We start from the raw sequence: 112,578 nt of genomic DNA on the forward strand, positions 1-112,578 counted from the left end.
GCCGTTACGGGAGGTTGCGGGCCATGACGATGCGCTGGACCTGGTTGGTGCCTTCGTAGATCTGGGTGATCTTGGCGTCGCGCATCATGCGCTCGACGGGGTAGTCGCGGGTGTAGCCGTAGCCGCCGAGGAGCTGGACGGCGTCGATGGTGACCTCCATCGCGATGTCGGAGGCGAAGCACTTCGCGGCGGCGCCGAAGAAGGTGAGGTGTTCCTTCTCGGCTCCGGCGGAGACGCGCTCGGAGCGGGCGGCGGCGGCGTAGGTGAGCTGGCGGGCGGCTTCGAGCTTCATGGCCATGTCGGCGAGCATGAACTGCACGCCCTGGAAGTCGGCGATGGGCTTGCCGAACTGCTTGCGCTCCTGGACGTAGCCCTTGGCGTAGTCGAGGGCGCCCTGGGCGATGCCGACGGCCTGGGCGGCGATGGTGACGCGGGTGTGGTCGAGGGTCTTCATCGCGGTGGCGAAGCCGGTGCCCTCGGCGCCGATCATGCGGTCGGCGGGGATGCGGACGTTGTCGAGGTAGACCTCGCGGGTCGGGGAGCCCTTGATGCCGAGCTTCTTCTCCGGGGCGCCGAAGGAGACACCCTCGTCGGACTTCTCCACGACGAAGGCGCTGATGCCCTTGGAGCGCTTGTCGGGGTCGGTGACGGCCATCACGGTGTAGTACTCCGAGACGCCGGCGTTGGTGATCCACCGCTTGACGCCGTTGAGGACCCAGAAGTCCCCGTCGCGCACCGCGCGGGTCTTCATCCCGGCGGCGTCCGAGCCGGCGTCGGGCTCGGACAGGGCGTAGGAGAACATCGCGTCGCCCTTGGCCAGCGGGCCGAGGTACTTGTGCTTCAGCTCCTCCGAGCCGGACAGGATCACCGGCAGCGAGCCCAGCTTGTTCACGGCCGGGATCAGCGAGGACGACCCGCACGCGCGCGCGACCTCCTCGATCACGATGACCGTCGCGAGGGCGTCCGCGCCCGCGCCGCCGTAGGTCTCGGGGACGTGCACGGCGTGCAGGTCGTTGGCGACCAGCGCGTCCAGGGCCTCCTGCGGGAACCGGCCCTCCTCGTCCACCGCCGCCGCGAACGGAACGATCTTCGCCTCCGCCAGCGCACGCACCGACTCCCGGAGCATCTCGTGCTCCTCGGAGGGCCGATACAGGTCGAANTCGTCCACCGCCGCCGCGAACGGAACGATCTTCGCCTCCGCCAGCGCACGCACCGACTCCCGGAGCATCTCGTGCTCCTCGGAGGGCCGATACAGGTCGAAATCGGCAGAACCCGCCATGCTCATTCACTCCCACGCTTGCTAACTACCGTTAAGTAACCCAAAGGGTAGGGCGTGGCCGGGCCGCGGGCCAGGGCACGACTATGCTCGGGCAGGCATTCCGCCCGACGTCACTGGAGACCCGCATGGCCCTCAAGATCACCGTGATCGGCACCGGCTACCTCGGCGCCACCCACGCCGCGGCCATGGCGGAACTGGGCTTCGAGGTCCTCGGCCTGGACGTCGTACCCGAGAAGATCGAGCTGCTCTCCTCCGGCCGGGTCCCGATGTACGAGCCCGGTCTCGAGGAACTCCTCGCGAAGCACGTGGCCGGCATCGAGGGATCGAGCGGCCGGCTGCGCTTCACCACCTCCTGGGAGGAGGTCGGCGCCTTCGGCGACGTGCACTTCGTCTGTGTGAACACCCCGCAGAAGCACGGTGAGTACGCCTGCGACATGAGCTACGTGGACGCCGCCTTCACCTCCCTCGCCGGGGTCGTGCGCGAAGGGGCCCTGGTCGTCGGCAAGTCGACCGTTCCCGTCGGTTCGGCCGAACGGCTCGCGGAGGTGCTGCCGGAGGGCGTGGAGCTGGCCTGGAACCCCGAGTTCCTGCGCGAGGGCTTCGCCGTGCAGGACACCCTGCGCCCCGACCGGATCGTCGTCGGCGTCCGCGGCGAGCGGGCCGAGAAGACGCTGCGCGAGGTGTACGCGGTCCCCGTCGGCGCGGGCTCGCCGTTCGTGGTGACCGACTTCCCGACCGCCGAACTGGTGAAGACCGCCGCGAACTCCTTCCTCGCCACGAAGATCTCCTTCATCAACGCGATGGCCGAGGTCTGCGAGGCCGCCGGCGGCGACGTCGCCAAGCTGGCCGAGGCGATCGGCCACGACGACCGGATCGGCGCCAAGTTCCTGCGGGCCGGCATCGGCTTCGGCGGCGGCTGCCTGCCCAAGGACATCCGGGCCTTCATGGCCCGCGCGGGCGAGCTGGGCGCCGACCAGGCCCTGACCTTCCTCCGCGAGATCGACTCGATCAACATGCGGCGGCGCGGCCAGATGGTGGAGATGACCCGGGAGGTGCTGGGCGGGAACTCCTTCCTGGGCCGCCGGGTCGCCGTCCTCGGCGCCACCTTCAAGCCGGACTCGGACGACGTCCGCGACTCCCCCGCGCTGAACGTGGCCGGTCAGATACACCTCCAGGGCGGCCAGGTCACCGTCTACGACCCGAAGGGCATGGACAACGCCCGGCGCGTCTTCCCGACCCTGGGATACGCGGACTCGGCCCTGGAGGCCGTACGCGGGGCGGACGTGGTGCTGCACCTGACCGAGTGGCGCGAGTTCCGTGAGCTCGACCCGGCGGAGCTGGCCGAGGTTTCCTCCTCGCGGGTGATCCTGGACGGCCGCAACGCGCTCGACGCGGAGCGCTGGCGGGCGGCGGGCTGGACGTACCGCGCGATGGGCCGGCCGCGCGCGTAGCCGTGTCCACGCGCGCGTGAGGCGGGCCCGTAGCCGTCCACGCGCGCGTGAAGCGGGCGCACGGACGCGCCCGAGGCGTACACACAGAAGGAGGGGCGCACCCGGTCGGGTGCGCCCCTCCTTCCTGTCCTGCCCGTCCTGCGGTCAGGCCGCCGCCGGCCTGATGCGGTTCGTGCGGGCCAGGAACTCCGTCTCCCGCAGCGCCCTGGTGACGTTGGCGTGGGCGAGCCCCACCAGGTCCTGGGCGGGCCAGCCCCGGCGCAGCAGCTCCGCGAAGAGCGGGACGTGGCCGAGGGCCGGGGCGGTCGTGTGGGAGACGCCCACGCAGTGCGGTCCGGCGCCGGTCCGCAGCCGGTCCAGGACGTCGGCGACGGCGACGGGGTCGTCGGTCACCGTGACCATGCAGACGGCGCCGTTCTCGCCCAGGAGGCCGAGGACGTCGTCCGGCAGGGCCTCCGGGGCCGCCCGGGTGAGCAGGGCCGGCGCGCGGGTGACCGCGAGGGTGCGGCGGACCGTGTCCGGGTCGGCGCCCGAGAGGTCCACGGCCAGGCCGATGCGGTTCATCTCCCGGACCGCCTCACGGGCGAAGCGGTCGAAGCGGGTGAGGTTGACGGCCCGTACGCCCAGGGCGTGGTAGGCCCGCAGGGTCGCCGCGGAGCCGCCGAGCGCGGTCCAGGCGACCGGCCCGAGCAGCGCGGCGACCCGGCCGCAGTTGCGGGCGTGGGCCATCTCGGAGGTGGTGTACGCGAGGCGCAGGTCCTCCGGGCAGGCGGCGACGAGCGCGCGGACGGCGTCGATGCGGCGCAGGGTCCCGATGACGCCGTCGTCGGAGTCGACGTGCAGGGACCAGAACTGGGCTCCGGCCTCCGCGGCCCGGACGGGCGGGAGGTCCTCCGGGTCGAGGGCCCGGGGCAGCTCGGTGTGTCCCTCGGTGACGGGCTGGGCGGCCAGGATGGCGCGGGCGCGGGCCGTCTCGTCGAGCGGTGGGGGTGGCTCGGGTGGGGAGGGCTCCCCGGCGGCGGCAGGAACGGTGGAGAGGGTGGGATGGTCGTCTAGCAGATCCGCCATGGTGCTACTCCGAACTCGGCGATGCAGTACCGCCCCGCCGAGTGCGGCGGGGCAGTACCGTCCACCGTGCCACCGGCCCCCTGCGGGGGCGCGGCGGGCTGGGCCGTCCGGGTGAAGGCCCGGAGGCCCGTACGAGCCGTCAGGCCCGCGGGACGACCGGGGAGTCCAGGGCGTCGAGCGTCGCGTTCGACGGGGCCGTACGGCTCGTCAGATCGCGCGAGACCGCCTCCGCGTCACGGAGTGCGCGGACGGCGTTGGACCAGGTCAGCTTGGCGAGGTCCGGGTGCGACCAGCCGCGGTGCAGCAGCTCCGCGACCAGGTTCGGGTAGCCGGCGACGTCGTCGAGTCCGGCCGGGGTGAAGGCCGTTCCGTCGTAGTCGCCGCCGATGCCGATGTGGTCGATGCCGGCGGCCTCGCGCATGTGGTCGAGGTGGTCGGCGACCGTGGCGGCGGTGGCGATCGGGCGGGGGTTCGCCTCCTCGAAGGCGCGGTGCAGCTTCATCGCCTCGGCCGTGGTGTCGAGGTGGTCGAAGCCGTGCGCCCGGAGGTTGTCGTCCGCCCGCGCGGTCCACTCGACGGCCGCCGGGAGGATGAACTTGGGCACGAAGGTCGCCATCGCGACGCCGCCGTTGGCGGGCAGCCGCTCCAGGACGTCGTCCGGGATGTTCCTCGGGTGGTCGCAGACCGCGAGCGCCGAGGAGTGCGAGAAGATCACCGGCGCCGCCGTGGCGTCCAGCGCGTCCCGCATGGTGGTGGCGGCGACGTGCGAGAGGTCGACGAGCATGCCGCAGCGGTTCATCTCGCGGACGACCTCACGGCCGAAGGCGGAGAGCCCGCCGACGCCGGGCGCGTCGGTCGCCGAGTCCGCCCAGTCGTTGTTGTCGTTGTGCGTGAGCGTCATGTAGCGCACGCCGAGGGTGTGCAGGGCGCGCAGGGTGGCGAGGGAGTTGTTGATCGAGTGGCCGCCCTCGGCGCCCTTCAGGGAGGCGATGCGGCCCTCCGCGCGGGCGGCCTCCATGTCGTCGGCGGTCAGCGCGGGGGCCAGGTCGGCCGCGTACCGCTCCAGGAGCTGGTCGACGATGTCGATCTGTTCCAGGGTGGCGCTGACCGCGTCGTCTCCGGTCAGCCGGCAGGGCACGTACACCGACCAGAACTGGGCGCCGACGCCGCCGGCCCGCAGCCGGGCGAGGTCGGTGTGGAGCACACCGGTCTGGTCCGCGCCGACGTCGAGCTTGTCGAGGTCGTAGCGCACGTGCTCGCGCAGCGCCCAGGGCAGGTCGTTGTGGCCGTCGACGACGGGGTGGCCCGCGAGCAGGGCGCGGGCCTCCTCCAGCCGTTCCGAGGCGCTCACTTGGCGAACCCGAAGGACTCGGCGCCCTCGACCTTGGCCCGCAGCCGCTTGCCCTTCTCGGTCGCCTGGTCGTTGAGCTCCTGGAGGAAGTCGTTCATCCGGGTCCGGAGCTCGGGGTCGTGCGCGGCGAGGATCCGGGCGGCGAGCAGACCGGCGTTGCGGGCGCCCGCGACGGAGACCGTGGCGACGGGGACGCCGGCCGGCATCTGCACGATGGAGAGCAGCGAGTCCATGCCGTCGAGGTACTTCAGCGGCACCGGCACGCCGATGACGGGCAGCGGGGTGACGGAGGCGAGCATGCCCGGCAGGTGGGCGGCGCCGCCCGCGCCGGCGATGATCGCCTTGAGGCCGCGGCCCGCCGCCTCCTCGCCGTACGCGATCATCTCGCGCGGCATCCGGTGGGCGGAGACGACGTCGACCTCGTACGGGATCCCGAACTCGTCCAGGGCCTGCGCGGCGGCCTCCATGACGGGCCAGTCGGAGTCGGATCCCATGACGATGCCGATCACGGGGGCGGTGTCGGTGGCGGGGCTCGTGGCGGGGCTCGTGCTGCTCACTCGGTGATCGTTCCTCGCAGGTAGCCGGCGGCGTGGCGGGCGCGCTCCAGCACGTCGTCCAGGTCGTCGCCGTAGGTGTTGACGTGCCCCACCTTGCGGCCGGGCTTCACGTCCTTGCCATACATGTGGATCTTGAGCTGCGGGTCCCTGGCCATGCAGTGCAGGTACGCGGAGTACATGTCCGGGTAGTCGCCGCCCAGGACATTGCACATCACGGTCCACGTCGCGCGCGGGCGCGGATCGCCGAGGGGCAGGTCGAGGACCGCCCGGACGTGGTTGGCGAACTGCGAGGTGATCGCGCCGTCCTGGGTCCAGTGGCCGGAGTTGTGCGGGCGCATCGCCAGTTCGTTGACGAGGATGCGGCCGTCCGTGGTCTGGAACAGCTCGACGGCCAGATGGCCGACGACGCCCAGTTCCTTGGCGATCCGCAGCGCCAGTTCCTGCGCCTGCCCGGCGAGCGCGTCGTCGAGGTCCGGGGCGGGGGCGATCACCGTGTCGCAGACGCCGTCGACCTGACGGGACTCCACGACGGGGTAGGCGACGGCCTGGCCGTGCGGGGAGCGGACGATGTTCGCCGCGAGCTCGCGGACGAAGTCGACCTTCTCCTCGGCGAGGACCCGGACGCCCGCGAGGAAGGGGTCCCTGGCGTCCTCGGGCGTACGGACGAACCAGACGCCCTTGCCGTCGTAGCCGCCGCGCACGGTCTTGAGGATGATCGGGAAACCGCCGACCTCGGCGGCGAAGGCCGCCGCGTCCTCGGGGTCCGTCACGAGACGGTGCCGGGGGCTGGGTGCGCCGATCTCGTCGAGCTTCGCGCGCATCACCCCCTTGTCCTGGGCGTGCACCAGAGCGTCGGGCCCGGGGCGGACGGGGATGCCGTCCGCTTCGAGGGCCCTGAGGTGCTCGGTGGGGACGTGCTCGTGATCGAAGGTGATCACATCGCAGCCACGCGCGAAGTCACGCAGCGTAGCCAGGTCGCGGTAGTCGCCGATGACGACCTCGCTCACCACCTGGGCCGCGGAGTCCTGCGGGGTGTCGCTGAGGAGCTTGAACTTGATGCCGAGGGGGATACCCGCCTCGTGGGTCATACGCGCGAGCTGACCGCCGCCGACCATGCCTACTACCGGGAACGTCACCCTCTTAGGGTATCCGCACCATCGGGGAACACTCTTCCGGCTGTGTGTTGGCACAAGGAGAGCCCAGGTGGGGAACGGCTCGCTCCATGGATTGCGAGGTACCCGGGCGGGTGACGGAGCGGCTGGTTAGCATGGTTGGGTTGACGTCGCCCGGACGTCATCCGGACGGACGGGACAGACCCATCACCATGAGTGAACCCGGTGCGCTTCGCACGCGACTCGACCGGCTCGCCCGGGAGGTCGCCAAGTTCGGTCTGGTCGGCGGCCTCGGCGTCCTCGTCAACCTCGGTGTCTTCAACCTGGTGCGCCACTTCACCGACATCCCGATGGTGCGGGCCAGCCTGATCGCCACCGTGGTCGCGATCGTCTTCAACTACATCGGGTTCCGCTACTTCACGTACCGCGACCGGGACAAGTCGGGCCGGACCAAGGAACTGTCGCTGTTCCTGCTGTTCAGCGTGGTCGGCATGGTCATCGAGAACGGCGTGCTCTACGCGGCGACGTACGGCTTCGGCTGGGACGGCCCGCTCGCGAGCAACTTCTTCAAGTTCTTCGGCATCGGGATCGGGACCCTCTTCCGCTTCTGGTCCTACCGCACGTGGGTGTTCCGTGCGCTGCCGGCGAAGGAGGCGGTGCAGACCGCCGAGTCCTTCCTGGAGCAGGCCCCGCGGCAGGCGACCCGCCGCCAGCCGAACCGGGTCTGACGGCTCGGGGGCGCGTCTTCGGGGCGCGTCCCCTACGGGTCGGATTACCGGGTCGGGTGGGGGCCGTCCCCGATAGGCCCGGGAGCGGCGGCCTGTGAGGCTGCTCATATGACCTCCCGACGCCTGGGCGTGAAGAGTCCCGCCCTCATCGCTCCACTGCTGCTGGTGCTGTACGGCCTGCTGCGGCTCGTCGACGGGCTCGACGGGGAACACGGCCCCGGGCTCGCCTGGAACCTCGGCCACGCCCTGTTCTTCGTCGGCTTCGCGCTCTTCGGCGTGGTGACGGTGGGACTGCGGCGGCTCGTGCCCGCCACCACCAGCCGCGGACGCCTCCTGGCGAACGCGGCGGCGACGGCCGGCCTCTTCGGTGTCGCCTGTTTCCTCTGGGTGATCCTCGGTGACCTGTTCGCGGACCTGGACAGCGCGGCGCCCCTGCCCGAACCGCTGCAGATGATCGGGCCGCTCGCGTTCCAGCTGGGGTGGCTCACCCTGCTGGTCATGCTGGTCGCCGCCCGACCGCGTCTGCTGCCCGTCTGGAGCCCCCTGTTGGTCCTCGTGGGCTTCGTGCTCTTCGCGGCCGACCTCGACCTGCTGCCGATCGGCGGGCTGCTGCTCATGGCGGGGCTGGCGCCCGTGGCCCGCATGCGAATATCCCGGGCATAGGGGCTTCACCCACAGCCGCCTCCGGCGCGGGCGGTCACCGTACGGGGCGCTCCCGGGGTGTCTCCGCGACGCTTCTGACCTCCCGGCCCAGGAACAGCGCGAAGACCGGGGGCTGCTGCTGGAGGAGCTCCAGGCGGCCGCCGTCCGCCTCCGCGAGGTCGCGGGCGACCGCGAGGCCGATGCCCGTGGAGCTGCGGCCGCTGACCGCCCGCTCGAAGATCCGCGCGCCGAGGTCGGCGGGGACACCCGGTCCCTCGTCGGTGACCTCGATCACCGACTGGTTGCCGGTGACGCGGGTGCGGAGGGCGACGGTGCCGCCGCCGTGCATGAGCGAGTTCTCGATGAGGGCGGCGAGGACCTGGGCGACCGCGCCCGGCGTGCCGACCGCGCGCATCCCCTGCTTGCCGGAGTGGACGATGGCCCGTCCGGCGCTGCGGTAGGCCGGCCGCCACTCCTCGATCTGCTGCTTGATGACCTCGTCGAGGTCGAAGGCGACGGCGGAGCCCGTGCGCGGGTCCCTGGAGTTGGTCAGCAGCCGCTCGACGACGTCGGTGAGCCGCTCGACCTGGGTGAGCGCGATCGTCGCCTCCTCCTTGACCGTGTCCAGGTCGTCGGCGAGGGCGACCTCCTCCAGGCGCATGGAGAGTGCGGTGAGGGGCGTGCGGAGCTGGTGCGAGGCGTCGGCGGCGAGCCGGCGTTCGGCGGTGAGCATCCGGGCGATGCGCTCGGCGGAGGCGTCGAGGACGTCCGCGACCCGGTCGAGCTCGGGGACCCCGTACCGCTTGTGCCGGGGGCGCGGGTCGCCGGAGCCGAGGCGCTCGGCGGTCTCCGCGAGGTCGGTGAGCGGGGAGGTGAGCCGGTTGGCCTGGCGTACGGCGAGGAGGACGGCGGCGACGACGGCGAGGAGCGCCACCGCGCCGATGATCATGAGGGTGCGGCCGACCTCGGCGGTGACGGCGGAGCGGGACTCCTCGACGACGACGCTCTCGCCGCGCTCGCCCTCGGCGAGGCCCCGGATGACGTCGCCCTCGGGGCGGGTGCCGATCTCGATGGTGTCGCGGCCGGGGATGCGGATCTGGGCGTACCGCTTGGCGCCGCTCTGCTCGGCGAGGATGTCCGGGTTGACCGGCTCGCCGCCGATGAGCCGGCTGTCGACGATGGAGACGATCCGCAGCGCCTCCAGGTCGACGCTCTCCTGGGCGCTGTTGGAGATGGTGCGGGCCTCGACGATGACCAGGGAGACGCCGAAGACGGCGACGACGACGAGCACCACGGCGAGCGTGGAGTTGATGAGACGGCGGCGCACGGTGTTCTCCGGGGGCGGGGGGTGTCGGCTCGTCTCGGAGGGTCAGCTCTTCTCGAAGCGGAAGCCGACGCCTCGGACGGTGGCGATGTAGCGGGGGTTCGCCGCGTCGTCGCCGAGCTTCTTGCGCAGCCAGGAGATGTGCATGTCGAGGGTCTTGGTGGAGGACCACCAGGTGGTGTCCCAGACCTCGCGCATCAGCTGGTCGCGGGTGACGACCCGGCCGGCGTCCCTGACCAGGACCCGGAGCAGGTCGAACTCCTTGGCGGTCAGCTGGAGCTCCTCGTCGCCCATCCAGGCGCGGTGCGACTCGACGTCGATCCGCACGCCGTGGGTCGTGGGGGCGGCGACGGGCTCGGTGGCGCCGCGCCGGAGCAGGGCCCGGACGCGGGCGAGGAGTTCGGCGAGCCGGAAGGGCTTGGTGACGTAGTCGTCGGCGCCGGCGTCGAGTCCGACCACGGTGTCGACCTCGTCGGCGCGCGCGGTGAGCACCAGGATCGGGACGGTGTGGCCCTCGGCACGGAGTCGCCGGGCGACTTCGAGGCCGTCCATGCCGGGGAGCCCCAGGTCGAGCACGACCAGGTCCACTCCGCCCTGGAGTCCGGCGTCGAGGGCGGTGGGGCCGTCCTCGCGGACCTCGACCTCGTACCCCTCTCTCCGCAGGGCGCGGGCCAGCGGTTCCGAGATGGAGGCGTCGTCCTCGGCGAGCAGTACACGGGTCATGGGGTGATGGTAGTCCGCGCGGGTGCCGGGACGGGGAGAGATCCGCTTGCCCCGGACGACCCCTGGAGATCTTGTGGGTATCTTGCGCATGACCTTCGAATGACCTTGTGCGGTTGCACCATCACCTGTGATCCATCTCTCAAGTCCTTCCATATCCGGCAGTGTCGTGTCGTATGGTGGCTCGACGTCTGTAGCGGTAATCGGGGACCTTTGGCCAGCTTCGCGCGCCAAGGTCCTCTTTCTGCGTGAGGTCGGCTCCGCCGAACCTCGAAGACGGTGAATGACCTGTGGGCCGGGTTCCGGGGCGCGTAGACGCGTTTCCCGGGGCGTGGATCCCGGTGGAGTCCCCCATGGCTCCGCCGGTGCCGGCCTCCCCCACCGGGCGCATCACGCTCACAAGGCGTGCGTCCCGACAGAGCAAGGATCGACATGGCGTCCAGCCTGACGAAGGACTCGGCCGAACCCCTCGGCTACGAGAAGACCTTCCTCGGCCACCCCCGTGGTCTGGCCACTCTCTTCATGACCGAGATGTGGGAGCGTTTCTCCTACTACGGCATGAGGGCCCTTCTCGTTCTGTACCTGGTCTCCGGCGGCGTGGACGCCGCTACGGGCAGCCAGGGCGGCGGTCTCGCGATGACCGCGGCGACGGCGACGGCGATCTACTCCGTCTACGTCTCGATGGTCTACCTCATGGCCATGCCCGGCGGCTGGTTCGGCGACCGCGTCTGGGGCGCCCGCAAGACCGTCGCGATCGCGGCCTCCGTGATCATGCTCGGCCACGTCTCGCTGGCCATCCCCGGCCAGGCCATGTTCTTCGTCGGTCTCGCGCTCGTCGCGGTCGGCTCCGGCCTCCTGAAGGCCAACATCTCGACGATGGTCGGCCACCTCTACAAGGGCGCGGACGACCCGCGCCGTGACGGTGGCTTCACGCTCTTCTACATCGGCATCAACCTGGGCGCGTTCTTCGCGCCGCTGGTCATCGGCACCGTCGGTGAGAAGGTCAACTGGCACCTGGGCTTCGCCCTCGCCGCCGTCGGCATGGGCCTCGGCCTGGCCGTCTTCCTGGCCTTCGGCAAGACGCTGAACCCGAAGAGCAGCGAGGTCCCGAACCCGCTGTCCGCCGCGGAGCGCAAGGCCGTCATCACCAAGGTCGCCGTCGTCGTCGTCGTGGCCGCCGCGTTCTACGGCGCCGTCGTCGCGATGGGCATGTACACCCTGAACTGGGCGATGGTCCCGATCACCCTCGCGGGTCTGATCATCCCGGTCGCCGTCCTGGCCCGCATCAAGGGCGACAAGGACCTGAGCGCGGGCGAGAAGTCCCGCGTGACCGGCTACATCTGGTTCTTCGTCGCCGCCGCGATCTTCTGGATGATCTACGACCAGGGCGGCTCGACGCTGTCGCTGTTCGCCGACGCCAAGACCGCCGACACGATCTTCGGGCTCGGCTTCCCCGCCACCTGGTACCAGTCGCTGAACCCGCTGTTCGTGATGGCGCTGGCCCCGGTCTTCGCTTGGCTGTGGCTGTGGCTGGCCCGCAAGAACCAGGAGCCGAACACCATCGTGAAGTTCGCGATGGGCCTGGTCCTGGTCGGCGCGTCCTTCTTCGTCTTCATCGTCCCGATGAACATGGCGGGCGACGGCACCAAGGTCTCCCCGATGTGGCTCGTCTCGATCTACATGATCCAGACCATCGGTGAGCTGTGCCTCTCCCCGGTCGGCCTCTCCGTCACCACGAAGATGGCGCCGCAGAAGTACGCCTCCCAGATGATGGGTGTCTGGTTCCTCGCCGTCACCGCCGGTGACTGCACCACGGGTCTGCTCTCCATCGCGGGAGTCGACCTCAACGGCACGGGAATCATCGCCCTGCAAGCGACGCTCGCCGTCGCGGCCGGCTTCGCGATCTACATGTACCGCAAGAAGGTCCAGGGGCTCATGGGCAGCGTCCACTGACGCACCCGTACCCGTACGGCCGTGAGGGCCGCCGCACCGATCCGGTGCGGCGGCCCTCCGCCGTTTCGGCGGGCTTCCGCCGTTCGGTGGCCCTCCGCCGTCGTCAGCGCCTGAGGCGCGCCCACGGAGTGAAGGCGAACACCGCGCCGCCCAGCAGGATCACCGTGCCGCCGACGAGGGCGAGGGCGCGCAGGACGCCGTCGTTCTCGGCGCCGGTCTGGGCGAGGTTCTCGCCGGAGGAGCCGCCGGAGGCCGAGCTCCCGCCGCCCGAGCCGCTCCCCGAGCCGCTCCCGGAGCCGCCGGACACGCCGCCGGCCTGCTTGCTGGTGTCCAGTTCGAGGGAGGCCTTGACGGCGCCCTTGACCTGGCAGGGGATCTGCATCTTCGAGCTGCCGAGCGTGACGTCGATGGTCAGCGCACCGGGGCTGAGCGTGGCCTTGCCCGTCGCGCCCGGCCGGTAGGTGCCCTTCATGTCCGCCAGGTTCACCGGGTCGCCGATCTTCAGGGCGGTGGCGTTGGCGGGGCCGGTGACCTTCACCGTGCCGCTGTCCGCGCCGCCGACCTTGATCGCCATGGAGGCCTTGAGGGCTCCCGCGGGCAGCGGGGCGGGGCTGTCCATGACGCCCTTGGCCGTCTTGACCGTGAGGTCGTAGGCGCCGCCGTTCTTCTTGGCGCTGATGGTGACCTTGGACTTGATGTCGGCGGGGCCGGGGGCCTGGCAGGCGAAGCCGACGGAGACCTCCGTACCGGGGAAGTCGGTCTGACCGCCACCGCCGCCGGAGGAACCGCCGGAGGCGGAGCCCGAGCCGGAGGAACCGGAGCCCGAGCCGGTGGAGCCGGTGGAGCCGCCGGTTCCGCCGGAGGAGCTGGTGGCCGAGCCGCCCGTGTTGTTGGATCCTCCACCGGTCGAGCTCGTCGAACCGCCGGAGGTCGTACCGCCCGACGTCGTACCGCCGGAGGTCGTCGAGGAGCCCCCGCCGTCCGTGACCTTGATGGTCGCGGCGACCGGCACCGCCTCCTTCGGGGTGCACTTCGTGTCCGTGGACAGCGGCTTGGACACGTTGATCGTGTACTTGTCGGGCGTGAGGGTGATCTCGCCCGCCTTGGTCAGCTTCAGCTTCCCCTTCATGTCGGACAGCGGCATCGCGCTGTTCTTGGGGACCGGCGGGTTCGTCCGGGGCCCCTCCATGGAGACGGTGCCGCTCGCCGCGCCGCCCACGGTGAGGACGCCGGTCGGCTTGACCGTGTCCTGGCCGAGGTCGAGCACGTCGGGGTTCTTCGAGGCGGCCTGGACCGTCTTCCAGACGATCTCGACCTCGTCGCCGACCTTGGCCTCCGCCGGCGCCGTGATGAGCACCTTCGTCGTCCCCTGCACGGGCGGAAGCCCGGAGATGGACGGCGGGATGCACTCCGTCTTGTACGCGACCTCGGCGGCCTGCGCGGGGCCGGCGGAAATCAGGATCCCCGCGCCGCCGAGCATCAGCGCGACTCCGGCCGCGCTCATCCTCCGTTGCGTGTTCACGCATGTCCCTTCGTCGTCGGGCTGCTCTCTGGGGCTGACGGTGCGGAGTCAGGACTGAACCACGGCAGGACCGCGGTGGGTTCTCCGTCCCCCGGGTCCGGTCGTACGGACCCGGGGGTACGTGTGCGGCGGCGGCCCGCGGCCCGGGAACGGGTCCGGTCGGGCCGGCCGGGGCCGGTGGTGGAGCGGGCGGGCCGGGCGGGGCGGGCGGGCCGGCTGCGGTCCACCACCGCCATCCCGATCCGGAACAGGGCGGCCGGTACGACGACGGCGAGCAGCAGCCAGAAGAGCGTCACGCCCCACGGCCGTCCGACGCCCCAGGGCTGCTCGACGAGGACCTTCTCCCCGTACTTCACGGACACCTGGTAGTCGCCGTGCGCGCCCGCCGGGAGTTCGACGGGGAGCCGGACGAGGGCCTTCTTGCCGGGGGCGACCGTGCCGCGCCACTGGCGTTCCTCGTACTGCGGGGTGAAGACGCCGTGGCTGGTGCCGACCTGGAAGACGGGGTCCTTCACCGGGGCGGAGCCGAGGTTGCCGACGGTGAAGACGATCTCCCGGGACGGCGGCGCCCCGAACCGGACGAGCAGGCCGCTGGAACCGTCGAGGCGTACGGCGGCGAGGACGGCGAGCCGCCCGTCGCCCGAGGGCTCGGGCAGCGGGGCGGTGGGGTGCCCGGCGACCGTGAACGGGCGGTCGACGGTGTCCTGACGGCCGGTGACCCCGGCCACGTGCACGACGCACGGGCAGGGCTTGGGCGGTTCGGTGACGGGGAGCTTCGCGCTGAACGCGCCCCTGGCGTCGACCGTGGCGGCCCTGCCCTCGGTGTTGGCGCAGGAGTTGGTGCCCCCGATGACTCCGGTGCCGGGGGATCCCTGGCCGCAGATCAGGAGCATGAGCAGCGCGCCCGGCTGCCAGCCGCTGCCGCTGACGGTGATCTCGCCGCCCTTGCCGCCCTCCGCCTGCGAGAGTTCGACGACGGGGCCGGGGGCGGCCGTCGCGGGTGCGAGGGGCAGCAGCGCGAGGGCCAGGGCCGCGAGGAGGGCGGCTGCCGTACGGATGGTCCTCATGGTGTCGCTCCCGCCGAGGCTCGTGGGGTACGGGACCTGACGCGGCGCCGTACCGCGTAACCGCCGCCGCCCGCCGCGAGGAGCAGGCCGGCCGCGCCGGCGAGCGCGGGGCCCGAGGCGAAGGCGGCCTCGGCGCGGGCGGTGGCGGGCGCGGCGCCCGGGGCGGTGGCGGTCAGCCGGACGGTGACGGAGTCGAGGGCGGGCGGGTCGGGCCAGGTCTCGGTGCGGGTGGTGCGCTCGCCGGGGCGGAGGGTGAGCGGCAGGGCGCGGTCCGGCCGGTCGAGGACGGTGCCGAGGAGGCCTTCGGCGCGGACCGCGAGGCGCGGGGAGAGGACCGTGCTGCCCCGGTTGACCAGGGTGTAGCGGAGGGCGCCGGTGCCGGTGTCGACGCGGACGTCCTCGACGGTGAGCGCGGCGAGGTGCGGGCCGCTGACCCGGAGCCGCAGGTCGACGCGGACCTCGCGGCCGGCCGCGGCGGCCCGTACGGTGCCCCGGTGTTCGCCGGGCGGGAGGTCGGCGGTGACGGTCACGGCGAAGGGCACGTCGGCCCGGGTCCTGGCGGGCACGGTCACGGTCCGGGCGGCGAAGGAGACGGGTGCGCCCTGGCCGCTGAGCCGTACGGTGAGCGGCCGGGCGCCCGGGTTGGTGACCGACAGGGTGTCCTGGAGGACGCTCCCCGCGGGGCCCTCCAGATAGGCGTACGGCCGTCCGGCGGCGGGCGCCGCCGTCCAGCCCTGGGCCCCGGGGGGAGCCGCCGCGACCACGCCGCAGAGTGCGGTCGCGGCGGCCACGAGTCCCGAGCGTGCCGCCGTCCGCATCAGCGTGCCGTGCGCCGGCTGAGCCAGAGGACTCCGGCGGCGCCGGTCAGCAGGACGGTGCCGCCGAGGGTCCCGAGGGCCATGGCGGAGTCGAGGGGGCCGGTCTTGGGCAGCTCGGCGCCGGTGTCCCCGGTCGCTCCGGCGTCCCCGGAGCCGCCGGCGGCCGGGGGCGGGGTGTCGGAGCCGCCGGAGACGTCGGTGACGTCGAGTTCCAGCGAGGGCTTCGGACTGTTCTTGGCGGTGCAGACGGCGGCGTCCATGCCGAGGGCGTGCACCGTGAGCGTCCCGGCGGTGAAGGTGACCTTGCCGTTCTTCTTCGGGGTGTACGTGCCGGTCAGGGTGCCGATCTTGATGGGGGTGTCGGGCGGGATCGCGGCCGTGTTCGGCGTTCCCTTGACCTTGACGGTGCCGGAGTCGGCGCCGCCGAGGACGAGTTCGGCGCGCGGGGTCATGACGCCCTTGGGCAGTTCGACGGGGCTGTCGGAGACGCCCTTCTCGAACGACATGGTGATCGTGTACGCGCTGCCGCTCTTGACGGCCTTGATGTCGACGGGCGAGACGGCGCTCTTGGGCCCGATCTTCGTCTCGCAGGCGTAGCTGACGTCGACGACGGCCGCGTGGGCCGCCGGGGCGGCGGCCAGCACGGCCGCGCCCGTCACCGCTGCCGCAGCCGTGAGCGCGGCGGCCGTTCTCCTCCGGTTCGGCACCTTGGACACCCCGAACACCCCTCACCGCAACGGACCTGACGGTCTTTCAGATTGGGCGTCAAGGTACGCCTGAGGCCCTGAGGAGGGAAGGCAGGGGAACGTGCGGAGTTGTGAAAGTCCCCCGGAGATGTCCGGAGGGACGGGCGGGAGGCCGGGCGTCCGGCCTAGGCGGGAGCCGCGAGTTCGGCCCAGACCGTCTTCCCGGGGGCGCCCGGGGTGCGCTCGATGCCCCAGTCGAGGCAGAGGCGCTGCACGATGAACATCCCGTGGCCGCCGGGCCGCCCCGACCGGTGCGGGGTGCGGGGCGCGGGCTGTCCGGCGCCCCGGTCGGTGACTTCGAGGCGCAGGACCTTGGGCAGGCGCAGGACGCGCAGCCGCTCGGGGCCCTCGGCGTGCAGACAGGCGTTGGTCACCAGCTCGGAGACGACGAGCAGGACGTCCTCGGCGGCGGCTCTGCGGTCGGCGGTGGCGGCCGGCAGCCAGCCCCACTCGTGGAGGGCGGTCCGCGTGAAGTCGCGGGCGAGCGGCACGGTGCCGCTGGTCTCGCCGAGGGCGAGCGTACGGACGTCGGAAGCTTGGTCCATCAGCGCTTCACCTCACCGATCGACGGGACAGAGACGGAACAGAGGGAGGAACAGTGGGGCGGACGTGCGGGGCGTGCGGGCGGCGGACCGGGGAGGCGGGCCCCGGGGCCGGGCGTGCGGGGCTCAGCCGGGAAGGGCTGTGGCGAGTGTCTCGTGCACGGTGAAGACGGCCTCCGCGCCCGTGATGTGGAACACCCGGGCGACCGCGGGCCGCATCGCCACCAGATGGACCCCGCCGCCGGCGGCCTCCGCGCGGAGCCGGGCGCCGAGCAGCACGTTGAGTCCGGTGGAGTCGCAGAACTCCAGGCCCGAGCAGTCCACGACGAGGCGCGCGCGCCCCGCGTCGAGCGCGTCGTCCAGGGGGCCGCGCAGCAGCTCGACGGTGTGGTGGTCGAGCTCACCGACCGGGGCGAGGACCTCGCTCGCACCCACGGTCCGGACCTCGACCCGCAACCGCGCGGGCGGCGCGCTGCCGATGTGCTGGCGGTCCATGGCCGTGCCTCTTCTCGCTCTCGCGGATGCCGACTGACGTGCCTCGAACCCTACAAGCGGGGCGCCCTCCCGCGCACACAAGGTCCACCACAAACCAGGACAAAGCGAATTGTCGATACTTGCGACCTCCCCCGCCGAGCAGGTAGGGCTAGTAGAGAACATCCGACACGACCGGCTTCGGAGGCGCCGCAAACCGCAGCAGAAGACCCCGGAAGGAGACCCATGTCACCCCGGCTCGACGCCCCGCGTACCCCCCACGCGCCGTCGGCAGCAGTCCCCCTCGGCCGCCTGCCCACCCAGTCCCCCGACCATGCCCTCCAGCTCCCGGAACAGCTCACCGACCAGCCCCTCGACCGCATCGGACCGGTCGACGCGCGCGCTCTGTCGAAGCAGCTGTTCGCCCGGCTCGCCGAGCTGGAGGAGGGCACCCACGACCACGCGTACGTCCGCAACACCCTCGTCGAACTCAACCTGGCCCTGGTGAAGTTCGCCGCCGCCCGGTTCGGCACCCGCAGCGAGCCGATGGAGGACATCGTCCAGGTCGGCACCATCGGCCTGATCAAGGCGATCGACCGCTTCGAGCTGACGCGCGGCGTCGAGTTCCCCACCTTCGCGATGCCGACCATCATCGGCGAGATCAAGCGCTTCTTCCGCGACACCTCCTGGTCCGTGCACGTACCCCGCCGGCTCCAGGAGCTCCGGCTCGACCTCGCCAGGGCGGGCGACGCCCTCTCCCAGCGCCTCGACCGCTCCCCCACCGTGGCCGAACTGGCGGAGGAGCTCGGCATCTCCCCCGAGGAGGTCGTCGAGGGCATGGCCGCGAGCAACGCGTACACCGCGAGCTCGCTCGACGCCCAGCCCGACGAGGAGGACGGCGGTGGCGGTGAGGCCACGCTCGCCGACCGGCTCGGCTACGAGGACCACGGGCTCACCGGGATCGAGTACATCGCGTCCCTGAAGCCCATGATCGCCTCGCTGCCCGCCCGCGAGCGGCACATCCTCTCCCTCCGCTTCGTCTCCGGCATGACCCAGTCGGAGATCGGCACGGAGCTGGGCATCTCGCAGATGCACGTCTCCCGGCTGCTCGCCCGCACCCTCGCCAGGCTGCGCCGGGGGCTCACTCTGGAGGAATGACCTCCACCGTCTCCCCCGAGCCGCCAAAATGGCTGTGGAAAGGGCCCGTTCACGGTCTTCCGACCCGGGACGGGCCCTTCCGCGCGACCGGAGGGCCGTGTTGACGGGCCGTCCGCACCGGGCCGGACCGAGCCCGGGGGTTCAGGGGGGAATCACATGGTTTCTGCGTACGCGGAACTGGAAGACCGCATGCGCGGCCGGCTCGGGGGCAGGGAGTGCCTCTACGTGCCGTCGTGCCGCTTCGGCCTCTATCTCGCGCTGCGCCACTGGTGCCGGCCCGGTGGCCGGGTGCTGATGTCGCCGGTCAACGACGACGTCATCTTCTTCGTCGTCCTCGCCGCCGGGCTCCGGCCCGTCCAGGCGCCGCTCGACCCGCGCGACGGCTCCGTCGACGTCTCCGCCGTGCCCGAGGCCGTCTGGCGGGACCTCTCGGCCGTCCTCACCACCAATCTGTACGGGAACCCCGACCCTGCGCCCGAGCTGCGCGAGCGGTGCGACCGGCTCGGCATCCCGCTGATCGAGGACGCCGCCCACGCCATCGGCTCCACCGTGGGCGGGCGCCCGGTCGGCACGTACGGCGAGGCCTCCGTGTTCAGCCTCTCCAAGCACACCGCCGCCAAGACCGGCGGCTTCCTCACCCTCGCGGACCCGGCCCTGCGCGGGGAACTCGCCGCCGCCCGGGACGCGTTGCTGCAGCCGACCCGTACCACCGCCGAACTCGCCCACCTGGTACGGCCGTACGCCGAGGCCACCGTGCGCGGGCTGCGCCTGGTCGGGGCGGCCCGCGCGACACTGCGGATGCTCGGCCTGGAGGAGCGGGAGGAGATCCGGATGCCGCTGCGCGCCGACGCGCTGAAGCAGGCCCTGCCGACGGCGCCCGCCCTCGACCCCTTCCACTCCTGGGTCCGGGTCGACATGCACGACTACCGGCTCCGGCCGGGCCCCGGCCGCCTCCGCCGCACCGCCCGCAGACTGGCCCGCCTCGACGGCGTGCTCGACGCCCACCGGGCGGGCACGGCACGGCTGCTCGCCGACGCGTACGGCGGAGGGCCGGACGACGGGGAGCCGGACCACGGAGGGAGCCGCGAGGTCCAGCCGCTGTTCCGGGTACCGCTGCTCGTCGACGACCGGGACGCGGCCGCCGCCGCGCTCGCCCGGCATCGGATCACCACCGGCTACCTCTACGACCCGCCGCTCGACCGCTACGCGGGCGAGGTCTTCACCGACCCGTCCCCCGCGCCGGAACCGGCCGCCTGGTTCGCCCGGCACGCCCTGCCCGTGGACCCGCGCCGCGCCGACGAGGTCCTCGCCGTGCTGCGCGCCGCCGGCATCCGCCCGGTGCGGCCCTCGGACGCCCCCGGAGGTGCCAGGTGACCGACACCGTACGGCTGCGGGGCGAGGAGCGGGAGACGGGCGGCGACCCGGCGGACGGGAGCGCGGGACGGACGGGGGACGGCGGTACGGGGGCGGGGGACGGCGGTACGGGGGCGGGCGCGGGCCACGGGACGGGCGACCACGACGCGAGCGGCCACGACGGCTCCGGTGGCTCCGGTGGCTCCGACGAGAGCTCCATGTTCCGCAACGCCTACGCCCTCATGCTCTCCACCGGCGTCTCCGCCGCCCTCGGCCTCGGCTTCTGGCTGGTCGCCGCCCGCTACTACTCGGAGGAGGCCGTCGGCCAGGGCTCCGCCGCCATCGCCGCGCAGCGCCTGCTCGCCTCCCTCACCGCGACCACGATGATCGGCGCCGTCGTCCGCTACGTGCCCCGGGCCGGCCGCGCCACCGGGCCGCTCGTCCTGCGCGTGTACCTGGTCAGCACGGTGGTCGTCGCCGTCGCCTGCGGGGTCTTCCTGCTCACCCTGGACTGGTGGGGGCCCACGTACGCCCCGCTCGGCACCCTCTCCGCCGGGCTGTTCTTCACCGCCTCCTGCGTCGGCTGGGCCCTGCTCACCCTCCAGGACGGCGTCCTCACCGGGCTGAGACGGGCGGTCTGGGTCCCCGTCGGCAACGCCGTCTTCTCGCTCGGCAAGCTCGTCCTGCTCGTCGTCCTCGCCGCCGCCCTGCCGGTGCTCGGCGTCTTCGTGTCCTGGTCGGCGGCCATCGCCCTGTCCGTGGTGCCGCTCGGCTGGCTCGTCTTCCGGCGGCTCATCCCCCGGCAGGCCCGCGCCGACCGGGACCGCGAACCGCCGGGCCTGCGCGAGATCGGCCGGTTCATGGCCGGGGACTCCGTCGGCGCGCTCTTCAGCCTCGCGATGATCAACCTGCTGCCGGTGATGGTCGCCGTCCGCTTCGACGCCGCCCACAACGCCTTCTTCTACACGGCCTACACCGTCGGCGGCACCATGGAGTTCATGGCCATCAACATGGCCTCCTCGCTCACCGCGCACGCCTCCCACAGCCCCGAGTCCCTCGCCGAGGGCGTCCGGGGCGCACTGCGCCGCATGGCCCTGCTGCTCGTCCCGGTCGTCCTCGTCCTCCTCGTCCTCGCGCCGGTGATCCTCGCGCCGTTCGGCCCGGACTACGCCGAGCACGGCACGACCGTGCTCCGGCTGCTGGCCGCCGCCGCGCTCCCCCGGGTCGCGGTCGAGCTGTACATCGGGGTCCTGCGCGTCCAGGGCCGTACGGGCGTGCTCGCCCTCCTCCAGGGCGCCATGTGCGTCTTCGTGCTCGGCAGCGCGGCCCTGCTCCTCGGCCGGGTCGGCATCGCGGGCGCGGGCGTCGCCGTCCTCGCCTCGATGACGCTGATGGCGGCGGTCTCGGCCCCGGGCCTGCGGGCCGCGCTCCAGGGCCGGTCACCCGCGCCCCGGCCCCCGGAGGCCGCACGGGCGAAGCCGCGCGCCGAGGACGGGTACGGCACCAACTGGGCGCGGGAGAGCGCCTATCTGCGGGGAGCGCACGACTCGGTGACACCGGCCTTCGGCATCCCGGTGTACGTGCCCCGGCAGGACGGGGGCGCGTCGGCGGCGTCCCCGCGGCGGGCGGCGGACGCCCCGGACCGGACGCCCGCCCGGCCGGACCGGGGACCGGCGCTCTGGCTGTGGCCCGCGCTCGGCCTGGCCGCCGGGCTGTTCTGGTTCCCCCTCGTCCGCTCCGGCGAGCTGAGCGTGGAGCGGCTCTCCGGCACCGGGCTGCTGACCGCGCTGCCGCCGGTCACGCTCGCCGCCGGGCTGCTGCTCGTCGCCCTCCAGGGCGCGGCCGTCGCCCTGCGGGTCTTCCGGCCCGTGTTCGCCGGGGCCGTGCTGCTCGCCACCTTCCTCGCCCTGCACACCGCGCCCCCGCTGCTCGGGCTGCGCCCGGCCGAGGCGGGCGGGCCCGGTGCCGTACTCATCGGCGACGGTCTGGAGCGGGCCGTGGCGCCGGTGGCGCTGCAGGCGTTGAGCCTGCTCCTGGTGGCGGTGCTGCTGCGGGTGGTCGGGGTGGGTGCCCGGGTGACGGCGGGGGTGGTGTGGGTGCTCGTCTGGGCGGGCTGGGCGGGCCAGCAGGCCTTCGCCGCCGCGCCGCTGCCGCTGTTCCTCGGCCTGGCCGGGGGCACGATGGCGGTCTGCGCCTTCCGGGGCCTGACCTCGGGCGGCCGTCGCTGAGGCACCCGTACCCCGGTCGGTCCTCCGGTACGTCCTGCCGGAAGTACGGGTCCTGGCCCGCGGTGCGGTAACCCTCAAGGGTGGGTGCCGAGTTAACCGTCAGGTCGCAGCCGGGTCCGGGGGCCGCCGGTGGAGCTGCGGTCGGTCACCCGCCCCCACCGCGGGCCCCTCGCGCGCGGAACCGGGGCGTACGCGCGTGCGTGCGGGAGGGTTTGGCGCCCTCGCGTTCGACGGCGCCGCGCGTGGCGGCCGGGAGCGGCACTCCGGGCAGGACGGCGGCGACGCTCACGAAGAGGGCGAGGACGCCCATGAAGACGAGCAGGGAGAAGGACCTGCCGAGGAACAGCGCGGTCGCGACCAGGGTGGCCACGGAGAGGCTGACGGGCGCGGCGAGCGCCAGCACCTCCAGGCGGGCGCCGGGGCGCAGGCCGGTCGGCTGCGGGAGCAGCAGCGCGAGGCCGGGGCCGAGGGCGACGAAGGCGAGGACGGGGATCCAGCGCAGCGGGGAGCCGCCGGGGAGGGCGGTCGCCGCGAGCGCGACCCATCCGGAGACCGCGAGGGCGGCTCTGCGCTGGACGCGCGGGGTCGGGCGTGGGTGGGCCATGGCGTACCTGCTCCTCGCGCGTGGGGTCCGGGCGGGCGGTGAGGGGGCGTTCATCCGCCGGTGGTGGGCCGGTAGCGGAGGACGACGCCGTACGCGTTCTCCTCGACGACCTCGAACAGCGGGGAGCGCTTCAGCGCGGCCTCGATGCTGTCGAAGCCGCCCTCGGGGAGGTAGCCCTCGCCGATGACGGCCTCGCCCTGGGTGCGGGTGAGGATCACGTACGCCGGGCAGTCCACCGGGATGCCGCCGGCCAGGTAGGCCGCCGGGTCCTTCAGCATCCGGAGGTTCTCGTCGACCTCCTGCTCGGTGAAGAACCAGCGCACGTACCGGTCGTAGCGGTAGTACGAGTCGGGGAACGCGCCGGTCGCCGCCACGATGAGGGAGCCCTCGGGCGCCCGGTCGAAGGCGCGGCGGGTGAGCGCGGTCTCGGCGGGCGGCGCGTAGTGCATGCCCTCCTTGCCGTAGTACGAGGGCAGGAAGCCGGCGAGCATGGCGACGAGGGTCACGGGCAGGGCGACGAGCATGGCCCGGCGGGCGGTCACGGCGGCGCGGCTCGCGGCCCCGGCGGCGGGGACGAGCGCGGCGGCGGCGAAGAAGGCGGCGCCGGGCAGACCGAAGAGATAGACCCGGAAGATCATCTCGCCGCCGTAGTCGTTGACGGCGAACATCGGCAGCGGCGCGGCGGCGGCGAGGAGCAGCGGCAGGGCGCTGCGGACCAGTCGGCGGCGGAGCAGGACGGCGGCGGCGGCGAGCCCGCCGAGCGCGAGGACCATGAGGATGTTGGCGTCGCCGACGAGTTCGGGCCCGGGTCCCGTGGGGTCGCCCGCGAAGCCGGGGCGGGAGTTGCCGAGCAGGTCGCCGGCCTTCTCGCGGAGGGTCCCGAGGGTGGTGAGGAAGAGCTCGCGGCCCATGGTGAGGTTCCAGGCGAGCATGACGAGGCCGGTGGTGACGAGCAGCCCGATGTTGCGGTAGCGGCGGGTGAGGCACAGGGCGAAGAGGGTGGCGCACAGCATGATCGGGGTCAGCTGGTGGCTGGCGTTGATGGTGGCGATCAGCGGCAGCAGGATCAGCACGGCGACGGCCCGCTGCCGGGTCGTCGTGGGCGGCGGGACGGCGGAGGCCGCCGGGTCGAGGGTGCCCCGGTCGCGCAGCGGGCCCGCCGAGCCGGGGAGCACGAAGTGCCGGACGACGACGGCGAAGACGGTGAGGTAGAGCAGGTACGAGAAGCCCTGCGGGGACAGGTAGTCCTGGCCGACCCAGTTCGCCAGCTGGAAGATCCACACCCCGGTCCACACGAGCCGCCAGTCGTCGCTGAACGTGCGGTAGATCAGGATGAGGACGGGCACGAGCAGCAGGCCGAGCGCGACCGGCGCCCAGTTGATGAAGGAGGCGGCGGCGTCCACGCCGAAGGCGCGCACGAGGGCCGCGTCGAGGGAGAAGAAGCCGGGCCACTGGTCGTAGGCGGACATGCCGCCCGTCAGCTCGGCCCCGGGGTGGACACCGCCCTCGGCGAGCATCCTGCTGATGATCGCGTCGTGCTTGGACGCCCAGGCGTAGCGGACGGTGTCGTAGAGGATCGCGGGCGGCGCCTTGAGGGCGAACAGCATGGCCGCGCAGTAGGTGGCGGGCCAGAGCGGGGCGGTGCCCGCCCGGCGCAGGGTGAGGACGAAACCGCCGGTCAGGACGGCGAGAGCGGCGTAGAAGGGGAGCGGAAAGCGGTCCAGGAGGCCGAACTCCGCGATGTGCCGGAAGTCGATCCGGGGCAGCGCCCACAGCCAGAGCCCTGCGGCGAGGAGCAGGGGGACGAGGTTGAGGGCGTCGGGAGAGCGGAGGGCTTCGGCGAGGCGATCGCGGCCGCGGGCGGGGCGGGGTGTCCGGCCCGCCCGCTCCGCGGCGCCCGGCTCGCGGTGGCCCGACGCGCGGTCCTCCTGCCCCGGGACGGTCGCCTTCCCGCCGGCCGGACGCGGCGGTACGCCGTTCCCGGTCTCCGGTGCGGGCCCCTGACGCTGCACGGCCTCTCCCCCCACGGACTGTCCCTTTCGGCGAAGTACAGGAACGTACTTCGGTTTTGTTCGCACTTTCAACTCCCGGCCGGATCATCGGAGTTGCGGTTCCCCACCCGCTCGCGCGCTCAGCCGGCGAACTCGGGCCCCCTGAGCAGGGCACGGGCCCTGCGGTACATCCGCCAGCCGACCGTGGGCAGCGAGTCCGGGTACGGCGCGGCCTTCGCACCCCGGCCCTCCATCCACCGCTCGATGTCCGCGACGGTGTGGCTCCTGCGCAGGATGAGCCGGGCGATGCGGTAGACCTCGTCGGTGCCGGAGCTGAGGGCGTGCCGGACGGCGACCGCCGAGGTGTACCCGGCGGCCGCCGCCGCCCGCCGTACCGCCGGGCTGTTGTAGCCGTGCGGGTAGGCCAGGTGCTGCACCTCGTGCCCGAGGACGTCCTCCAACACCGCCTTCGACTCCCGCAGTTCGCGGCGGAGCGCCCCCGGGGCGAGGGTGTCGAGCTGCGGATGGGTGGCCGTGTGGCCGCCGACCTCCATCCCGTACCCCGCCAGGCGCGGGGCCTGCGCGAGGGTCATCATCGGCGCGGGCGGCAGCAGACAGGACCGGCCGGGAGTGATGGCGCCGGTGGTGAGGTACGCGGTGGCCGGGAGGCCCCGGGAGGCGAGCGCCTCGGCGGTCGGCCCGACGAGGTCGGCGAAGCCGTCGTCGAAGGTGAGGACGACGGGCCGGGGCGGCAGCGGGGTGCCGCCGGCGACGTGCGCGGCGAGTGCGCCGACCGTGACCGCGGTACGCCCGCTGGCGACGATCGCATCGAGCTGGGAGGCGAACTCCCTTGGCGAGACCGTGAATTCGGCGATCCAGTCCGGCGGGTCCTCCATCACGGCGTGATAGAGGAGGACGGGTATCCGGGTGTGGACGGGTATCCGGGTGCGGACGGGTCCGTTCGTCATGGGGTCGCCTTCCCGCGCCGGGTCCGCATGCGGGCCTTCGCGTATCCGATCGGGCCGTAGAGCATGCCGCGCCGCTCCAGCCGGGAGAGGGCGGCGGGCCAGGGGTGGTGGTGGGTGCCGTGCTCGCCGGGGACGCCGCCGCCGGTCGCGTCCTCGGTCTCGCCGCGCCGGGCGGTCATGGCGCGGGCGTACGCGAGGCCGCGGGGCAGCCGGGCGAGCAGCGCGGGCAGCAGACGGGGGCTGCGGACCAGGGTCGCGGTGAGGTACGCGGTGAGGCCGGCGCCGTATCCGTACGCCTGGTTCCGCAGGTCCTGCCAGGTGTCGCGGTGGTGGTGCCAGACGAGGGCCTCGGCGGTGTAGCGGAGGCGGAATCCGGCGGAGAGGACGGCGACGAAGGCGTACAGGTCGTCGCCGCCCTTCGCCGGGGTGCCGGTGCCGGTCGCCGGGTCGAAACCGCCGGCCCGCCGGAGCGCCTCGGCGCGGAAGGCCATGTTGGCGCCGGACCCGAAACTGCCCGCGGTGAACGGGAAGAGCGGTTCGTCGGCGGGCGGCCGGGCGGGGTCGTAGAGCCGGGGCGCGAAGCCCTTGGCGAAGCCGCCGTGGGACTCCAGGAGGATCTGGGCGGGGGTCCGCAGCCGGGCGGGCAGGATCAGCCCGGTGACGCAGCCGAGCCCGGGATCGGCGGCGAAGGGCGCGGCGAGGGCGGTCAGCCAGTGCGGGTCGGCGATGACGTCGTCGTCGGTGAAGGCGACGAGGGCGCCGCGGGCGGCGGCGAGACCGGTGTTGTGGGCGACGGCGAGACCGGGGGTGTCCTCACGGACGTACCGCACGCGGCCGGCGTACTTCCGGGTGACGAGGTCGTGGGTGTCGGGGGTGCGGGGCGCGTTGTCGACGACGATCAGCTCGTGGTCGGGATGGTCCTGGACGAGCAGCGAGTCGAGCGCGCGGGCGAGGGACGCGGGCCGCTCGCGGGTGGCGAGGACGACGGAGAGGTGGGGGGAGGCGTTCGTGGGGCGGGGCTCGGGATCCGTGGAGAGGGATGCGGGCTCGGTGGGGCGGGCGGCCCGGTCGGAGGCGGGGTCCGTCGGGCGGGCGGCCCGGTCGGAGGCGGCGAGGTGTTCGGCGTCGGTACGGGGGGATCCGGCGTCCGTGAGGCGACGCCGGGCGAGGGCGGCGAGCACCTCGGCGGGGTCCTCGTCGACGGTGAAGGAGCCGACGACGGTGGCGACGGGCCGCCCCCGGAGCCGTACGAGCGCGTAGACGTCACCGGGCACGACGGGCGGCCCGCCGGGAGCGGGCCGGAGGGCGAGGACGCCGCCGTCGGGCGCGTCGAGGTCGAGCTCGGCGACGGAGATCGGCCGGGGGGCGGGGAGGCTCATCGGGGGTCTCTCGACGGACGGACGGCGAAGCCGGTGGGGGAAGCGGGCACGACGACGGCGCGCTCCCGGGTCGGCGCCCCGGCCCCGCCGTTAACGGCTGCCCCGCAGCCGGGCGGCGTGGTTCAGGGCGGCGCGGCCCCGGGCCGCGAGTTCCGGGCGGTTGCGGACGAAGCGGTGGGCCCGGCGGGAGGGTTCGCGGCCCAGCCAGTGGAGGGCGGCCCGGACGCCGGGGCGGACGACGGCCCCCTCGTACACGGTGAGTTCGCCCGTCTTGAGGGCGTTCTTGTACTCGGCGTCGCCGCGTCCGAGGTCCAGCATGCCGATCCCGGCCGCGGCGGCGGCCTCGGCCATCCGCAGATGGAGGACGAGGCCGGGCGAGTACTTGGCGAACTCGGGGTCGTACGAGGGGAACCAGCAGGACAGCACGGTCGCGGACCGCAGCCCGAAGTGGGCGGCGACGGGCCGCTCGCCGGTGTAGAGCACGGAGAGGACGCCGGAGCAGCCGGGGGTGCGGAGTTCGTGGAGGCGGCGGACCAGGGTGCTGATCCACTCCTTGGCGAAGCGGTCGCGGCGGCCGGTCCTGCGGTACTGGGCGGACTTCCACTCCATGAGGGTGCGCAGGGCCGCCGGGTCGCGCTCGTCGAAGACGAACCGCACGTCCCCGTCGTCCCGGCGGCCGAGCCGGCGCTCCTTGGCGAGGGTGGTCCGGAGGAACTTGGGGGACTGGACGCGCAGGAGGGCCTCGTAGGCGGCGTAGCCCTCGCCGACGTCGATGACGGGCGAGGCGAACTCCTCGACGGCGGCGCCCTCGAAGACCGGCTGGCCGGACTCCAGGTTGTCGAACTCCCAGCCGGCGAGGCCGCAGTGGCGCAGCAGGGGCCGGGCGCCGGGGCGCAGACCGGGCCGCAGGACGGCGCCCTGGGCGTCGGAGACGCCGTAGCCGATGGCACGTCCCTGGCCCAAGGGGCCCTTCTCGTAGGGGAAGAAGCCGACGGGTTCGTCGTCCTCCCACCACACGGCGACGCGGGAACGGGGGCGGACGGTGGCGACGGCCTGGGTGAACTCCGGTTCCATGAAGGGGTTCGCGGGCGCTCCGGACTCGGCACGCAGCTCGCGCCAGGCCTCGACCTCGCGGACGCCCAGCTCCCCCGGCCTGACGATCCGCATGCGGACAGCGCTCACCTTGCCGACCCCCCGGTCTCCCCCTGAGTCCTGCCAGGACAGGACGCTACCCGTCCGCAACGCTCCGAGGCAGGGATACCCGGTCTTTCCTCGGCCGTTCCGGGAAGGAACGGACGTGGCGGGGAGGGGTGGTGCCGCGGCGCCCCGCCCGGCGGACGGGCCGACGCACAGGCGAAAAGCGCTGGCCGGGGCCGGGGCCGGGGGCTACGTTCGAGGGCTCGGCGGCCGTACGGAGGTCCGCCCGCGAGGAGAGCGAAGACCCGCGACCGGCCGAACCACGCGTTCAACGCGCACATCGTGGGCGAGATCGCCGTCGTCCACGAGTTCCGCTGACTTAGGGTGCGGCCATGGGACGACTGCTGAGGGCGGACGGCGAGAACGCCGAAGCCTCCGACTTGTACGGGAGCCTCCGATGACCGTTCGACGGGCCGTGCCCAATCTCCGTACGTCGGCGCCGGAGGAGAACCGCGCGTTCTACGGGCTGCTCGGCTTCGAGCCCGTGATGGACCACGGCTGGATCACGACGCTCGCCTCGCCGTCCTCCCCCACGGCCCAGATCAGCCTGATGACCCACGACCTGACGGCCCCGGTGGTCCCCGACCTGAGCGTGGAGGTCGACGACGTGGACGCGGCGTACGCGGCGGTCCGCGCGACGGGCGCGGAGATCGTCCACCCCCTGACCGACGAGCCCTGGGGCGTCCGCCGCTTCTTCACCCGGGACCCGGACGGCCGCGTGATCAACGTCCTGAGCCACGGGGCCTGACCGGCCCCGGCCGTCCCCGTCAGTTCGACAGCGCCAGGCGGACGCCGAAGGCCGTGATGACCGTGCCCGTGAGGCGGTCCAGGAGGCGGCGGGCCCGGGGTTTGCGGAGTTGGGTGCCGAGGAGGCGGGCGAAGGCGATCAGGACCGTGGACCAGAGGAGGCCCAGGACGATGTGTTCGCTCGTGAGGAGGAGGCCCATCGTGAAGTGGTCGCCGCCCGGCGGGAGGAACTGCGGCAGGACCGCCACGTAGAACGCGCCGACCTTCGGGTTCAGCAGGTTCGTCAGCGTGCCCTGGCGCCAGCCCGCCGTCAGCGAGTCGCGGTCCGTCGGCCCGTCCTCCTCCGCGCCGTCCGCCGCCGGGAGGCCGCGGAAGGTGTTGCGGAGCATCTGGACGCCGATCCAGACCAGGTACGCGGCGCCCGCCCAGCGCAGGATGTCGTACGCCAGTTGCGAGGCGGTGAGGAGCGCCGTCACGCCCAGGGACGTGAGCGCGCCCCACAGCAGCGTGCCCGTCTGGATGCCGAGGACGACCCCCCAGGCCCGCGCGCGGTGGCCGACGGCCGACGTGCGGAGGACCAGCGCCGTGTCGAGGCCGGGAGTGAGGGTGAGGAGCCCTACGACGAGGGCGAAGGACCAGAGAGCTGTGGTGGCTTCCATGGATTGTCAGGATATCCCGGGGGCCCGGCCGCCGGGCCGGTCGTACGGGCGGTCCCGCGGGCGCTCAGCCGTACCGGCGGTCCCGCGGGCGCTCACTTCTCCCGGCGCTTCACGTCCGTGCAGCGGACCTCCGGGGAGGCTCCGTAGGCGTCGTACGTGGTTCGGGAGCCGTCGTACTCGCCCGTGAGGCACAGGTCTCCCATGAACCGGAGGTCCAGGGTGAAGCCGACCTTCCCGTTCTTCTCCCGGGGGCCGTTCACGCGGTATTCGACGCGGTAGCCGAGGTCCCTGAGGGCCTTCTCCACATGGGCCGGGGTCGCGTCGCCCGTCCCGTCCAGGACCTTCGCGATACGGCGGCCGTGGCGGGGCGCCGCGCACTTCTCGCCCTCGCTCAACTCGGTTTCCTGCCGGGCGCGTTCGAAGCTCCAGGGCTGCCCGGTCGGCTGCGCCGTGTCGTCGACGGGGACCTCGGACGGGCCGGGCCCGGGCGCGCCCGGCGGAACCTGGAGCGAGGCCGGAGGCTCCGTCGCCGGCTCCGTCGCCGGCGGCTCGGCCGGGTCCCCCAGGCACGGCCCGGCGACCTCGACGAGGAGCTCCATGAACGCCATCTCGGCCGCCTGCTGCTCGGGCGTGAGGTTCGGGTCGTCGGCCGGGTCGGTGGCCGGCGCCGTGGGGGTCGCGGCCGCCGTCGGGGTGGCGGTCCGGGCGGGGGGCGGCGGCGTGGTCGCGGCCACCGCTGCCGCTTCCGGCCTCGCCCCCGCTCCCTCCGTGCCGCAGGCCGTGAGCGTCAGGGCGCACAGCGCCACCGCCAGGGCGCCGCCGACTCGCCTGCGCTTCGTCCGAGTTGACTTCATGCCCGTAGTCTCGGCGCGCGCGGCCGGCCGCACATGAGTACTCGTACTCGGCCTTCCCGGCCGATCACTCAGACCACTCGCGTGCCCGCCCGCCAGACCTCCGTCACCAGCGGGACCCCCGGGCGGTACGCCAGGTGGACGTGCGACGGGGCGTCCAGGAACGTGAGGTCCGCCCGGGCGCCGGGTGCCAGGCGGCCGACGTCCGTGCGGCGCAGGGCCGCCGCCCCGCCCGCCGTGGCCGACCAGACCGCCTCGTCCGGGGTCATGCCCATGTCCCGTACCGCCAGGGCGATGCAGAACGGGACCGAGGACGTGAACGACGAGCCCGGGTTGCAGTCCGTGGAGAGCGCCACCGTCACGCCCGCGTCCAGGAGCCGGCGGGCGTTCGGCCACTCCGCCCGGGTGGAGAACTCCGCCCCCGGGAGGAGCGTCGCGACCGTCGACCCGCTCGCCAGCGCGTCCACGTCCGCGTCCGTCAGATGCGTGCAGTGGTCCGCGCTCGCCGCGTCCAGCTCCACCGCCAGCTGGACGCCGGGGCCGTACGTCAGCTGGTTGGCGTGCACCCGGGGGTGCAGGCCCTTCGCCTTGCCGGCCGTCAGGATCGCGCGCGCCTGGTCCCCGTCGAACGCGCCCTTCTCGCAGAAGACGTCCACCCAGCGGGCGTACGGGGCGCAGGCCTCCAGCATCTCGCCCGTCACCAGCTCCACGTACGCGGCCGGGTCGTCCGCGTAGTCCGGGGAGACGATGTGCGCGCCGAGGTACGTCACCTCGTCGGTGTGCTCGGCGGCGATGCGGAGGGCGCGGGCCTCGTCCTCGACCGTCAGGCCGTAGCCGGACTTGGTCTCGAAGGTGGTCGTGCCCTGGCGGAGGGCTTCGCGGAGGTAGCGGGCGACGTTCGCCGAGAGGGCCTCGTCGGAGGCCGCGCGCGTCGCCGCGACCGTCGTGCGGATGCCGCCCGCCGCGTAGGCCTGGCCGGACATGCGCGCGTTGAACTCGGCGGTGCGGTCGCCCGCGAAGACGAGGTGGGAGTGGGAGTCGACGAAGCCGGGGATGACGGCGCGGCCGGCCGCGTCGACGGAGTGGTCCGCGGCGGGGGCGTTCGCCGCCGGGCCCGCCCAGACGACCCGCTCGCCCTCCAGGACCAGTGCCGCGTCCTTGATCAGGCCCAGGGGGGAGCCGTCCCCCAGGGTCGGGTCGTTCGTCACCAGGCTGCCGATGTGGGTGATGAGCGTCGTCTTCATGGGTGCTCTCCGGTGGGGCGGTCGTTCGGGTGCGGGCCGGTGGTCGGCTGTGCCCACCCGTTCCGCCGTCGCGGAACAGGTGCCCACAGCCTGTGGCTACTGCCTCAACACGGCGATCGTCCTCGCCAGCTCCTCGCCCGCGTTCGGCACGTTCACGTGGGTGCCGTCCTTCACCACGGTCCTGCCGCCCACCACCACGTGGTGGACGTCCGCCGCCGTCGCCGCGAAGACCGCCGTCTCCGCCGCCAGGCGCGGTACCGGGCCCGCCGTCCGCACCGTGTCCAGCGCGATCGTCGTGAAGTCGGCGAGGGCCCCCTGCTCCAGGGTGCCCGCGTCGGTCCAGCCGAGGGCCGCGTGGCCGTCCGTCGTCGCCGCGCGGAGGAGGGCCGCCGCCGTCCAGTGGCCGCGGGTGCGGGTGCGCAGGCGCTCGTTCAGTTCCATCGCCCGCGCCTCTTCGAACAGGTCGATGACCGCATGGCTGTCGCTGCCGAGGGAGAGCGGGGAGCCGGCGCGCTGGAGGGCGACCGCCGGGCCGATGCCGTCCGCGAGGTCGCGTTCGGTCGTCGGGCACATGCAGGTGCCGGTCCTCGACGAGCCGAGCAAGCCGATGTCCGTGTCCGTCAGATGGGTGTTGTGGACGCCCGTCGTCCGGGCGCCGAGGACGCCGTGCTCGGCCAGGAGCTCGGTCGGCGTCATGCCGTGCGCGGCGAGGCAGGCGTCGTTCTCGGCGGTCTGCTCCGAGAGGTGGACGTGCAGCGGGGCCTGCCGGTCGCGCGCCCAGCGGGCCACCGTGGACAGCTGGTCCGCCGGGACCGCGCGTACGGAGTGGATCGCCGCCCCGACGCGTACGCCCTCCCGGTCCTTGAGGGCCGAGACGCGCTCCGCCCACTTCTCCGCCGTGCCGTCGGTGAAGCGGAGCTGGTGCCGCTCGGGGGCGGCGCCGAAGCCGGAGGAGAGGTACGCGGTGTCGAGGAGGGTGATGCGGATGCCCGCCTCGCCCGCCGCCGCGACGAGCGCCTCGCCCATGGCGTTGGGGTCGGCGTAGGGGGTGCCGCCGGGCGCGTGGTGGAGGTAGTGGAACTCGCCGACGGCGGTGATGCCGGCGAGCGCCATCTCCGCGTACACCGCGCGGGCGAGCGCGAAGTAACTGTCGGGGGTGAGGCGCTGGGCGACGCCGTACATGACTTCGCGCCAGGTCCAGAAGGTGCCCGAGCCGACCTGGACGGTGCCGCGCAGGGCGCGGTGGAAGGCGTGCGAGTGGGCGTTGGCCAGGCCGGGGATCGTGAGGCCGCGGAGGGCGACGGCGCCCGGCGGGGGCGCCTCCACCCCCGTCCGTACGGCGGCGATCCTGCCGTCCTCGGACACGTCCAGGGCCACGCCCGGCTCGACGTCGGTGTCGAGCCAGGCGTGTTCCAGCCAGTACGTCGTCAGCGGCACGCCAGCTCCTCCAGTACGTCGGCGAGTGCGAGGACCCCCGCCACGCAGTCGTCCTCGGCCGCGGACTCGGCCGGGGAGTGCGAGACGCCGGTGGGGTTCCGTACGAACAGCATGGCGGTCGGGATCGATTCGGACAGGATGCCCGCGTCGTGTCCCGCGCCCGTGCCGAGGACCGGGACCTTGCCCGAGGTGCCGAGGATGCGCGACAGCTCGTCGCGCAGGGCGTGCGAGAACTCCACGACGGGGGTGAAGGACTCCCGTACGACGGTGAGGTCGATGCCCTGCCGGGTGGCGTGCTCCTGGGCGGCCTTCTCGATGCCCGCGATCACGGTGTCCAGGGAGTCCTGGTCGGCGGCGCGGGCGTCGAGCCAGCCCCTGACGAGGGAGGGGATGGCGTTGACGCCGTTGGGCTCGACGGCGATCTTGCCGAAGGTGGCGACGGCGCCGGCCAGCTCGGCCTCGCGACGGGCGGTGAGGACCGTCTCCGCGTAGGTGAGCATGGGGTCGCGGCGGTCGACGAGCCGGGTGGTGCCGGCGTGGTTGGCCTCGCCCGCGAAGTCGTACCGCCAGCGGCCGTGCGGCCAGATGGAGGAGGCGATGCCGACGGCGTCGCCGGACAGGTCGAGGGCACGGCCCTGCTCGACGTGGAGTTCGACGAAGGCGCCGATCCGGGCGAGCCGTTCGGGGTCCGGACCGATCCCCGAGGGGTCGTACCCGGCCGCCTCCATGGCCTGCGGGAGGCTGGTGCCGGTGGCGTCGCGGAGCTCGTACGCCTGCTCCTTCGTCAGCCGGCCGGCGGTGAGCCGGGAGCCGACGCAGGCGAGGCCGAAGCGGGCGCCCTCCTCGTCGCCGAAGTTGACGATGGCGAGGGGGCGCTTGAACTGGACGCCGCGGGCGCGGAGTTCGTCGAGCGCGGCGAAGGAGGAGACGACGCCGAGGGGGCCGTCGAAGGCGCCGCCGTCGGGGACGGAGTCCAGGTGGGAGCCGGTGACGACGGCGTTCCCCGCCGTGGGGTCGCCGAGCCAGGCCCACTGGTTGCCGTTGCGGTCGGTCTCGACGTCCAGGCGGCGGGCCTCGGCCTGCATCCGGAACCAGAGCCGGCAGTCGGCGTCGGCCTCGGTCCAGGCGTAGCGGCGGTAGCCGCCCGAGGCGGCGCTGCGGCCGATGGGCCGCAGCGACCGCCACATGGCGTGGAAGCTGTCGCTCACGCGGAGGCCTCTTCGTCGGAGCCCTCGCGCATCGGGACGCGGACGCCCTTCTCGTCGGCGACCCGCTCGGCGATGTCGTAGCCCGCGTCGACGTGACGGATGACGCCCATGCCGGGGTCGTTGGTGAGCACGCGGCGGATCTTCTCGCCCGCGAGCGCCGTGCCGTCGGCGACCGAGACCTGACCGGCGTGGATGGAGCGGCCCATGCCGACGCCGCCGCCGTGGTGGATGGAGACCCAGGAGGCGCCGGAGGCGACGTTCACCATGGCGTTGAGCAGCGGCCAGTCCGCGATGGCGTCGGAGCCGTCGAGCATGGCCTCGGTCTCGCGGTACGGGGAGGCGACGGAGCCGCAGTCCAGGTGGTCGCGGCCGATGGCGAGGGGCGCGGCGAGGGTGCCGTTGCCGACCATGTCGTTGAACATGTCGCCGGCCTTGTCGCGCTCGCCCTGGCCGAGCCAGCAGATGCGGGCGGGGAGGCCCTGGAAGTGGACGCGCTCGCCGGCCATCTTGATCCAGCGGTGCAGGGACTCGTTCTCCGGGAAGAGCTCCAGGAGGGCCTTGTCCGTCTTGTGGATGTCGGAGGCCTCGCCGGAGAGGGCGGCCCAGCGGAACGGGCCCTTGCCCTCGCAGAACAGCGGGCGGATGTACGCGGGGACGAAGCCGGGGAAGGCGAACGCGCGGTCGTAGCCCGCGAGCTGGGCCTCGCCGCGGATCGAGTTGCCGTAGTCGAAGACCTCTGCGCCCGCGTCCATGAAGCCGACCATGGCCTCGACGTGCTTGGCCATCGACTCGCGCGAGCGCTGGGTGAACCCGGCCGGGTCCTTCGCCGCCGCGTCGGCCATGTCGTCGAAGGCGACGCCGATCGGGAGGTACGCGAGCGGGTCGTGGGCCGAGGTCTGGTCGGTCACGATGTCGATCGGGGCTCCCTCGGCGAGCATCCGCGGGAGCAGCTCGGCGGCGTTGCCGAGGAGGCCGATGGAGAGCGGGCGGCGGGCGTCGCGGGCCTCGGTGGCGAGCTGGAGGGCGTGGGCCAGGTTGTCGGCCTTGACGTCCAGGTAGCGGTGCTCGATGCGGCGCTCGATGGCGCGCGGGTCGACGTCGATACAGATCGCGACGCCGTCGTTCATCGTCACGGCGAGGGGCTGGGCGCCGCCCATGCCGCCGAGGCCGGCGGTCAGGGTGATCGTGCCGGCCAGGGTGCCGTTGAACTTCTTCGCGGCGACGGCGGCGAAGGTCTCGTAGGTGCCCTGGAGGATGCCCTGGGTGCCGATGTAGATCCAGGAGCCGGCGGTCATCTGGCCGTACATCGTGAGGCCGAGGTGTTCCAGGCGGCGGAACTCCTCCCAGTTGGCCCAGTCGCCGACCAGGTTGGAGTTGGCGAGGAGGACGCGCGGGGCCCACTCGTGGGTCTGCATGACGCCGACCGGGCGGCCCGACTGGACCAGCATCGTCTCGTCCTGCTTGAGGGTGCGCAGGGTGCGGACCATGGCGTCGAAGGAGCGCCAGTCGCGGGCGGCCTTGCCGGTGCCGCCGTAGACGACGAGCTTGTCGGGGTGCTCGGCGACCTCGGGGTCGAGGTTGTTCTGGAGCATCCGGAGGGCGGCTTCCTGCTGCCATCCCAGGGCGCTCAGTTCCGTACCGCGGGCGGCTCGTACGGGGCGGGGTCCTGACATGGGGGTGCCTCCTCGGATGTCGACTAGATATTCACATCCTGGCGCCATGAATAGTTGTAGTCAACAGGGCGATGCCCCACACCCCCGCGAGTCGGGGTGATGGGATGGACGTCATGGCCTCCTCCCGTCGCGATCTCGCCGTCCGAGCCACCGTCGATCAAGGACTCCTCTCCGCCGCCGAACCGGTCGTCGCACTGCTCGACACCGCCGGCATCCGCGCCTCCGCCACCGCCCTGACCAGCGCTTTCGCCGCCGTCACCGACGCCCACGTGCTGCACGCCTTCGCCGTCAAGGCCTGCCCCCTCGTCCCCGTCCTGCGCCTGCTGCACGAGGCCGGGCTCGGCGTCGAGGTCGCCAGCCCCGGCGAACTCGCCCTCGCCCGCGCCGCCGGGATCCCGCCCGGCCACACCGTGCTCGACTCCCCCGCGAAGACCCCGGCCGAGCTGCGCCAGGCCCTCGCCCTCGGCATCGCCGTCAACGCCGACAACCTCCAGGAGCTGGCCAGGCTGGACGCGCTCGTCGCCTCCGCGCCCACCGCCTCACCCCTCGGGCTCCGGGTGAACCCGCAGGTCGGAGCCGGTTCCATCGGGGCGCTCTCGACCGCGACCGCCACCTCCAAGTTCGGTGTCGCGCTCCGTGACGAGGGCGCCCGCAAGACCGTCGTCCAGGCCTTCCTGGAGCGCCCCTGGCTGACCCGGATGCACACCCACACCGGCTCCCAGGGCGTACCGCTCGCCCTGATGGCCGAGGGCGTGGGGGAGGCGTACGCGCTCGCCGAGGAGATCAACCACGCGGCCGGCCGGCAGCAGATCGACACCCTCGACATCGGCGGCGGGCTGCCGGTGAACTTCGCCTCCGACGAGGAGACGCCGACGTACGCGGAGTACGCGCGGCTGCTCGCCGACACCGCCCCCGGGCTCTTCGACGGCCGCTACCGGCTCGTCACCGAGTTCGGGCGCTCCCTGCTCGCCAAGCACGGCACCGTCCTCGCCCGGGTGGAGTACACCAAGACCTCCGGGGGCCGCCCGATCGCCGTCACCCACGCGGGCGTCCAGCTGGCCACCCGTACGGTCTACGCCCCCGGGTCCTGGCCGCTGCGGGTCCTCGCGTACGACTCCGAGGGCCGGCCCCGCACCGGGGAGGAGGTCGTCCAGGACGTGGCGGGCCCCGCCTGTTTCGCCGGTGACCTGCTCGCCACCGGGCGGGCGCTGCCGCCGCTGCGCCAGGGCGACGTGGTGGCGGTCCCGGACACCGGGGCGTACTACTTCGCCCACCACTACGCGTACAACAGCCTGCCCCGGCCCGGGGTCCACGGCTTCACGGTGGCGGAGGACGGGGCGGTCACCTTCGCGACCGTACGGAAGCCGCAGACGCTCGCGGAGATCGTCGCGGAGTCGGGCGGCGGGGAGGCGGAGGCGCTGGTGCGGTAGGGGGAGCGGGGGGGCGGGGTCCGGTGGCGGGTCCCCTGGGGACGCCTGCGCCCGGGCGCGAGGCGTCGCGCCGGGCCCGACCCGGACCCGGCCCCCGATACGGACCCTGCCCGTCCGGTAGCGCCCCGCCCCCGCCCCGGTTTGCATGGAGCCATGACTGGAACCGCTGCCGGCACCACCTCCGTCGTCGTCGAGCGCCGGGTCGCCGCCTCCCCCGGACGGGTCTGGGAGTCGATCACCGACCTGCGGGACATGCCCCGCGTCCTCTCGGGCGTCGAGAGGGTCGAGGTCCTCACCGAGGGCGGCTTCGGGGTCGGCACGCGCTGGCGCGAGACCCGGCGGATGCTGGGCAAGGAGGCCACGGAGGAGATGACCGTGACCGAGTCCGAGCCGCCCGACCGGTACGTCACGGTCGCCGACTCGCACGGCATGCACTACGTCTCCGAGCTCACCCTCACCCCGGACGGGGCCGGGGCCACCACCCTGCGGATGGCCTTCTCCGCCACGCCCGCCGCCGGCCGCGCCCCCGGCGTCCTCGGCCGGCTGCTGGCCCGCTTCGGCGCGAAGGCCGTCTCCAGGGCACTCGCCAAGGACCTCTCCGAGATCGCCCGGGCGGTCGAGTCCCGGACCTGACGGACCCGCTCGGGCAATTTCCGTCAGTGGCTGGCATGTTCCGATGGAAAATGCCAGAACGCCTCCCCAGGGGCACTGCGTTCAGTAACGTCACCGTCACTGCCGCACGTTCGCATGCCGCATCGGGAGGGGAATCCGCGTGCCCGGAATCGACGAGTGCCTGACGGAGGCCATGACCCTGCCGGGTGCTCGTGGCGCCTCCCTGGTCGACTGGACCAGCGGGCTCGCCCTCGGGACGGCGGGCGACTCCCCCGTCGGGGACCATGAGACGACGGCCGCCGAGACCGCCGAACTCGCCCGTTCCGCCGCCGAGTTCGACTCCTTCGTCGCCGAGGGCGAGACCCCCTCCGACGGGCCGCCCGTCGAGGACCTGATCGTCACCACCCGGGCCGGCTACCACGTGCTCCGCTTCGTCGAGACCTCCTTCGACAGCAGCGTCTTCCTCCACCTCTGGCTCGACCGCGACACCGGCAACCTCGCCCTCGCCCGCATCCGGCTCCGCGACATCGCCGAGAGGCTGGTCCTCGGATGAGCGCGGTCGCCACCCCCGTCTCCCCCATGCTGGTCCGGCTCGCCGCCGAGAAGGCCACCGGCGCGCTGCTCCGCGACCACGGCACGCTCTACCTCGTCGACGGCCGGGTCGTGCACGCCGAGAGCCCGGCCGCCCCCGGCGTCGACGTGCTCCTGACCACCGGCGGCCGGCTGCCCCGCGAGGGCTGGGACGAGGCCGTCGACCGGGCCGGGGCGCACCGCGCGGTCGGCCGGTTCCTCGTCGACAGCGGCCGGCTGCACGACGGCGAGCTGGAGATCTGCCACCTCGGGGCCGTCTTCGACGCCGCCTTCTTCGCGCTCTCCCCGACCAGCGGACCGACCCGCTTCCGGTACGGGGTGGGGCACTGGTTCGGCACGGTGCGGCCGGTGTCCGCCGAGGCGGTCGAGCGCGAGACGGTGCGCCGCCGCGAACTCCTCGACGCCGTCTGGCCGTACGCCGCCGTGGACACCGCCCCGGTCGTGCCGCGCCCCGCCGCGCCCGGCCAGACGGTGGGGGCCCGTCAGCGCGCCCTGCTCGCCGCCGCCGACGGGGAGCGCACCCCGGCGGAGCTGGCCCGGCTGCTCGGCCGGCCCGCCTTCCACACCCTCCTCGACGTACGGCGGCTCGCCGCCGCCGGGCTCGTCGAGACCCCGCTCGACACCGGCCCCGACCCGGGCCCCGAGCCCCCGCCGGCCCTCTTACCGGTCCTGCCGGTGGCCGACCCCGACATCGCCCTGCTGCGCCGGCTCCGTGACGCCCTGGAGGCACACCTGTGATGAGGCGTGCCCTGCGCCTGCGCGCCGAAAGGAAACAGCTCATGACGGCAGAAGCCGAGGTACTCGGCGAGCTCAGACGGCTGCGGGCCCGGCTGCCCCAGCTGACGGGTGCGCTCGCGGCCAGCGCCGACGGACTCGTCCTGGCCCACGACACGGTGGACGGCGAGGCGGAGAGCGTGGCCGCGCTGACGGCGGCGGCGCTCGGCGTCGGGCAGCGACTGACCGACTGCACCGGCCAGGGCCGCTTCCGCGAACTGCTCGTCCGCGGGGACAGCGGTTACGTCGCCACGTACGCGGCGGGCGGCGCGGCCGTCCTGACCCTGCTGGCGGAGCCCCGGATCAACGTGGGCCGGCTCCATCTGGAGGCCCGGAGGTCCAGCGTGCGGATAGGCGAACTCGTCGACGGCGCGCTGGAACGCAAAGACCTGAACTGAACACGCAAGGAAACCCATCCCGTAAAGGAAGTACGACACCATGGCGAACACCGAGACCTCCCTCAAGGAAGCGGCCTCCATCGACGGCGCGATCGGCGCGGCCCTCGTCGACTACACGAGCGGCATGGCGCTCGGCACGATCGGCGGCGGCAAGGAGCTCGACCTGAACGTCGCCGCGGCCGGCAACACCGACGTCGTCCGGGCCAAGGTCCGTGCGATGGAACTGCTCGGCCTGAACGACGACATCGAGGACATCCTGATCACCCTCGGCGGCCAGTACCACCTGATCCGGCTGCTCAAGGGCCGCGGCACGAACGGCCTGTTCCTCTACCTGGCCCTGTCGAAGGACCGCGCCAACCTGGCGATGGCCCGCCACCAGCTCAAGAAGATCGAGGCCGAACTGGAGCTGTGACGGCCCCCGTTCGTCACTCGACGAACAGGCCCCGCGCCGCCGCCTTCGTGTCGAACTCCTCCAGGCGCGCCTGCGCGTCCGGGAGTTCGTCGGCCATGGCCTCCAGGAGGACCCGGCCGAGCAGCATCGGCGCGCAGGCGGTGTCGAAGGCGAGCCCGGTGCCGACGGCGGCCGGGATGAGCAGGTCGCTGTGGGCGGCGACGGGTGCGAACGCCGACTCGGCGACGGTCACGACCGCGAGCCCGGCCGCCCGCGCGTACTCCAGGGCCTCGACGACCTCCCGGGGGTGCCGGGGCAGCGCGAAGCACAGCAGGGCGGTGGCACCAGCCCGTACGGCCGCGTCGACGCGGTCGGTGAGCATCGAGCCGCCCTCGTCGAGGAGCCGGACGTCGGGGTGCACCTTCGCGGCGAAGTAGGCGAAGCCGCGCGCCTGCGAGGAGGCGGCCCGCAGTCCGAGGACGGGCAGCGGGCGGGAGCGGGCGAGCAGCCGGCCCGCCCGTTCGACGGGGGCGGGGTCGGCGAGCAGCCCGGCGAGGTGCCGGAGGTTCTCGATCTCGGCGAGGACGGCCTGCTGGTACTCGTTGAGCGTCTCGTCCCGGTCCTCGCCGGCGTCCGGCTCGGGGGGCGCGACCTCGCGCAGATGGCGGCGGAGCGCCGGGTAGCCGTCGAAGCCGAGGGCGACGGCGAAGCGGGTCACGGAGGGCTGGCTGACCCCGGCGAGTTCGGCGAGTTCGACGCTGGACAGGAAGGGCACGTCGGCGGCGCGGCGCACCATGCAGTGCGCGATCCGCCGTTGGGTCGGCGTCAGCCGGTGCCCCTCGAAGAGCGCCTGCAGCCGCCCGGCCGGGCTGTCGCTCATGCCGCCCCCTCCACCTATTCACCCACTGATGACTCTGCATAAGGATATGCAGGCGGGTGGACTCAGGGCCAGCCCGTGAACCGGACCTCCGCGCAGGACTCGTCGGCGCCGTACGCCGTGATCCGGGGCCGGGGCTCCCCCGGTCCGGCCGCGGGGGCCGTCCGGGCCGGGAAGTCGAGGGTGAAACAGCGGCCGGCCCACGCGTCCGCCGGGCCGAAGACCGCCAGGGCCTGCTCGTACCGGTGGGAGAAGAGGACGACGACGCGGGTGCCCCGGCCGTCGGTCAGCACCTCGTGGAGCGTCCCGTTCCAGTGGACCGGGCCCGCCCCGCCGTCGAGCACGTCCCGTACGTCCTGGGCGGAAGGCGTGGAGTCCCCGGCGGCGACGAGGGCGTCGGCGAACCGCCGCGCGTCCGCCCGGGTGGCCTCGAAGGCCTCCCGTTCCCGGCCCGCCTCGCGGACCCGGGACACGGCGTACAGCACGGCGAGCGCCACCACGGGAGTGAGCAGGAGCGCGGCCAGGACCCTCATCCAGGGCGGGGTCCCGCCTCTGCGTTCGGTCTTCACCGGGGAAGTGTCGCGCGGGGACCGCCGCACCCCCGGAACCGGGGGGCGGGACGACGGCGGTCCCCGCGATGGACGCGGGTCCGGGTCAGGACCGGTCTCCGCGTCCGCGGCGTCGATGGAGACCCGGGAGCCGCTCCGGAAGTCCTTGACGCCGACAGGGACCAATGTGCCGGACGCGTGTTAAGCGGGTGCTGCGGGTACGTGTCGCCCCCGTACCAGTTGTACGAACGGCTCCGCGTACCCGCGCACCCGCGGCCCCACGTGCTACTTCCCGCCGCCGTTGGCCAGGAAGGCCAGCAGGTCCTGGCGGCTGACGACACCGGTCGGCTTGCCCTCGACCAGCACGATCGCCGCGTCGGCGGACTCGCCGAGGACGGCCATCAGGGCGGCGACGGGCTCGCCGGAGCCGACCTGCGGCAGCGGCGCGCTCATGTGGCGCTCCAGCGGGTCCTCCAGGGAGGCCTTCTTGGTGAAGAGGTGGTCGAGGAGCTCGCGCTCGACGACCGAGCCGACGACCTCGGCGGCCATCACGTCGGGGTGGCCGGCGCCGGGCTTCACGATGGGCATCTGGGAGACGCCGTACTCGCGCAGCACCTCGATGGCCTGGCCGACGGTCTCGTCCGGGTGCATGTGGACGAGGGAGGGCATGACGCCCTCCTTGTGGCGCAGGACGTCGGCGACGGTGGCGGTGGAGGTGTCCTCCAGGAAGCCGTGACCGGCCATCCACTCGTCACTGAAGATCTTGGACATGTAGCCGCGGCCGGAGTCCGGCAGCAGCACGACCACGACGTCGTCGGGGCCGAGGTCCTTGGCGACCTCCAGGGCGGCCACGACGGCCATGCCGCAGGAGCCGCCGACGAGCAGGCCCTCCTCCTTGGCGAGGCGGCGGGTCATCTGGAAGGAGTCCTTGTCGGACACGGCGACGATCCGGTCGGTGACGTTCCGGTCGTACGCGGTGGGCCAGAAGTCCTCGCCGACGCCCTCGACGAGGTACGGGCGGCCGGAACCGCCGGAGTAGACGGAGCCCTCCGGGTCGGCGCCGACGACCTGCACGGAGCCGCCGCTGGCCTCCTTGAGGTAGTTGCCGGTGCCGGAGATGGTGCCGCCGGTGCCGACGCCCGCCACGAAGTGGGTGATCTTCCCCTCCGTCTGCTCCCACAGCTCGGGACCGGTGGTCTCGTAGTGGGAGCGCGGGTTGTTCGGGTTGGAGTACTGGTCGGGCTTCCAGGCTCCGGGCGTCTCACGGACGAGGCGGTCCGAGACGTTGTAGTAGGAGTCCGGGTGCTCCGGGTCGACGGCGGTCGGGCAGACCACGACCTCGGCGCCGTACGCGCGCAGCACGTTGATCTTGTCGAGCGACACCTTGTCCGGGCAGACGAAGATGCACTTGTAACCCTTCTGCTGGGCCACGATCGCCAGGCCGACGCCGGTGTTGCCCGACGTGGGCTCGACGATGGTGCCGCCGGGCTTGAGCTCGCCGCTCTGCTCGGCCGCCTCGATCATGCGCAGGGCGATCCGGTCCTTGACCGAACCGCCGGGGTTGAAGTACTCGACCTTGGCCAGGACGGTCGCCTGGATGCCCGCTGTCACGTTGTTGAGCTTCACCAGCGGGGTGTTGCCGACGAGGCTGATCATCGAGTCGTGGAATTGCACCGTAATCTCCGGGGTCTCCGTAATGGTGTGGTCAGCGTATGCGTAGTCGGAGCGGGTTACGGGGCAGTTAGACCCTGAACGGCTTGAAGGAGGTGACGGCCCCATGTCGAGGGCGAGGGTGGCGCGGCGGATCGCGGCGGGTGCGGCGTACGGGGGCGGGAGCATCGGGCTGCTGGGCGTGGCCGCGATGGGGGTCCTCGTCGCCGAGGTGCAGATCGCGAAGCGGACGGTGGGCGGCGGGGCGGCCCCGCTGCCGCCGGGGGCGGACGGTCTGTACGGCAGGGCGTTCGGCACGGACGACCCGCTGCGGCTGGCCCTTCTGGGTGATTCCACGGCGGCGGGCCAGGGGGTGCGCCGCTCGGGCCAGACGCCGGGCGCGCTGCTCGCCTCGGGGCTCGCGGCGGTGGCGGAGCGGCCGGTGGTGCTGCGGAACGTGGCGCTCTCCGGTGCACGCTCGGACGATCTGGAGCGGCAGGTGTCGCTGCTGCTGGCGCAGCCGCTGGGGCCGCCGGACGTGTGCGTGATCATGATCGGGGCGAACGACGTGACGCACCGGATGCCGCCGACCCAGTCGGTACGGCTCCTGGCGTCGGCGGTGCGGCGGCTGCGGACGGCCGGCGCGGAGGTGGTGGTCGGGACCTGTCCCGACCTGGGGACGATCGAGCCGGTCTACCAGCCGCTGCGCTGGCTGGCCCGGCGGGCCTCCCGGCAGCTGGCGGCGGCACAGACGATCGTGGTGGTCGAGCAGGGCGGGCGGACGGTGTCGCTGGGGGACCTCCTCGGGCCCGAGTTCGCGGCGAATCCGCGCGAGATGTTCGCGGTGGACAACTTCCACCCCTCGGCGGAGGGGTACGCGACGGCGGCGATGGCCGTCCTGCCGACCCTGTGCGCAGTGCTCGGCGTCTGGCCGGAGACCGACCGGATCGAGCCGGAGCGGCGGGAGAACGTGCTTCCGGTGGCGAAGGCGGCGGCCGAGGCGGCGCGGGAGGCGGGCACCGAGGTGACCGGAGCCCGGGCACCGTGGGCGCTGCTCAAGCACCGCCGCAGGCGGCGTCTGCCGGTCCCGGCGGAGGACCCCGCCGCCACCGACGCCCCCCTCGCCTGAGCGAGCGCTTAGAAAAGAGGTCCGCATCACATGCCGAGCCCGGTGACCCCATGCGGTACGTACGGGTAACTTCCCTTTCAGTCCGCTCACTCCGCACCCTCATGGAGCCGTGATGCCCGAAGCCGTGATCGTCTCGACCGCCCGTTCGCCCATCGGCCGGGCCTTCAAGGGCTCCCTGAAGGACCTGCGGCCGGACGACCTCACCGCGACCATCGTCCAGGCCGCGCTGGCGAAGGTGCCGGAGCTGGACCCGCGCGACATCGACGACCTGATGCTGGGCTGCGGTCTGCCCGGCGGCGAGCAGGGCAACAACCTGGGCCGGATCGTGGCCGTCGAGATGGGCATGGACCACCTCCCGGGCTGCACGATCACCCGCTACTGCTCCTCCTCGCTCCAGACCTCGCGGATGGCGCTGCACGCGATCAAGGCGGGCGAGGGCGACGTCTTCATCTCGGCCGGTGTCGAGATGGTGTCCCGCTTCGTGAAGGGCAACTCGGACTCCCTGCCCGACACGCACAACCCCTTCTTCGCCGAGGCCGAGGCCCGCACCGCCGCGGTCGCCGCCTCCGAGGGCGCCACCTGGCACGACCCGCGCGAGGACGGCATCGTGCCGGACGCGTACATCTCCATGGGTCAGACCGCGGAGAACCTGGCCCGCCTCAAGGGGATCGGCCGCCGCGAGATGGACGAGTTCGGCGTGCGGTCGCAGAACCTCGCCGAGCAGGCCATCAAGAACGGCTTCTGGGCCCGCGAGATCACCCCCGTGACGCTGCCGGACGGCACGGTCGTCTCCACCGACGACGGCCCGCGCGCGGGCGTCACCCTGGAGGGCGTGGAGGGCCTGAAGCCGGTCTTCCGCCCCGACGGCCTGGTCACCGCCGCCAACTGCTGCCCGCTGAACGACGGCGCCGCCGCGCTCGTGATCATGTCGGACACCAAGGCCGCCGAGCTGGGCCTGACCCCGCTGGCCCGGATCGTCTCCACCGGCGTCTCCGGCCTCTCCCCCGAGATCATGGGCCTCGGCCCGGTCGAGGCGTCGAAGCAGGCGCTCAAGCGCGCCGGCCTGACCATCGGCGACATCGACCTGGCCGAGATCAACGAGGCCTTCGCCGCCCAGGTCATCCCCTCCTACCAGGAGCTGGGTCTGGATCTGGACAAGGTGAACGTCAACGGTGGCGCCATCGCCGTCGGCCACCCCTTCGGCATGACGGGCGCCCGCATCACGGGCACTCTCATCAACAGCCTGCAGTTCCACGACAAGCAGTTCGGCCTGGAGACGATGTGCGTGGGCGGCGGCCAGGGCATGGCGATGGTGATCGAGCGACTGAGCTGAGCCGCAGCGGAGGCGAGGCTCAGTGCGACCGGAAATGCGAGCGACTGAGCCGAGCTCCCTGAGCCTGCGGCCCCGCGCCTCTCCTGACGCCATCGGCGTCAACCGCCTCGCGTCCGAGCCGTGACCGAATCTCCCCCAGGATGTGACCTACGTCCCGGGGGAGTTCGTTTTCCCAGGTCAGAGCCGTTTCGGGACTAAACGCCCGGCACAAATACCTGTCCAATTCGTGACGTAATGCACTGACAGCGGGCCACACCTCAGGACAAGCTGATGTAGGAAGTCGGGGGATCGACTCGGAATCGGGAGTACGTCAGTGAGCGCCATGCCTCTTGCCCTGCTGCTGACCACGGCCGCTGCCACGGCCGTGGGCGCTGCCGCCCTGCACGCCGTCCACGGTCTCCGCAAGCAGGTCACCGCCCTGCGGAGCGAACTGGCGGCCGCGCGCGGCGTCACCGTTCCCGCCGCCCGTGCCACGCCCGCCGCCGAGATACGGGCCGCCGTGGCGGAGGCGCTGGCCGAGGAGCGCGAGCGCGAGCTCGCCGAGGCGCGGGCCTTCTGGGCCGCGCAGGAGGCCCGGGACGCGGCCGACGCCCCGTCCCTGCTCGGCGGCCTCGGAAGCCCGGTCGACGACGGCACCTTCTTCGTGCCGCGCCAGGCCGACTTCGTGGGCCTGGAGGCGATGGCCCTGGAGGCCATGGAGGCGGAGGCGGCCGCGCTCGACGGTTCCGACGCGCTCGAGGCCTTCGACGAGTACCCCGAGGACTCCGCCGAGCTGGCCGCGGCCCGCCGCCGCCACCCCTCGCACCCGGACTTCGTGCCGGTGCAGACGCCCGTCGTCACCGACCACGAGCGGACGGTGGCCCGCCTGGAGGAGCTGGCGGACACCCGCACGGCGCTGACCGACGTACGCCCGGGCCCGCTCGGCACGCTCGACGTGTACGTCTTCGCGGACGGCACCACGCTCTGCATGACCCCGGGGCACCGCGAGACCGCGGAGCGCCTGGCGGAGGCCCTGCGCGCCGGCCGTACGCCGGTGCTGCTCGGCGGCTCGGGCGTCTCGGGCGCCTTCGCCCTGACCTTCTCGTACGGCGAGTCGGACGAGGAGAACGTCTACATCCTGGCGGACCGCGTCATCGCGTCCCTGTAGGCCCCGACCGGGACGGACCGGCCCGAAAGCCCGGCACCGTCCCCGCAAGCCCCTCGCAGGCGGCTAGGGCCTGTCGTCAAACTCCCGCCTGCCCCACGACGCCTGGCACGCACTCTCGCCGCACCGGGCGAAAGCCCAAGTACGGTCCAGTACGAAGGCTTCCACCCGGCACGCCGAGAGCACGCACCAGACGCCGCGGGGCCGCCCTCCGGGCAACGACGGGAGTGTGACGACAGGCCCTAGAGCCCCGCGCGCTCGGCCGCCTCACGTACCCGTTCCACGGCCTCCGCCAGATCTCCTCCATGGGAGTCGGCCGGGGCCGTTCGCAGGATCTCGGCCAGATCGTTCCCGGCCACGACGAGCTGGTCGGCCACGGTGAAGACGCCCGCGTCCGGCATGGTCCTCGGCTCCCGCTCCGGGTCCTCGACGCGCTGCGCGCGCACCGCGAGCTCCCTGGCCAGGGCAAGTCCTTCGGCCGCCGCGCCCCGCTGGAGACGGCTCTGCGGGGCGGCCCGCAGCCGGTCGGCGAAGCGCTCGACGGCGGCGGTCAGTTCACTCGTATCACGCACCCCGCGACCCTACGCGCCGCCCCGGGCCCCTTGCCAACGGGCACGGTCTTCGGCACGGTGACGTGAAGGAGTACGAGGAGCGAACGGTACGAACGCGTCCGGAGGCGCCGATGTCCCACACATTCTCCGAAGAGACCCACCGTCAGATGCTGGCCCGGATCCCGCGCCGCACCGGTCGTGAGATCGCCGACTGGATGCGCACCGTCGATGAGGGCCCGTCCCTCCTCCGCTTCGAGGAGCGGGTGCACTGGCTGCGCGGGGCGCACGACCTGGCGTACGGCCACGCCAAGGCGATCCTGCACGAGTACGACCTGCGGCGGGCGGCCCGCAGACTGCTCTGACCCACCCGCCGCGGGCCCGCCCCCGCGCCCCGCTCACCCGCCGGGACCTCACTTCACGTGCCGGCCGAGGAAGTCCCGGACGAGTCCGGCGATCTCCTCGCCGTGGGTCTCCAGGGCGAAGTGTCCGGCGTCCAGGAGGTGGATCTCGGCGTCCGGCAGGTCGCGGGCGAAGGCCTCCGCGCCGGCCGGCCCGAAGATCTCGTCGCCGCGCCCCCAGGCCGCGAGCAGCGGCGGCCGGTGGGTGCGGAAGTACTCCTGGAAAGCCGGGTAGCCGTCCAGGTTGAACTGGTAGTCCCAGAAGAGCTGGAGCTGGATCTCCTGGTTCCCGGGCCGGTCGAGGCCGGCCTGGTCCAGGGTCCAGGCCTCGGGGGCGATCCGGTCGAGCCGGTCGGCGGGGACGCCGTGGGTGTACTGCCAGCGGGTGGCCTCGGCGGTGAGCAGCTCCCGCACCCCGGCCTCGTGCGCGGCCCGGTCCTTGGCGTGGGCGAAGAGCACGTCCCAGAAGGGGGTGAAGCCCTCCAGGTAGGCGTTGCCGCTCTGGCTGACGATCGCGGTGACCCGCTCGGGCTGCCGGGAGGCGATCCGCAGGCCGATCGGGGCGCCGTAGTCCTGGACGTAGAGCGCGAACCGCTCCACGCCCAGCGCGTCGAGGAGTCCGAGGGTGATCTCGGTGAGCTTCTCGAAGCTGTACGGGAAGTCCTCGACGGCCGGTGCGGCGGAGGCGCCGAAGCCGATGTGGTCGGGGGCGATCAGGTGGTAGGAGTCGGCGAGCTCGGCGATCAGGCCCCGGTACATGTGCGAGCTGGACGGGAAGCCGTGCAGCAGGACGAGGGTGGGGTTCGCCGGGTCGCCGGCCTCCCGGTAGAAGACGTCGAGGCCGTCGACGGTGACGGTGCGGGCGCGCTGGGCGAAGGCGGACACAGGTATCTCCCCGGTTCGTTTACCGACCGGGAGAACGATCGTTCTCCCGATGCCCTGTAGGCTACGAGAACGATGGTTCTCCACGCAAGGGGTGAATGGACGATGGACGCGGAATCCGCCGGTCTCAAGCTGCTCGACACCGCGGAGCGGCTCTTCGACGAGCGGGGGGTGCAGGCCGTCGGCATGGACGCCATCCGGTCCGCGTCCGGTGTCTCCCTGAAGCGGCTCTACCAGGTCTTCCCGTCCAAGGACCTGCTGGTCGAGGCGGTCCTGCGGCGCCGTGACGAGGCGGTACGCTCCTCCCTCGCGGCGCACGGCGAGCGGGTCGCGCAGGACCCGCGCGGCCGGGCGCTCGCGGTCTTCGACTGGCTGGCCGACTGGTTCGCGGAGCCCGGGTTCCGGGGGTGCGCGTTCATCAACACCTTCGGGGAGCTGGGCGGGGTCACCCCGGCCGTCGCCGCCCTCGCCCGCGACCACAAGGCGGCCCTGCGGGCGTACTTCGCCGAGCAGACGGACGCCCTCGGCCTCCCGCCGGTCCTCGCCGACCAGCTGGCCCTGCTCGCCAACGGCGCGATGGCCGTCGCGGGCATCACCGGCTCCGCCGAACCCGCCGCGCAGGCGAAGGACGCGGCCGCGGTCCTGCTCGCCGCCGCCCGCCCCTGAACACGCGGAAGGGCCCGCCCAGCACGAAGCCGGACGGGCCCTTCCCCCCGAATCGGGGAACGCGTCAGTCGTCGCCCTGCAGGATCGACAGCAGACGCAGCATCTCCAGGTAGATCCACACCAGGGTCATGGTGAGACCGAAGGCGGCCAGCCAGGCCTCCTCGCGCGGCGCGCCGTAGGTCACGCCGTCCTCGACCTGCTTGAAGTCGAGGGCCAGGAAGCAGGCGCCCAGGATGATGCCGATGACACCGAAGAGGATGCCGAGGCCACCGCTGCGGAAGCCGAGGCCGTCACCGCCGGCGAAGACGGCGAACAGCAGGTTGGTCACCATGAGGAGCATGAAGCCCATCGCGGCGGCCATCACGAAGCCGTAGAAACGTCGGTTGACGCGGATCCAGCCCATCTTGTAGGCGATCAGGACACCGGCGAAGACCGCCATCGTGCCCAGGACCGCCTGGATGACCACGCCGTCGGCGATGTACGTCGAGACGGCGGCCGAGATCACTCCGAGGAAGACGCCCTCGAAGGCCGCGTAGCCCAGGATCAGCGCCGGCGACGGCTTGCGCTTGAAGGACTGGACGAGCGACAGCACGAGCGCGACCAGAGCGGCGCCGATCGCGATGCCGTAGGACTTGCCCAGGTTCGCCGGGTCGACCGGCAGCAGCAGCCAGGACAGCACGGCGGTGAGCACGACCGTGCCGAGCGTCATGGCCGTACGGCTCACGACGTCGTCGATCGTCATCACGTTGCCGCGGGCCTGCTGCGGGGCGCCGAGCTGCGTGTCCTGCGGGGCGTACGGGTTGGTCGCGTACGGGTTCGTCGCGCCCTCGGCATACGGGTTGCCGGTGGCGTACGGGTTGGTTCCTACGGCGGGGCCCCCGGCCTGCGGCTGCTGGCCGTTGAAGCCCGCGGTGCCGTTGTCGCGGCTGAACCCCCGTCGCGAGAAGACCGGGTTGCTGCTCCTCATCTCACTCCTCCATGGCGTGCCGCACGTGCGCGGCCTCGCGTCAAGAGTAATGCGTAGGCAAAAGAAACTCTCTAGTGCTCGGGGAGGATCTTTTCCCGTAAGTTTTCGATCTTCGTCGGCGCCGGAGGGCCCCGCTCCGCGAGGCTCACCCGGGACACCACCCCCCTTCCCCTGGAGAACCGATGACCACCGCACCGCACGAGACCTGGCAGCTGCGCAACGGGACCGCGTGGGTGTTCACGGCGGGCGGGGGCCTCAGCCGGCCCGTCGTCCTGGCCGGGGACGCCGGTACGGACCCGGCGGCGCTGGCCGCGAGCCTGGAGGACGGCTCGTACGCGTTCCTGAGCGAGCTGCGGGCGCGCGGCCGTGACCTGGTCCTGGTGGGCCTGCCCGCCGACGCCGGCATCTCCGGCGACGGCGGGGCCGTCCAGGAAGCCGTGCAGCGCGTGATCGCCGAGGCCGCCGGCGACACCCCGCTGGCCGTCGGCGGCACCGGCCGGGGCGCGCTCGCCGCCCGCTACGCCCTGGCGAGCATGGAGTACATGCGGCTGGACCACCGGACCGGGGCGTACTTCTCGTACAACGCCGCGGTGCCGGACCTGGACGAGGAGGCCGAGCTCATGCGTCTGGGCGGCAGGCCGCGGGCGCCGATGTTCCTGAGGATGCTCGACGAGGGCGCCGCCGACGGTCTGGACGAGGACGAGGCCGACCTGACGAACGCCGGCGAGGCGGCCCCCGCCGGCTCGCTGTTCTCGAAGGAGTACGGCTCCTGGCTGCTGGACAACCTGCCGCACTAGCGAAACCGTGGTGCCCGGAACCGGACTCGAACCGGTACGGCCCGAAGGCCAGCGAGGTTTAAGCTCGCCGTGTCTGCGTTCCACCATCCGGGCGTCGCGAAGCTCCGCGTTGGCACATGAGCCTATCGGGACGCTTCCCCCGTTCAGCGGAACATCGGCCCGATGTTGTCTTATTTTATTGACGTCTGAGGGTGCGTCAGTGCAGGTGGGGGCGTTTTCGCCGAACTGTGACGGGGGTCGCAGGCGCAAAGCCGCACCCCCTGGAATGACGAAAAGTCGTCGCACGTCTGTCACGTCGGCCGAAGCCCGCCGTCCCGGCCCGTCTCAGGGAGGCCGTCATACCTCAGGAGGAGGATCCGGGTCCCCGGTCCGACTCCAGGCTGCCCCGGGAACGGGCACAGGGACGGACGTTCCGGACTCGAACGAACGACACGATGGAGGGGTTCCCGCAACAACCCCGCAGTGACAGGAGTCCCTCGTGACCACCACCCCCACCGTGTCCCGTGCCACCGCGGTGGCCGCCCGCGCCACGGATCTCTCGAAGGTCTACGGACAGGGCGAGACCCAGGTGGTCGCCCTCGACCATGTCACCGTGGACTTCCGCCAGGGCGAGTTCACCGCGATCATGGGCCCCTCGGGCTCCGGCAAGTCGACGCTGATGCACTGCGTCGCCGGCCTGGACTCCTTCTCCTCCGGCTCCGTCCGGATCGGCGAGACGGAGCTCTCCACCCTCAAGGACAAGCAGCTCACCCAGCTCCGCCGGGACAAGATCGGCTTCATCTTCCAGGCCTTCAACCTGCTGCCGACCCTGACCGCCCTGGAGAACATCACGCTGCCGATGGACATCGCGGGCCGCAAGCCCGACAAGCAGTGGGTCCAGCAGGTCATCGACATGCTCGGCCTCTCCGCCCGGCTCACCCACCGCCCCACCGAGCTCTCCGGCGGCCAGCAGCAGCGCGTGGCCGTGGCCCGCGCCCTCGCCTCCCGCCCCGAGATCATCTTCGGCGACGAGCCCACCGGAAACCTGGACTCCCGCTCGGGCGCCGAGGTCCTCGGCTTCCTCCGCAACTCGGTGCGGGAACTGGGCCAGACCGTCGTCATGGTCACCCACGACCCGGTCGCCGCCTCCTACGCGGACCGCGTGATCTTCCTCGCGGACGGCCGGATCGTCGACGAGATGCTGCACCCCACCGCGGACGGCGTGCTCGACCGCATGAAGGCCTTCGACGCCAAGGGCCGCACGAGCTGACCGACGGCGCCGGAACCGGACCCGAACCGGTACCGCCCCGCGCAGCCCCGCCCCGCCCGCCGTCCCTCTTTCCTCCAGGACACACCCATGTTCCGTACCGCCCTGCGCAACGTGCTCGCGCACAAGGCGAGACTGCTGATGACCGTCCTCGCCGTGATGCTCGGCGTGGCCTTCGTCTCCGGCACCCTCGTCTTCACCGACACCCTCTCCAGCGCCTTCCGCAACCAGTCGGCGAAGAGCTACGACGACGTCGCCGTCGCCGTCGAGATGTACCCGGACGCCGAGGAGGCCCGTAAGGCCCCCGGCCTCTCCCAGCAGGACGTCGACAAGGTCGCGAAGCTCGACGGGGTCGCCTCCGTCACCCCGCGCGTCGACGGCTTCGCCGGTGTGCCCGACAAGGACGGCAAGCTGATCGGCAGCGGCTGGTCCAACAAGGGCACCAACTTCGCCCCCGGCAAGGACGGCAAGGACCGCGCGTACTCCTTCACCACGGGTACGGGCCCGGCCGACGCCGGACAGGTCGCGCTCGACAGGGCCACCGCCGACAAGGGCGGCTACAAGGTCGGCGACACCGTCCGCGTCGCCACCAACGGCCCGGTGAAGGAGTACACCCTCTCCGGTGTCTTCACCACCGAGGACGGCGCCGTCAACGCCGGCGGCAGCCTGGTCGTCTTCGACACCTCCGTCGCCCAGAAGCTCTACCTGAAGCCCGGCTACTTCCGGGACATGACCGTCACCGCCGCCCCCGGCGCCGACGACGCCAAGCTCCTCGCCGAGGTCGTGAAGGTCGTCCCGAAGGCCGCCTCCGCGCAGACCGGCCAGGCCCTCGCCGACGAGCAGGCGAAGCAGATCGAGTCCGGCCTCGGCGCGCTCAACCAGATCCTCCTGGGCTTCGCGGGCATCGCGCTCTTCGTCGGGATCTTCCTGATCTCCAACACCTTCACCATGCTGGTCGCCCAGCGCACCAAGGAACTGGCCCTGATGCGCGCGGTCGGTGCCTCGCGCAAGCAGATCACCCGCTCCGTCCTCGCCGAGGCCGGACTGGTCGGCCTGCTCGCCTCCGCCGTCGGCTACGTCCTCGGTGTCGGCCTGGCCGTCGGCCTCCGCTCGGCCATGAGCGCCTTCGACATGAAGGTGCCCGGCGGCGGCCTGGTCCTCGGTGCCACCCCGGTCGTCTCCGCCTTCGCCGTCGGCGTCCTGATCACGATGCTCGCCGCCTGGCTGCCCGGCCGCCGCGCCGCGAAGATCCCGCCGGTCGCCGCCATGAACAGCGTCCACGCCACCGCGACCACCAAGTCGCTCGTCGTACGGAACTCCATCGGCGCGGCGCTCACCGCCATCGGCGCCGTGCTGATCGTGCTCGGAGCCGGACAGGGCGGCGACGAGGGCCGGATGCTCATCGCGGGCGGCGCGTTCGTCACCCTCATCGGGGTGATCGTGCTGATCCCGTTCCTCTCCCGGCCCGTGATCGCCCTGATCCGCCCCCTCTTCGTGAACTTCTTCGGCGTCTCCGGCAAGCTCGCCGGCCTCAACGCGGTCCGCAACCCGCGCCGCACCGGCGCCACCGCCTCCGCGCTCGCCATCGGCCTGACCCTGGTCACCGGCCTCTCGGTGCTCGGCGCCACCGTCGGCTCGGCCGTGGACAAGGCCACGACCGACCAGGTCAAGGCCGACTACATGGTCTCCATGGCCAGCGGCAACAGCCTCAGCCAGGAGGCGCTGGCCGCCCTGGAGAAGGCCCCGGGCGTCACCGCCGTCTCCCCGCAGCAGGCCGGCGCCCTCGAACTCAAGGGCTCGTACGTCTCGGCCTCCGGCGTCTCCCCCGCCGACATCGACAAGGTCCTCAAGCTCCCCGTCGTGAACGGCTCGCTGTCCACCCTCGCCAAGGGCGGCATCGCCGTCGACGAGAAGGTCGCGGAGAAGCGCGGCCTGAAGGTCGGCGACACCGTCCCGGTCGAGTACCTCGACAAGCAGAAGGGCAAGCTGACCGTCGGCGCGGTCTTCCGGGGCAACGAGTTCGTCTCGCCGGTCCTGATCGACCACAAGCTGCTCACCCCGCACGAGGAGCGCGCGGAGATCCGCGAGATCTTCGTCTCGACCGAGGGCGGCGCGAGCGCGGCCCACGAGCAGGCCCTGTCGAAGGCCATGGGCGACAACCCGGCGATCCAGGTCATGGACCACAAGGAGATCCGTGACACCTTCGGCGGCCCGATCAACCTGATGCTCAACATCATGTACGGCCTGCTCGGCATGGCCCTGATCATCGCGGTCCTCGGTGTCGTCAACACCCTCGCGATGTCGGTCTTCGAGCGCCAGCAGGAGATCGGCATGCTGCGGGCGATCGGTCTCGACCGGCGCCGGGTGAAGCGGATGGTCCGTCTGGAGGCCGTGGTCATCTCGGTGTTCGGCGCGGTCGTCGGCATCGGCCTCGGCACCTTCCTCGGCTGGGCCATCGGCGAGACCGTGAAGAGCAGCCTGCCGGACTACGCGCTGGTCCTGCCCTGGGACCGGATCGGACTCTTCCTGGTCCTGGCCGCCCTGGTCGGCGTCCTCGCCTCCCTGTGGCCCGCCCGGAGCGCGGCGAAGCTGAACATGCTCTCCGCGATCAAGGCCGAGTAGTCCTCACGCGGGACACGGAAGGGCCGGTCTCCCCGCTGGGGGGACCGGCCCTTCGTCGTACCCGCGTCAGACCCGCTCGTCCCAGACGCGCGGCCTCAGCGCCGTGCCGCTCTTCCCCGAGACCGGGGTCTTCACGGCGAGGAACTGGTTCACGCCGATCCGGTTGCGCTCGAAGGAGACGGCGGAGGCCGCCATGTAGAGCCGCCAGATCCTCGCCCGGCCCGGCGAGGTGAGCCGGACCGCCCGGTCCCACTCCCGCTCCAGGTTGGCCACCCAGCGGCGCAGGGTGAGCGCGTAGTGCTCGCGGATCGCCTCCACGTCCCTGACCTCGAAGCCGGCGTCCTCCAGGGTGGTCAGCGTCCGGCCCATCGGGGCGAGCTCCCCGTCGGGGAAGACGTACGCGTCGATGAACTCGTCGACCTCGTACGCCTCCTCGTCGGGCTCGGGGCGCCGCGAGATCTGGTGGTTCAGGAGCCGCCCGCCGGGCCTGAGGAGCCCGTGGAGGATGTCGGCGTACTCCCGGTACTTCACGGCGCCGACGTGCTCGGCCATGCCGATCGAGGAGATCGCGTCGTACGGGCCGTCCGTGACGTCCCGGTAGTCCTGGACGCGGATCTCGATCAGGTCGGTCAGGCCCTCCTCGGCGATCCGCTTGCGGGCGTACGCGGCCTGCTCGCGGGAGAGGGTGATGCCGACGACCCGGGCGCCGTACTCGCGGGCGGCGTGGACGGCCATGGAGCCCCAGCCGCAGCCCACGTCGAGGAGCCGGTCGCCCTCCTTGAGGTTCAGCTTGCGGGCGATGAGGTCCAGCTTGTCGCGCTGGGCGTCCTCCAGGGTCGCGTCGGGACCGTCGGAGGCCCAGTACGCGCACGAGTAGACCATCGACGGGCCGAGGACCAGCTCGTAGAAGTCGTTGCCCACGTCGTAGTGGTGACTGATCGCCTGCTTGTCCCTGCGCCTGCTGTGACGGCCGCCGCTGCGGCCCCGCATCTCCTCGGCCGGCGGCTGCGGGGGCGGCAGCGGCCCGGCGAGGCGCAGCAGGCTGCGGGCGGCGGCGCGGAGCCTGGGGTCGCGCGCGGACGCGAGCAGGCTCCTGGTGTCGCCCTCCCGCTCCCAGAGAAGGCCCGAGAGCCCGTCCAGGAGGGCGTACAGGTCACCCTCGACGTCGAGTTCCCCGGCCACCCAGGCGCGGGCCAGGCCCAGTTCGCCGGGCTTCCAGATCATCCTCCGCAGGGCTCGGCGGTCGCGGACGATCAGGACGGGGCCTCCGGGGGGACCGGCCTCGCTGCCGTCCCAGGCTCGCAGTCGTACCGGGAGCGGCCCTCCCAGCAGCTCCTCGGCGAGAGTCGTCAGCCGCGACGCGGCGTCGGCCATGGTGCACACCTCCGTGATCTCGTGCCCCAGAAATGCTCGTCACCAAGGGAACACCGTCGGTAGGCGTTTGCAGTCCCGCCGCAGCGCAACAACTCGGCAAAACACGCGAAGGGCCGTCCGCACCACGGATGGCGGACGGCCCTTTCGGGTACTGCGGGTACTGCGTGCTGCGGGTGCGCTAGGAGGCCTTGGCCTTCTCCTGCGCCGGGGCGGCCGGCGCGGGGGCGGGCTTGGCGGCCTCGTAGAACTCCTCGCGCGGGGTCTCCATGGCGCCCAGGGAGACGACCTCGCGCTTGAGGAACATGCCGAGGGTCCAGTCGGCGAAGATGCGGATCTTGCGGTTCCAGGTCGGCATCGCCATGCCGTGGTAGCCACGGTGCATGTACCAGGCGAGACGGCCCTTGAGCTTGATCTTCATCTTGCCCATGACGATCATCGCGACGCCCTTGTGCAGGCCGAGACCCGCGACGGCGCCCTTGTTGGCGTGCGCGTACTCCTTCTGCGGGAAGCCGCGCATGCCGGACACCACGTTGTCGCCGAGGACCTTGGCCTGGCGCAGCGCGTGCTGGGCGTTCGGCGGGCACCAGGCGCGCTCGGCCGGGACGCCGGCCTTCATCGCGGCCAGGTCCGGGACCTGGGCGTTGTCGCCCGCGGCCCAGGCGTAGTCGAGGCCGTTGATCTGGAGCTTCTCGTTGCAGTCCACGTGGCCGCGGGGGCCGAGCGGCAGACCGAAGCGGGAGAGCGCCGGGTTCGGCTTCACACCGGCGGTCCACACGATGGTGCTGGAGTCGACCTCGAGGCCGTTCTTCAGCACGACGTGGCCGTCGACGCAGGAGTCCATCGAGGTCTGGAGGTAGATCTCGATGCCGCGGCTCTCGAGGTGCTCCTTGCCGTACTGGCCCAGCTTCGGGCCGACCTCGGGAAGGATCTTGTCGGCGGCGTCGACCAGGATGAAGCGCATGTCCTCGCGCTTCACGTTCTGGTAGTACTTCGCCGCGTCGCGGGCCATGTCCTCGACCTCGCCGATGGTCTCCGCGCCGGCGAAGCCGCCGCCCACGAAGACGAAGGTCAGCGCCTTGCGGCGGACATCCTCGTCGGTGGTCGAGTCGGCCTTGTCGAGCTGCTCGAGGACGTGGTTGCGCAGGCCGATGGCCTCCTCGATGCCCTTCATGCCGATGCCCTGCTCGGCGAGGCCGGGGATCGGGAAGGTACGGGAGACCGCGCCCATCGCGATGACCAGGTAGTCGAAGGGCAGCTCGTACGCCTCGCCGACGAGCGGCGCGATCGTGGCGACCTTGCGGTCCTGGTCGATGGTGGTGACCCGGCCGGTGAGCACCTCGGCTCCGCGCACGACGCGTCGCAGCGGGACGACGACGTGGCGCGGCGAGATGCTGCCGGCGGCGGCTTCGGGGAGGAAGGGCTGGTAGGTCATGTACGACCGCGGGTCGACGACCGTGACGGTCGCCTCCGCGTAGCGCATCTTCTTGAGGATGCGCCGAGCTGCGTACAGGCCTACGTACCCGCCGCCTACTACGAGGATCCTGGGACGCTCCGTGGTGCTCATGCCATCGAGTATCCACCCCGCCCCAGGGGGGTGCTCGTGCGCCCCTTCACAAGGTCTCCGGGTACCTCTGCTACACTCCGCCGCCCACGTGATCCATGTCATGGTGGTGCAAAGGAACCGGAGTGCGGGGGCGAACGTTGTTCACCCCTTGTGAACTGGCCAGGAGAGCCTCCGTTAACGCTGAACCGGGGCACCCGTTCACACGATGGAAACATCGAGCGAATCGGCCTCCGCGCCTGCGAAAGGGCCCCGGGGCAACCCTCGGAGGGCCTAAAGACCCCCCTCGGACGCCCTCGGGGCCCTTTTCCTTGTGAAGAACTTCACGAACTTTCCCGACGGGGTGTCGCCGGGAGGCTCGATAGACGCCCGCTATGCGACGGATAGGGCGATCCCATCGAGGATGTCGTGCTCGCTGACGACGACCTCGTGGGCTCCGACCCGCTCGACGATCTCCCTGAGGACGAGCGCGCCGGCGATGATCACGTCGACCCGGCCGGGGTGGATGACCGGGATCGCGGCCCGTTCGGCGTGGGTGGAGGCGAGCAGCCGGTCGGTGACCTCGGCGATCCGCGCGGCGGAGATCCGGGAGTGGTGGACCTTCTCGGAGTCGTACTCCGGGAGGCCGAGGGCGATGGCGGCGACCGTGGTCACCGAGCCGGCCAGGCCGACGAGGGTCCCGGCGCTGTCGATCGGCACGGTCTCGGCGGCCAGGTCGAGCGCCGCGCGGACGTCGGCGCGGATCGCGTCGGCCTCCTCGGCGGTCGGCGGGTCGTGCCGGACGTGCCGCTCGGTGAGCCGGACGCAGCCGATGTCGACCGAGCGGGCCGCCTCGACGTGCTGGTTGCCGGTGACGAACTCGGTGGAGCCGCCGCCGATGTCCACGACGAGGTAGGTCTCGGTGCCGTGCAGCTCGCCGGTGGCGCCGGTGAAGGAGAACGCGGCCTCCTGGTCGCCGGTGATGACCTCGGGCTCGACGCCGAGGATCTCCACGACCCCGTTCACGAAGTCCGCGCGGTTCTCGGCGTCGCGGGAGGCGGAGGTGGCGACGAAGCGGAGCTTCTCGACGCCCAGCTCCTCGATGACCTCGGCGTACGCGCGGCAGGCCGCGAAGGTGCGCTCCAGGGCCTCGGGGGCCAGCCGGCCCGTCTTGTCGACGCCCTGGCCGAGGCGGACGATCGTCATCCGCCGGTCCAGCTCGATCAGCTCGCCCGTCTCCGGGTGGACGTCGGCGACGAGGAGGCGGATGGAGTTCGTACCGCAGTCGATTCCGGCGACCCGGGTCACTTCTCTCCTTCTTCCCTGTCGGCTTCCCTGTCGGCGCAGGGGGTGACGCAGGCGCCCTTCGCCCACCACTCCGGCAGCATCGCGAGGGCCTCGTCGCCGAAGGGGTTCACGCCGGGGCCGGCGGCCAGCGAGTGGCCGACGAGGACGTGCAGGCACTTGACCCGGTCCGGCATGCCGCCGGCGCTCGGGAAGCCCTCAAGGACCTCGATGGCGTCACGGCGGGCGATGTAGTCCTCGTGCGCGGCCCGGTAGGCGGCGGCCAGCTCCGGGTCGGTGGCGAGCCGGGCCTGCATCTCCTTCATGACCCCGTTGGCCTCCAGCGTCCCGATGGCCGAGGCCGCCCGGGGGCAGGTCAGGTAGTACGTGGTCGGGAACGGCGTGCCGTCGGGGAGCCGGGGCGCGGTCTCGACGACGTCCGGGTTGCCGCACGGGCAGCGGTGCGCGATGGCGCGCAGGCCGCGGGGCGGCCGGCCGAGCTGGAGCTCGAAGGCGGCGATGTCCCGCTCGGTGGGCTCGGTGCGTTCGGTCTGCGGAGGGGGCGTTTCCATGTCTTCGGTTGCCTTGCTCGTTGTCGCGGAGGAGGGGTCAGGGGCGGTCGGCGTGGTCGACGCCGTCCCAGAGGTTGTCGTACCAGGGGCGGTCCGCCGCGCCCTGGTCGGTGCGGGGCCGTTGCTCCGCGTCGGGGTCGTTCACGGTGAAGCCGGTCTCGCCGGGCAGCAGGTAGTGCAGGTGCTCGCGGGCGAGGCGGCGGACGTAGGCCGGGTCCTGGAGGCGGGCCTTCTCGTCCCTGAGCTCCTCGACCCGCCGGGCGGCCTCGGCGGCCTTGCGCTCCTGGTCGGCGATCTCGCCCTGCTGGGAGACGTAGCTCCGCATCGGGTAGGCGAGCGCCACGACGAGGGAGCAGACGACCAGGGCGAGGAAGGCCGCGCGGCCGGTGAGCCGGGAGCGGCGGGCCTGACGGCGCGTCTGGGAGCGGTAGACACGGGCGGCGGTCTGCTCGCCGAGCAGTCTGATCCGGGTCGCGGTCGAGAACCGGTCCCGGTCCTTCGCGGCCATGTCGTGTCGCCTCCCCTGTTCACGCGGACGTCCCCGCACACGGTACGGGACCGAGTGCGGGGACGTAGGGATGAGACCTGGTGTCAGCCCTTGAAGCGCGGGAAGGCGCTGCGGCCGGCGTAGACGGCGGCGTCGTCGAGGATCTCCTCGATGCGCAGCAGCTGGTTGTACTTGGCGACGCGGTCCGAGCGGGCCGGGGCGCCGGTCTTGATCTGACCGCAGTTCACGGCGACGGCGAGGTCGGCGATGGTGACGTCCTCGGTCTCGCCGGAGCGGTGGGACATCATGCACTTGAAGCCGTTGCGCTGGGCCAGCTCGACGGCGTCCAGCGTCTCGGTCAGCGAGCCGATCTGGTTGACCTTGACCAGGAGGGCGTTCGCGGTGCCCTCCTCGATGCCGCGGGCCAGACGCTCCGGGTTGGTGACGAAGAGGTCGTCGCCGACGATCTGGACCTTGGCGCCCAGCTTGTCGGTGAGGACCTTCCAGCCCGCCCAGTCGTCCTCGAACAGCGGGTCCTCGATGGAGACCATCGGGTACGCGGCGACGAGCTCCTCGTAGTACTCGGTCATCTCGGCGGCCGAGCGGGACTTGCCCTCGAACTCGTACTTGCCGTCCTTGTAGAACTCGGACGCGGCGACGTCGAGCGCGAGCGCGACATCGGAGCCCGGGGTGTAGCCGGCCTCCTTGATGGCCTCGACGATGAGGTCGAGGGCGGCGCGGTTCGACTCGAGGTTCGGGGCGAAGCCGCCCTCGTCGCCGAGGCCGGTGGAGAGGCCCTTGCGCTTCAGCACGGCCTTGAGCGTGTGGTAGATCTCGGCGCCCCAGCGGAGGGCCTCGGAGAAGGACTCCGCGCCGATCGGGGCGATCATGAACTCCTGGATGTCGACGTTGGAGTCGGCGTGCGACCCACCGTTGAGGATGTTCATCATCGGAACGGGCAGCAGGTGCGCGTTCGGGCCGCCGAGGTAGCGGAAGAGCGGGAGGTCCGAGGCCTCGGACGCGGCGTGCGCGACGGCGAGGGAGACGCCCAGGATGGCGTTGGCGCCGAGGGAGCCCTTGTTCTCGGTGGCGTCCAGGTCGAACATGGCCTGGTCGATCAGGCGCTGCTCGGTGGCGTCGTAGCCGACGAGCTCCGGGCCGATCTGCTCGATGACGGCGAGGACGGCCTTCTCGACACCCTTGCCCAGGTAGCGGTTCGGGTCACCGTCGCGAAGCTCGATGGCCTCGAACGCACCGGTGGAGGCGCCGGACGGAACAGCAGCACGACCGGTGCTGCCGTCGTCGAGGCCGACCTCGACCTCGACCGTGGGGTTGCCTCGGGAGTCCAGGATTTCCCGGGCTACGACGACGTCGATGGACGGCACGAGCATCTCCTTTTTGGGATGTGACGCTGGATGTGACGCATGGCCGGTGCAGGGTCGACCGGCCTTGCGACAAGAGCCTAACCGGCTCGGAGGCTCCGGCCAGCCGGGCGCCCGCCCGCTGGGACGAAAAAGGACCCAAGGGCATGCATCCCGGGACGAAGGACCCCGGATCTACTGGACAGTAACCGCAAAGTGGCCCCTGGAACGGGGGAACCCCGGCCCCGGCGCGCACGGGGGAAGGGCGCGTCGGGGCCGGGGTGGTCACCGCGGGAGGGTCGTGGGGCCCGCGTGAGCCGCCGGACTCACGGGGGGCCGCCGGGCCTTACTTCAGGTGGAGCTGCTGGCCCGGGTAGATCAGGTCGGCGTTCTCGACGACGTCCTTGTTCAGCTCGAAGAGCTTGGCCCAGCCGCCCTTGACGCCGTGCGCCTGGGCGATCTTGCTGAGGGTGTCGCCGGCCGCGACCTTGTACTCGCCGTCGCCCTTCTTGACCGTCTTGCCGGTCGGGGTGGTGACGGTCTGCTTGGCGGCCTTCGGGGCGGCCTGCTGCTGCGTGGCCTTCTTCGGGACCTGGCGCTGCTCGCTGCGGGTGGTCGGCTGCTCGGCCTTCCGCTCCTGCTTCGGCTGCTGGCGCGGCTGCTGGGTGACGGTCTTCGGGGTGCTCTCGGCGGCGCCGCCGTCGTAGGAGGCACCGGAGAGGCCCACGCCGCAGCTCGGCCACGCGCCCTTGCCCTGGCCCGCGAGGACCTTCTCGCCGATGGCGATCTGCTGGGACTTCGACGCCTGGTTGGCGGTCGAGGCGTAGGCGGTGCCGCCGTACGCGGCCCAGGTGGAGGCCGAGAACTGCAGGCCGCCGTAGTAGCCGTTGCCCGTGTTGATGGACCAGTTGCCGCCGGACTCGCACTGGGCGACGCGGTCCCACTCGGAGACCGTGGCGGCCGACGCGGTGCCCGCGGTCATCAGCGGGGCGGCGACGGCGACACCGGTGACGCCGACGAGCGTGGCGACCTGGGTGGCCTTGGAGGGACGACGGTGTTTGCCCTTACCGGAAAACAGCATGGAAATACTCCTCACCGACGCCTGTGAGGTGAGCTGTCGGGTTCGGGCCGGAAAGTTGCCCGGCCGCGTGTCCTTGCACGCGGCTTCACCCCAAGCCGGTCGTCGGCCGTCTTTCTCAACGGCCGGGACAGGCACTTACCTTGGGTCCCCCACTCCTGCCTTCGGCGCTGACGCGACGACTGTTCCCATCGGCCGACGGCAGGATTCGGCGTTTCGGTCGACGGGGCCCGCGGTGGCGAGCGGTGACGACCGTAGACACAGACCCACCGGAAGTTCAAAGAGGCGTATTGCGGAAATATCGCCCCTGCTTGCCTTCCGGTTGGGCGTGTTTGTGCAGGTGAGAGGTGATGGGGGCGGATTTCGCGGACGGGACACGCCAGTTGGGGCGAAGAGACCCATGTCTCACTTGCCCAGAACCGGACATTTGACCCCGAATCACTCCGCCTTCGCGGCCGAACCGTTCGTCAGGTCGAGGCTCTGACCAGGCAGGATGAGGTTCGGATCGATGCCCACGGTCCCGCGGTTGGCGTCATAGAGCGCCGTCCAGCCTCCGGGGAGTTCGTTCTCCTGCGCGATGTCGGACAGGCTGTCACCCGGCCGCACGGTGTACGCGCCCGAAGTGCCGGAAGTGTCCGTTGCGCCCGAATCCTTCGTGGCGTCAGGGGCGGGCTTCGCCGCGGTGTCCTCCGCCAGCTCGACACCGGTCGAGGCGTGTCGGCCCGATTCGGGCGAAGTGTCCGGCTTCGCGCTCCCCTCCGGAGCGGCCCCGCCCCGGTGCTTCCCGGTCCCGGGAGTGGCCGACGACACGTCACCACCCGGCAGGCCGGGCGTAACGGATGTGTCCGGCGTAACCGACGTATCGGGCACTGCCGGAGTGGTCGGCGCGCCGGGGGTCACCGGCGTGGTGGGCGTACCCGGCGTCGTGGCCGCCGGAGGCGTCGTCGGCGCGGTCGGGGTCACCGGCGCGGCCGGCGTGCCGGGAGCGGCGGGCGTGGCCGTACGGGCGTCCTGCTCCGCCCCCGGCGTCGCCGTCCCCGCGGTGTCGGAGGACGGCAGGCCCGAGGTCCGGTTCGACTCGGCGACCGGGCCCGTGGAGGCCTTCGGCAGCGCGGTCGGGCCCGGGTTCACTCCGGGGGCCGTGCCGTCGTTCTTCAGGCCGGCGATCGGAGCGCAGGTCGCCCACTCCAGGGAGCCCTTCGCGAGCGCCTTCTCGGCCACCGCGATCTGCTGGGCGCGGCTGGCCAGGTCGGGGCTGGGCGCGTACACCAGACCGCCGTGGCGCTCCCAGCTGTCCTGGGTGAACTGGAGCCCGCCGTACATGCCGTTGCCGAAGTTGGCGCTCCACTGGCCGCCGGACTCGCACTCGGCGACCCGGTCCCAGGTGGCGGCGTCGGCGGCGGAGGCGGATCCGGTGGCGAGCAGCGGCAGCGCCATGGCGGATCCGGTCACGCCCGCGGCGACGACGAGGGCGGGGGCCTGACGGGGGCGACGGTGTCGTCCGTTCCCGGAACGCATAGGAGCGCCTTTCGCGTGACGGCTGAGACTGCCGCGAAACGTAGCCGCATTCGAACACTCATCACAAGTCGGCGGCCGCACGATCACGCGAAGATCACATTCGTGACGGCACGTCAGTTCACCGCGGGTTCACGGGAGACGTACGGATGGGGAGAACTCCACCGGAAGAGTGCGCAATCCCCGCATGATGAGCCCGCCGCGCCACCGCAGTTCGTCCGGATCGGCGGCAAGTCGCAGGTCCGGAAGCCGAGTCAGCAGGGTGGCCAGCGCCGTCTGCCCTTCGAGGCGGGCGAGCGGCGCGCCCAGGCAGTAGTGGATGCCGTGGCCGTATCCGAGGTGCTGGTTGTCGCGGCGGGCGAGGTCGAGGACGTCCGGCCCGTCGAACCGCTCCGGGTCGCGGTCGGCGGCGGCGAGCACCACGAGCACCGGGTCGCCCGCCGGGATCTCCTGGCCGCCGATGGCCAGGTTCCGGGTGGCGTACCGCCAGGTGGCCATCTCCACGGGCCCGTCGTACCGCAGCAGCTCCTCGATGCCGGTCTCCAGGAGTCCGGTCTCCCCGGCGGCGATCGACTGCTGGAGCCGCTCGCGCTGCTCGGGGTTGCGGAGAAGTGCGTAAAGTCCGTTTCCGACCAAATTTACGGTGGTTTCGAAGCCGGCGAAGAGCAGGATGAAGGCCATGGCGGCGGCCTCGTTCTCGGTGAGGTGCTCGCCGTGGTCGGAGGCCTTGATGAGCCCCGAGATGAGGTCGTCCCCGGGTTCCTCGCGCTTGCGGTGGATCAGCTCGGCGAGGTAGCCGCGCATCTTCTTGACCGACCGGGCGACCCCGCCGCGCGGCCCGCCGCCGTGCCGGATCATCATCCCGGCCCAGTCGCGGAAGTCGTCCTGGTCCTCCTCGGGCACGCCGAGCAGGTCGCAGATGGCGTAGATGGGGAGCGGGAAGGCGAACTCGTGGATGAGGTCCGCGCTCCCCTTCTCCACGAAGGAGTCGATGAGCCGGTCGGTCAGCTCCTGCACGCGCGGCGCGAACTCGGCGACCCGGCGCGGGGTGAAGGCCTTGGAGACGAGCCGCCGCAGCCGGGTGTGGTCCGGCGGGTCGATGTTGAGCAGATGCGTCATCAGCTCGGCCTTGCGCTCGCCCGGGATGCCCGTCTTGCCCTTGGCGTGCGGGGACTCGTCGTGGTGCGCGGGGTTCTTGGAGAGCCGCTGGTCGGCGAGGGCCTGCCGGGCGTCGGCGTACCGGGTCACGAGCCAGGCCTCGACCCCGCTGGGGAGCGTCGTGCGGTGCACGGGCGCGTGGGCGCGGAGCCACGCGTACGCCGGGTACGGATCGCTCGCGAACTCCCAGGTGAAGAGCTCGGGCGCGGGGGGCCGGGCATCGGCCGCGGCGCCGCCGACGGGGCAGGAGGCGGGCGCGGCGACGGGCTCCGGGGCGGGCTCCGGGGCGGGCGCGGAAGAAGGCTCGGGGGTGGGCTCGGAGGTGGGGCCGGTGCCGGGGGTGGTGCTCACCCCCCGACCGTACAGGCAGGCCCGGACGGCGGGGTTGTGGAGATCCTGTGATCACGGAGGGGGGTGGTGCCCTAGATTCGTGCCGGTGGATCCCCAGACGCTCAGAAGCACGTTCGCGGTCGTCGAGAGACGGGCCGAACACGCCGTCACCTTCTTCTACTCGCATCTCTTCTGGCACAACCCGGGCGTCCGCGAACTGTTCCCCGAGGACCTGCGGCCCCAGCGCGACCGGCTGTTCGCCGCGCTGACCCATGTCGTGGCCCATCTGGAGGACCCGGCGCTCGCCGCCTACCTGGGCCGCCTCGGCCGCGACCACCGCAAGTTCCTCGCCTCCCCCGCCCTGTACGCGGCGGTCGGGACGAGCCTGCTGGCCGCTTTCGCGCACGCGGCGGGCCCCGTCTGGACGGTGGAGGCCGAGAAGGCCTGGGCCGAGGCGTACGGGCACGTGGCCGATCTGATGCTGGCGGGCGCCGAGGAGGCGGCCGGGGCCGGGGAGCCGGCCTGGTGGGACACGGACGTCGTCCGGCACGAGCGGTTCGGCGAGGACCTGGCGGTCCTGACCCTGCGGCCCCGGCGGCCCCTGCCGTTCCTGCCCGGCCAGTACGTCAGCGTCAGCTCGCCGCGGGTGCCGCGCGTCTGGCGCACGTACTCCCTCGCGGACGCGCCCCGTGCGGACGGCACGGTGGAGCTCCACGTGAGCCGTATCCGGGGCGGCGCGATGAGCACGGCGCTGGTCGACGCGACGCGGCCGGGCGAGACGCTGCGGCTGAGCGCGCCCGACGGCGGTCTGGTCGCGCGGACGGAGCGGGGCGGTCTCCGCACGTATATATGCGCGGGTACGGGCTGGGCGCCGGTGCGCGCCCTCCTGGCGGAGGCGGCGGAGGCCGAGCCGGAGCTGAAGGGCCGGCTGTTCGTGGTGGCGCGCGCGAAGGAGTACCTGTACGGGCGGCGGGACGCGGAGCGGCTGAAGGAACGTCTCGGCGGGCTCAGCGTCACCTACATCACCTCGGCCCCCGGCCACGGCAAGGACCAGGCGACCGAACGTCTCCTCCAGGCGCTGCGGGCGTGTGTGCACTGGCCTGCCCACGACGTGTACCTGGCCGGTCCGCCCGGCTTCCTCACGGAGGTCGTCGAGGCCCTCGTCGAGCTGGGCACCGACCCGGACCGCATCCACCACGACACGCTGTCCCCGGTGGGCCGCTTCACCGTCCGCCCGAACACCGCGGCCGAACGCCTCCTGGGCCCGCCCCCACCGCTCTGGCACAACCCGGAGGCCCGCGCCCCGCGCGCGCGTGGAGCGGCTTTTCCTACGGCGTGACGCCCTCCGCCGCGCGGATCGCGTCCCGGTACGTGCGGGCCGCCGCGCGCAGGGCGGCCTCCGGGTCCACTCCCCCGGCCTCCGCCCGTACCGCGAGGGCCAGGAGTTCGTAGCCGATGCCCTCGCCGTCCGGTACGGACACGTCGAGGCCCGCCGTCCGGGCCCGGCTGCCGAGCTTCGCCGCGAGGGCCAGCCCCGGCTGGCCGAGCGGCACGCCGTCCGTCACGGACTCCCGCTGCTTCTCGACGGCCTTGGTGCGCAGCCAGTGCTCCCGCACCTCCTCCGGCGTCTCGGCGGTCTCGTCGCCGAAGACGTGCGGGTGGCGGAGGACCAGCTTCTCGACGAGGGTGCCGGCGACGTCGTCCACGGAGAACGGCTCCTCCGCGTCCTCCTCGGCGATCCGGGCGTGGAAGACGACCTGGAGCAGGACGTCCCCCAGCTCCTCGCGCAGCTCGTGCCGGTCGCCGTCCTCGATCGCCTCGACGAGTTCGTACGACTCCTCGATGGCGTACTTGGCGAGCCCCCGGTGCGTCTGCCGCGAGGACCAGGGGCATTCGCGCCGGATGCGGTCCATGATCTGCACGAGGTCGAGCAGCCGGGCGCCGGGCAGGTCGTACGAGCCGGGCAGCAGTTCCAGGTCCGGCATGGTGAGCCGGCCGGAGCCGGCGAGCCTGGCGAGGCCGTCGGTGAGGGCGCGGTCGCCCTCGCCGGAGGGCAGGACGAGGACCGTACGGCCTCCGGCGCAGGCGGCGACGAGCTCCTCGGCGGTGGGCCGCAGGTGCTCGACGGCGACCCCGGCCTCCCGCAGGTACGGCAGCTGGGGGTGGTGCTCGTCGGGGCAGAGCACCCGGTCCGCGGTGCGCAGCGCCTGCCAGGCGGGCCAGGACAGCAGTCCGGGCGCCACACGGTGGCTGGCGGTGAGCAGGACGATGCGGCCGGGGCTCTCAGTTGTCACCCCTCGAACCTACAACGGCTCAGGCACCGGCCGGGACGGCGCCGGGGTCCTGGCTGAGCTGCCGCAGCCAGGGCGCCGTGGTGTCGGTGAGCCGGACCTGTGCGTCGTCCCAGGAGCCGTAGCGCGGGTTCACGTCGATGCCGAGGGACTTGGACGCGGCCGAGAAGACCTCGGTCAGCTTCTTCTGGCCCTCGGGGCTGTCGGTGACGCCCAGCTTGGCGGCGATCTTGTTCATGAGGACGTTGCGGCGGACCAGGTCGTCGATCTGGCCGGGGGCCACGCCCTGCTCCTGGAGGAGGACGGCGGCGAGCTGGTCCTCGCCGCCGCTCTGGCGGACGAAGGCGGTGCGGGTCTGCTGGAGGTCGGCGCGGGTGGCGCTGACGCCGTTGTCCGCGGCGACCTTGTCGACGACCTTGTCGAAGATCATGACGTTGAGCTTGCGGCGGGGCAGGTCGCCGGTGGCCTGCACCAGCTGGGCGGCCTGCGGGGAGCGGTCCTGCGCGGTGCGGACGTCCGCCACCTGTGCCTGGAGGCTGGAGACGTCGATCCGTTCGCCGCCGACGACGGCCGCCGCTCCTGGGTGGGCGTCACTGCCGCAGGCGGTGAGCAGCGGGGCCGCGGCGAGGAGCGCGGCGGTGACGGTGAGCGCGGTGCGGCGGTGCAAAGGAGCCTCCCGGGCGGTCGTGCGTCAGTGGAACGACCTTGCGGTGATCGATGGTAGGGAGTCGCCGGGGCCGGAGCCACTACTTCGGTGCGACTGTTTCCCACAACGACTCACCCGTACGCCGGGTGTCGGTCCGCATCACGTCCTTCTCGTACCCCTCGTGGGTCTCCTTCACCAGGTAGTGGGGGCGGCGCTTCACCTCGTAGTAGATGCGGCCGACGTATTCGCCGATCAGCCCGACCATCACCATCTGCACGCCGGCGAGGGCGGTGACGGCGACGAGGAGGGTGACGTAGCCGGGTGTGTCGACGCCGTTGACCAGCGCGTCCCCGACGATCCAGGCCGCGTAGCCGAGGGCGACGAGGACGAGCAGGAAGCCGAGGTGGACGGCGGCCCTGAGCGGCTTGTTGTTGAAGGAGAGGAGGCCGTCGAGGCCGTAGTTGAGGAGTTTGCCGAAGGTCCACTTGGAGCGGCCCTGCTCGCGGACGGCGTTCTCGTACGAGAAGGTCGTCGTCCGGAAACCGACCCAGGAGAACAGGCCCTTGGAGAAGCGGTTGTACTCGCCGAGGCCGAGGACCGCGTCCACGGTGCGGCGGGACAGGAGCCGGAAGTCGCCGACGCCGTCGACCAGCTCGACGTCGACGAGCCGGTTGATCGCCCGGTAGTAGAGCCGGGCGGTGAGGGTGCGGGTGACGCGGTCGCCCTCGCGGGTGCGGCGGGCGACGACCTGGTCGTACCCCTCGGCGTGCAGGGCGACCATGCGGTGCACGAGTTCGGGCGGGTGCTGGAGGTCGGCGTCCATGATGACGACGGCGTCGCCGGCGGCGTCGCGGAGACCGGCCAGCATCGCCGCCTCCTTGCCGAAGTTACGGCTGAAGGAGACGTAGCGGACGTGTCGGGAGTCGCGCGCGGCGAGCTCCTGGAGGAGTGGGAGCGTCCCGTCCCGGCTTCCGTCGTCCACGTAGACGATCTCGAACTCACCGTCGAGCCTGGCGAGTTCGTCGGTCACGTGGTCGTGGAAACGGGCGAGGACGTCCTCCTCGTTGAAGCACGGGACGACGATCGAGAGCAGCACCCGACCACGACAACGGAGCGCGGTGACCCGGCCGGTCCACCGGAGTGGCGCCGAGACGACCATTGCGTGAACGGGGCGGCCGGGGGGCGGACTTCCGGGCGGGACCGAGGCATATTCGGCATGTCATGCCGAACGCACAGCACCCTCAGCACCACGCTCCGGACGCTCCTGGGAGCCCGGCCCCGGACGCTCCGGGCACCCCCCGCCTCCTCGCCCCCGCGCTCGCCGCGCTGCTCTCCGTGGCCGCCGTCTGCGGTGGGGACGCCGTCGCCCGGGTGTTCCCCTTCGGGCCGCGCCACCGGGCCGTCAACGACCTCGCCAACCAGTTCGTGCCGTTCCACGCGCACCTGTGGGACCTGCTGCACGGCAGGGCGGACGGCGGGCCGCTGCTCGACTGGCAGGCCGGCTGGGGGACGAGCTTCCTCCCCGACTACGGCACCTATCTGTCGAGCCCCCTCGCCCCGCTGGTCGCGCTCTTCCCGCGCGGGGACATCGAGTACGCCGTCTACGCGGTCACCGTCCTCAAGACGGCGCTCGCCGCGGCCGCGATGACCTTCCTGCTGCGCCGTCTCGGCCCCGGGACCTGGTGGTGGGCGTCGGTCCTCGGCGCCTCGTACGCGCTGTGCGGCTGGTCGCTCGCGGAGGGCACGTACAACCCGATGTGGCTGGACGGCCTGATCGCCCTCCCGCTGCTGTGCCTGGTGGGCGAGTGGGTGCGGGAGGGCCGCCGCCCGCTCCTGGGGCCCCTGGTGGTGGCGGTCTGCTGGACGGCGAACTTCTACACCGGGTACATGGCGACGCTCGGCGCGGCCCTGGTCCTCCTCGTCCGTCTTGCGGTGACGGACTCCTTCCGTGTCCGCACGGTCCTGCGGGCGGCGGTGACGACGGGCCTCGGGGTGGGGCTGGCCGCGCCCGTGCTGATCCCGGTCCTCCTCGGCTCGCGCCACGCCCATCCCGGCCTGGTCAGGGAGTTCGACCCGGCGCCGGCCACGGACGTGCTGGCCCGGCTGCTCCCGGTGACGTACAGCTTCTCGACACCGGCGGCCTTCGTCAGCACGGCGGTGCTGCTGCTCGTGGGGACGCTGCTGTTCCGGCGGGACGTGCCCGGCCGGGAGCGGTGGCTGTGGGCGGGGCTGTGCGCGGCGGTGGCGGCCTCGATGCAGTGGGGGCCGACGCATCTGGTGTGGCACGCGTTCGCGACGCCGAACGGCAGCCCGTACCGGCAGACCTTCGTCCTCTCCGGGGTCCTCGTCGTCGCCGCCTGGACGGGCCTCGGCCACGGCCGCCCGGACCGGCGCGCGCTGCTCGGCGGGGCGGCGGTCGTCGCGGCACTGGCGGCGGGGGCGCTCGCGAGCCCCTTCGTCACCTCCTGGGCGCTGCTGCTGACGGGCGTGGGCCTGGCGGCGGTGGCGGGCGCGCTGCTGCTCCCGGCGCGGGGGCGGTACGGGGTGCTCGCCGCGCTCCTCGTCACGGGCACGGTCCTGGGGCAGGCGGCGGCGACGACGGCGTACGCGGACCGGGAGCGGCCGGCCCGGCTCGACGACTACCCGCCGTGGGGCGTGGAGCAGGACCGGCGGGCGGCGGCCCTGGCGGCGGCCGACGGCTGGCCCGCGTACCGCACGGACGCGGGGCTGCCCCGGGTCGCGGGCAACGATCCGCTGCTGCTCGGCGGGCAGGGTGCGGCGTACTACAGCAGCCACACCCCGGCGGTCCTGACGGAGACGCTGACGGCGCTGGGCGGCGGGTGGACCTCACGGGGCCGCAACCTGCTGAGCCTGGACAACCCGGTGACGGACGCGCTGTTCGGGGTGGGGGCGCGGTGGCGGGACGGCGCGGTCGTCCGCACGGACACGTTTCTGCCGCTGGTGACGGTACGGCCGCCGGGCCCGGCCCCGGTGTACGGCCCGTCCCCGTTCCGCAACCAGGAACTCCTGCTGGGGGCCGAGGTCTACGCTCGCCCGCGCGCGGGCGCGTGCCCGGTCGGTACGGAGGTGTTCCTCTGGGCCCCCGAGGCGACGGGCACGGCCCGGCTGGGCGACCGCGGGACGCGCCTGCTGGGCGGCGGCCCGAAGCGCCGGGCGGCCCTGACGTCGCTGGGCGTCCAGCGCGTCCCCGGCCTGAAGCCGGTGCTGCCGGGCCGGGGCGAACTCGGCTGCCTGGACCACGACCGGCTGCGTGCGGCGGTGAAGGCCCTCCGCGCCCGCCCGGCGACGTCGGTCGGGGTCACCTCGAACGGCATCAGCGCCACGTTCCCCCCGGGCGGGGGAACGGCGGTCGTGGCGACCCCGCGCATAGCGGGCTGGCACTGCGAGGGCACGAAGGCGGGCTCGTACGGCGGCCTCCTGGCGGTCCCCCTCACCCCCACCCGAACCGAACTGACCTGCGCCTTCCGCCCCCCGGGCCTAAGAGCGGGCCTGGCAACGGGCGCGCTGTCGGTCCTGCTGCTGACGGGGCTGGCGGCGGCGGGCCGCAGGAGCACGGGGAAGGGACGGGCGGCGCGCCGAGGGCGAACCGACCGGGTGCGGGGACGTGGGGAACGGACGGGCGGCGCGCTCACGGCGAACTGACCGGGCGCGGGAGCCCGGGGAACGGGCGGGCGCCGCGCTCACGGCGAACTGACCGGGCGCGGGAGCGTCAGGAGCGGCGGATCGCCTCGCTGACGGCCGCGCCGGTGGGAGCGACGACGAGCGCCTCCGCCCGGAGGGCCGGCGGCAGATGGCGCCGCTGGTCCTCGTGGAGGATCAGCGCGGCGCCGCCCACGGGCAGGATGACGGCCCCCAGCGTCTCGGCGAGCCGGGCGAGCACGTCGAGCACGGCGCCGTGCGAGAGGTGCGTCGCCGTCAGGGTCGCCGGTACGCCGGCCGCTCCGCCGCGGACGGAGAACTCCGCCGTGCCTCCGTCCTCCGCGCGGAGCAGGACGTCACCGAGGTCCGGCGTCCCCGCCACCACGTACGGCTCGACCAGCCGGCGGAACCGCTCGACGTCCAGCTCCGCGAGCTCGCCGTCCACGAACCGGAAGAGGAACGTCTCCGCGCTCACGGCCCCTCGGCCCCGGAGAACCCGGCGCGCCCCCGCGGGCCTTCGCCGTCCACCGGCGGGCGGTCCGGCACCGCCCGGTCCTCCCGCGAGAGGCGGAAGCGGACTTCGCCGTCCTGTTGTTCGGGCGTCGGGGTGAGGCCGGCCGATCGGGCCACCGCGGCCGAGGCCTCGTGGGCCGGGTGGATGTGAGCCACCACCGTTCGTACGCCGCCCCGCTCCGTCAGTGCCGTCACCAGGCCCCCGGCCGCCTCCCGGGCGATCCCCCGGCCCTGCCACTCCGTGCCGGTCACCCACGCCACCTCCGCGACCCGGCCGCCTTCCGTGAGGGTCGCCTGGACCGTGCCGGTCAGCCGGTCCTCTTCGCGGAGGCGGACCGCCCAGTTGCACCAGACCGTCGCCGGGTCCGGGGAGCCAGCGGTCAACCGCTCGTAGCGGGCCCGCAGTTCGGGTGCGGTGAGGGGCTCGCCGCCGATGAAGACGTGGAGGGCGGGGTCGGAGAGGACCTCCGCCATCTCGTCCGCGTGCGCGACGGTCAGCGGTTCGAGGTCGAGGCGGCGGGTGCGTATCGTCGCCGCCGCCACCCCGGCCGCGTCGTCCACCCCGGCCGTGTCGCCGGTGCCGGTCGCGTCGTCCCTGCCGGCCGCGTCGCTCATGTCTTCCCCGTCGTTCGCGCCGGTCCTCCGCGCAGGCGCCGGTCGGGCCCCAGTGGACCACGGCCTCACGCGCGGAGGTCCCAGACCCCCTGGTTGTTGCTCTTCCCGCCCATCGTGACCTCCCCCGTCGTCCCCTTGCCCGCTCCCGCCGGCTCCCGGTCAGGGAACCCGCCGCCCCAGCCTACGAATCCGCCACCCCACCCGGTGTGCGTGCAGCGCGGACCTCCTTGATCTTCCGCGCACGGAACTCGCTGGGACTCACCCCGTACGCCTCCCGGAACGCCCGGCTGAAGACCGCCGGACCGCTGAACCCCCGCCGCGCGGCGATGGCCTGCACCGGGTGCGCGAGGAGTTCGGGCCGGGCCAGGTCGTCACGGCACCGCTCCAGGCGGCGCCGCCGGATACGGGCCTGGACGGTCTCCCCCTCACCCCTGAAGAGCTGGTGGAGCGTGCGGACGGACAGGTTGTGGTGGGTGGCCACGACGACGGGCGTCAGTTCCGGGTCGCCGAGGTTGTACTCGATGAACGCGTGGATCCGGCGGAGCAGCGTCCGCGCCCGCACCTCGGCCGGCAGCTTCTCCCCGGCGCCCGAGTGCTGGGCGAGACAGGCCGCCGCGAGGTCCACCGCCGTGGCCCCGAGCCGGCTCAGCTCCTCGGGCGCGCACTCCCCGCCGTGCGTGACGAGCGACCGCAGGAAGTCGACGAGCACCGCCCCGATCCCGCTCCGCCCCGACATGCGCCGGGCGAGGACGCCGTCGAGCCGGTCGGTACGCAACGGCAGCGTGTCGCGCGGGAGCTGGAGGATGAGCAGCTGCCCGGGGTCGCCGTCGGAGACGTACCGCGCGTCGGAGGGCCGCGACGTGTCCCAGAAGACGAGGTCCCCGGCCTCGGCCTCGCAGTCGTTGCCGCGCTGGGAGAGCGTCATCGCCCCTCGGGTCACCAGCCCGAGCTGGTACTGCTCGGGGTCGCCGCGCCGGATGAGCGCCGGGGTGCGCTGCGAACGCAGCGGGGAGTACGCGACCTTGGACACCTGGAGCCCGCCGAGGTCGAGCAGGGAGACGTCCGCGGTGAACTCGGCGGGCCGCTCGCTGGTCAGCGCGGTGGGCATGACCTCCCGGGAGATCATGTCCGCGAACCATTCGAACCGCTCCCCGTCGGGCAGGTCGCCCGACGACACCACTGACCACATCGCGCGCTCCCCCGGGGCCTACTTGTTGCCGGTGGCCAGAATGCAGTGACCGGTTCCCGATCGCGACAGGGTTCCCGCACTCTGCGTGGCGCTCGTACAAGTCCGGGGGCCGCGGTCCGCATTCCCCGGCCCGTACCCACGGGCGAAATCGGTTTGCCGTCGGCCGTCGGCGTCGGATAGGAAACCAGCATGCTGAGGGGCGAGAGGGTCGGGCTGCGGGCCCGCCACGACGACGACATCCCGGTTCTGCGGACCGAGCTCTACGACGACGTGGTCAACTCCGCGCGGGCCGAGGGCGGCCCGTGGCGGCCGATCACGCCCGGCTCGCAGGACCGGCGGCTCGTGGTGGACGAGACGAATCAGTCGACCGTCTCGTTCTCCGTGGTCGACCTGGAGAGCGGCGAGCTGGTCGGCAGCGCGAACCTGTGGGGCATCGACACCCACAACCGCTGCGGGCACATCGGCCTCGGGCTGCTGCCGGCCGCGCGCGGCAAGGGGTACGGCACCGACGTGGTGGCGACCCTGTGCCACTACGGTTTCGTCGTACGGGGCCTGCACCGGCTGCAGATCGAGACGCTGGCGGACAACACCGCGATGCTGCGTTCCGCCGAGAGCAACGGCTTCGTCCGCGAGGGCGTGCTGCGGTCCTCGGCGTGGGTGCTGGGCGAGTTCCTGGACGAGGTGCTGCTCGGGCTCCTGGCCGAGGACTGGAAGCCGGACGCGAGGGCCTAGGGGCCTGTCTTTCGGATCATGCCGGGCTCGCGGGGCCTGGCACGCACGCTCGCCGCGTTGTCGTCGGTCGCCAACTCCCCCAGCTACCGCCGGGAGGTGCCCCCACCGCGTTGACTCCCTCCTCCGCCTTGCGATCGCACGCACCAGGCCCCGCTCCCTGATCCGGCCTGATCCAAAAGAAAGGCCCTAGCCGCGATGCCCGCCGAACCTGCCGTACCGCCCGGACCGCCCGGACCCGCCGTACCGCCCGTACCCGCCGCGTCTCCCCCGCCGCCCGTGCCCGCCCCGTCGTCCCGGGTCGAGCTGAGCCCGCTCACCTTCGACGACCAGGACGAGTTCTGCGCGCTGGTGAGGGCCAGTACCGAGCTGCACGGGCCGTGGATGCAACTGCCCACGACGCCGGAGAAGTTCCGCGGCTGGATGGAACGCTTCCGCGACGGCTCGACCCTGGGCTTCCTGGTACGTGTCCGGGAGACCGGCGCGGCCGCCGGCATGGTCAACATCAACTCGATCATCAGGGGCCGCTACCAGGGCGCGTCCCTCGGCTACGCGGCCTTCGCCCCGTCCGCGGGGCGGGGCTACATGACGGAAGGCGTCGCCGCCACGGTGGACCACGCCTTCACCGGCCTGCGGCTCCACCGCCTGGAAGCGAACATCCAGCCGGCCAACGAGGCGTCCCTGTCCCTGGTCCGGCGCCTGGGCTTCCACTACGAGGGCCTGTCGCCCGCGTACCTCTTCATCGACGGCGCCTGGCGCGACCACGAACGCTGGGCCGTCACCGCGCCGTCCCCCTGGACCCCGGACCCTTCCCTTCCCGAGGTCTAGGGCCTGCCGGACGGGCCTCGGTCCGTCGGACGGGCGCGGGCGGGCCCGGGGCGCGGGCCGGTCCGCACGGGGTCAGACGAGGGCGGCGACCAGGCAGGCGAAGGCGCCGATGATGACGGCGACGCGGGCGTAGTGCCAGCGGATCCAGCGGTCCTTCCCCTCCTCCCAGCCCTCGGTCCGGTTCTCGGGGGTCCACGTCTTGTTCCGGTTGTTGATCGGGACGAGCAGCAGGACGGACATGAGCACGCTCAGGAGCAGCAGCGCGCCGGAGGCGACGACGAGGCGGGTGCCGTGGTCGTGCCACCCGAGGGCGGCCCAGACGGCGACGAGGACGAGCGAGCCGATGTACCAGAAGGGCATCACGGCGCCGAGCATCCGGCCCCCGTGGGCGTGACCGAGCTGGCGGCTGTCCCCGGGGAGCGCGTCGAGGATCGGGTTCATGACGAAGGCGACGGAGAACTCCACCCCCACCATGACGCCGACGGCGACGGTGGTGACGACCTGAAGCGTGCTGAGCATGACTGACCCCCGAGATCTAGTGGCGCTAGCTGTTGAGGCAACGCTAGTACTACTGCCGCTTGATTGTCTAGCGGTGCTAGCATCGAGTCATGTCGGTACAGGAACGCAAGCAGCGCGAACGGGCGGACCGCGAGCGCCTCATCGTGGCGACGGCCCGTGAACTCGCCGAACTGCACGGCTGGGACGCGGTCACCACCCGCCGCCTCGCCGAGCGCATCGAGTACAGCCAGCCCGTCCTCTACAGCCACTTCCGCGGCAAGCGCGAGATCATCGGCGCGGTCGCCCTCCAGGGCGCCACCGAGATGGCCCGGGCGGTACGGGCCGCGACCGCCGCCGCGGACGGCCCGCGCGAACGGGTCGCCGCACTCGCCCGCACCTACCTCGACTTCGCCGCGCGCAACCCCGCCGTCTACGACGCCCTCTTCCAGCTCGACGGCGGCCTCGCCTACGCGCGGGAGGACACCCCTGCCCCCCTCAAGGACGCCTTCGCCGCCCTGATGGAGGCCCTCGACGGGGCCGCCGGGGAGGGCGTCCACCCGGGACTGTTCACCGAGACCTTCTGGGCGGCCCTGCACGGGATCGCGACCCTCACCCGAGCCGGCCGGCTCCCCCCGGAGGACACCGAACAGCGCCTGGAACTCCTCGTCGACCGCCTCGCCGTCACCTGAGGCAAAGACCTACCCCCAGGAAGCTCCCTCCGCTGCCGCGAACGCCTCCCTGAGGCGGCTCAGGAGTGCCCCCGACGCCGGGGCCGTCGGGCCGTCCGTGCGCCAGGCCAGGGCGATACGGGCCCGGGGCTGCGGGTCCTCGAAGCGCAGGACCCGCAGCCCGAGACCCTCCGCCACACCGTCCGCGAGCCTCGGCACCGCCGCCACCCCCAGGCCTCGCGCGGCGAGCTGCGCGAGAAGGCGCGGGTCGGCCGCCTCGAAGACCACCCGGGGCCGGAACCCGGCGCGGGCGCAGGACCGTTCGAGCACCCCGCGCGTCCCCGTCCCGCGCGGCAGGCAGATCAGCGGAAGACCGCGGAGCGCCGCGACACCGATCACCCCTCCGGAGTCCCGCGCCAGCGGGTCCTCCGCCGCCACGGCGGCCACCAGCGGCTCGTCGATCAGGACGTGCAGCGAGACGCCCGCCGGAGGCTCGTCGTCGGGGAGGCCGACGAGGGCGATGTCCAGCTCACCGTTCTGGAGCGCCGCGAGCATCCGCTCGGACGCCGCCTCCGTCAACGTGACCTCGATGCGCGGGTGACGGCGGTGGAAGTCGGCGAGCACGGCGGCCAGATCGAAGGCGTGGGCCGGGACGGCGGAGACCGCCACGCCCGCCGCCACCCCGATCGTCACCCGCCCGCGCAGGAGTCCGCCGAACTCGTCCGCCACCTGCCGTACGCCTTCGACGGCGGCCAGCGCGGCCCGCGCGTACGGCAGCAGGGCCTCCCCCACCTCCGTCGGCGTCACCGTCCCGCCGGAGCGGTCCAGGAGCCGCTGGCCCAGCTCCCGTTCCAGTTGCCGGATCTGGGCGCTGACGCCCGGCTGCGCCAGGTGCAGCCGGGCCGCCGCGCGCGTGAAGCCGGCCTCCTCCACCACCGCGACGAAGTACCGCAACTGCCGAAGCTCCATAACCACTGATTCTAGGAAACAGAACAACTGGCTCTTGGACTTATGACCCCGGCCGCGACCACCCTGGACACATGGGACACACCACACGCACCCCGGAGTCGTTGACGGAGTCGATCGCGGCCGAACGCCGCGAACTGGCCGACCTGCTGGACGCCCTGCCCGCCGAGGCGTGGGACGCGCCCACCCTGTGCGGGGACTGGCGGGTGCGGGAGGTCGCGGCCCATATGTCGCTGGGGTTCCGGTACTCCCTGCCGAAGGTCGCCCTGGAGCTCCTCCGGGCGGGCGGGCGGCTGCACCGGATGACGGACCGGTGCGCGCGCAGGGACGCGGCGTCGCTCCCGCCGCGCGCGCTCGCCGCCGCGCTCCGGGACAACGCCCTTCACCCGTGGACGCCGCCGGTCGGGGGCCGGGTGGCGGCCCTCGGGCACGACGTCGTCCACGGTCTCGACATCTCGGTCGCCCTGGACCTCGGCCGCCGGGTCCCGGAGGACCGGATCCGGGTCCTCCTCGACGCGGTCGACCGGCGCACGGTCCGCTTCTTCGGCGCGCACCTCGACGGCGTACGGCTCGAAGCGACCGACACCGACTGGTCCTTCGGCACCGGGTCCCCGCTCACGGGCACCGGCCAGGACCTGCTGCTCCTCGCGTACGGCAGGAGGCTCCCGGCGGGCCGGACGAACGGCGAGCACGCGGGACGGTTCAGCGGGTGAGGGCCGGGCGGCGACCGGGTGCCGGGGCGCTCGGATCAGGGCACCCGAAGCCCGCGGAAAGTTTTCCGGAGCAGGTCGCAACCTCGGGGGGCGACGCACGTCTGGTGGTGTGAAGGCGCCCTTCAGCTGATCCACCAGACCGTGTTTCCGTCCCACTCTTCGGGAGATCCCATGTCCGTCCACTCCAAGCGGAACGTCCGCCGCCCCCGGATCCTGGGCGTCGTCGCCGGTGCCGCGCTGCTCCTCGGCGGCGGTTTCGCCGCGCAGGCCGTCGCCGACTCCGGCGCGAAGCCCGCCCCGGCCCCCGCACCCGTCCCGGCCACCGCGCCCGACGCCGCCCCGGCCGTGGCGAAGCCGGGTGCGGCGACGCCCGCGCCCGCGCCGGCCGTGGCGAAGCCCGGTACCGCCGTGCCCGCGCCGAAGCCCGCCCCCGCGAAGGGGACCGCGGCGCCCGTCTCCACCGCCACCCCCGCCCCGGTGCCCGCCCCGGCCGAGGCCGCGCCCCGGGTGATCTCGCCCGGCACCGGCGCCGGGAAGTAACGGCGAGCGGTAACGCCACCGGGGTGGCGGGACGGGCCCGGTCCCGTCCCGCCACCCCTCCCGCGACGGAACGACCGAGGACGTGCAGGTGTCGTACGCCATATCCAGCCCCCGCCCCCGCCCCGGCCCCGCGCCGTCGGCCTGGTGGTCGCGGCTGCTCGCCCGGGTGTCCCGGGCGGCCGACGAGGCGCCGGTACGGGGGCGGGAGCGCGGGCGCCGTCTCCGGGCGGTCGGACCGTCGTACGCGGACGAGGTGGCGCACGGCCCCGGGTCGCCGTCGCGCCACGAGCCGCCGCCGACCCTCACCGAGCTGTACCTGGCGCGGCGGCTCGACATGGTGCGGCTCGCGCTGTTCCTGGTGGACGACCTGCACACGGCGGAGGACGTGGTCCAGGACGCGTTCGCCGCGCTGTGCCGCACGCACGGCACGTCGCTCGGGGGGCTCGACGACCCGGGGGCGTACCTGCACACCGCCGTGGTGAACGCCGCCCGTTCCGTACTGCGCCGGCGCCGCACCGCGCGCGCGTACATCCCGCCGCACCCGGGAGTGGGGGCGCCGGTCGACGAGGGGCTGCTGCTCGCGGAGGAGCACCGGCACGTGCTCGACGCCCTCGCGCAGCTGACCCGGCGGCAGCGCGAGGTGCTCGTGCTGCGTTACTGGTCGGAGCTGACCGAGGCACAGATCGCGCGGACGCTGGGACTCTCGTGCGGCACGGTCAAGTCGACCGCGAGCCGGGCGCTCGACGCGCTGGAGAAGAAGCTGGAGGCGGGCCGATGAGACCGCAGACACCGTCCGCCGGGGACCACGGCTCCCCCGTCGAGGAGCGGCTGCGCGCCGCGCTGGCCGCGCGCGCGGCCCTCGTCACGTACCGCGAACTGCGCCGCGACGAGCCGCCGCAGGGGCGCGCCTGGGGAACGCGCCGGGTCCGGGGACTCGCCTTCGCGGGCCTCGGGGCGGCGGCGGCCGTGGCCGCGGCGTACCTGCTGGGGTCGTCCCCCGGCGGTGCGCTGAACCCGGCTCCGGAACCGCCCGCCCGCCCGCCGGGCGTGGTCATCCACCCGAAGCCCGAGACGACCCCCCTCCCGACCCCGGGCCCGGTCGGCCCGTCGGTGAAGACGGACGCCGCCCCGTCGCGTTAGGGCCTGTCGTACTGCGGGGGCGGCCACGGGGCCCGTTCCCGGGGCCGGTTGTCGTACCCCCTCCGTACGCTCGGGCCATGAGCGTCTCCCTCTACTACTCCGCGGACCGGGCGTTGCCGCTGTCGGCCGCCGAGACGGCCGCCGTCGAGAGCATCGTCGCCGCGCACATCTCGTCGTTCCCGTACGAGGACACCGAAAGCCTCTCGCTGTACGAGAACGACGGCAGCGAGCCCGGCCGGATCCTGGCCGGGTCGACGAAGCTGCCGCTGGATCCCGGGCGGTTGATGCCGGTGATGATCCACGTCCTGGACTCCGTCAGCGACCTGCGCCGCGCGCTGCCGGGCGCGGAGTGGCACGTCCACATGGACGACCTCGACGTCCCCTGGGACGCGTCCGAGGGCTACGGCTTCCCGGGCATGCGCGACCCGGCCCTCGCGGCGGAACTGGACCGCGCGTCGGAGTGGGACCCGGATTCGGCGTGACGTCACCGGCCGTTCGGGATCAGGTGTCGTACTCGCCGTCCCAGGGAGCGGAGAAACCGAGCCCGTCGGGGTAGAGCTCGACCCACACGTCGGGCACCTCCTCACCCTCTTCGTTCTCGCGGCCCTCCACGACCAGGCCGAACCGCACTCCCTCGTATTCCAAGGTGAACGGCGCGACGGCGATGTCCTGGTACTGCCGCTCCGGCAGCGCGTCCAGCCATGCGTCGAGGAGCCGGGTCGCGGCGTCGACGACGCTTCTCTCGCCGTCCGCCGTCGTGCCGGTGAACTCGATGCGCGAGTCCAGGTGCCGGCCCGCCCCGTCGAACCGGTGGAGCACCGCGCACCAACGCCTGTGCTTCTCCCAGTCGCCACCGGTCCAGCCCTCCGAGAAGGCCCCGGTGACCGAGGCGAAGAACTGGCCGCCGCTCCACCGCCCGATGGTGCTCGTGCGGTAGTCGGGCTCGTGCTTGATCGGAATGACCTCGGGGACGCTCATGGCCGAACCGTAGGCGTCACCTCTGACAACGGCCCTCCGTCGGCCGGAGGGGCCCCGGGAACGGAGGAAGGGCCGGAACCCTGGGGTTCCGGCCCTTCCTCTACTGGTTCTCGCGCGCGATTACTTCGCGGCGACCTCTTCCAGGCAGAGGACGAACTTGTCCGAGTCCAGCTGCTGCGCCAGCGCGGAGAGCTGGTCGCCGCACTGGTTCACGTCGAAGGTGTTGTCGATGACCTTGACGACCTTGAACAGGTCCGCCTTGCCGGAGGAGCAGTCCGTCGTGTCGACCTTCGGGTCGTTGTCGGGACCGGTCACGGTCACGCACTCGCCGGCCTTGGCGTGGACCGGGGCGTCGCCGGTCAGGTAGGGCAGGCCCAGCTTCACGGCCACGGCCAGGACGATCGCGATGACGACTCCGCCGACCTTCTTCAGGAGGGCGCTGCCCTTCTTCGCGGGAGCGGCGGGCTGCTCGGGGGTGAAGGGCGCGGAAGGCGTCGTCATGAGGGATTCCTTGGGGACGCGGACATGATCAGACGCGAACGTTACATGTGCCAAAACAGGCAAAAAGGATCAGGAAGATCCACTTCTCGATCAGATGCCGAGTCGTGACCCTGGCATCACGTCAGGAACGCGGCCCCAGCTGCCTCTGGTGCTCCAGAACCCGCCTCAACTCCACCGGAAGCGGGTGATACGGGCCATACGCGCGCTCCGCGTCGAACAGGAGCCGCTGGAGCTGGTCCTGCCCCTCCCCGTGCTCGCCCGTCGCCACGAGCAGCAGCCCCACCCGCTGCCGGATGTCGAAGGCGCGGGCCGGATCCCCGTCCCGCTCGAAGTACGGCAGCACCGCGCGGAACTCCGCCAGCGCCTCCGCCGTCTCCCCCAGCTGCTCCAGACACAACGCCGCGTCATAACGGAATTGAAGAACCTGCGGATCCGCCGGGCCCGCCTCCGCCTCACGGTCCGCCGCCAGCCGCCGCAGTTCCGGCAGCGCGCGCCCGTACCGGCCGTCGTCCATCAGCGTCGACGCGTACTGCTTGCGCAGGATGCGGACGACCGGCGACCGTTCCCCGTGCTCCGCCTCGGCCGTGGGCAGGATGCCGCCGAGGATGTCCACGGCCTGGGTCAGCGAGCCCTCCCCCAGCAGCCGCTTCACCTCGTCGACGGCGGCCGCCACATCGGTGGCACCCGGGGGGTGCGGGGCTGCGGCCGTCGGCGTCTGCGTCTGCGCCGGCGCCGGTACCTGCGTCCACGCCGGAGGTGCCTGAGCCGGCACCGGGCCCGCCTGCGACCCGTACGCCCTCGGGTCCGCCGGTGCGACGGCCCGCGAGTTCGGGGGCGCCTGCGGCGCACGCGCCGTCGGCCGGTCCGGCCACGGCGCGTGCGGGCGGAGGAACGGCCGGGTCGGGTCCATCGGCCCCACCGGGGCCCCGCGCGCGGGCAGCAGCGGCGCCAGGTGCTCGTACACCTCGTGCGCGCCGGACGGCCGTTCCCTCGGGTCCTTGGCCAACAGACGCAGGACCAGCGCTTCGAGGACCTCCGGGACCTCGGGCCGCAGCCGGCGGAGCGGCAGGGGCGGCTCGTACAGATGGCGGTGGAGCACGCCCAGCGCGGTGGACCCGGCGAACGGCACGTTCCCGCTGAGGAGTTCGTGCAGGAGGACGCCGAGCGCGTACAGGTCGGTGGACGGGCCCACGGCGCCGCCCATGGCCTGCTCGGGCGCCATGTAGGCCGGGCTGCCGATGGGGGAACCGGTGTGGGTGAGGCGGGTGGTGTCGGAGTCGAGGACGGAGGCGACACCGAGGTCGAGGACGACGACCGCGCCGTCGTGCCGGACCACCACGTTCCGCGGCTTGAGGTCCCGGTGCACGATCGGCACCGCGTGCACGGCGGCCAGCACCCCGCACAGCTGGGCGGCGACGCAGACCGCCCACTCCCACGGGTACGGATCGTGCTCGGCGAGGTGGTCGGCGAGGTCCGCGCCCTCCACGTACTGCATGACGAGGTACAGGTCCTCGCCCTCGCTGCCCGCGTCGTGCACGGTGACCAGTCCGGGATGACCGACCTGCGCGGTCACCCGGCACTCCCGCACGAAGCGGCGCCGCAGCTCGTCGGCGGCGGTCTCCGGGCCGGACAGGGTGGCCGGGCGGAGCAGCTTCACCGCGACCCGGCGGTCGAGCCGTCCGTCGTAGGCCGTCCAGACCTGGCCCATGCCGCCCTGCCCGATGAGGTTGGCCAGCTCGTAACGGCCGCCGATGACCCGGCCGTTCACTTCTCCCCCTCCTTGCGGAGGAGATCGCTCAGCTCGTCGAGTTCGGCCCGGACCTGGTCGATGCGGGGCGGATGCGGGGGCAGGGGCGCCTGGTTCGCGGGGACCGTGCCCTGCGTCCCGGGCAGCGGGCCGTGGTTCGCGGGGAGCGGCGGGGCGCAGGTGTACGGGTTGGGGGCGCCGTCGAGGTCCGGTCGCGGGGCGACGGCGGGCGGGGTGCCCGGCGTGCCCGGCGCGTAGACGTGCCCCATCGGGAGGTACGGCGGCGGGGGCGGGGCCATGACCACGATCGGCGCCGGCTGGTGGTGGCGGATGTCGACCACCAGGAAGTAGCCGGTCACCAGGGCCATCTGGACGAGCAGGACCACCATGCCGGCGTTGTTCATCCAGGTGCCCGCGAACCGCTCCTCCAGCGGCACCACGCAGCCGATGTTCAGGACCAGTTGGGCCCAGAAGAGCGCCCAGTCGCGCCCCGAGCGGCGCATGATCGCGATCCGGAGCATGGCGACCCACGCGAGGAAGCCCAGGGACAGCAGGACCAGGACCGTGATCAGCACACGGACCGTGATCGTGGCCGCCGAAGGGCCGCCCGCACGCGCGGGCGTGGGTGCCCCGGTGGGCGTGGGTGCGGGTGTGGGCACCTGACCGTACATGCGAACGCTCCCCCAGAACGGATGATCACCCGATGATCCGGCTATGAGGGTATGCCGGTCTTCACTCCGGCTCCACACTTCCGTCGGCGAGACCGTCGTACAGCCCCTGCACCAGCTGTTCGCCGAGCCGCGACGCCAGTCGCAGCGCCTCCTCGAACTCCGCGAGCGACTTGAAGTGGGCGCCGTGGCGGCGCTGGTCCGTGAGGGGCAGCCGGGGCAGCTGGAGGCGTCGCACGTCGAGCCGGGTCGCGGTCGAGGCGAAGCTGCTCGCCTGCCGGTTGTTGGCGGTGCCCCGCAGGAAGCCGGCGAGGAACCAGGGGTCGAGGGCGGCCGGGGCTGGACGCAGCAGCTGGAGGTTCCGCCCGAGGGCGGCGCCGGCCGTGGCGGCGTCCACCACCCGGGCGACGGAGCCGCCGCCGAGGACGGGGACGACGACGTCGCCCTCGGCGACGAGGACCGGCTCCTCGGCGGGGGCGCCGGCCGGCAGGGTGCCGGAGGGCGCGCCGCCGGACAGGACGTCGTGCTCGGTGAGGACCGGGACGACGGTGTCCCCGGCCGGTGCGGTGCCCGAGCCGCCGGTACGGAGCTGGAGGGCGCCGGTGCGGGCGAGTTCGCCGACGGTCGTGAGGGGGCGGGGCCCGGGGCGCGCGGGGACCGGGGTCGGAGCGAGGCCCTGGGTGCGGCGCAGGGACTCGTCCAGGCGGTCGCGCACGGCGGCGAGTTCGGGTGCGGTGCCGCCGGCGGCGGGGGCCGTGAGGTAGCGGGCGGGCGCGAGGTCGACCTCGTCGTCGAGGAGTTCGACGACGGGGACGGCGCGGGCCACGGACTCGTCCCCGCCGCGGCCCGCCCAGGCGTCGAGCACCGTGTTCCGCAGGGCGGTCCAGGGGAGCTTGTCGCGGCCGGCGTCGGGGACGAGCCCGGCGGTGTCCACGAACAGGGTCTCCGCCGGGGGCCGCTGGTCGGCGCCCGGCCGGACGAGGACCCAGAGGTGGAGCGGGATGCCGTACGGGGGCGCGGCCCCGGCGGGCAGGGCCACGACCGCGCGGAGCGCGCCGCGGCGCAGCAGGTCGGCGCGGATGCGGCGGCCGGAGCGGCGGGAGGCCACGGCGGGCGGCATGAGGAGGACGGCGGTGCCGCCGTCGCGGAGGCGCGCGAGGGCGTGCTGCACCCAGGCCAGCTCGGATTCCGTGCGGGCCGGGAAGCCGTACTCCCAGCGGGGGTCGTAGGCGAGTTCGTCGTGGCCCCAGGTCCGTTCGTTGAACGGGGGGTGGCAGAGGACCGCGTCGGCCACGAGGGCGGGGAAGGCGTCGGCTCGGAGGGTGTCGGCGGCGGCGGCCCGGATGTCGGCGTCGCCGTGGAGGGCGAGCCGGAGGGCGGAGAGGGCGGCCAGGTCGCGGTCGGTGTCCTGGGCGTAGAGCGCGGTGGGGTACGGGACGGCGCGGAGCAGGCCGCCGGTGCCGGAGGCGGGGTCGAGGACGGTGGCGGGGGGCCGGCCCTCGGGTGCGGCGGCGACGGCGAGGGCCGCCATCAGCTCGGCGAGCGGGGGCGGGGTCAGCGTGTACTGGCGCGGGTTGGCGTCCAGGTGGCGGCCGAGCAGGAACTCGAAGGCCTGGCGGGCGCCGCCCAGCTCGACGGCGAGCTCGACGGCGGCGCGGAGCAGGGGGACGGCGGTGGCCGTCTCGGCCGGGGTGGGGGTGTGCACGGCTCTCGGTGCGCCGAAGCGGACGGTGAGCACCTCTTCGAAGACGTCGGGCAGGACTTCGGCGAGGCGGGCGTCGGGCAGGGCGGCCAGTTCGGTCCAGGCGCCGGGGCGCGCGCGGAGGAGGAGCAGGACGCAGCCGGCCTGTACGAGGCCGGCGACGGTGCCTGCGGGGTGGCCGGCGAGCTGTTGCCAGACACGCTCGCGGAGCGGGACCTCGGCGAGTTTCCCCTGGTCGCGGAGCCATCGCTCGACGTCGGTGAGGGAGAAGGACGGGCTGGTCTCGGTCCCGCCGACGGGCTTGGGGAAGTCGGCGTGGCGGCGGCGCCAGTTACTGACGGCGGCCCTGCCGACGCCCGCGAGCCGGGCGATGCCGGCGGCGGTGACCTCTGTCGTGCTCTCTTCGGGCACCTGTCCGTCTCCCCTCGTACGTGTGTGAACACAGCGAGCATAGCGCCCGCACCCGTTCACGGCGTGAGCGAATCCATTTCCTGTGAACCCTGTTGACTCGGTTCACAGGTTCTGCTGTGATTACTCCATCGGAACACGAAGTCCCCACAGCGCCACGGAAGGTGCCACAGCCATGTCTCAGCAGCAGCAGCGCAACTGGTTCGCCCGCCACAAGGTCCTCACCGCCGCCGGCGCGGTCGTCGCGGTCATCGCCATCGGCGCGGCGATGGGCGGGGGCGGCGACGGCGGCTCCCCCAAGGCGGGCGACAAGAAGGAGCAGCCCGCGAAGCAGGGCGGCGACAAGAAGGCCCCCGAGTCCAAGGCCCCCGCCGGGAAGAAGGTCGTCACGATCGACGGCGACGGCGACTTCGAGGTGGGCACGGACGCCAAGCCCGGCCTCTACCGCTCCACGGGCAACAAGGACGCGGGGTGCTATTGGGAGCGCGCCAAGAACGCCTCCGGGGACACGGACTCGATCCTGGCCAACGACAACGTGACGGGCACGGGCTACGTCGAGATCAAGGCCACGGACAAGCTCTTCAAGTCCTCCGGCTGCGGGAAGTGGGAGGCCGTCGACGCCAAGGCGACGGGCACCCCCAAGGCCACGCTCAAGGGCGACGGAGGCATGTTCAAGGTGGGCGTCGACATCGCCCCCGGCACGTACAAGTCGACGGGGAACAAGGACGCGGAGTGCTACTGGGAGCGGTCGAAGGACGCGAGCCACAGCACGGACGCGATCCTCGCCAACGACAACGTCACGGGCACGGCCATCGTGAAGGTCACCGCCTCGGACGGCTACTTCAAGTCCTCGGGCTGCGGCGACTGGACGAAGACGGCCTGACCCGAAGGCCCGAGCGGCCTGAGCAGCCCGACCGGCCCGACTGGCACGACCGGCCTGAGCAGCCCGACCGGTCCGAGCCGGGAAGGTACGGCCCGGCCCGGAAGGCCCTGGGCCGGAGACGACCGGAGGCCGCGGCCCGGAAGGGCAGCGGCCTCGGCGGCGGGCGTCCGGACCACCGGTCCGCTACGGGACCAGGCGGTGCCGGACCCAGACGTTGGGCTCGACGTAGACCGCGTAGCCACGAGTGGCCTCGCAGTGGACGGGGACGAGGGCGCCCTCGACCTCCACCGGACCGTCGGTGTCGAAGGGAAGACCGGTCCACTTCCGCCACTGCTCGACGGAGCCGGCGACGGTCATCGACGCCGGGGCCACCGCCTCGACCACACCGCCCGCGCGCACATGGACACGGAGCCACGCGTCGTGCGGCAGGCCGTCGGCCTCACGGGTGCGGAAGGCGTACTCGTGGATGGAGGCCTCGGCCTCCAGGTGCTTGCCGTTGGGGCGGACCGGGGCGACCAGCTCGGAGAAACCGTGCGCGGCGACGTTCTCCCGCATCGCGGCCAGCATCCGGTGCGAGATGCCCTGGCCGAGGGCGCTCGTGTCGACGGTGATCTCGATCGCGCTGACCGTGTCGGCCTCCCGGCCGTGCTTCAGGTCCGAGAACGCCCAGAGCAGGACCTCGTCCCAGCCGCGGGCCGGCAGCTCACGGCGGCCGTCCACGTCCAGGCGGAAGGGCACGCTGAAACCACGCGCGACGACCTTGCCCTCGGCGTCGGTGGCGACGAGGACGTACTCCGGCAGCTGACGGACGATCTGCCCGATGTTCGCCCAGCCCACCGGGTCGTACATCATGAACTCGGGCCAGAGGTCGCGCATACCCCACATCGGCCCTTCCAGTTCGGGGCGCTCGGCAAGGGTCGTGATGTTCAGGTCCATGACGGCAGGCTAAAGATCGTTTTCCGGTTGCTCAAACGTTTTTTCGGATAGGTCGGCACCTTACGGAAGTTTCTGCTGCGGGCATCCGGCGAGGACCTTCTTCATCGCGTCCCGCTCCCCGCCCGTCACCCACACGCCGTACTTCTTCTTCACCGCGACCTGCCGGGCCACATAGGTGCAGCGGTACGCCCGGTTCGGCGGCAGCCAGGTCGCCGCGTCCCCGTCGGACTTGCGGCGGTTCGTGGCCGCGTCGACGGCGAGCAGGTTGAGCGGGTCGTTGGCGAAGCGGCGGCGGGTCTCCCCGTCCCACTTCTGCGCGCCCTTCTGCCAGGCGTCGGAGAGCGCCACGACATGGTCGATGTCGACCTTGCTGCGCCCCCGGACGTAGGAGACGGTGGTCCCGGTGTACGGGTCGTCGGTGAGGGTTCCCGAGGCGACCTTGCAGTGGCCGTCCGTGAACCGGACGCCGGCCAGATCGCGTTTGAGTATGTCGTCACGGGTGCCGCAGCCGTTGCCGTCGACGTCCACCCAGGCGCGGCCGAACTTCTCCCGCTCGTACCCCGTCTTCGGTGCGCGGCCCTTGACGGTGAGCGTGTCCACGGCGGCGAGGGCGGTACCGCGCGCGGCGGGCTTCCCGGCGGATCCGCCACCGGACTCCGGGGTGTCAGCTCCGGGCGAGCAGGCGGTGGTTACGAGTGCGGCGACGGCAAGTGCCGAGGCGGCCAGGGTCCTTCGATACGTCAGCACCCTGGAATCCTAGGCCGGACGGCGACGGGCCCTTCGTACCCTTGGTCCCGAAACGGACGGGTCCAAGGCCCCGCCGGGCGGGCGCGAGGAGGCGCCGGGGTTCCGGCCCGCCGACCCTCCCGGCCCCGCCGGGGTTCCGCCCCACCCCCTCCCCGCCTCACACCTTGCCGATCCCGAGGGTGTTCTCGGAGGGCAGCAGACCCGAGCCGATCGCGGCCAGCCAGGGGCCGCCGAGCAGGTCGGCGAGCCGGGCGGCGCCGTCGGAACCGAGGGCGTCCCAGGGGGCGGCGGCCAGTTCGTCCGTACGCCGCTCGACCTCGGCGCGCAGGGCGCGGCCCTCCTCGGTGGCGGCCCCCGACGCGTCCAGGAGCCCACGGGCGGTCAGCCGCGCGCGGGCGCCGGACCAGTCGGCGGCGCTCCAGCCCCGGCTCTCGAAGACGGGCTCGGGCGCGGCGCCGATCGCCGCGAACGAGACGAGCGCCTCGACCGGGTCGAGCCCGGCGGCCAGCAGGGCGACGAGGTGCCCGTCGCCCCGGTGCTCACGGAGCACCGTCGCGGCCTGCCAGAGGACGAGGTGCGGGGCCTCTGGCCAGGGCAGCTCGGCGTTGGCCGCGGCGAGCGGACGCCCCGCGGCGCCGCCGGTCCCGGCCGCCTCGCTCACCCCCGCCACCCCCACGGCCTCCGCCGCGCGCCGTGCGAGACCCGCCGCCTCGGCGAGGCCGGGGCCCGTCACGGCCTCCTCGCCGAGGACCGTTCGGTAGGTGCGGTCCACGGCCCGGAGGCGGGCGGCGAGCACCTCGGCCGGAGCGGCGGTCTCCCAGGCGGCGGGGACGTACCGGGCGACCATGCCGGGGCTGAAGCTGTAGAAGGCGGAGGCCACCCGGACCGGGCCCGCCGCACCGAGCGGCGCGGCGCGCCAGGCGAAGTAGGAGGGCCAGCGTTCGGCGGTGTCGTAGCCGAGCGCGGCGGCCTCGTCGAAGGCCTCGGGGGCGTAGTAGAGCAGGGCGTGCAGCGGTTCGAGCAGGTGCCACATCTGGCGTACGCGTCCGGATTCCACGGCGTTCTCCCTCACGATCGGCCCGCCCAGCATCTTGTCACTGACAAGATTGCGCTCCGCCCGCCAACTTGTCAATGACTAGATCAGGGCTAGGCTGCTGCCATGACGAGCCGGAGCACCTACCACCACGGCGACCTGCGGCGGGCCGTCCTCGACGCCGCCCTCGACGTCATCGCCGCCGAAGGACCGGGGGCGCTGAGCCTCCGCGACCTCGCCCGCCGCGCCGGCGTCTCCCACGCCGCGCCCGCCCACCACTTCAAGGACCGCACCGGACTCCTCACAGCCGTCGCCGCCGAGGGGTACCGGCTCCTCGCCGAGGCCCTCGCCGGCGTCCCCGAGCTGCGCGAACGCGGCGTGCGGTACGTGCGCTTCGCGACCGGGCACCCGGCCCACTTCCAGGTCATGTTCCAGCCGGAGCTGCTGCGCGCCGACGACCCCGACCTGGCCGCCGCGAAGGAGGCCGCCTCCGTCGAACTCCGTACGGGCGTCGCCGAGCTGCACCACTCCCCCGACCCCCGTACGGCCGGCATCGCCGCCTGGTCCCTCGCCCACGGCTTCGCGACGCTGCTCCTGGGCCACAACCTGGACGAACCGCTCGGGGGCCGGGAACCGGGCGAGATGTTCCGCTCGCTGACGGGCCTGATGTTCGGGCCGGAGCCGGGCGGCGCGGAGCCCGTGGACACGCAGCCGGGCGGCGCGGAGCCCGCAGACGCGGAGCCCGGCGGCACGGAGCCCGCGGCCCCGAAGCCCGGCGACGCGGAGCCCGTCGCCCCGGAAGCCGTCGACGCGGAGCCCGTAGCCCCGGAAGCCCTCTCACGTACGGAGCGGCGCAGCGCATGAGCAGCCACCCGCACCACCCTCCCCGCTCACACCACCCCCTCCGCGTCCTCCTCCCCCTCCTCGCCCTCGCCGCCGCGACCACCCTCACCGCCTGCGGCACCGATGCCGGGGCCCACGCGCGCGGGGCGCCCGCCGACGGCTCCTGGCGCGGCGCCTGGGCCGCCTCGCCGCAGCCCCCGGGCCCCGGCAACTGGTCCCAGCAGGGCTTCACGGACCACACCCTGCGCCAGACCGTCCGGGTCACCGCCGGCGGGACGCGGCTCCGTATCGAGCTGAGCAACCGTTACGGCACGACCCCGCTGCACCTCACCGGTGCCACCGTCGCCCGCGCGACGGCCCCCACTCCCACAGGCACGGCAGGCCCCGGCTCCGTCGAGCCCGGCTCCGTCGAGCCCGGCTCCGTCCGCCGGCTGACCTTCGGTCCCGGCGGGGACACCGCGGCCACCGTCCCACGGGGCGGCACCGTCCTCAGCGAGGCCGCCGACCTCCCCGTCGCGCCCTTCGCGCGGGTGACGGTCACCCTTCACCTGGCCGGGCCCACCGGCCCCGCCACCTCCCACCTACTCGCCACCGCCACCAGCCACCGCGCGAAGGGCGACCGCCTCGCCGACACGGACGGCTCGGCGTTCACCGAGCACGGCACGTCCTGGTACTACCTCTCCGGGATCGAGGTCTCGGGCGGCGCCCGTGCGGAACGCCCGGGCGCCGTCGTCACCTTCGGCGACTCCCTCACCGACGGGGCCGGCGCCACCACGGACGCCGACAACCGCTACCCCGACGAACTCGCCGAGCGCCTCGCCGCCGCCGGCCGCCCCCGCGCCGTCCTCAACCACGGCATCGGCGGCAACAGGGTCGTCCGCGACGGCGGCGTCTTCGGCGAACAGGCCCTCGACCGCTTCGCGCCGGACGTCCTCGCCGAGCGCGGCGTCAGCACCGTCCTCGTCCTCGAAGGCATCAACGACCTCGGCGGCCGGCGCCACGCCGACGTCACCGTCGACGAGCTGATCGAGGGCCACCGCACGCTCATCCGCGAGGCCCGCGCCCGGGGCCTGAAGGTCGTCGGCGCCACCCTCACCCCCGTGAAGGGCTCCGTCTACGACACCCCGGCCACCGAGGCCGAACGGGACGCCTTCAACCACTGGATCCGCACGGCGGAGGGCGCCGACGCCTACGACGCGTACGTCGACTTCGACCGCGCCCTCGCGGACCCGGCCGACCCGGACCGGATGCTCCCGGCGTACGACTCGGGCGACCACCTCCACCCGAGCGACGCGGGCTACCGCGCCATGGCCGAGGCGATCGACCTCGACCGCCTCTGACCACGCCGCACGGCCTCACGACCCGACGGCCACCGGCCGGCGGTTCCGCCTCACGACCCCAGGATCGTCGTCAGGAACTCGCCCGTCCACGCCAGCAGTTCGCGTCCCACCACCGGCTTCCCGCCGATCTTGCCCGAGGTCGGGCGCGGCACCAGGATCTGGTGGACCGCCGGCTTGATGACCGTGCGCGGGTACAGCCGCTTCAGGCGCAGCTCCTGCGACTCCCTCAACTCCACAGGGGCGAAGCGGATGTTGGGACCCTGGAGGACGATCTCGCCGACGCCGCACGCGCGGGCCAGCATCCGCAGGCCCGCCACCAGGAGCAGGTTCTCGACGGGCTCGGGCAGCTTGCCGTAACGGTCGGTGAGTTCCTCGCGTACGGCCCTGATGTCCTCCTCCGAGTTGGCCGAGGCGATCGAGCGGTAGGCCTGGAGCCGCAGCCGCTCGCCCGGCGCGTAGTCGTGCGGCATGTGGGCGTCGACCGGCAGCTCGATCTTCACCTCCAGCGGCGCCTCCTCCTCCGCGCCGCCCTCCATCTGCGCCCGGTAGTCCGCGACCGCCTCGCCGACCATCCGCACGTACAGGTCGAAGCCGACGCCCGCGATGTGACCGGACTGCTCGCCGCCGAGCAGGTTGCCCGCGCCGCGGATCTCCAGGTCCTTCATGGCCACGTACATGCCGGCGCCCATCTCGGTGTGCTGGGCGATCGTCGCGAGCCGCTCGTGCGCGGTCTCCGTCAGCGGCTTCTCCGGCGGGTACAGGAAGTACGCGTACCCCCGCTCGCGGCCGCGGCCGACACGGCCGCGCAGCTGGTGGAGCTGCGAGAGGCCGAAGTTGTCGCCGCGCTCGACGATCAGGGTGTTCGCGTTGGAGATGTCGATGCCGGACTCGACGATCGTCGTCGAGACGAGCACGTCGAACTTCTTCTCCCAGAAGTCGACGACGACCTGTTCGAGGGCGCTCTCGCTCATCTGGCCGTGCGCCGTCGCGATCCGCGCCTCGGGGACGATCTCGCGGAGCCGCGCCGCCGCCCGGTCGATCGAGTCGACCCGGTTGTGGATGTAGAAGACCTGGCCCTCGCGCAGGAGTTCGCGCCGGATCGCGGCGCCGATCTGCTTCTCCTCGTACGGTCCGACGAAGGTGAGGACCGGGTGCCGCTCCTCCGGCGGGGTGGTGATCGTCGACATCTCGCGGATGCCGGTGACGGCCATTTCGAGCGTACGGGGGATGGGGGTGGCCGACATGGTCAGCACGTCGACGTTGGCGCGGAGCTTCTTCAGCTGCTCCTTGTGCTCGACGCCGAAGCGCTGCTCCTCGTCGACGACGACCAGGCCCAGGTCCTTGAACTTCGTCTCCGAGGAGAACAGCCGGTGGGTGCCGATGACGACGTCGACGGAGCCCTCGCGCAGCCCCTCCAGGGTCGCCTTCGACTCGGTGTCCGTCTGGAAGCGGGACAGGGCCCGCACCTTCACCGGGAACTGCGAGTACCGCTCGCTGAACGTGCCGAAGTGCTGCTGCACCAGCAGGGTCGTGGGCACGAGGACCGCGACCTGCTTGCCGTCCTGGACCGCCTTGAAGGCCGCCCGCACGGCGATCTCCGTCTTGCCGTAACCGACGTCGCCGCAGATCAGACGGTCCATGGGGACCGTCTTCTCCATGTCCTCCTTGACCTCCGCGATCGTCGACAGCTGGTCGGGGGTCTCCGCGTACGGGAAGGCGTCCTCCAGCTCCCGCTGCCACGGGGTGTCGGAGCCGAAGGCGTGGCCGGGGGCCGCCATCCGCGCCGAGTACAGCTTGATCAGGTCCGCCGCGATCTCCTTGACGGCCTTCTTCGCGCGCGCCTTCGTCTTCGTCCAGTCCGCGCCGCCGAGCCGGTGCAGGGTCGGCGCCTCGCCGCCCACGTACTTGGTGACCTGCTCCAGCTGGTCGGTCGGGATGTACAGCCGGTCGCCGGGCTGGCCGCGCTTCGCGGGGGCGTACTCGACGAGGAGGTACTCGCGGGTCGCGCCCTGCACGGTCCGCTGGACCATCTCCACGTACCGGCCGACGCCGTGCTGCTCGTGCACGATGTAGTCGCCGACCTCCAGGGTCAGCGGGTCGATCGTCTTGCGGCGCTTGGCCGGCATCCGCTGGCCGTCCTTGCCGGCCGCCTTCTGGCCGGACAGGTCGGTCTCGGTGAGCACGGCCAGCTTGAGCGCGTGGTCGACGAAGCCGTAGTCGATGGAGCCGGTCGACACGTGGACGACGGACGGCGAGATCTCCGCCAGGTCCGCGTCGAGTCGGGCGGCGATGCCCTCGCCGCCGAGGACCTCGACCGTACGGGAGGCGGGGCCGTGCGCCTCCGTCACGTAGACGGTGCGCCAGCCGTCGGCCAGCCAGCCCTTGGTGTCGGCGAGCGCGCGGGCGGTGTCGCCGCGGTACGACTCGGGGGCGTGCATGCCGAGGGTCAGGGTGTCCCCCGACACGATCTCGTCGGCCGCGAACGGCGACACCGACCACCAGGCGATGTCCAGTTCGCGGGCCCGGTCGCGGACGTCCGCGATCCCCCACAGGGAGGCCGCGCCGACGTCGATCGGGGCCTCGCCGCCGCCCGCCGTGGCCGCCCAGGACGCCTGCAGGAACTCCTGGCTGGTGGCGACGAGGTCGGCGGCGCGGGTCCTGACCCGCTCGGGGTCGCAGACCACCGCCATCGCGCCCTCGGGCAGCACGTCGAGCAGCAGCTCCATGTCGTCGACGAGGACCGGCGCGAGGGATTCCATGCCCTCGACGGCGATCCCCTCGGCGATCTTGTTGAGGAGTTCGCCCAGCTCCGGGTGGGCCTCGGCGAGCGCCGCCGCCCGTTCCCGCACCTCGGGCGTCAGCAGCAGCTCACGGCAGGGCGGCGCCCACAGGCCGTGCTCGGCGACCTCCAGGGACCGCTGGTCGGCGACCTTGAAGTAGCGGATCTCCTCGATGTCGTCGCCCCAGAACTCGATCCGGAGCGGATGCTCCTCGGTCGGCGGGAAGACGTCCAGGATGCCGCCGCGGACGGCGAACTCGCCGCGCTTCTCCACCAGCTCCACGCGCGCGTACGCGGCGGCGGCGAGCCCTTCCACGATCTCGTTCAGGTCGGCCGTCTGCCCGCTCCTGAGAGCCACCGGCTCCAGGTCGCCCAGGCCCTTGACCTGCGGCTGGAGTACGGAGCGGATGGGCGCCACGACCACGCTGACGGGGCCGGCGGCCGGGTCGTCGTCGCGCGGGTGGGCGAGCCGGCGCAGGACGGCGAGCCGGCGGCCGACGGTGTCGGAGCGGGGCGAGAGCCGCTCGTGCGGCAGGGTCTCCCAGGAGGGGTACTCGACGACCCGGTCCGGGTCGAGCAGGGACCGCAGCGCGGCGGCCAGGTCCTCGGCCTCCCGCCCGGTCGCGGTCACCGCGAGCACCGGCCGCCCCGAGTCCCGGGCGAGCGCGGCGACGGCGAAGGGCCGTGCCGCCGCCGGCCCGACCAGGTCGACGTGCGGGCGGTTCCCGTCGGCGGCGGCCTTGACCGCCTCGGCGAGGGCCGCGTCCTTGACGACGACATCGAGCAGACCGTGCAGGCTCATGGAGCTTCCATCCCGGGTTCGGACGACGGGGGCGGGCAACGCGAACAGCCCGACACGTCGAACGGGCCGGGGAGTCCAGCGTACGACGCACCGTGGACACCCGCTCCCGAAGCGCGACCGCACCCCCCGTGCGGCGCACAGGGGGTGCGGGTCGCGGATAGCGGCCTCCGTCAGAACGGCTAGTCGCTCGCGATGGCGTTCAGGATGTTCATCCGGCCCGCCCGGAACGCCGGGACCAGGGCGGCGAAGAGGCCCACGAAGGCCGAGCCGACGAAGACCGTCAGGATCGTCGACCAGGGGATCTCCAGGACGCCGAGGCCTTCGAGCGCGAGCAGCTTCTGCGCGGACGTGCCCCAGCCCATGCCCAGGCCGAGGCCGAGCAGCGCACCGAAGAGGGCGATGACCACCGACTCCAGGCGGATCATGCGGCGCAGCTGGCGGCGGGAGAGGCCGATGGCCCGCATGAGGCCGATCTCGCGGGTCCGCTCGACCACCGAGAGCGCCAGGGTGTTCACGACGCCGAGGACGGCGACGACGATCGCGAGGGCGAGGAGCCCGTACACGATGTTGAGCAGCTGGCCGACCTGGTCCTGGAGCTGCTTCTTGTAGTCGGCCTGGTTGCTGACCTTGTACTGCGGGTACGGCGCGAGCGCGTCCTTGAGGGCCTGGTAGGCCTGGGTCTCCTGGCCGTCCTTCGCGCTGGCGAGGATCAGCAGGCTCTGCGGCATCCGCTCGGCGGGGACGTGCTCGGCGAGGGTGGAGACGTTGATGTACATCGCCCCCTTGTCGACCTGGCCGGTGTCCGCGGTGATCGCCGCGACCTTCAGCTTCGCCTTGTCGCCGCCCTTGAAGGCGATCGTCAGCACGTCGCCGACCTTGACCGCGTGCGCGGTGGCGTAGTCGCTGCCGACGGACATGGCGCCCTTGCCGTACGCGTCGGTGAGGGTGCCGGCCGTGGTCTCGCGGCGCAGGTCCTTCACGTACGACGGTTCGGTGGCGGCCAGGTCGGCGGTGGTGGTCCTCCCGCGCGGGTCGGTGACGGTGGCGTCGACCCACCGGTACTCGGTGACGTGGTCCAGGCCCGGCGCCTTGTCCAGCGCGGCGGCGGCCTGCGGGACGATCGGCTGCCCGGTGCCGGACTGCACGATGAAGTCGGCGCCGACGGACCGGTCCAGTTCGTCGGTGGCCGAGGCGACCATCGAGGAGCCGACCACGGACAGGCCGGCGACGAGCGCGAGGCCGATCATCAGGGCGGCGGCGGTGGCGCCGGTGCGGCGCGGGTTGCGGAGCGCGTTCCGCTCGGCCATCCGGCCGACCGGGCCGAAGATCCGCAGGACGACGACGCCCAGGGCGCGGACGACACCGCCCGCGAGGAGCGGGCCGACGACGACGAAGCCGAGCAGGGAGAGGACGACGCCGAGACCGAGCCAGAGGGAGCCGGGGCCGGCCTCGTCGGCGCGGGTCGCGGCGAACAGCGCGGCCGCTCCGGCGGCCGTGAGGACCAGGCCGATCGCGCCCCGCACCCGGCCCGCCCGGCCGTCGGCGGGGGTGCCCGCGTCGCGGAGGGCGGCCATCGGGGAGATCTTCCCGGCGCGGCGGGCCGGGATGTACGCGGCGAGGACGGTGACGACGATGCCGAGGGCGAGGCCGACGGTCGGGGTCGTCCACCTGACGGTGAGGTCGCGGGTGGAGAGTTCCATGCCGGCCGCGGACATGAGCTTCATGAGGCCGACGGCGAGTCCGACGCCCGCGCCGACGCCGGCGACCGAGCCGAAGAGGCCGAGGAGCAGGGCTTCGACGAGGACGGAACGGTTCACCTGCTTGCGGCTGGAGCCGATCGCCCGCATGAGGCCGATCTCGCGGGTGCGCTGGGCGACCAGCATGGAGAAGGTGTTGACGATGAGGAAGATGCCGACGAGGAAGGCGACGAAGGCGAAGCCGAGCATCGCGTACTTCATGACGTCGAGGAATCCGGCGACGTCCTCGCGGCCGGCGTCGGCGGCCTCGGCGGCGGTCTGCAGCTTGTAGCCGCCGCCGATCGCGGCGGCGATGTCGCGCTTCAGGACGTCGTCGCCGACACCGGGCTCGGCGTCGGCCGTGATCTGGGTGAACAGGCCTTCCTTTCCGAGGAGTTCGCGCTGCGCGGTGGCGGTGTCGAAGTAGACGACGGTGGCGCCCGGGTTGGTGACCTTGAACTCGACGATGCCGGAGATCTTCGCGGTGAAGTCACCGGTGACGGAGATCGTGCGCAGCGTGTCGCCGAGCTTCAGGCCGTGCTTCTCGGCGGTGGCGCCGTCGACGACGACCTCGGTGGGGCCGCGCGGCTCGTGGCCGGAGGCGATGTCCACCGAACGCAGCTCGTTGGGGCTCCAGTTGGCGGCGATGGTCGGGGCGCCGCTGGTGGGTCCGACGTTCTCGCTCCTGGCGTCGACGACGGTGACGCTGGTCGACACGACCGCGCCCTGCGCGGCCTGGACGCCGTCGACCTTCCGGACCTGCTCGACGAGCGAGGCGGGGAAGGTCTCGGGGCGGCCGGTCTGCGGGGTCTCGTCGTCGGTGGCGGCGCCCTTCGGGCTGACGGTGACGTCGGACGCCGTCGACGCGAAGAGCTTGTCGAACGTCGTGTTCATCGTGTCGGTGAAGACCAGGGTCCCACTGACGAAGGCGACGGAGAGGAGGACGGCGACGGCGGAGAGCGCCATCCGGCCCTTGTGCGCGAAGAAGTTGCGCAGCGAGGTCTTCAGGACGCTCATGAGGTCCGCCCGCGCGCGTCGAAGTCCTTCATCCGGTCGAGGACGGCGTCGGCGGTGGGCCGCAGCATCTCGTCCACGATCCGCCCGTCGGCGAGGTAGAGGACGCGGTCCGCGTAGGAGGCGGCGACCGGGTCGTGGGTGACCATGACGATCGTCTGGCCCAGCTCGTCCACGGACGTACGGAGGAAGCCGAGGACCTCGGCGCCGGCCCGGGAGTCGAGGTTTCCGGTCGGCTCGTCACCGAAGATGATCTCGGGCCGGGCGGCGAGCGCGCGGGCCACGGCGACGCGCTGCTGCTGACCGCCGGAGAGCTCGTTCGGCCGGTGCTTCAGCCGCTCGGAGAGGCCGACGGTGTCGACGACCCTGCGCAGCCACTCGGCGTCCGGCTTCCGCCCCGCGATGTCCATCGGGAGCGTGATGTTCTCGATCGCGCTCAGCGTGGGCAGCAGGTTGAACGCCTGGAAGATGAAGCCGATCCGGTCCCGGCGCAGCTGCGTCAGCTTCTTGTCCTTGAGGCCGGTGATCTCGGTCTCGTCGAGGAAGATCTCCCCGCTGGTGACGGTGTCGAGCCCGGCGAGGCAGTGCATCAGGGTCGACTTGCCGGAGCCCGAGGGCCCCATGATCGCGGTGAACCGACCGCGGTCGATGTCGACGTCGACGGAGTCCAGCGCGACGACCCGGGTCTCCCCGGAGCCGTACGCCTTGACGACCTGACGGGCCCGCGCGGCGACGGCCGTGCTCTCTCCAGTACCCCCGTGCCTGGGGATGGTCACAGCCGTGGTCACGGTTCTCTCCTAGTGATGGCGTGCAGCAGGTGGCTTTGTAAGTTCAAGTTAAGAAGCCGGTACGGCACTTCACCTCCTCCGACGGGACGAACGACCCCTGGCCCGTATGGGGGAGATGCCCCTAGGGGTTCCTCCCCCGGGGGTCGAGTGGGACCCTGACCCCGCACATTTAGGTGTACGAAGAAAGGAACGCCGCGGTGACGGAGCCGTACGTGAAGGGGGTCGCGACGGCGGGCCGCGACGCCCCGCCCGCCCGCCGCGGACCCGTAGTGGCCGCCCTGATGCTCGGCATGGGGCTCGCCGCCATCGACGGCACGATCGTCTCCACCGCCGTCCCCCAGATCGTCGGTGACCTCGGCGGACTCTCCGTCTTCTCCTGGCTGTTCTCCGGCTATCTGCTCGCCGTGACCGTGACCCTCCCCGTGTACGGGAAGCTCAGCGACACCTGCGGCCGCAAGCCGGTCCTCATCACCGGCGTCGTCCTCTTCCTCATCGGCTCCCTGCTCTGCGCGGGCGCCTGGAACATGGCCTCGCTCATCGCCTTCCGCGTCGTCCAGGGCCTCGGGGGCGGTGCGCTCCAGGGCACGATCCAGACGATCGCCGCCGACCTGTACCCGCTGAAGGAACGCCCCAAGATCCAGGCGAAGCTCTCCTCCGTGTGGGCCGCGTCCTCGGTGGCCGGCCCGGCCGCCGGCGGTCTCCTCGCGGGGTACGCCGACTGGCGCTGGATCTTCCTGATCAACCTGCCGGTCGGGCTCGTCGCCCTGTGGCTGATCGTCCGCAACCTGGTGGAGCCACCGCGCCCGGCCACGGACGGAACCGACGGCGCGCACGCGCGCGTGGCGGGGGCCGGCCGCTCACGCGCGCACGTGCCGGGGGCCGGCCGGCCGCACGCCGCCGCACGCGCGCGCGTGGCCCGGACCGGGGCCCCACGCGCGCGCGTACGCGTCGACTGGCCCGGCGCCCTCGCCGTCTTCGCCACCGGAGCCCTGCTGCTCACCGCGCTCGTCCAGGGCGGGGTCGCCTGGCCCTGGCTCTCCGCGCCGTCGCTCGGCCTGTTCGCCGGAGCCGCCGCCCTCGGCGCCGTCACCGTCGTCGTCGAACGGCGCGCCGCCGAACCGATCATCCCCGGCTGGGTCTGGTGCCGCCGCACGATAGCCGCGGTGAACCTCGCCCTCGGCGCCCTCGGCCTGCTCATGGTCGCCCCGACCGTGTTCCTGCCGACGTACGCCCAGTCCGTGCTGGGACTCGGGCCGATCGCCGCCGGGTTCGTGCTCTCGGTGATGACCCTGAGCTGGCCCATCACCGCCGCGTTCTCCAACCGGGTCTACAGCCGGATCGGCTTCCGCCTCACCGCCGTCCTCGGCATCTCGATCGCGCTGCTCCTGCTGCTCGCGTTCCCGTTCCTGCCGTTCCCCGGGGAACCCTGGCAGCCCGCCCTCCTCATGCTGCTCCTCGGCGGAGCCCTGGGATTCTTCCAACTGCCGCTGATCGTCGGGGTCCAGTCCACCGTCCCCTACGGGGAGCGGGGCACGACCACCGCGTCGGTGCTCTTCTGCCGCCAGGTCGGCCAGAGCATAGGCGCGGCCGTCTTCGGCGCCGTCGCCAACGGCGTCCTCGCCTCCCGCCTCGGCGACAGCGGCGACCTGGACACCCTGGCCCGCGCCCTCGACGACCCGGGCTCCCTCACCGCCACGGCCATCGACCAGCTGCGGCGCGCGGTCGACGCGGCCGTCGACCACGTCTTCGTCGGCGCGGCGGGCGCGGCCGCCCTCGCCCTCCTGGTCCTGCTGACCCTCGCACCCCGCCGCTTCCCGGTCCTCAAGGAGGCGGCGGGGGACGAGGACTGACCCCTACGCGGCTCCGCGCGGGATCGTCAGGCAGAAGGGGTGGCCCGCCGGGTCCAGGACGACCCGCCACAGGTCCGGGCGGGGCTGGCCGTCCGGGACGGTCGCGCCCCACTCCACGAGGCGGGCCGCGGCCTCGTCCAGGTCGTCGACGACGAAGTCGAGGTGCAGCTGCTGCGGGACCTCCTGCCCCGGCCAGGACGGGGGACGGTAGCCGTCGACGCGCTGGAATCCGAGGAACAGGCCGTCCGCTCCCCGCAGTCCGGCGAACTCGCCGTCGGACCCCTCGGCCGTCGGGAGCCCGGTCGCCCGCCGGTAGAAGTCGGCGAGGGCCATGGGGTCGGCGCAGTCGAGGGTGACCGCCTTCAGCTTCATGATCATGGTGGGGAGCCTAGGTCGTGTCGGGAAAGTGGCGCCGTCTGCCCCACGGCGGGCCCTGGGCGACCGGGCTCACGGCGAGGCGGGGACCGCGGCGGTCTCCTTCGGCTGGGACGCGTGGGCGACGAGGAAGAGCAGTGCGCCGCAGCCGGCGACCAGGAGCCAGCCCGGGCGGGACGCCTGCGCGAGCTCCGCGGGGCCGGCGGCCGCGACCAGGCCGCCCGCGAGCGCGATGCCGAGGGCGGAGCCGAGTTGCCGTGCGGTGGAGGTGATCGCCCCGGCCACTCCGGCGCGGGCGGGTGGCAGTCCGTTGACCGCCGTGTTGGTGATCGGGGCGTTGGCGAAGCCGAACCCGATGCCGATGAGCGCGTACGCGGCCAGGAGCAGGAGCACGCCGGTGTGCGGGGTGAGCCGGACCAGGCACAGCCCGCCCGCCGTGATGAAGCCGCCGGCGAGGAGCAGCGGCAGCCGCGGCCCCGTACGGCCGACCATGCGCCCGGACCAGGGGGCGCAGACGGTCGCTCCGGCGGCCAGCGGCAGGGCCGCCACCCCGGCGGCCAGCGGCGTCCACCCCCGGGTGTGCTGCAGGTAGAGGGTGTTCAGCAGCAGCGTCGCGCTCAGGGCGACGAAGACCGCCACCGCGCCCACCACGGCACCGCTGAAGACCGGACGCCCGAAGAGGCTCAGATCCATCAGCGGCTCACGTCGGCGGGACTCGACCCTCACGAACGCGGCCGTCGCCACGACGGCCCCCGCGTATCCCGCCAGCGCCGCGGGCGACGTCCAGCCGATGCGCGGCCCTTCGATCAGGACGCCCACCACGACGGTGAGGACCACGGTCAGCAGGACCTGGCCGGGCAGGTCGAGGGGCCGGGGCCGCTGCGCCCGGGACTCCGGCACGAACACCGCGGTGAGCAGCAGAGCGGCCACGACGACGGGTGCGTTGATCCAGAACAGCGCCCGCCAGTCCAGCCCCGCGAGCAGCGCGCCGCCCGTGACCGGTCCGGCGGCCATGCTCAGCCCGAACACCGACGCCCAGACGCCGATCGCCCGCGCCCTCTCCTTCGGGTCGGGCATCGCGTTCACCACGATCGCGAGCGCCACGGGACTGAGCATCGAGGCGCCGACTCCCTGCAGGGCGCGGCCCGCGACGAGTACGCCCGCCGACGGGGCGAGCGCGCAGACCAGCGAGGCCGCGCCGAACAGGACGAGACCGGACCGGAACACCCGGCGGCGCCCGAAGCGGTCCGCCAGCGCGCCGGAGGAGATCAGGAGACCGGCCAGGACGAGGGTGTAGGCGTCCACGATCCATTCGAGACCGCGCGTGTCGACGTCCAGACCGCGCCCGATGGCCGGCAGGCCCACATTGACGATGGTGGTGTCCAGGCCCACCAGGAACATGCTCAGGCAGCAGACGGCCAGGACCGTCCAGCGTCTGCGCGCGCTGAGCACGGGGTGAACGGGGTGTGTCGTCGCGGTCATGGTCCGCCTCTGGTCTCCGGGAACGATGCCCGGCAAGGCTCGGCCCGCCCGACCGTCACGGCCCATCGTTTTTGCGAGGACCGCAAAAGAAGGCTGCGACACTGGGGCCATGAACTCAGGATCCGGTGGCCCGGAGCTGGAGCGGATTCTCGACGGCATCGGACCCCGGCTGCGCACGCTCCGCCAGGAACGGGGACTCACCCTCGCGGCGCTCGCGGTCACGACCGGGATCTCGGTCAGCACCCTGTCCCGGGTGGAGTCGGGCCTCCGGCGCCCGACCCTGGACCTGCTCATCCCGCTGGCACGCGCGCACCACGTCGCACTCGACCAGCTGGTCGCGGCGCCGGCCAGCGGTGACCCCCGGGTGCACCTGAAGCCCCTGCGCAAGCAGCGCGGGAGCGTCCTCGTGCCCCTGACGCAGTACCCGGGCCGCGTGCAGGTCTTCAAGCAGGTACTGGCACCCCGGCCGCCGGAACTGGTCACCCACGAGGGCTACGAGTGGCTCTACGTCCTCGCCGGCCGGCTCCGTCTCGTCCTCGGCGCGCGGGACTTCACCCTGCGGCCCGGCGAGGTGGCCGAGTTCGACACCACCGAGCCCCACTGGTTCGGCCCCGCGGACACGGAATCCGTGGAGATCCTGCACCTGTTCGGCCCGCGGGGAGACCAGGCAGTCGTCCGCGCCGGACCGTCCACGGCCGATCCCGGGACTTCCGGCTAGGCCGACCCCTCCGGCGCGTCCGGTCCCTCCGGCGCGTCCGAAGCCCGGTCCGAAGCCCGGTCCTGAGCCCGGTCCGAAGTCCGTTCCTGAGCCCGGTCCGGAGTCCCCTCCTGAGCCTGGTCCCGACCCTTCTCCTGAGCCCGGTCCTCCCGACCCTTCTCCCGAGCCCGCTCCGGCCCCACCCGTCCCGTCAGCGCCGCCAGGGAGTTGCGGATGTGCTCCATGTGGGAGTGGATCTCCTCCCGCTCCTCCTCGTGCTCCCGCAGCAGCCGTTCCGTCTCGCGCTCGACCCGCTCCGCCTTCATCCTGGCCTCGGCGAGCGTCTCCTCCGCGCGGGCCTCCGCGTCCTCCTGGCCGTGCCGGGCCTGTTCCTCCGTCTCGGCCAGGGCCCGCTGCGTCTCCGCCAGCCGGGTCTGCGCCGCCGAGACCAGTTCCTCGTGGTGGGCGTCCAGGGCCGCCGCCTCCGCCTCGGCCGCGCGCTCCGCCTCGGCCCGTACGGTCCGCTGCTCCTCCCGCTGGTCCGCGAGCAGCGCCTCCGACCGGCGCTCGGTCGCCTCGAAGGCCTCGCGCGCGGCCTCCCGCTCCCCCTCCGCGTCCCGCCGGGCGATCGTCCCGATCTCCTCGGACCGGGTGCGGGCCTCCTCCAGGGCCGCCCGGGCGGCCGCGTCCGCCGCCGTGCGCACGCCCTCGGCGTACGCCCCGGCGGCCTCCGTCGCCTCCCGGGCCGCCTCCTCGGCGGCCTCCGCGAGGGCCTGCGCCTCCGCCTCCGCGGACCGTACGAGCCGCTCGTCCTCCTGCTCGGCCAGGTCCAGGATCTTCCGCGCGGCCTCGCCGAGGGACTCGTAGCGGTGCGGGACGAGCTGGGTGACGGCGAGCCGGAGCCCGGCGGCCTCGGTCTCCATCTCCTTGGCGAGGACCGTGAGCCGCGCCGCCCGTTCCCAGGCGGCGTCGCGCTCGTCGGAGAGCGCGGCAAGGTGCCGGTCGACCTGCTCGGGGCGGTATCCGCGCCCCCGCCCGACGGCGAAACTCATCCCTGACGCCCCTTCTCCCGGTCCCCACGCATAAAGCACGACCCGTAAAGAATGCGGCATCAGAACGGACAAAAGACGCCCAACGTGTCCACACGTCGAGCGCCCTTCGTCACATTCCCACCTTCCTGCGCGACAGAAGCGCTACAGAAGGCCGTCCCACATCTGCTCCAGGAGCACCGACCACCAGTTCTCCGGCGACGACAGCGCCGCCGGGTCCAGCATGGCCAACTGCGCCTGGAAGTCGACCGTCCAGCGCCCCGCCTGCTCCGGGTTGAGCCCGAACCGCAGCCGCCACATCCGGCCCAGCAGCGCCATCGAGCGCGTGAACTCCGGCAGTCCGGTGTTCACGAACTGCGGCGGCACCGACTGCCCGCCGGGGCCCGCCTCCACCGGTACGGCCACGATGTGCGCGGTCCCGTACTGGACACAGAGCGCCCGGCCGAAGTCCGAACCGATCACCAGGTACGAACTCGCGTCCGGCGCGGCCGGAACCTGCCGCTGCGCCGCCAGTTCGGCCAGCGTCGGCACCACCGGGACCGCGGGCTGCGCCCAGAAGAACGGCCCGAAGTCCGCGGGCAGACCCGCCCACACCAGCGTCAGCGCCACGACCTCCGGCACGCCCTGCCGGGACACCGCGCGCTGGTCGAAGCGGAGGATGCCGGGACCGAACGCCCCGGCCAGCTCCTGCGCGATGGCCTCCGGCGGCACCGGCGGAGCCGGCTGCACCTGCGGCAGCGGCGCCCGTACCGGCGCGGGCCGCGCGGGACCGTCCGCGACCTGGTGCAACTCACCCTGATGCGTGAGGAGTTGACGCATGCCCTGCTGACGGCCCGCGTGATCACGACCGTACGGGGCGATGCTGGTGATCCGCGCCTGCGGCCAGGTCTCCCTGATCATCCGGGCGCAGTAACCACCCGGCAGCTCACAGGACTCCAGCTCGGTGTGCAGTTCGAGCACCTGCTGCGGCGGCACGTTCATCGCGCGCAGCTCGTGCAGGATCTGCCACTCCGGGTGCGGGGTGCCCGGCGCCGAACGCCGGATGATCTGCGCCTCGGAACCGTCGGGCGCGCGGTAGCGCAGCACCGCCTGGTAGCCGGGGCCGACCGTCGGCTGCCCCGTGGGCTGCGGATACCCGTACGCGGGCGGTACGGCCCCGGGACCCGCCGGCGGACCCGGCGCGGGCGGCGGCGTGTGGCCCCCGTGCACCGGCGGCGGCGGAGCCGGCGGACCGGGCGGCTGCGGGGCCGCGGGACCGGCCGGACCGGGATGCGCCAGCATCGTCGCGGCGTGCGCGATCCCGCCCGCGGGCGTACCGGGCGCACCGGGCATGCCCGGCGGCGGCGGGGGCGGCGGCGGAGCGCCGGGACCGCCCTGGTTCGGGTGCGCGAGCATCGTGGCCGCGTGGTGCACGGGCTGCGGCGGCGTCACCGGACCGGGCGGAGCGGGCGGCGCGGGCGGGCCGGGCGGGCCCGGTCGCGCGGGCGGAGCAGGCGGACCGGGCGGCTGGGGGCCGTCGGGCCCGAGCTGCGACACCAGCTGCGTCGGTACGTAGGCGGGGGCACCCGAAGCACCGGCGGCACCAGGGGCTCCCGGAACACCGGGAACACCCGGGGCGCCCGGCGGCGGGGGCGGCGACACGGGGCCGCGCCCGCTCTTCGGCGACAGCGAGGCCTTGCTCGTCGCGGCGTCCGCGATGTCCCCGCCACCCGGCGCGGACGGCGTGGGCGCCGGAGGCGGAGGCGGCACACCCGGACCGACGGGACCGGCCGGACGCACCGGACCGGCCTGCGCGGGCGCGGGCGGTCCCGGCGGGGTCGCCGGAGCGGCGCCCGGCGCCGGGGCGGCCGGGTCGAGGCGCGGGGCGATGGCGGTCGGCGGCAGCGCGCTGCCGCCCTTCATCAGGGCGGTCGGCGCGTCCGCACCCACCGAGGGCGGCGGGGCGTCCTCGTCGTCCGTCCCCGAGAGCGCCGGCGCGAACACCGTCGCGGGCAGCGGCACCGCGCCGTCGGCCCCACCGGAACTCGCGTTGGCGTCGGCCCAGGGGCTGCCCCCGGACGCGGGCCGGGCCGGCGGCACCGGAGCCGCCGGCGTCTCCGCCGGAACCCCGTCCATCGCCGTGGGCTCGTACGCGACCCCGGCCCCCTCCGAAGCGGAGAACGCCGAGGACGCGGAAGAGGGGGAGGAAGAGGAGGAAGAGAAAGAGGACGACGACGAGGACGACGACGACGAAGCGACCGAAGCCGAGGCCGGCATCGCCCCCGACGCCCCCGCGTCCGACGCGTCGTCCACCGACGCCGCCGCGCTCGCGTTCTCCTGCGACACGTTCGGCTGCTTCGGCAGCCCGATCTTGTCCGCCGCGTCCTGCAGCCACTCCGGCGGACTCAGCAGGAACGACGTCTGGTTCAGATCGATCCGGGCCGCCGGCACCGCCGCCTGGGCCGGAACGTCCTCCGCGGCCCCGTACTCCTCCTCGTACCGGCGGATGACCTCACCCACCGGCAGCCCCGGCCACAGCGTCGCCTCGCCGCTGTCCCGGGCGATCACGAGACGCTGACGCCCGCCGTCCGAGGTCGGACCGCCCTCGCGGTCCTCCGCCCACACCACGAACCCCAGCTCGAACTCCCGCACCCGCACCTCACGGTGCTGGTACGACGGCAGGTCGCCGTTGATCCACTCCTCGGCGCGCTCCTGCGCCTGCGCGAAGGTCACCACAGCCCACTCACTCCCCCACCGGGACGACCGGCACCGCACGCGCGAAGCCACCGTCCACCATCAGGTTCGCCACCGTCTCCAGCTCCGGCGGATTGCCCGCCAGACGCTGCAGAAACGCGTCGAAATCCGTACCGCAGGGCAGCAGCAGCCGCTCCACCCGCTCGGCCACCGTCCAGCCGGCCGCCACCTCGCCGGAGTCCCGGGCGTCGTCGTACGCGCAGAACCACACCGAACCGACCCCCTCACCCCGCACCTTCAGCGCGATCAGACCGCCCTGGACGAACGCGACGCCCAGATAGTCCTTGGTCAGATGGTCACGGAGGCACTTGTTGACATAGACGAGGTCATTGACGCCCGCCTCCTCCCGGACCGTGAAGAACGGCTGGTCGACCAGGAGCCCCAGCTCCGCGTCGAGCGCCGCACCCACCGGGGCGCACCCGCCGGCCGCCTTCAGGAAGGAGCGGTACGCCCCCGGAAGCCGGTAGCCGAGGTCCTCCTCGACGCCCTGGAGCTGCTGCTCCGACACCGACACCAGGGTCTTCGGCAGTCCGAAGTGCGCCGGCCGGGTCTCCTGCAGCGGACGCGTACCCCGCTTGCCGTGGTCCACGGCCGCCGTCGTCACCCCGCCGTGATGCCGCAGCAGGGCCTTCACCTCGACCGGGACCAGCTCCATCCGGCGGCTGCGCGCCACGTGGTGCCAGGTCCAGCCGTGCGGTGTCGCCACCGAGGGGATCGTGTCCCACAGCTCATGACCGGTGGATGCCATCGCCGCGTTCGCCGAGACGTAGTCCGTGAGCCGCAGCTCGTCGACACCGAAACCCTCGGGCGGGTCGGCGATCTCCGCCGCCGCGCGCGCGTACGGCGAGAAATCCGGGTGACCGAACTCGTCCACCCGCACCCCTCTCGGGTGACGGGAAGCACGGACCGGGTCCGGGAAGTGCACGACCTGCCCGGCATAGGCCGCGTTCGGTGGCGCGGTGTCCTGCCCGAGCCGACCTGTCGTCATGGCGGTTGCCCCCTGCACTGGCGTCGCTGACTGCTACTACGCGCAGCCGCTGGCTGCTCCTGACTGATGCCGCACAGCCTATGCGCTGCCACAAGAGGCCGAACCGGCCCGATCCGACGGTGACCAACTGTCACGACGCCATGACAGACGCACCATGATTCCGACACACCGAAGCAGCGTTCCGCCGCCCCAGCTTCCCCATATGGCTCCCTATTTGGCAGGCTGTCCACGCAACTCGGGGGATTGCAGGAGGGGAAGACCAGCACCATGCACACAGCACCGACGCCCACACAGGGTGACCCACGCCTCAACTGGAGCAGCAGCGCCGAATCCGGCCGCGCCCCGTTACTGCGTCACCGTCGCGACGGCATCCTCCCCACCGTCGGTGCCGCCCTCTCCGTACGGGGCGAGACCCTCACGTGCACCGCGGGCCGCGGCGACCGCCCGCCCGCCCTGCACGCGCTCGTCCAGGACTTCCTGGACACCCTCACCAGCGGCCAGCGGGAACGCTTCACCGGGCGCTGCCCCGAGGCGATCCTGCTCTCCCGGCACCTCGCGGCGACCGAGGACGGGCGCTCCAAGCGCGCCCAGCGCAAGCCGCTCACCCACGGCGAGGCCCGCCGGTCCCTGAAGCACGCCAAGGTGACCACCCGGCGCATCCGTGAGGACGGCGACCCGCTCCACGGCAGCTACGCCGCTCCCTGTCGCTCCTGTACGGCGATGCTCGCCCATTTCGGCGTCCGTGCCGTCGACCCCACCACGCCCGCAGAGAACGGCTGACCGCACCGCCATGCCCGACCACCTCAGCACCACCCGTTTCCCGGTCAACGTCGACGCGGCGCTCCGCGAGGCCGGCTGGCAGCCCGGCCGCTGGGACATCAAGCTCGCCGAGGAGTGGGCGGACACCCTGCGCGCCCACACGTCCCCGGCGGGACACCGGCACAGCGTCTTCCCCGCCGCCGTCGAGGCCTGGGCCGAGTTCGGCGGGCTGCGGATCACCGCGCCGGGACACGGCCGGCAGATAGCACCCGCGGCGGTCCGCTTCGACCCGCTCGCCGGACTCCACCTGTCCAGGACCCTGGCGGACCTGGGGCGCGCCCTGGACACGGAGATCGCGCCGCTCGGCGAGGAGGGCGACCACCAGGCGATCCTGGCGATGGACGCGGAGGGCCGGGTCTACAGCCTCGACCACGCGGGCGACTGGTACCTCGGCAAGGACATCGACGCGGCCCTGTCGACGCTGGTCACGGGGGCGCAGCCGACGCGGCTGACGGCGGGCGGGGAGTAGCCCCTCACTCCCGGCCGGGTCCCGTCGGCAGGACCGCCGAGACCTTGAAGCCGCCGGCGTCCGTCGCGCCCGAGACGAACACCCCGCCGAGCCGCAGGACCCGCTCGCGCATCCCCACGAGGCCGTTGCCGCCGCTCGGCAGGTCCACGTCGGCCGCCGCGGCGTCCGAGGGGCCGTTCTCCACCTGCATGGCGACCTCGGTGTCCCGGTGCGCCAGACGCACCACGACCTGGGCGCCCGCCGCGTGCTTGTGGACGTTGGTGAGGGCCTCCTGCACGACCCGGTACGCCGTCCGCTCCACGTCCGGCGGGTAGCCGCGGGCCTCGCCGATCACCAGGAACTCCACGGCCGCCCCGGCCAGCCGGGACTGCTCGCACAGCGTCTCCAGGGCGTCCAGGCAGGGCCCGTCGTCGGCGGCGGCCTCGGCGGCGGCGGCGGCGGCCCGCCCCACGGCGGCGAGGGGCACGACGGCGGGCGCGGCCGGGGCGGAGCCCTCACGGAGGACGCCCAGCATCTCGCGCAGTTCGGTGAGGGCCTGGCGCCCCATGTCGCCGACGAGGGCGGCGTTCCGTACGGCCTTCTGCGGGTCCTTCAGGGCGACGGCCTGGAGGGCGGCCGCGTGCACCACCATCAGGGAGACCCGGTGGGCGACCACGTCGTGCATCTCGCGGGCGATCCGGGTCCGCTCCTCCTGGCGCGCCCACTGGGCGCGCTGCTCGGCGCGGTCGGCGAGCAGGGACAGTTCCTGCTCCAGGCTGTCGGCGCGTTCGCGGAGGCTCTCCATGAGCCGGCGGCGGGCCCCTATGTAGAGGCCGAAGAGCAGGGGCGGGGCGTTGAGGCCGAGCGTCATGAAGACGGCGACGACGGGGACGTACCAGCCACTGGGGTCGATGTCGGGCTGTCCGACGTCGGCCTGGGCGACGTCCTGCCGCATCCGCACCACGGTCACGACGAACACGGCGAGCGTCGACATGCAGGCGAGCAGGGCGGTGATCCGGCGGGGCACCTCGGAGGCGGCGAGCGAGTACAGCCCGACGATCCCCATGAGGAAGCCCATCTCGGCGGGCGCGACGGCGATCGACACGAGGACGACGGCGATGGGCCACCGGCGGCGGACGAGCAGCGTGGACCCGACGATCAGCCCGAAGAGCACGCCCACGGGCACGGGCAGCGCGGCCTTGCCGGCGAACCCGACGCCTTCGAGCGCGCACTCGAACGCGGACAGCAGAGCGAGCCCGACATCGAGCACGACACTCCGCCGTCTCCCCCACCACCACCATCTCCCGACGCCCTCGGCGTCCCGATCTGCCCCCGTTGTGGTCATACCCACCACCCTACGGGCGCGGCCCACCGGTGGCGGCGGGCTCCCGCCTATACCGTCGCCTCGAAGGGTCCAGGTACGGCATAGTGGAGGCCGCCGGATCAACGGACCAGCGAAATTGTCCGTTTCGCGGCATAAGCAGTCCCCTGTGGTGTAATTGGCAGCACTGAGGCTTTTGGTGCCTTATGTCCGGGTTCGAGTCCTGGCGGGGGAGCTTCTCCACTCGGGTCCTGACCTCCGCGGTCAGGACCCGCACTCATGTCCGCCCCCTTGCCCCCCGGTATCCTTCGTGCGTCCACCACCCAAAGCCGAAGGGCAATCCCGTGAGCGCCAACCCCGCGGCAGCCGTCGTCGTCCTCGCAGCGGGTGAGGGCACCCGCATGAAGTCGAAGACCCCCAAGGTCCTGCACGAGATCGCCGGACGGTCGCTCGTCGGCCACGTCGTGTCCGCCGCGCGGGAGCTGGAGCCCGAGCACCTCGTCGTGGTCGTCGGGCACGCCCGTGAGCAGGTGAAGGGTCACCTGGACGCGCACTACGCCGGGACCCGGACCGCCGTCCAGGAGGAGCAGAACGGCACCGGGCACGCGGTGCGGATGGCCCTGCGGGAGCTCGGCCAGGCGCCCGACGGGACCGTCGTCGTCGTCTGCGGCGACACGCCGCTGCTGTCCGGGGAGACCCTGCGCGCGCTGGCCGCCACCCACGCCGCCGACGGCAACGCCGTCACCGTGCTGAGCGCCGAGGTCCCCGACTCCACCGGCTACGGACGGATCGTCCGCGACGCCTCCGGCGCCGTCACCGAGATCGTCGAGCACAAGGACGCCACCGACGAGCAGCGCGCCATCCGTGAGATCAACTCCGGTGTGTTCGCCTTCGACGGGCAGCTGCTCGCGGACGCCCTCGGCAAGGTGCGGACCGACAACAGCCAGGGCGAGGAGTACCTCACCGACGTGCTGAGCATCCTCCGCGAGGCCGGGCACCGCGTCGGCGCCTCCGTGGCGGCCGACCACCGCGAGATCCTCGGCATCAACAACCGCGTGCAGCTCGCCGAGGCCCGCGCCCTGCTGAACCAGCGGCTGATCGAGCGGGCGATGCTCGCGGGCGTGACGGTCGTCGACCCGGCGAGCGTGTTCGTGGACGTCAC

General features: G+C 73.0%; 103 protein-coding genes, 2 tRNA genes, 1 pseudogene and 1 riboswitch (1 of these 107 only partly in view). Of the genes and pseudogenes, 41 read left to right on the forward strand and 65 right to left on the reverse strand.

What is annotated here, in order from left to right; all coding sequences use genetic code 11:
- Window positions 1-4: 4 nt before the first annotated feature.
- A partial coding sequence (locus ASD33_RS04965) for an acyl-CoA dehydrogenase family protein (protein ID WP_242426916.1) occupies window positions 5-1,159 on the reverse strand: 1,155 nt, incomplete at its 5' end.
- Between the two features lie 245 nt (window positions 1,160-1,404).
- On the opposite strand from ASD33_RS04965, the gene ASD33_RS04970 reads away from it, so the two are divergent.
- Window positions 1,405-2,730: a UDP-glucose/GDP-mannose dehydrogenase family protein gene (locus ASD33_RS04970; RefSeq protein ID WP_056553938.1), complete on the forward strand. Its 1,326-nt coding sequence runs from the start codon at window positions 1,405-1,407 to the stop codon at window positions 2,728-2,730.
- A gap of 144 nt (window positions 2,731-2,874) precedes the next feature.
- Here the strand turns inward: ASD33_RS04970 and ASD33_RS04975 are convergent, their stop codons facing one another.
- The 4 genes from ASD33_RS04975 to ASD33_RS04990 form a co-directional block, all read right to left on the reverse strand.
- Window positions 2,875-3,798, reverse strand: a complete 924-nt coding sequence (locus ASD33_RS04975; RefSeq protein ID WP_056553941.1) for a membrane dipeptidase — start codon at window positions 3,796-3,798, stop codon at window positions 2,875-2,877.
- Between the two features lie 139 nt (window positions 3,799-3,937).
- Window positions 3,938-5,149: a dipeptidase gene (locus ASD33_RS04980; RefSeq protein WP_056553944.1), complete on the reverse strand. Its 1,212-nt coding sequence runs from the start codon at window positions 5,147-5,149 to the stop codon at window positions 3,938-3,940.
- Window positions 5,146-5,643, reverse strand: a complete 498-nt coding sequence (purE, locus tag ASD33_RS04985) for a 5-(carboxyamino)imidazole ribonucleotide mutase (RefSeq protein ID WP_056554901.1) — start codon at window positions 5,641-5,643, stop codon at window positions 5,146-5,148. Before purE ends, ASD33_RS04980 begins: the two co-directional genes overlap by 4 nt.
- Window positions 5,644-5,702: 59 nt before the next feature.
- The gene (locus ASD33_RS04990; protein ID WP_079044564.1) at window positions 5,703-6,842 is read right to left on the reverse strand and encodes a 5-(carboxyamino)imidazole ribonucleotide synthase; all 1,140 of its coding nucleotides are present in this window, start codon (window positions 6,840-6,842) and stop codon (window positions 5,703-5,705) included.
- A 188-nt stretch (window positions 6,843-7,030) separates the two neighbouring features.
- Here ASD33_RS04990 and ASD33_RS04995 point away from each other — a divergent pair, with 188 nt between their 5' ends.
- Both ASD33_RS04995 and ASD33_RS05000 read left to right on the forward strand, forming a co-directional pair.
- On the forward strand, window positions 7,031-7,546 hold the full coding sequence (locus tag ASD33_RS04995; RefSeq protein ID WP_056553951.1) for a GtrA family protein: 516 nt from the start codon (window positions 7,031-7,033) through the stop codon (window positions 7,544-7,546).
- Window positions 7,547-7,654: 108 nt separating this feature from the next.
- On the forward strand, window positions 7,655-8,209 hold the full coding sequence (locus ASD33_RS05000) for a hypothetical protein (protein ID WP_056553955.1): 555 nt from the start codon (window positions 7,655-7,657) through the stop codon (window positions 8,207-8,209).
- 34 nt (window positions 8,210-8,243) lie between these two features.
- On the opposite strand, the gene ASD33_RS05005 is transcribed toward ASD33_RS05000, so the two are convergent.
- Both ASD33_RS05005 and ASD33_RS05010 read right to left on the reverse strand, forming a co-directional pair.
- Window positions 8,244-9,515 carry an ATP-binding protein gene (locus ASD33_RS05005; RefSeq protein ID WP_056553959.1) on the reverse strand — a complete coding sequence of 424 codons (1,272 nt, stop codon included), beginning with the start codon at window positions 9,513-9,515 and terminating at the stop codon, window positions 8,244-8,246.
- 42 nt (window positions 9,516-9,557) lie between these two features.
- On the reverse strand, window positions 9,558-10,235 hold the full coding sequence (locus ASD33_RS05010) for a response regulator transcription factor (protein WP_056553960.1): 678 nt from the start codon (window positions 10,233-10,235) through the stop codon (window positions 9,558-9,560).
- Between the two features lie 429 nt (window positions 10,236-10,664).
- Here ASD33_RS05010 and ASD33_RS05015 point away from each other — a divergent pair, with 429 nt between their 5' ends.
- Complete coding sequence (locus ASD33_RS05015; protein WP_056553963.1) at window positions 10,665-12,185, forward strand: oligopeptide:H+ symporter; 1,521 nt, start codon at window positions 10,665-10,667, stop codon at window positions 12,183-12,185.
- Window positions 12,186-12,288: 103 nt separating this feature from the next.
- On the opposite strand, the gene ASD33_RS05020 is transcribed toward ASD33_RS05015, so the two are convergent.
- From ASD33_RS05020 to ASD33_RS05045, 6 genes are all read right to left on the reverse strand, one after another.
- The gene (locus ASD33_RS05020) at window positions 12,289-13,689 is read right to left on the reverse strand and encodes a hypothetical protein (protein ID WP_056553966.1); all 1,401 of its coding nucleotides are present in this window, start codon (window positions 13,687-13,689) and stop codon (window positions 12,289-12,291) included.
- A gap of 14 nt (window positions 13,690-13,703) precedes the next feature.
- Window positions 13,704-14,774, reverse strand: a complete 1,071-nt coding sequence (locus ASD33_RS05025; RefSeq protein ID WP_056553969.1) for a hypothetical protein — start codon at window positions 14,772-14,774, stop codon at window positions 13,704-13,706.
- Window positions 14,771-15,592: a hypothetical protein gene (locus tag ASD33_RS05030; RefSeq protein ID WP_056553972.1), complete on the reverse strand. Its 822-nt coding sequence runs from the start codon at window positions 15,590-15,592 to the stop codon at window positions 14,771-14,773. Before ASD33_RS05030 ends, ASD33_RS05025 begins: the two co-directional genes overlap by 4 nt.
- Complete coding sequence (locus ASD33_RS05035) at window positions 15,592-16,299, reverse strand: peptidase (protein WP_056554905.1); 708 nt, start codon at window positions 16,297-16,299, stop codon at window positions 15,592-15,594. Before ASD33_RS05035 ends, ASD33_RS05030 begins: the two co-directional genes overlap by 1 nt.
- A gap of 164 nt (window positions 16,300-16,463) precedes the next feature.
- Entirely contained in the window at window positions 16,464-16,883 is a 420-nt protein-coding gene (locus tag ASD33_RS05040) for an ATP-binding protein (protein WP_056553975.1), read from the reverse strand.
- Between the two features lie 123 nt (window positions 16,884-17,006).
- Window positions 17,007-17,375, reverse strand: a complete 369-nt coding sequence (locus ASD33_RS05045; RefSeq protein ID WP_056553978.1) for an STAS domain-containing protein — start codon at window positions 17,373-17,375, stop codon at window positions 17,007-17,009.
- 222 nt (window positions 17,376-17,597) lie between these two features.
- Between ASD33_RS05045 and ASD33_RS05050 the strand changes: the two genes are divergently transcribed.
- The 3 genes from ASD33_RS05050 to ASD33_RS05060 all read left to right on the forward strand — a co-directional run bounded on the left by ASD33_RS05050 (window position 17,598) and on the right by ASD33_RS05060 (window position 22,090).
- Complete coding sequence (locus ASD33_RS05050; RefSeq protein ID WP_056553982.1) at window positions 17,598-18,509, forward strand: RNA polymerase sigma factor SigF; 912 nt, start codon at window positions 17,598-17,600, stop codon at window positions 18,507-18,509.
- 156 nt (window positions 18,510-18,665) lie between these two features.
- Window positions 18,666-19,883 carry a DegT/DnrJ/EryC1/StrS family aminotransferase gene (locus tag ASD33_RS05055; RefSeq protein WP_079044566.1) on the forward strand — a complete coding sequence of 406 codons (1,218 nt, stop codon included), beginning with the start codon at window positions 18,666-18,668 and terminating at the stop codon, window positions 19,881-19,883.
- On the forward strand, window positions 19,880-22,090 hold the full coding sequence (locus tag ASD33_RS05060) for a hypothetical protein (RefSeq protein WP_056553988.1): 2,211 nt from the start codon (window positions 19,880-19,882) through the stop codon (window positions 22,088-22,090). Before ASD33_RS05055 ends, ASD33_RS05060 begins: the two co-directional genes overlap by 4 nt.
- A 145-nt stretch (window positions 22,091-22,235) precedes the next feature.
- Here the strand turns inward: ASD33_RS05060 and ASD33_RS05065 are convergent, their stop codons facing one another.
- The 5 genes from ASD33_RS05065 to ASD33_RS05085 all read right to left on the reverse strand — a co-directional run bounded on the left by ASD33_RS05065 (window position 22,236) and on the right by ASD33_RS05085 (window position 28,199).
- Window positions 22,236-22,694 carry a hypothetical protein gene (locus tag ASD33_RS05065; protein ID WP_056553991.1) on the reverse strand — a complete coding sequence of 153 codons (459 nt, stop codon included), beginning with the start codon at window positions 22,692-22,694 and terminating at the stop codon, window positions 22,236-22,238.
- Between the two features lie 50 nt (window positions 22,695-22,744).
- A complete protein-coding gene (locus ASD33_RS05070; RefSeq protein WP_242426923.1) occupies window positions 22,745-24,706 on the reverse strand; it encodes a hypothetical protein in 1,962 nt (653 codons plus the stop codon).
- A gap of 119 nt (window positions 24,707-24,825) precedes the next feature.
- The gene (locus ASD33_RS05075; protein ID WP_056553996.1) at window positions 24,826-25,653 is read right to left on the reverse strand and encodes a polysaccharide deacetylase family protein; all 828 of its coding nucleotides are present in this window, start codon (window positions 25,651-25,653) and stop codon (window positions 24,826-24,828) included.
- Window positions 25,650-27,032, reverse strand: coding sequence for a glycosyltransferase (locus ASD33_RS05080; protein ID WP_056553999.1), 1,383 nt, complete (start codon window positions 27,030-27,032; stop codon window positions 25,650-25,652). Before ASD33_RS05080 ends, ASD33_RS05075 begins: the two co-directional genes overlap by 4 nt.
- 90 nt (window positions 27,033-27,122) lie before the next feature.
- Entirely contained in the window at window positions 27,123-28,199 is a 1,077-nt protein-coding gene (locus ASD33_RS05085; protein ID WP_056554002.1) for a GNAT family N-acetyltransferase, read from the reverse strand.
- A 427-nt stretch (window positions 28,200-28,626) separates the two neighbouring features.
- Here ASD33_RS05085 and ASD33_RS05090 point away from each other — a divergent pair, with 427 nt between their 5' ends.
- On the forward strand, window positions 28,627-28,977 hold the full coding sequence (locus ASD33_RS05090; RefSeq protein ID WP_056554005.1) for a VOC family protein: 351 nt from the start codon (window positions 28,627-28,629) through the stop codon (window positions 28,975-28,977).
- A 19-nt stretch (window positions 28,978-28,996) separates the two neighbouring features.
- Here ASD33_RS05090 and ASD33_RS05095 read toward each other — a convergent pair whose 3' ends face one another.
- The 6 genes from ASD33_RS05095 to hutU all read right to left on the reverse strand — a co-directional run bounded on the left by ASD33_RS05095 (window position 28,997) and on the right by hutU (window position 36,048).
- A complete protein-coding gene (locus tag ASD33_RS05095) occupies window positions 28,997-29,635 on the reverse strand; it encodes a LysE family translocator (protein ID WP_056554008.1) in 639 nt (212 codons plus the stop codon).
- Window positions 29,636-29,727: 92 nt separating this feature from the next.
- Window positions 29,728-30,489: a hypothetical protein gene (locus tag ASD33_RS36070; RefSeq protein WP_242426926.1), complete on the reverse strand. Its 762-nt coding sequence runs from the start codon at window positions 30,487-30,489 to the stop codon at window positions 29,728-29,730.
- A gap of 68 nt (window positions 30,490-30,557) precedes the next feature.
- Window positions 30,558-31,730 (reverse strand): imidazolonepropionase, encoded by a 1,173-nt coding sequence (gene hutI / locus ASD33_RS05105; RefSeq protein WP_056554011.1) that lies wholly within the window; start codon window positions 31,728-31,730, stop codon window positions 30,558-30,560.
- 96 nt (window positions 31,731-31,826) lie between these two features.
- Window positions 31,827-33,167 (reverse strand): formimidoylglutamate deiminase, encoded by a 1,341-nt coding sequence (locus ASD33_RS05110; protein WP_056554015.1) that lies wholly within the window; start codon window positions 33,165-33,167, stop codon window positions 31,827-31,829.
- A complete protein-coding gene (locus tag ASD33_RS05115) occupies window positions 33,158-34,354 on the reverse strand; it encodes an allantoate amidohydrolase (protein ID WP_199863462.1) in 1,197 nt (398 codons plus the stop codon). The genes ASD33_RS05110 and ASD33_RS05115 overlap by 10 nt, the downstream gene beginning before the upstream one ends.
- 17 nt (window positions 34,355-34,371) lie before the next feature.
- Window positions 34,372-36,048 (reverse strand): urocanate hydratase, encoded by a 1,677-nt coding sequence (gene hutU / locus ASD33_RS05120; protein WP_056554021.1) that lies wholly within the window; start codon window positions 36,046-36,048, stop codon window positions 34,372-34,374.
- A 104-nt stretch (window positions 36,049-36,152) separates the two neighbouring features.
- On the opposite strand from hutU, the gene ASD33_RS05125 reads away from it, so the two are divergent.
- The 6 genes from ASD33_RS05125 (at window position 36,153) to ASD33_RS05150 (ending at window position 40,265) form a co-directional block, all read left to right on the forward strand.
- Window positions 36,153-37,478 (forward strand): diaminopimelate decarboxylase, encoded by a 1,326-nt coding sequence (locus ASD33_RS05125; RefSeq protein WP_079044567.1) that lies wholly within the window; start codon window positions 36,153-36,155, stop codon window positions 37,476-37,478.
- 153 nt (window positions 37,479-37,631) lie between these two features.
- Entirely contained in the window at window positions 37,632-38,111 is a 480-nt protein-coding gene (locus ASD33_RS05130) for an SRPBCC family protein (protein ID WP_056554028.1), read from the forward strand.
- 139 nt (window positions 38,112-38,250) lie between these two features.
- Complete coding sequence (locus tag ASD33_RS05135; RefSeq protein ID WP_056554030.1) at window positions 38,251-38,643, forward strand: hypothetical protein; 393 nt, start codon at window positions 38,251-38,253, stop codon at window positions 38,641-38,643.
- Window positions 38,640-39,419, forward strand: a complete 780-nt coding sequence (locus tag ASD33_RS05140; RefSeq protein ID WP_056554033.1) for a hypothetical protein — start codon at window positions 38,640-38,642, stop codon at window positions 39,417-39,419. Before ASD33_RS05135 ends, ASD33_RS05140 begins: the two co-directional genes overlap by 4 nt.
- Before the next feature lie 41 nt (window positions 39,420-39,460).
- Window positions 39,461-39,853: a roadblock/LC7 domain-containing protein gene (locus tag ASD33_RS05145; protein WP_056554035.1), complete on the forward strand. Its 393-nt coding sequence runs from the start codon at window positions 39,461-39,463 to the stop codon at window positions 39,851-39,853.
- A 40-nt stretch (window positions 39,854-39,893) separates the two neighbouring features.
- The gene (locus ASD33_RS05150; protein ID WP_056554037.1) at window positions 39,894-40,265 is read left to right on the forward strand and encodes a hypothetical protein; all 372 of its coding nucleotides are present in this window, start codon (window positions 39,894-39,896) and stop codon (window positions 40,263-40,265) included.
- Window positions 40,266-40,278: 13 nt separating this feature from the next.
- On the opposite strand, the gene ASD33_RS05155 is transcribed toward ASD33_RS05150, so the two are convergent.
- From ASD33_RS05155 to ASD33_RS05165, 3 genes are all read right to left on the reverse strand, one after another.
- Window positions 40,279-41,124, reverse strand: coding sequence for a MurR/RpiR family transcriptional regulator (locus ASD33_RS05155; protein ID WP_056554042.1), 846 nt, complete (start codon window positions 41,122-41,124; stop codon window positions 40,279-40,281).
- A gap of 62 nt (window positions 41,125-41,186) precedes the next feature.
- On the reverse strand, window positions 41,187-41,690 hold the full coding sequence (locus tag ASD33_RS05160) for a hypothetical protein (protein ID WP_157869995.1): 504 nt from the start codon (window positions 41,688-41,690) through the stop codon (window positions 41,187-41,189).
- 264 nt (window positions 41,691-41,954) lie between these two features.
- A complete protein-coding gene (locus ASD33_RS05165) occupies window positions 41,955-43,343 on the reverse strand; it encodes a cystathionine beta-synthase (protein WP_056554048.1) in 1,389 nt (462 codons plus the stop codon).
- Between the two features lie 118 nt (window positions 43,344-43,461).
- Between ASD33_RS05165 and ASD33_RS05170 the strand changes: the two genes are divergently transcribed.
- From ASD33_RS05170 to ASD33_RS05180, 3 genes are all read left to right on the forward strand, one after another.
- Window positions 43,462-44,448 carry an SGNH/GDSL hydrolase family protein gene (locus tag ASD33_RS05170; protein WP_056554050.1) on the forward strand — a complete coding sequence of 329 codons (987 nt, stop codon included), beginning with the start codon at window positions 43,462-43,464 and terminating at the stop codon, window positions 44,446-44,448.
- Window positions 44,449-44,560: 112 nt separating this feature from the next.
- Complete coding sequence (locus tag ASD33_RS05175; protein ID WP_056554053.1) at window positions 44,561-45,781, forward strand: acetyl-CoA C-acetyltransferase; 1,221 nt, start codon at window positions 44,561-44,563, stop codon at window positions 45,779-45,781.
- A gap of 313 nt (window positions 45,782-46,094) precedes the next feature.
- Window positions 46,095-46,928 carry a hypothetical protein gene (locus tag ASD33_RS05180; RefSeq protein WP_056554057.1) on the forward strand — a complete coding sequence of 278 codons (834 nt, stop codon included), beginning with the start codon at window positions 46,095-46,097 and terminating at the stop codon, window positions 46,926-46,928.
- Between the two features lie 239 nt (window positions 46,929-47,167).
- Here the strand turns inward: ASD33_RS05180 and ASD33_RS05185 are convergent, their stop codons facing one another.
- The gene (locus ASD33_RS05185; protein WP_056554060.1) at window positions 47,168-47,497 is read right to left on the reverse strand and encodes a hypothetical protein; all 330 of its coding nucleotides are present in this window, start codon (window positions 47,495-47,497) and stop codon (window positions 47,168-47,170) included.
- A gap of 110 nt (window positions 47,498-47,607) precedes the next feature.
- Between ASD33_RS05185 and ASD33_RS05190 the strand changes: the two genes are divergently transcribed.
- On the forward strand, window positions 47,608-47,838 hold the full coding sequence (locus ASD33_RS05190) for a DUF4287 domain-containing protein (RefSeq protein WP_056554063.1): 231 nt from the start codon (window positions 47,608-47,610) through the stop codon (window positions 47,836-47,838).
- A gap of 48 nt (window positions 47,839-47,886) precedes the next feature.
- Here ASD33_RS05190 and ASD33_RS05195 read toward each other — a convergent pair whose 3' ends face one another.
- Window positions 47,887-48,759, reverse strand: a complete 873-nt coding sequence (locus ASD33_RS05195; protein WP_056554066.1) for an alpha/beta fold hydrolase — start codon at window positions 48,757-48,759, stop codon at window positions 47,887-47,889.
- Between the two features lie 102 nt (window positions 48,760-48,861).
- Between ASD33_RS05195 and ASD33_RS05200 the strand changes: the two genes are divergently transcribed.
- Window positions 48,862-49,422 (forward strand): TetR/AcrR family transcriptional regulator, encoded by a 561-nt coding sequence (locus tag ASD33_RS05200; protein ID WP_056554069.1) that lies wholly within the window; start codon window positions 48,862-48,864, stop codon window positions 49,420-49,422.
- A 64-nt stretch (window positions 49,423-49,486) separates the two neighbouring features.
- Here the strand turns inward: ASD33_RS05200 and ASD33_RS05205 are convergent, their stop codons facing one another.
- Window positions 49,487-50,389, reverse strand: a complete 903-nt coding sequence (locus ASD33_RS05205) for a Bax inhibitor-1/YccA family protein (protein ID WP_055599391.1) — start codon at window positions 50,387-50,389, stop codon at window positions 49,487-49,489.
- 182 nt (window positions 50,390-50,571) lie between these two features.
- On the opposite strand from ASD33_RS05205, the gene ASD33_RS05210 reads away from it, so the two are divergent.
- A complete protein-coding gene (locus ASD33_RS05210) occupies window positions 50,572-51,186 on the forward strand; it encodes a hypothetical protein (RefSeq protein WP_056554072.1) in 615 nt (204 codons plus the stop codon).
- 8 nt (window positions 51,187-51,194) lie between these two features.
- On the opposite strand, the gene ASD33_RS05215 is transcribed toward ASD33_RS05210, so the two are convergent.
- A tRNA-Leu gene (locus ASD33_RS05215) sits at window positions 51,195-51,279 on the reverse strand.
- A gap of 385 nt (window positions 51,280-51,664) precedes the next feature.
- Between ASD33_RS05215 and ASD33_RS05220 the strand changes: the two genes are divergently transcribed.
- Window positions 51,665-52,435, forward strand: a complete 771-nt coding sequence (locus ASD33_RS05220) for an ABC transporter ATP-binding protein (RefSeq protein ID WP_056554075.1) — start codon at window positions 51,665-51,667, stop codon at window positions 52,433-52,435.
- Window positions 52,436-52,522: 87 nt separating this feature from the next.
- Window positions 52,523-55,054: an ABC transporter permease gene (locus ASD33_RS05225; RefSeq protein WP_056554078.1), complete on the forward strand. Its 2,532-nt coding sequence runs from the start codon at window positions 52,523-52,525 to the stop codon at window positions 55,052-55,054.
- A gap of 66 nt (window positions 55,055-55,120) precedes the next feature.
- On the opposite strand, the gene ASD33_RS05230 is transcribed toward ASD33_RS05225, so the two are convergent.
- The 9 genes from ASD33_RS05230 to ASD33_RS05270 form a co-directional block, all read right to left on the reverse strand.
- Window positions 55,121-56,428, reverse strand: coding sequence for a cyclopropane-fatty-acyl-phospholipid synthase family protein (locus ASD33_RS05230; protein ID WP_056554082.1), 1,308 nt, complete (start codon window positions 56,426-56,428; stop codon window positions 55,121-55,123).
- A 178-nt stretch (window positions 56,429-56,606) separates the two neighbouring features.
- Window positions 56,607-57,992, reverse strand: coding sequence for an NAD(P)/FAD-dependent oxidoreductase (locus ASD33_RS05235; RefSeq protein WP_079044568.1), 1,386 nt, complete (start codon window positions 57,990-57,992; stop codon window positions 56,607-56,609).
- A 369-nt stretch (window positions 57,993-58,361) separates the two neighbouring features.
- Window positions 58,362-59,276 (reverse strand): Ppx/GppA phosphatase family protein, encoded by a 915-nt coding sequence (locus ASD33_RS05240; RefSeq protein WP_056554088.1) that lies wholly within the window; start codon window positions 59,274-59,276, stop codon window positions 58,362-58,364.
- Window positions 59,273-59,824 carry a DUF501 domain-containing protein gene (locus tag ASD33_RS05245; protein ID WP_056554091.1) on the reverse strand — a complete coding sequence of 184 codons (552 nt, stop codon included), beginning with the start codon at window positions 59,822-59,824 and terminating at the stop codon, window positions 59,273-59,275. The genes ASD33_RS05240 and ASD33_RS05245 overlap by 4 nt, the downstream gene beginning before the upstream one ends.
- Before the next feature lie 37 nt (window positions 59,825-59,861).
- Window positions 59,862-60,332 (reverse strand): septum formation initiator family protein, encoded by a 471-nt coding sequence (locus ASD33_RS05250; protein WP_056554096.1) that lies wholly within the window; start codon window positions 60,330-60,332, stop codon window positions 59,862-59,864.
- An 83-nt stretch (window positions 60,333-60,415) separates the two neighbouring features.
- The gene (gene eno, locus ASD33_RS05255) at window positions 60,416-61,702 is read right to left on the reverse strand and encodes a phosphopyruvate hydratase (protein ID WP_056554099.1); all 1,287 of its coding nucleotides are present in this window, start codon (window positions 61,700-61,702) and stop codon (window positions 60,416-60,418) included.
- Window positions 61,703-62,018: 316 nt separating this feature from the next.
- The gene (locus ASD33_RS05260; RefSeq protein WP_056554102.1) at window positions 62,019-62,753 is read right to left on the reverse strand and encodes a transglycosylase family protein; all 735 of its coding nucleotides are present in this window, start codon (window positions 62,751-62,753) and stop codon (window positions 62,019-62,021) included.
- A gap of 3 nt (window positions 62,754-62,756) precedes the next feature.
- A riboswitch (cyclic di-AMP (ydaO/yuaA leader) is annotated at window positions 62,757-62,930 on the reverse strand.
- Between the two features lie 258 nt (window positions 62,931-63,188).
- Window positions 63,189-64,268: a transglycosylase family protein gene (locus ASD33_RS05265; RefSeq protein WP_056554105.1), complete on the reverse strand. Its 1,080-nt coding sequence runs from the start codon at window positions 64,266-64,268 to the stop codon at window positions 63,189-63,191.
- A 129-nt stretch (window positions 64,269-64,397) separates the two neighbouring features.
- Window positions 64,398-65,774 (reverse strand): cytochrome P450, encoded by a 1,377-nt coding sequence (locus ASD33_RS05270; RefSeq protein ID WP_056554108.1) that lies wholly within the window; start codon window positions 65,772-65,774, stop codon window positions 64,398-64,400.
- 85 nt (window positions 65,775-65,859) lie between these two features.
- Here ASD33_RS05270 and ASD33_RS05275 point away from each other — a divergent pair, with 85 nt between their 5' ends.
- On the forward strand, window positions 65,860-67,092 hold the full coding sequence (locus ASD33_RS05275; protein WP_056554112.1) for a globin domain-containing protein: 1,233 nt from the start codon (window positions 65,860-65,862) through the stop codon (window positions 67,090-67,092).
- On the opposite strand, the gene ASD33_RS05280 is transcribed toward ASD33_RS05275, so the two are convergent.
- The 3 genes from ASD33_RS05280 to ASD33_RS05290 all read right to left on the reverse strand — a co-directional run bounded on the left by ASD33_RS05280 (window position 67,082) and on the right by ASD33_RS05290 (window position 69,786).
- On the reverse strand, window positions 67,082-68,047 hold the full coding sequence (locus tag ASD33_RS05280; protein ID WP_056554115.1) for a nucleoside triphosphate pyrophosphohydrolase: 966 nt from the start codon (window positions 68,045-68,047) through the stop codon (window positions 67,082-67,084). The two genes, ASD33_RS05275 and ASD33_RS05280, sit on opposite strands and share 11 nt — an antisense overlap.
- Window positions 68,048-68,066: 19 nt before the next feature.
- A complete protein-coding gene (locus ASD33_RS05285) occupies window positions 68,067-68,711 on the reverse strand; it encodes a SurA N-terminal domain-containing protein (protein ID WP_056554116.1) in 645 nt (214 codons plus the stop codon).
- A 79-nt stretch (window positions 68,712-68,790) separates the two neighbouring features.
- A complete protein-coding gene (locus ASD33_RS05290) occupies window positions 68,791-69,786 on the reverse strand; it encodes a glycosyltransferase family 2 protein (RefSeq protein WP_056554119.1) in 996 nt (331 codons plus the stop codon).
- A 125-nt stretch (window positions 69,787-69,911) separates the two neighbouring features.
- Here ASD33_RS05290 and ASD33_RS05295 point away from each other — a divergent pair, with 125 nt between their 5' ends.
- On the forward strand, window positions 69,912-72,353 hold the full coding sequence (locus ASD33_RS05295; protein ID WP_079044569.1) for a YfhO family protein: 2,442 nt from the start codon (window positions 69,912-69,914) through the stop codon (window positions 72,351-72,353).
- A gap of 67 nt (window positions 72,354-72,420) precedes the next feature.
- Here ASD33_RS05295 and ASD33_RS05300 read toward each other — a convergent pair whose 3' ends face one another.
- From ASD33_RS05300 to ASD33_RS05310, 3 genes are all read right to left on the reverse strand, one after another.
- On the reverse strand, window positions 72,421-72,825 hold the full coding sequence (locus ASD33_RS05300; RefSeq protein ID WP_056554121.1) for a hypothetical protein: 405 nt from the start codon (window positions 72,823-72,825) through the stop codon (window positions 72,421-72,423).
- Complete coding sequence (locus tag ASD33_RS05305; protein WP_079044570.1) at window positions 72,822-73,478, reverse strand: GNAT family N-acetyltransferase; 657 nt, start codon at window positions 73,476-73,478, stop codon at window positions 72,822-72,824. The genes ASD33_RS05300 and ASD33_RS05305 overlap by 4 nt, the downstream gene beginning before the upstream one ends.
- 181 nt (window positions 73,479-73,659) lie before the next feature.
- Entirely contained in the window at window positions 73,660-74,667 is a 1,008-nt protein-coding gene (locus tag ASD33_RS05310; protein ID WP_056554125.1) for a helix-turn-helix domain-containing protein, read from the reverse strand.
- Window positions 74,668-74,856: 189 nt separating this feature from the next.
- On the opposite strand from ASD33_RS05310, the gene ASD33_RS05315 reads away from it, so the two are divergent.
- Entirely contained in the window at window positions 74,857-75,399 is a 543-nt protein-coding gene (locus ASD33_RS05315; protein WP_056554128.1) for a GNAT family protein, read from the forward strand.
- Window positions 75,400-75,594: 195 nt separating this feature from the next.
- Window positions 75,595-76,224: a GNAT family N-acetyltransferase gene (locus ASD33_RS05320; protein WP_079044571.1), complete on the forward strand. Its 630-nt coding sequence runs from the start codon at window positions 75,595-75,597 to the stop codon at window positions 76,222-76,224.
- A 72-nt stretch (window positions 76,225-76,296) separates the two neighbouring features.
- Here the strand turns inward: ASD33_RS05320 and ASD33_RS05325 are convergent, their stop codons facing one another.
- A complete protein-coding gene (locus tag ASD33_RS05325) occupies window positions 76,297-76,743 on the reverse strand; it encodes a DUF1772 domain-containing protein (protein ID WP_056554134.1) in 447 nt (148 codons plus the stop codon).
- 89 nt (window positions 76,744-76,832) lie between these two features.
- Between ASD33_RS05325 and ASD33_RS05330 the strand changes: the two genes are divergently transcribed.
- Window positions 76,833-77,411 carry a TetR/AcrR family transcriptional regulator gene (locus ASD33_RS05330; protein ID WP_056554137.1) on the forward strand — a complete coding sequence of 193 codons (579 nt, stop codon included), beginning with the start codon at window positions 76,833-76,835 and terminating at the stop codon, window positions 77,409-77,411.
- Window positions 77,412-77,420: 9 nt separating this feature from the next.
- On the opposite strand, the gene ASD33_RS05335 is transcribed toward ASD33_RS05330, so the two are convergent.
- Window positions 77,421-78,359, reverse strand: a complete 939-nt coding sequence (locus ASD33_RS05335; RefSeq protein WP_056554140.1) for a LysR family transcriptional regulator — start codon at window positions 78,357-78,359, stop codon at window positions 77,421-77,423.
- 71 nt (window positions 78,360-78,430) lie between these two features.
- Here ASD33_RS05335 and ASD33_RS05340 point away from each other — a divergent pair, with 71 nt between their 5' ends.
- The 5 genes from ASD33_RS05340 (at window position 78,431) to ASD33_RS05360 (ending at window position 81,231) form a co-directional block, all read left to right on the forward strand.
- Window positions 78,431-79,069, forward strand: coding sequence for a maleylpyruvate isomerase family mycothiol-dependent enzyme (locus ASD33_RS05340; RefSeq protein WP_056554143.1), 639 nt, complete (start codon window positions 78,431-78,433; stop codon window positions 79,067-79,069).
- A 171-nt stretch (window positions 79,070-79,240) separates the two neighbouring features.
- On the forward strand, window positions 79,241-79,609 hold the full coding sequence (locus tag ASD33_RS05345) for a hypothetical protein (RefSeq protein ID WP_056554146.1): 369 nt from the start codon (window positions 79,241-79,243) through the stop codon (window positions 79,607-79,609).
- 82 nt (window positions 79,610-79,691) lie between these two features.
- Window positions 79,692-80,387 carry a SigE family RNA polymerase sigma factor gene (locus ASD33_RS05350; protein WP_056554149.1) on the forward strand — a complete coding sequence of 232 codons (696 nt, stop codon included), beginning with the start codon at window positions 79,692-79,694 and terminating at the stop codon, window positions 80,385-80,387.
- Entirely contained in the window at window positions 80,384-80,749 is a 366-nt protein-coding gene (locus ASD33_RS34840) for a hypothetical protein (RefSeq protein ID WP_056554152.1), read from the forward strand. The genes ASD33_RS05350 and ASD33_RS34840 overlap by 4 nt, the downstream gene beginning before the upstream one ends.
- A gap of 77 nt (window positions 80,750-80,826) precedes the next feature.
- Window positions 80,827-81,231 (forward strand): hypothetical protein, encoded by a 405-nt coding sequence (locus tag ASD33_RS05360; RefSeq protein WP_056554154.1) that lies wholly within the window; start codon window positions 80,827-80,829, stop codon window positions 81,229-81,231.
- 19 nt (window positions 81,232-81,250) lie between these two features.
- Here the strand turns inward: ASD33_RS05360 and ASD33_RS05365 are convergent, their stop codons facing one another.
- From ASD33_RS05365 to ASD33_RS05385, 5 genes are all read right to left on the reverse strand, one after another.
- Window positions 81,251-81,727 (reverse strand): hypothetical protein, encoded by a 477-nt coding sequence (locus ASD33_RS05365; RefSeq protein ID WP_056554158.1) that lies wholly within the window; start codon window positions 81,725-81,727, stop codon window positions 81,251-81,253.
- Between the two features lie 120 nt (window positions 81,728-81,847).
- On the reverse strand, window positions 81,848-82,228 hold the full coding sequence (locus ASD33_RS05370) for a hypothetical protein (RefSeq protein WP_056554162.1): 381 nt from the start codon (window positions 82,226-82,228) through the stop codon (window positions 81,848-81,850).
- A gap of 121 nt (window positions 82,229-82,349) precedes the next feature.
- On the reverse strand, window positions 82,350-83,996 hold the full coding sequence (locus ASD33_RS05375) for a serine/threonine-protein kinase (RefSeq protein WP_056554165.1): 1,647 nt from the start codon (window positions 83,994-83,996) through the stop codon (window positions 82,350-82,352).
- Window positions 83,993-84,646 carry a hypothetical protein gene (locus ASD33_RS05380; RefSeq protein ID WP_063992043.1) on the reverse strand — a complete coding sequence of 218 codons (654 nt, stop codon included), beginning with the start codon at window positions 84,644-84,646 and terminating at the stop codon, window positions 83,993-83,995. Before ASD33_RS05380 ends, ASD33_RS05375 begins: the two co-directional genes overlap by 4 nt.
- 61 nt (window positions 84,647-84,707) lie before the next feature.
- Entirely contained in the window at window positions 84,708-86,756 is a 2,049-nt protein-coding gene (locus tag ASD33_RS05385) for an N-6 DNA methylase (RefSeq protein WP_056554169.1), read from the reverse strand.
- A gap of 172 nt (window positions 86,757-86,928) precedes the next feature.
- On the opposite strand from ASD33_RS05385, the gene ASD33_RS05390 reads away from it, so the two are divergent.
- Window positions 86,929-87,636, forward strand: a complete 708-nt coding sequence (locus tag ASD33_RS05390; protein ID WP_056554172.1) for a hypothetical protein — start codon at window positions 86,929-86,931, stop codon at window positions 87,634-87,636.
- A gap of 183 nt (window positions 87,637-87,819) precedes the next feature.
- Here the strand turns inward: ASD33_RS05390 and ASD33_RS05395 are convergent, their stop codons facing one another.
- The 3 genes from ASD33_RS05395 to ASD33_RS05405 all read right to left on the reverse strand — a co-directional run bounded on the left by ASD33_RS05395 (window position 87,820) and on the right by ASD33_RS05405 (window position 90,409).
- A complete protein-coding gene (locus tag ASD33_RS05395; RefSeq protein WP_056554175.1) occupies window positions 87,820-88,572 on the reverse strand; it encodes a hypothetical protein in 753 nt (250 codons plus the stop codon).
- A gap of 60 nt (window positions 88,573-88,632) precedes the next feature.
- Complete coding sequence (locus tag ASD33_RS05400; RefSeq protein WP_199863452.1) at window positions 88,633-89,319, reverse strand: HNH endonuclease family protein; 687 nt, start codon at window positions 89,317-89,319, stop codon at window positions 88,633-88,635.
- A gap of 157 nt (window positions 89,320-89,476) precedes the next feature.
- Window positions 89,477-90,409, reverse strand: a complete 933-nt coding sequence (locus ASD33_RS05405) for a hypothetical protein (protein ID WP_056554178.1) — start codon at window positions 90,407-90,409, stop codon at window positions 89,477-89,479.
- Window positions 90,410-90,478: 69 nt separating this feature from the next.
- Here ASD33_RS05405 and ASD33_RS05410 point away from each other — a divergent pair.
- Together ASD33_RS05410 and ASD33_RS05415 are read left to right on the forward strand one after the other, a co-directional pair.
- Window positions 90,479-91,030: pseudogene (locus ASD33_RS05410) on the forward strand (TetR/AcrR family transcriptional regulator); the annotation flags it as partial.
- Between the two features lie 182 nt (window positions 91,031-91,212).
- A complete protein-coding gene (locus ASD33_RS05415) occupies window positions 91,213-92,535 on the forward strand; it encodes an SGNH/GDSL hydrolase family protein (protein WP_056554182.1) in 1,323 nt (440 codons plus the stop codon).
- Between the two features lie 50 nt (window positions 92,536-92,585).
- Here ASD33_RS05415 and mfd read toward each other — a convergent pair whose 3' ends face one another.
- The 3 genes from mfd to ASD33_RS05430 all read right to left on the reverse strand — a co-directional run bounded on the left by mfd (window position 92,586) and on the right by ASD33_RS05430 (window position 99,654).
- Entirely contained in the window at window positions 92,586-96,116 is a 3,531-nt protein-coding gene (gene mfd, locus ASD33_RS05420) for a transcription-repair coupling factor (RefSeq protein ID WP_056554185.1), read from the reverse strand.
- Window positions 96,117-96,295: 179 nt separating this feature from the next.
- Window positions 96,296-98,869, reverse strand: coding sequence for an FtsX-like permease family protein (locus ASD33_RS05425; protein ID WP_056554189.1), 2,574 nt, complete (start codon window positions 98,867-98,869; stop codon window positions 96,296-96,298).
- Complete coding sequence (locus ASD33_RS05430) at window positions 98,866-99,654, reverse strand: ABC transporter ATP-binding protein (protein ID WP_056554192.1); 789 nt, start codon at window positions 99,652-99,654, stop codon at window positions 98,866-98,868. The genes ASD33_RS05425 and ASD33_RS05430 overlap by 4 nt, the downstream gene beginning before the upstream one ends.
- 281 nt (window positions 99,655-99,935) lie before the next feature.
- Between ASD33_RS05430 and ASD33_RS05435 the strand changes: the two genes are divergently transcribed.
- Complete coding sequence (locus ASD33_RS05435) at window positions 99,936-101,504, forward strand: MFS transporter (protein ID WP_242426956.1); 1,569 nt, start codon at window positions 99,936-99,938, stop codon at window positions 101,502-101,504.
- Between the two features lie 3 nt (window positions 101,505-101,507).
- Here ASD33_RS05435 and ASD33_RS05440 read toward each other — a convergent pair whose 3' ends face one another.
- Window positions 101,508-101,882 carry a VOC family protein gene (locus tag ASD33_RS05440; protein WP_056554195.1) on the reverse strand — a complete coding sequence of 125 codons (375 nt, stop codon included), beginning with the start codon at window positions 101,880-101,882 and terminating at the stop codon, window positions 101,508-101,510.
- Window positions 101,883-101,951: 69 nt separating this feature from the next.
- Complete coding sequence (locus tag ASD33_RS05445) at window positions 101,952-103,361, reverse strand: MFS transporter (protein ID WP_056554199.1); 1,410 nt, start codon at window positions 103,359-103,361, stop codon at window positions 101,952-101,954.
- Window positions 103,362-103,470: 109 nt separating this feature from the next.
- On the opposite strand from ASD33_RS05445, the gene ASD33_RS05450 reads away from it, so the two are divergent.
- Window positions 103,471-104,079 carry an XRE family transcriptional regulator gene (locus ASD33_RS05450; protein ID WP_056554202.1) on the forward strand — a complete coding sequence of 203 codons (609 nt, stop codon included), beginning with the start codon at window positions 103,471-103,473 and terminating at the stop codon, window positions 104,077-104,079.
- Here the strand turns inward: ASD33_RS05450 and ASD33_RS05455 are convergent.
- From ASD33_RS05455 to ASD33_RS05465, 3 genes are all read right to left on the reverse strand, one after another.
- A complete protein-coding gene (locus tag ASD33_RS05455) occupies window positions 104,076-105,110 on the reverse strand; it encodes a cellulose-binding protein (protein ID WP_347232315.1) in 1,035 nt (344 codons plus the stop codon). The genes ASD33_RS05450 and ASD33_RS05455 overlap by 4 nt on opposite strands.
- 141 nt (window positions 105,111-105,251) lie before the next feature.
- A complete protein-coding gene (locus ASD33_RS05460) occupies window positions 105,252-107,822 on the reverse strand; it encodes an SUKH-4 family immunity protein (RefSeq protein WP_056554206.1) in 2,571 nt (856 codons plus the stop codon).
- A 7-nt stretch (window positions 107,823-107,829) separates the two neighbouring features.
- Entirely contained in the window at window positions 107,830-108,828 is a 999-nt protein-coding gene (locus ASD33_RS05465; protein WP_079044574.1) for an SMI1/KNR4 family protein, read from the reverse strand.
- 267 nt (window positions 108,829-109,095) lie between these two features.
- On the opposite strand from ASD33_RS05465, the gene ASD33_RS05470 reads away from it, so the two are divergent.
- Window positions 109,096-109,608 carry a YwqJ-related putative deaminase gene (locus ASD33_RS05470; protein ID WP_056554212.1) on the forward strand — a complete coding sequence of 171 codons (513 nt, stop codon included), beginning with the start codon at window positions 109,096-109,098 and terminating at the stop codon, window positions 109,606-109,608.
- Window positions 109,609-109,618: 10 nt separating this feature from the next.
- On the forward strand, window positions 109,619-110,116 hold the full coding sequence (locus tag ASD33_RS05475; protein WP_056554215.1) for an SUKH-3 domain-containing protein: 498 nt from the start codon (window positions 109,619-109,621) through the stop codon (window positions 110,114-110,116).
- Between the two features lie 4 nt (window positions 110,117-110,120).
- Here the strand turns inward: ASD33_RS05475 and ASD33_RS05480 are convergent, their stop codons facing one another.
- Window positions 110,121-111,440, reverse strand: coding sequence for a histidine kinase (locus ASD33_RS05480; RefSeq protein ID WP_056554218.1), 1,320 nt, complete (start codon window positions 111,438-111,440; stop codon window positions 110,121-110,123).
- Between the two features lie 139 nt (window positions 111,441-111,579).
- On the opposite strand from ASD33_RS05480, the gene ASD33_RS05485 reads away from it, so the two are divergent.
- Together ASD33_RS05485 and glmU are read left to right on the forward strand one after the other, a co-directional pair.
- Window positions 111,580-111,651 (forward strand) — tRNA-Gln (locus ASD33_RS05485).
- A gap of 109 nt (window positions 111,652-111,760) precedes the next feature.
- A protein-coding gene (gene glmU / locus ASD33_RS05490; protein WP_056554221.1) for a bifunctional UDP-N-acetylglucosamine diphosphorylase/glucosamine-1-phosphate N-acetyltransferase GlmU crosses the window boundary here: on the forward strand, window positions 111,761-112,578 show its 5' portion. Its footprint extends 628 nt past the window's final position; 818 of the gene's 1,446 nt are visible here — the first part of the coding sequence; it begins with the start codon at window positions 111,761-111,763; the stop codon falls past the right edge of the window.

Source organism: Streptomyces sp. Root1304 (assembly GCF_001426405.1).
Classification (GTDB): Bacteria; Actinomycetota; Actinomycetes; order Streptomycetales; family Streptomycetaceae; genus Streptomyces.

Coding starts and splice junctions, on each gene's coding strand:
- ASD33_RS04970 (WP_056553938.1), top strand. CDS start 1,405: ATGGCCCTCAAGATCACCGTGATCGGCACCGGCTACCTCGGCGCCACC.
- ASD33_RS04975 (WP_056553941.1), bottom strand. CDS start 3,798: ATGGCGGATCTGCTAGACGACCATCCCACCCTCTCCACCGTTCCTGCC.
- purE (WP_056554901.1), bottom strand. CDS start 5,643: ATGGGATCCGACTCCGACTGGCCCGTCATGGAGGCCGCCGCGCAGGCC.
- ASD33_RS04995 (WP_056553951.1), top strand. CDS start 7,031: ATGAGTGAACCCGGTGCGCTTCGCACGCGACTCGACCGGCTCGCCCGG.
- ASD33_RS05000 (WP_056553955.1), top strand. CDS start 7,655: ATGACCTCCCGACGCCTGGGCGTGAAGAGTCCCGCCCTCATCGCTCCA.
- ASD33_RS05010 (WP_056553960.1), bottom strand. CDS start 10,235: ATGACCCGTGTACTGCTCGCCGAGGACGACGCCTCCATCTCGGAACCG.
- ASD33_RS05015 (WP_056553963.1), top strand. CDS start 10,665: ATGGCGTCCAGCCTGACGAAGGACTCGGCCGAACCCCTCGGCTACGAG.
- ASD33_RS05020 (WP_056553966.1), bottom strand. CDS start 13,689: ATGAGCGCGGCCGGAGTCGCGCTGATGCTCGGCGGCGCGGGGATCCTG.
- ASD33_RS05025 (WP_056553969.1), bottom strand. CDS start 14,774: ATGAGGACCATCCGTACGGCAGCCGCCCTCCTCGCGGCCCTGGCCCTC.
- ASD33_RS05030 (WP_056553972.1), bottom strand. CDS start 15,592: ATGCGGACGGCGGCACGCTCGGGACTCGTGGCCGCCGCGACCGCACTC.
- ASD33_RS05040 (WP_056553975.1), bottom strand. CDS start 16,883: ATGGACCAAGCTTCCGACGTCCGTACGCTCGCCCTCGGCGAGACCAGC.
- ASD33_RS05045 (WP_056553978.1), bottom strand. CDS start 17,375: ATGGACCGCCAGCACATCGGCAGCGCGCCGCCCGCGCGGTTGCGGGTC.
- ASD33_RS05050 (WP_056553982.1), top strand. CDS start 17,598: ATGTCACCCCGGCTCGACGCCCCGCGTACCCCCCACGCGCCGTCGGCA.
- ASD33_RS05055 (WP_079044566.1), top strand. CDS start 18,666: ATGGTTTCTGCGTACGCGGAACTGGAAGACCGCATGCGCGGCCGGCTC.
- ASD33_RS05065 (WP_056553991.1), bottom strand. CDS start 22,694: ATGGCCCACCCACGCCCGACCCCGCGCGTCCAGCGCAGAGCCGCCCTC.
- ASD33_RS05075 (WP_056553996.1), bottom strand. CDS start 25,653: ATGACGAACGGACCCGTCCGCACCCGGATACCCGTCCACACCCGGATA.
- ASD33_RS05080 (WP_056553999.1), bottom strand. CDS start 27,032: ATGAGCCTCCCCGCCCCCCGGCCGATCTCCGTCGCCGAGCTCGACCTC.
- ASD33_RS05085 (WP_056554002.1), bottom strand. CDS start 28,199: ATGCGGATCGTCAGGCCGGGGGAGCTGGGCGTCCGCGAGGTCGAGGCC.
- ASD33_RS05090 (WP_056554005.1), top strand. CDS start 28,627: ATGACCGTTCGACGGGCCGTGCCCAATCTCCGTACGTCGGCGCCGGAG.
- ASD33_RS05095 (WP_056554008.1), bottom strand. CDS start 29,635: ATGGAAGCCACCACAGCTCTCTGGTCCTTCGCCCTCGTCGTAGGGCTC.
- ASD33_RS36070 (WP_242426926.1), bottom strand. CDS start 30,489: ATGAAGTCAACTCGGACGAAGCGCAGGCGAGTCGGCGGCGCCCTGGCG.
- hutI (WP_056554011.1), bottom strand. CDS start 31,730: ATGAAGACGACGCTCATCACCCACATCGGCAGCCTGGTGACGAACGAC.
- ASD33_RS05115 (WP_199863462.1), bottom strand. CDS start 34,354: ATGTGGCGGTCGCTGCGGCCCATCGGCCGCAGCGCCGCCTCGGGCGGC.
- hutU (WP_056554021.1), bottom strand. CDS start 36,048: ATGTCAGGACCCCGCCCCGTACGAGCCGCCCGCGGTACGGAACTGAGC.
- ASD33_RS05125 (WP_079044567.1), top strand. CDS start 36,153: ATGGACGTCATGGCCTCCTCCCGTCGCGATCTCGCCGTCCGAGCCACC.
- ASD33_RS05130 (WP_056554028.1), top strand. CDS start 37,632: ATGACTGGAACCGCTGCCGGCACCACCTCCGTCGTCGTCGAGCGCCGG.
- ASD33_RS05140 (WP_056554033.1), top strand. CDS start 38,640: ATGAGCGCGGTCGCCACCCCCGTCTCCCCCATGCTGGTCCGGCTCGCC.
- ASD33_RS05145 (WP_056554035.1), top strand. CDS start 39,461: ATGACGGCAGAAGCCGAGGTACTCGGCGAGCTCAGACGGCTGCGGGCC.
- ASD33_RS05150 (WP_056554037.1), top strand. CDS start 39,894: ATGGCGAACACCGAGACCTCCCTCAAGGAAGCGGCCTCCATCGACGGC.
- ASD33_RS05155 (WP_056554042.1), bottom strand. CDS start 41,124: ATGAGCGACAGCCCGGCCGGGCGGCTGCAGGCGCTCTTCGAGGGGCAC.
- ASD33_RS05175 (WP_056554053.1), top strand. CDS start 44,561: ATGCCCGAAGCCGTGATCGTCTCGACCGCCCGTTCGCCCATCGGCCGG.
- ASD33_RS05190 (WP_056554063.1), top strand. CDS start 47,608: ATGTCCCACACATTCTCCGAAGAGACCCACCGTCAGATGCTGGCCCGG.
- ASD33_RS05200 (WP_056554069.1), top strand. CDS start 48,862: ATGGACGCGGAATCCGCCGGTCTCAAGCTGCTCGACACCGCGGAGCGG.
- ASD33_RS05205 (WP_055599391.1), bottom strand. CDS start 50,389: ATGAGGAGCAGCAACCCGGTCTTCTCGCGACGGGGGTTCAGCCGCGAC.
- ASD33_RS05210 (WP_056554072.1), top strand. CDS start 50,572: ATGACCACCGCACCGCACGAGACCTGGCAGCTGCGCAACGGGACCGCG.
- ASD33_RS05225 (WP_056554078.1), top strand. CDS start 52,523: ATGTTCCGTACCGCCCTGCGCAACGTGCTCGCGCACAAGGCGAGACTG.
- ASD33_RS05230 (WP_056554082.1), bottom strand. CDS start 56,428: ATGGCCGACGCCGCGTCGCGGCTGACGACTCTCGCCGAGGAGCTGCTG.
- ASD33_RS05235 (WP_079044568.1), bottom strand. CDS start 57,992: ATGAGCACCACGGAGCGTCCCAGGATCCTCGTAGTAGGCGGCGGGTAC.
- ASD33_RS05245 (WP_056554091.1), bottom strand. CDS start 59,824: ATGGAAACGCCCCCTCCGCAGACCGAACGCACCGAGCCCACCGAGCGG.
- ASD33_RS05250 (WP_056554096.1), bottom strand. CDS start 60,332: ATGGCCGCGAAGGACCGGGACCGGTTCTCGACCGCGACCCGGATCAGA.
- eno (WP_056554099.1), bottom strand. CDS start 61,702: ATGCTCGTGCCGTCCATCGACGTCGTCGTAGCCCGGGAAATCCTGGAC.
- ASD33_RS05260 (WP_056554102.1), bottom strand. CDS start 62,753: ATGCTGTTTTCCGGTAAGGGCAAACACCGTCGTCCCTCCAAGGCCACC.
- ASD33_RS05265 (WP_056554105.1), bottom strand. CDS start 64,268: ATGCGTTCCGGGAACGGACGACACCGTCGCCCCCGTCAGGCCCCCGCC.
- ASD33_RS05295 (WP_079044569.1), top strand. CDS start 69,912: ATGCCGAACGCACAGCACCCTCAGCACCACGCTCCGGACGCTCCTGGG.
- ASD33_RS05305 (WP_079044570.1), bottom strand. CDS start 73,478: ATGAGCGACGCGGCCGGCAGGGACGACGCGACCGGCACCGGCGACACG.
- ASD33_RS05310 (WP_056554125.1), bottom strand. CDS start 74,667: ATGTGGTCAGTGGTGTCGTCGGGCGACCTGCCCGACGGGGAGCGGTTC.
- ASD33_RS05315 (WP_056554128.1), top strand. CDS start 74,857: ATGCTGAGGGGCGAGAGGGTCGGGCTGCGGGCCCGCCACGACGACGAC.
- ASD33_RS05320 (WP_079044571.1), top strand. CDS start 75,595: ATGCCCGCCGAACCTGCCGTACCGCCCGGACCGCCCGGACCCGCCGTA.
- ASD33_RS05325 (WP_056554134.1), bottom strand. CDS start 76,743: ATGCTCAGCACGCTTCAGGTCGTCACCACCGTCGCCGTCGGCGTCATG.
- ASD33_RS05330 (WP_056554137.1), top strand. CDS start 76,833: ATGTCGGTACAGGAACGCAAGCAGCGCGAACGGGCGGACCGCGAGCGC.
- ASD33_RS05335 (WP_056554140.1), bottom strand. CDS start 78,359: ATGGAGCTTCGGCAGTTGCGGTACTTCGTCGCGGTGGTGGAGGAGGCC.
- ASD33_RS05340 (WP_056554143.1), top strand. CDS start 78,431: ATGGGACACACCACACGCACCCCGGAGTCGTTGACGGAGTCGATCGCG.
- ASD33_RS05345 (WP_056554146.1), top strand. CDS start 79,241: ATGTCCGTCCACTCCAAGCGGAACGTCCGCCGCCCCCGGATCCTGGGC.
- ASD33_RS34840 (WP_056554152.1), top strand. CDS start 80,384: ATGAGACCGCAGACACCGTCCGCCGGGGACCACGGCTCCCCCGTCGAG.
- ASD33_RS05360 (WP_056554154.1), top strand. CDS start 80,827: ATGAGCGTCTCCCTCTACTACTCCGCGGACCGGGCGTTGCCGCTGTCG.
- ASD33_RS05365 (WP_056554158.1), bottom strand. CDS start 81,727: ATGAGCGTCCCCGAGGTCATTCCGATCAAGCACGAGCCCGACTACCGC.
- ASD33_RS05370 (WP_056554162.1), bottom strand. CDS start 82,228: ATGACGACGCCTTCCGCGCCCTTCACCCCCGAGCAGCCCGCCGCTCCC.
- ASD33_RS05380 (WP_063992043.1), bottom strand. CDS start 84,646: ATGTACGGTCAGGTGCCCACACCCGCACCCACGCCCACCGGGGCACCC.
- ASD33_RS05390 (WP_056554172.1), top strand. CDS start 86,929: ATGTCTCAGCAGCAGCAGCGCAACTGGTTCGCCCGCCACAAGGTCCTC.
- ASD33_RS05395 (WP_056554175.1), bottom strand. CDS start 88,572: ATGGACCTGAACATCACGACCCTTGCCGAGCGCCCCGAACTGGAAGGG.
- ASD33_RS05405 (WP_056554178.1), bottom strand. CDS start 90,409: ATGCTGGGCGGGCCGATCGTGAGGGAGAACGCCGTGGAATCCGGACGC.
- ASD33_RS05415 (WP_056554182.1), top strand. CDS start 91,213: ATGAGCAGCCACCCGCACCACCCTCCCCGCTCACACCACCCCCTCCGC.
- mfd (WP_056554185.1), bottom strand. CDS start 96,116: ATGAGCCTGCACGGTCTGCTCGATGTCGTCGTCAAGGACGCGGCCCTC.
- ASD33_RS05425 (WP_056554189.1), bottom strand. CDS start 98,869: ATGAGCGTCCTGAAGACCTCGCTGCGCAACTTCTTCGCGCACAAGGGC.
- ASD33_RS05435 (WP_242426956.1), top strand. CDS start 99,936: ATGCTCGGCATGGGGCTCGCCGCCATCGACGGCACGATCGTCTCCACC.
- ASD33_RS05440 (WP_056554195.1), bottom strand. CDS start 101,882: ATGATCATGAAGCTGAAGGCGGTCACCCTCGACTGCGCCGACCCCATG.
- ASD33_RS05445 (WP_056554199.1), bottom strand. CDS start 103,361: ATGACCGCGACGACACACCCCGTTCACCCCGTGCTCAGCGCGCGCAGA.
- ASD33_RS05450 (WP_056554202.1), top strand. CDS start 103,471: ATGAACTCAGGATCCGGTGGCCCGGAGCTGGAGCGGATTCTCGACGGC.
- ASD33_RS05455 (WP_347232315.1), bottom strand. CDS start 105,110: ATGAGTTTCGCCGTCGGGCGGGGGCGCGGATACCGCCCCGAGCAGGTC.
- ASD33_RS05465 (WP_079044574.1), bottom strand. CDS start 108,828: ATGACGACAGGTCGGCTCGGGCAGGACACCGCGCCACCGAACGCGGCC.
- ASD33_RS05470 (WP_056554212.1), top strand. CDS start 109,096: ATGCACACAGCACCGACGCCCACACAGGGTGACCCACGCCTCAACTGG.
- ASD33_RS05475 (WP_056554215.1), top strand. CDS start 109,619: ATGCCCGACCACCTCAGCACCACCCGTTTCCCGGTCAACGTCGACGCG.
- ASD33_RS05480 (WP_056554218.1), bottom strand. CDS start 111,440: ATGACCACAACGGGGGCAGATCGGGACGCCGAGGGCGTCGGGAGATGG.